This is a genomic window from Pseudomonas sp. Irchel s3b6, from assembly GCF_900187415.1.
Classification (GTDB): Bacteria; Pseudomonadota; Gammaproteobacteria; order Pseudomonadales; family Pseudomonadaceae; genus Aquipseudomonas.
Genome location: NZ_FYDM01000004.1, coordinates 115,344 through 230,686, shown reverse-complemented (window position 1 = coordinate 230,686; position 115,343 = coordinate 115,344). Strand labels below are relative to the sequence as shown.

Sequence of the window (115,343 nt, the reverse complement as noted above, 5' to 3'; positions counted from 1 at the left end):
AAGGTAACGATGTAATCCCCGATGCTAACTACTGAATTCAATCTTGCGCGTCAGTAACTCGACAAACGCCTTGGCCATCGGTGATTTCTGGTCCTTGCGCTGCACCAGCCACACCGCCGACATCGCCAGCGGGTCAAGCAAGGGGCGGTAGACCACACCGTCGATGCGCATCCGCTGGTAAGACGCGGGCAACACCGACACGCCCAGGCCGGCGGCCACCAGGCCGATGATGGTCATGGCCTCGCCGGCCTCCTGGGCGAAGTGCGGGCTGAACCCGGCGTCACGCGCCAGGCTCAACAGTTGCGCGTAAAGGCCACTGCCGTAGCTGCGCGGGAAGAACACGAACGGCTCATTGGCCAGCGCCGACAGGAACACACCCTCCTCGCTGCCTACCGACAACGGGTCCTTGGAGCTGAGCACCGCCACCAACGGCTCACGCGTCAGCTCGACCACCTCAAGCGAATCCGGCAGCGGCAACGGCCGCATGATACCGACCTGAATCGACTCATCCACCAGCGCATCGGCGACCTGGGTGCTGCTCATTTCCCGCAGGTTCAGGTGCACGGCCGGGAAGCGTTGGCGAAACGAGAAGATGGCCTGGGGGATGGTCGAGTTGAACGGTGCGGATGAGGTGAAGCCGATCTTCAACTCCCCCAACTCGCCGAGTTGGGCACGGCGGGCCACATCGGCGGCTTTGTCGACCTGGGCCAGCACCAGCCGCGCCTCTTCAAGGAACAGCCGACCGGCCTCACTGAGCTCGACCCGACGATTGGTACGCTCGAACAAGCGGGCACCGACTTCCTGTTCCAGCACCTGGATCTGCTGACTCAGGGGAGGCTGGGAGATGCCCAGGACCTGTGCAGCGCGGCCGAAATGCAGTTCTTCGGCGACGGCGATGAAGTAGCGCAGATGACGCAATTCCATGAAAACCCCATTAGGTCGTAAAAGCTCTCAAACAGATCGAACAATATATTGGATAGAAATATTAGCCGGCTATATGATTTTTTCATTGCCCGCCCGGCTATGCACTCCCGAGGTCCCCCGTGAAAACTGCTGTCGCTCCACTCGCCCATGAAATACCGCCTGCCGTTCTGGACGATGGGGTCGCCCAACTGAACGAGGTGTACATCGAAAAAGGCACGCCGATGTTCATGCGCACCGTGCTGGCGCTGTTCAGTGGCGGCTTTGCCACCTTCGCCCTGCTCTATTGCGTGCAGCCGATGATGCCGCTGTTCTCCCATGAATTTTCGATCAACGCCGCACAGAGCAGCCTGATCCTGTCGGTGGCTACCGGGATGCTCGCCATCGGCCTGCTGGTTACCGGCCCCATCTCCGACCGCATCGGCCGCAAGCCGGTGATGGTGGCTGCCCTGTTTGCCGCTGCGCTGTGCACCATCGCCAGCGCCATGATGCCGACCTGGGAGGGGATTCTGCTGATGCGCGCCTTGACCGGCTTGTCCCTCAGCGGGCTGGCGGCGGTGGCCATGACGTACCTGAGCGAAGAGATTCATCCACAACACATCGGCTTGGCGATGGGCCTGTACATCGGTGGCAACGCCATTGGCGGGATGTGCGGCCGATTGATCGTTGGCGTGCTGATCGACTTCGTCAACTGGCACACGGCGATGCTGGTGATCGGCGGCCTGGCACTGATCGCGGCCGCGGTGTTCTGGAAGATCCTTCCTGAGTCACGCAACTTCCGCTCGCGCTCAATGCACCCGCGCAGTCTGCTCGAAGGCTTCCGCATGCACTTTCGCGATGCCGGCCTGCCGTTGCTGTTCCTTGAGGCCTTTGTGCTGATGGGCGCGTTCGTCACCTTGTTCAACTACATCGGCTATCGCCTGCTAGCCGCGCCGTACCACATGGACCAGGCCTTTGTCGGCCTGCTGTCTGTGGTTTACCTGTCGGGCATCTACAGCTCGGCGAAAATCGGCTCGCTGGCCGACAGGCTGGGGCGGCGTAAAGTGCTCTGGGCAACCATCGTGCTGATGCTCGCCGGCCTGGCCGTGACCATGCTCAGCCCGTTGCCGCTGGTGATCATCGGCATGCTGATCTTCACCTTTGGCTTCTTCGGCGCACACTCGGTGGCCAGCAGCTGGATCGGCCGCCGTGCCACCAAAGCCAAGGGCCAAGCCTCGTCGCTGTATCTGTTCAGTTACTACGCCGGCTCCAGCATCGCCGGTACCGCAGGCGGCGTCTTCTGGCACCTGGGTGGCTGGAACGGGATTGGTCTGTTTATCGGCGGGTTGTTGCTGGTTGCCTTGTGGGTGGCATTGAAACTGGCGAAGTTGCCGACGCTGGCAGAAAGCGCCAGAGCCTGACGCAAAAAGGGCCGCAGAGCGGCCCTTGGGAAGAAACGACGTCTTAGTTGATGATCTCCAGCAGATCGACATCGATCTCACGCTTGATCAAGCCCTTCTCCACTTCACCGGTCAGCTTGACCCGGGTCTTGTCGTTGAAGGCGACGGCTGGCAAGTCCTCATTATCGATTTCGACCGTCACAGTGCCCGTAGCGTCCTTGAATTCGTACTTGTCGTCGTTGTTCAGTTTCTTGACCACGAAGCCCTGCAGGACCACCGGGGTGTCGTCAGCGGCATCGTTGGCGGCGGCCACGGTGGTCACCACCTCAGCCCCAGGACCGGTGTAGCCGGCGGCCAAAGCAGCGGTACTGAACAGCGGGGCAATCAGCAGAGCGAGGTAACGAGCTTTCATGGGGATGATTCCGTGTTGATTTCGATGGCCCCAGCATAATCAGGCTCGCTGAATTGAAACTTAATCCGCGCCCATGAAAACGCCCGGCATCGGCCGGGCGTTTTGCTCATCCGCTCACGATTACTCGTGGTACTGCGCCGACAACTCGTGCACCGCGCGCAGGAAGGCGCCAGCGTGTTCCGGGTCGACTTCCGGGGTGATACCGTGGCCGAGGTTGAACACGTGGCCACTGCCTTTGCCGTAGCTGGCGAGGATCCGCCCGACTTCGGCACGGATCGCTTCTGGCTTGGCGTAGAGCACGGTAGGGTCCATGTTGCCTTGCAGGGCCACCTTGCTGCCGACGCGGTCACGGGCGCTGCCGATGTCGCAGGTCCAGTCCAGGCCCAATGCATCAGCGCCAGCGTCAGCGATGCTTTCCAGCCACAGGCCACCGTTCTTGGTGAACAGGATGACAGGCACTTTGCGGCCTTCGTGCTCACGGATCAGGCCGCTGACGATTTTGCGCATGTAGGCCAGGGAGAATTCCTGGTATGCCGCCGCCGAGAGGCTGCCGCCCCAGCTGTCGAAGATCTGTACCGCTTGCGCACCGGCCATGATCTGGCCGTTGAGGTAGCTGGTGACCGTCTGCGCGAGCTTGTCCAGCAGCAGGTGCAAGGCTTGCGGGTTGTCGTAGAGCATGGTTTTGGTCTTGCGGTAGTCTTTCGACGAGCCGCCTTCGACCATGTAGGTGGCCAGGGTCCATGGGCTGCCGGCAAAGCCGATCAGCGGCACGCGGCCGTTCAGTTCGCGGCGGATGGTGCTGACCGCGTCCATCACGTAGCCGAGGTCTTTGTGCGGATCAGGAATCGGCAGGGCTTCGATGTCGGCCATCGTGCTGACGACTTTCTTGAAGCGCGGACCTTCGCCGGTCTCGAAGTACAGGCCTTGGCCCATGGCATCGGGGATGGTCAGGATATCGGAGAACAGGATCGCCGCATCCAGCTGTGGATAACGGTCGAGCGGCTGCATCGTGACTTCGCAAGCGAACGATGGGTTCATGCACAGGCTCATGAAGTCGCCGGCCTTGGCACGGCTGGCGCGGTATTCAGGCAGGTAGCGACCGGCCTGACGCATCATCCACACGGGCGTGACGTCTACGGGTTGCTTGAGCAGGGCGCGAAGGAAACGGTCGTTCTTCAGGGCAGTCATGTCGGCATCCGGAAAAAAAGTGCGGGCATTTTCTCAGAGCGAGACGCAGAAAGACAGTGACGAGCGACAAGCTACAAGCCACAAGTTAAGAGCGCGATTGCTTTAACTTGCAGCTTGCCGCTTGAAGCTTGCCGCTGGGGTCTTCAGACCCCCAGGTAATCCAGGATCCCTTCGGCGGCATTGCGGCCTTCGAAGATTGCCGTTACCACCAGGTCGGAACCGCGCACCATGTCGCCACCGGCGAAGATTTTCGGGTTGCTGGTCTGGTGCTTGAACTTTCCTTGTTCCGGGGCGACAACACGGCCCTGGCTGTCGGTCTGGATCTCGAACTGCTCGAACCACGGCGCCGGGCTTGGACGGAATCCGAAAGCGATGACCACGGCGTCGGCCGGGATGATCTCTTCGGAGCCCGGGATCGGCTCGGGGCTGCGACGGCCACGGGCGTCTGGCTCGCCGAGACGGGTCTCGACCACCTTCACGCCTTCGACCTTGTCTTCACCAACAATGGCGATTGGCTGGCGGTTATAGAGGAACTTCACGCCTTCTTCCTTGGCGTTCTTCACTTCTTTGCGCGAGCCCGGCATGTTCGCTTCGTCACGACGATAGGCGCAGGTCACCGACTTGGCGCCCTGGCGGATCGAGGTCCGGTTGCAGTCCATCGCCGTGTCGCCACCGCCGAGGACCACGACCTTCTTGCCCTTCATGTCGACGAAATCTTCCGGCGACTTTTCAAAGCCCAGGTTGCGATTGACGTTGGCAATCAGGAAATCCAGGGCGTCATAGACACCCGGCAGGTCCTCACCGGCAAAGCCGCCCTTCATGTAGGTGTAGGTGCCCATGCCCATGAACACGGCATCGTATTCTTCGAGCAACTGCTCGATGGTCACGTCCTTGCCCACTTCGGTGTTCAGGCGGAACTCGATGCCCATGCCGGTAAAGACTTCGCGGCGATTGCTCAGCACGGTCTTTTCCAGCTTGAACTCAGGGATACCGAAGGTCAGCAGACCGCCGATTTCCGGGTTCTTGTCGAACACCACCGGGGTCACGCCACCGCGCACCAGCACGTCGGCACAGCCCAGGCCCGCAGGCCCCGCACCGATCACCGCCACACGCTTGCCGGTCGGCTTGACCTTGGACATGTCCGGGCGCCAGCCCATGGCGAACGCGGTGTCGGTGATGTACTTCTCCACCGAACCGATGGTCACCGCGCCGAAGCCGTCGTTAAGGGTGCAGGCACCTTCGCACAGACGGTCCTGCGGGCACACCCGGCCGCAGACTTCCGGCAGGGTGTTGGTCTGGTGCGACAGTTCGGCGGCGGCGAGGATATTGCCCTCGGCCACCAGCTTCAGCCAGTTGGGAATGAAGTTGTGCACCGGGCACTTCCATTCGCAATACGGGTTACCGCAACCCAGGCAGCGGTGGGCCTGGTCGGCCGACTGCTGGGGTTTGAAGGGTTCGTAGATTTCCACGAACTCTTTCTTGCGTTGACGCAACAGTTTCTTCTTCGGATCCTTGCGCCCGACCTCGATGAATTGGAAGTCGTTGCTGAGACGTTCGGCCATCTTCAAAACCTCGTACACGACAGCTTCAAGCTGCAAGCTTCAAGCTGCAAGAAAATCAAATTAATCCGCCTCACCGCGCAGGCTTCAAGCTTGCCGCTTGAAGCTTGCGGCTTGCCGCTGCGTCGTTTATTGCGGACTCGCACGAGTACTGGAGAGCAGAGATTTCAAGCTCGCCGCCTTAGGTTTGACCAGCCAGAAACGACGCACATAGTCATCAAGGTTTTCAGCGAGGTTACGGCCCCATTCGCTGTCGGTTTCCTCGACGTATTCGTTCAGCACGCGTTGCAAGTGGCTGCGGTAGGCTTCCATCGCCTCGCCGCTGATCCGCTGGATTTCCACCAGTTCGTGGTTGACCCGGTCAACGAAGCTGTTGTCCTGGTCGAGCACGTAGGCGAAACCGCCGGTCATGCCTGAACCGAAGTTGTAACCGGTCTTGCCCAGGACACAGACGAAACCACCGGTCATGTATTCGCAGCAGTGATCGCCCGTGCCTTCCACCACGGTGTGGGCACCGGAGTTACGCACCGCGAAGCGCTCGCCCGCGGTACCGGCAGCGAACAGCTTGCCGCCGGTGGCGCCATACAGGCAGGTGTTGCCGATAATGGCACTGTCTTGAGTCTTGTAGATGCTGCCCTTGGGCGGCACGATGACCAGCTTGCCGCCGGTCATGCCTTTGCCGACGTAGTCGTTGGCGTCGCCTTCCAGGTACATGTTCAGGCCGCCGGCGTTCCACACACCGAAGCTCTGACCGGCCGTGCCTTTGAAGCGGAAGGTGATCGGCGCATTGGCCATGCCCTGATTGCCGTGTTTGCGCGCGATTTCACCGGAGATCCGTGCGCCGATGGAACGGTCGCAGTTGCAGATATCCAGAGCGAAATCAGCGCCGCACATGTCGTTGATCGCCGAGGTGGCCAGGTCGACCATTTTCTCGGCCAGCAGGCCTTTGTCGAACGGCGGGTTGCGGTCCACTTCGCAGAACTGTGGCTTGTCCGCCGGGATGTGATCGCTGCCCAGCAACGGAGTCAGGTCCAGGTGGTTCTGCTTGGCAGTCTGCCCTTCGAGGATTTCCAGCAGGTCGGTGCGGCCGATCAGTTCCTCGAGGGAACGCACGCCCAGCTTGGCCAGCCACTCACGGGTTTCTTCGGCGACGTAGGTGAAGAAGTTCACCACCATGTCGACGGTCCCGATGTAGTGGTCCTTGCGCAGCTTCTCGTTCTGGGTCGCCACGCCGGTAGCGCAGTTGTTCAGGTGGCAGATACGCAGGTATTTGCAGCCCAGGGCGATCATCGGCGCGGTGCCGAAGCCGAAGCTTTCAGCACCGAGAATCGCAGCCTTGATCACGTCGAGGCCGGTTTTCAGGCCGCCGTCGGTCTGCACCCGGACCTTGCCGCGCAGGTCGTTGCCGCGCAGGGTCTGGTGGGTTTCCGCCAGGCCCAGCTCCCATGGAGCGCCCGCATACTTGATCGAGGTCAGTGGCGATGCACCGGTGCCGCCGTCGTAGCCGGAGATGGTGATCAGGTCCGCGTAAGCCTTGGCCACACCGGCGGCGATGGTACCGACGCCTGCTTCGGCAACCAGTTTCACCGAGACCAGCGCCTTCGGGTTGACTTGCTTGAGGTCGAAAATCAGCTGCGACAAGTCTTCGATCGAGTAGATGTCGTGGTGCGGCGGAGGCGAGATCAGGGTCACGCCCGGCACGGCATAACGCAGCTTGGCGATCAGACCGTTGACCTTGCCGCCCGGCAACTGCCCCCCTTCGCCGGGCTTGGCACCCTGGGCGACTTTGATCTGCAGCACTTCAGCGTTGACCAGGTACTCCGGGGTCACACCGAAGCGGCCGGTCGCCACCTGCTTGATTTTCGAGCTCTTGATGGTGCCGTAGCGCGCCGGGTCTTCGCCGCCTTCGCCGGAGTTGGAACGCGCACCCAGGCGGTTCATGGCTTCGGCCAGGGCTTCGTGAGCTTCCGGCGACAGGGCGCCCAGGGAGATACCGGCGGAGTCGAAGCGCTTGAGCACCGATTCCAGCGGTTCGATCTCGCTGATGTCCAGCGGCGTATCCAGGGTCTTGACCTTGAACAGGTCGCGGATCATCGACACCGGACGGTTGTCCACCAGCGCCGTGTATTCCTTGAACTTGCTGTAGTCACCCTGCTGCACAGCGGCTTGCAGGGTGTTGACCACGTCCGGGTTGTAGGCGTGATATTCGCCACCGTGGACGAACTTCAGCAAACCACCCTGCTGGATCGGCTTGCGCGGGCTCCAGGCTTCGGCAGCCAGGGCCTTTTGCTCGGCTTCGATGTCGACGAAGCGCGCACCCTTGATGCGGCTCGGCACGCCACGGAAGCTCAGGTCGCACACTTCCTCGGACAGGCCGATGGCTTCGAACAACTGAGCACCGCGATACGAGGCGATGGTCGAGATGCCCATCTTCGACAGGATCTTCAGCAGGCCTTTGGTGATGCCTTTGCGGTAGTTCTTGAACACCTCATAGAGGTCGCCCAGTACTTCACCGGTGCGGATCAGGTCACCCAGCACTTCGTAGGCCAGGAACGGATAGACCGCCGAGGCGCCGAAACCGATCAGCACCGCGAAGTGGTGCGGATCGCGAGCGGTGGCGGTCTCGACCAGGATGTTGGAGTCGCAACGCAGGCCTTTTTCGGTCAGGCGGTGGTGTACCGCGCCGGTGGCGAGCGAAGCGTGGATCGGCAACTTGCCCGGGGCAATGTGGCGGTCACTCAGCACGATCTGGGTGCGACCGGAACGCACGGCTTCTTCTGCCTGATCGGCGACATTGCGCACGGCGGCTTCAAGGCCCACGGCCTCATCGTAGTTGAGGTCGATGACCTGGCGTTCGAAGCCCGGGCGATCGAGGTTCATCAGCGAGCGCCACTTGGCCGGGGAAATGACCGGCGAGCTGAGGATCACGCGCGAGGCGTGTTCCGGCGACTCCTGGAAGATGTTGCGCTCGGCACCGAGGCAGATTTCCAGCGACATGACGATGGCTTCGCGCAGCGGGTCGATCGGCGGGTTGGTGACCTGCGCGAACTGCTGACGGAAATAGTCGTACGGCGTGCGCACACGCTGGGACAGCACGGCCATCGGCGTGTCGTCGCCCATGGAGCCAACCGCTTCGTAGCCCTGCTCGCCCAATGGACGCAGCACCTGGTCACGCTCTTCGAAGGTGACCTGGTACATCTTCATGTACTGCTTGAGCTGGTCGACGTCGTAGAAGGCCGAACCGTGGTCGTTGTCTTCCATGGTCGCCTGGATGCGCAGGGCATTCTTGCGCAGCCATTGCTTGTAGGGATGACGGGACTTCAGACGGTTGTCGATGGCGTCGGTGTCGAGGATCTGACCGGTTTCGGTGTCCACGGCAAAGATCTGGCCCGGGCCCACACGGCCCTTGGCGATCACGTCTTCAGGCTGGTAATTCCAGACACCGATTTCCGAGGCCAGGGTGATGAAACCGTTCTTGGTGGTGACCCAACGCGCTGGACGCAGACCGTTACGGTCGAGCAGGCACACCGCGTAGCGACCGTCGGTCATTACCACGCCGGCCGGACCGTCCCACGGCTCCATGTGCATCGAGTTGTATTCGTAGAACGCCCGCAGGTCCGGGTCCATGGTCTCGACGTTCTGCCACGCAGGCGGAATGATCATCCGCACGCCACGGAACAGGTCGATGCCACCGGTGACCATCAGCTCCAGCATGTTGTCCATGCTCGAGGAGTCGGAACCGACGCGGTTGACCAGCGGGCCGAGCTCTTCCAGGTCCATCAGGTCGTTGGTGAACTTGGTGCGACGGGCCACGGCCCAGTTGCGGTTGCCGGTGATGGTGTTGATCTCGCCGTTGTGCGCCAGGAAGCGGAACGGTTGAGCCAGCGGCCATTTCGGCAAGGTGTTGGTGGAGAAGCGCTGGTGGAACACGCAAATCGCGGTTTGCAGGCGCTGGTCACTCAGGTCTGGATAGAAGGCGGTCAAATCCGCCGGCATCATCAGGCCTTTGTAAATGATGGTCTTGTGGGAAAAGCTGCAGATGTAGTGGTCGGTGTCGGCGGCGTTGGCCACGGACGAGCGACGACGGGAGCTGAATAGCTTGATCGCCATGTCCTGATCGCTCAGGCCATCACCGGCGATGAACACTTGTTCGATCTGCGGCAACCGTTCCAGGGCCAGGCGGCCAAGGACGCTGGTGTCGATTGGCACTTTGCGCCAGCCGATCAGTTGCAGGCCCTCAGCCAGGATCTCGCGGTTCATGTTCTCGCGAGCAGCTTCGGCTTTGACCGGATCCTGGTTGAAGAAGACCATGCCCACTGCATATTGCTTGGGCAGTTCCACACCGAAGGTTTCCTGGGCGATGGCACGCAGGAACACATCCGGTTTCTGAATCAGCAGACCGCAACCGTCACCGGTCTTGCCGTCGGCGTTGATCCCACCGCGGTGGGTCATGCAGGTCAGGGCCTCGATGGCCGTTTGCAAAAGGGTATGACTGGGTTCGCCCTGCATATGGGCTATCAGGCCGAAACCGCAGTTATCCTTGAATTCATCGGGTTGGTACAGACCTGCTTTCATAGACACTTTCTCACCAGGCTGCCTCTTGCAGAGACAAATTTCTTTTTAATTCAACCGCTTACCTTCCGCGCCGAACGTACGCCAGCTTTGCGGGGGCAAAAGGGAGGTCATTGTACACACCGACACAGAGGCTCACAAATTTGACGACGAAATGTCGCAAATCTATGTCGCATTTATGAAAGGTTTAAAGCGATATGCTGTGCTAGTCAAAACATTTTTGATGTTGACCGCAACGACCCAAAGACTACTGTGACGCAGACACCACAAGGCACGCGGCCTGCAGGGCTGCGCGCACTTGTAGAAATTTTGAGGTGCTTGGAGAGGCGGCCTGGATAAGGCCGCCGAATCTTCAGCGAGTTGCTGCCAGTTCCTGTTGGACGCTGGCGACAGTGCGAGGCCAAGGTTTACCAGCCTGAACCTTCGCTGGCAAGGCCTTGATAGCGGTAACAGCTGCATCGCGGTTGGCGAAGCTGCCGTAAGTGATGACGTAAAGCGGCTTGCCGTTGAGCACTTTCTTGAAATAGCGGTACTGGCCGCCTTGCTCTTTGACGAAGTTCTGCGCCGTGGCTTCCGAGCTGGTGCCCAGGATCTGTACGACGTAGCTGCCCGGAGCCTGACCGGCATACCAACTGCCACCGGATGTCGCCTTGGCGACAGTGGCTGGCTTCTCGGCCGGCTTGGCCGCTGGAGCAGGCTTGGCCACAGGAGCCGGTTTGGCCGCTGGAGCAGGCGCAGGCTTGGCGGTAGCAACCTGGACAGGCGCTGGCGCTGGCTTGGCAACAGGTGCTGGAGCCGGGGTCGGTGCAGGACCGGCTGAAATGCCGGCCGGCGGTGCAATGGTGGTCACGGTCGGCGGAACAGCGCTGGAACCTTCGAGCGGCACACCGTCGTCGCCCTCGGTGATGCCACCGGCCTCTTCAGCCAACGGCCCCCGCATTACCGGCTGGGATTGCCCGACCAGCGGCAGCGGCATCGGCTGGGTATTACCGGCGAACTCGACCGCCGGAGCGCCGCCGTTCGGTGTTGGAGTGCCCTGGCCGAGCGGCAGTTGCGCCTGCTCGTTGGCAGGTGCGCCGGTGGTTGGTGTCTTGCTGCGACCCGGCATCAACCAGGCAGCGGCCACCGCAACCACGACGACGGCGGAAATTGCCAATACGTGTTTCTTCGGCATGTTGAACCCCATACTTGGACGCTTGACCGCTGAGCGGCTAGCAATCATGGCTTCGATCATCGCATCGCGGGCAACCTGATTGATGTTTCCAGGCCAGCCGTCGGAGCTTTCGTGAATCTCAGAGATCTGATTGGCGGAGAAAAGTTCGATTCCCTGACCTGCACCCTCAAGGCGCTGTGCCAGGTATTCGCGAGTTTCCTCCTCGGCATACGGTTGCAGTTCGATGACGTGGAAGCGCTCTTCCTCGCCCGTCAACTGCTCAAGCCCGGCGATCAGCGACGGCTCACCGAACAGGAACACATGCGGACGCCCCTCAGACGCACCGGCCGCCAGGGCCAGCAACGCTTCAAGCGCCGACTCGTCGAGCTGCTCAGCGTCGTCCACCAGCAGATAGACTTCCTGGCCGGTCAACGCGAGCTGCACCACCTGCTTGAGGATCGCACCGACTTCAGCCTGCGCGATTTCCAGCGACTGGGCCACCTGACGCAACACACCGGCCGCATCACCGGCACCGCGGGCGGAGACCACCACGCTCTGTACCGTCTGCTTGTTGGTGCTGGCAACCAGCGCCTGGCGCAACAGGGTCTTGCCGCTGCCTTGCGGCCCGGTGACCACCAGCAACAGCTGGCTATAACGGGCCAGGTGATGCAGTTGTCCCAGCACGGGCTTGCGCTGGGCAGGGAAGAATTTGAACCCTGGAACCCGTGGAGCAAAGGGGTCATGGTTCAACTGGTAGTGGCCTAGGAACGCCTCGTCGGCATGCAAACTGGTCATGGGGATCTTATTAACCTTTAAGCTGAGCCAGGGCGCGGTAATCCGCTCCCAGCGTGGCCTGTAAAACCTCTTTCGGATAATCGTCGGTCACTACGGCTTCGCCCATACGGCGCAACAACACCAGCCGCAAACGGCCGTCGATTACTTTCTTGTCTATTGCCATGTGTTCGAGAAAATCGGCAGGGGTCATCTCTTCTGGCGGGATGACCGGCAACCCGGCACGCTGGAACAGGCGAATACCGCGATCGCGCTCTTGGGGTGTGATCCAGCCCAGGCGCGACGACATCTCCAGCGCCATTACCGTGCCCGCAGCCACCGCTTCGCCATGTAGCCAGACACCATAGCCCATGTGGGTTTCGATAGCGTGGCCAAAGGTATGACCCAGGTTGAGCGTGGCCCGCACACCGGACTCACGCTCATCGGCGCCAACCACCGCAGCCTTGGCCGCGCAGGAGCGCTCGATGGCGTAGGTCAGCGCGCCCTGGTCGAGGGCGCGCAAGCGGTCGACGTTGTCTTCGAGCCAGGTCAGGAACGGCTCGTCGCAGATCAACCCGTACTTGATGACTTCGGCCAGGCCGGCAGACAGTTCGCGGGCCGGCAAGGTGTTGAGGGTGGCGGTATCGATCAGCACCACGTTCGGCTGATAGAAAGCGCCCACCATGTTTTTGCCCAACGGATGGTTGATCCCGGTCTTGCCGCCTACCGAGGAGTCGACTTGCGACAGCAAGGTGGTCGGTACCTGGATGAAATCGACACCACGCTGGTAACAGGCGGCGGCAAAACCGGCCATGTCGCCAATCACGCCGCCGCCCAGGGCGATCACGGTGGTGCGCCGGTCATGGCGTGCGGTGAGCAGGCCATCGAAAATGGTTTGCAGGGTTTCCCAGGTCTTGAAGGCTTCGCCATCGGGCAACACCACCGAAATGACGGAAAACTGTGCCAGGCTGCGGGTCAGACGCTCCAGATACAGTGGCGCAACGGTCTCGTTGGAGATGATTGCCACTTGCCGCCCAGCGATATGCGGCGCCAGCAACTCGGGCTGGTCCAGCAACCCTTCGCCAATATGGATCGGGTAGCTACGCTCGCCTAAATCGACCTTAAGTGTCTGCATGTGTCCCCACAATGAAGTTGGAATCAGGTGCCCTGCCTTTTGTTATCGATTGGCAACACCTGATTGAATGACGTTGCCCACCCGTCTCGCGCCACACCCCGAAGCCATCATGGCGCGAGGCCGAGGATAGCGCATTTCGCGCCGGGGATTAACGGGGAGGAAGCTGCTGCAAGCGCTCCAGAATGTCTAGGACAACCATCCGCGGTGGCCGCTCATCGGTTTCCACCACCAGGTCGGCGATTTCCCGATACAGCGGATCGCGCAGCGTCAGCAGATCGCGCAGGGTCTTGGCCGGATCGGCGGTGCGCAGCAACGGACGATTGCGATCGCGCGAAGTGCGCCCGACCTGCTGCTCGACCGACGCATGCAAATACACCACGCGCCCGCCGGCGTGCAGTGCACGACGATTGGCTTCGCGCATGACCGCGCCACCACCCGTCGCCAGCACCACGCCGTCGAGCGCGCACAATTCGGCGATCATCGCCTGCTCGCGGTCACGAAAGCCGGGTTCGCCTTCTTTGTCGAAGATCCACGGGATATTGGCACCCGTGCGCAATTCAATTTCCTTATCGGAATCCTTGAACGGCAGGCGCAACTCTTTGGCCAACAAGCGACCGATGGTGCTTTTACCAGCACCCATCGGCCCAACAAGAATCAAATTTCGCACAGAATCAATGACTCACAGCAATCGCCTGGTTATTCATGATACGCGGAGTGAGAAATACCAGCAGCTCGGATTTTTTCTCCGACACCACGTCACGCCTGAAAAGGCGGCCAAGATACGGCACATCACCGAGAAATGGCACTTTATCTACGACCTTGCTCTGAGTATTTGAGAAAACCCCACCAATAACGATGGTTTCGCCATCGGTCACCAGCACATTGGCATTGACCTCGTTCTTCTTGATCGGCGGTACATCCTGCACCTTGTTCAGGTAGTCAGGTTCGTCCTTGGTGACCTTGACCGCCATGATGATGCGGTTGTCGGGAGTGATCTGCGGTGTCACCTCCAAAGACAGCGAGGCCTCCTTGAACGACACCGAAGTAGCGCCGCTGGAGCTAGACTCCTGGTAGGGGATTTCCGTACCCTTGAGGATCTTCGCGGTCTCTTTGTCGGAGGTCACTACTTTGGGCTGCGAGACAATCTCCCCATTGCCAGTCTTCTCCATGGCCGTCAGCTCAAGGTCCAGCAACAAGTTATCGGTGATGTAGGCGATACCGATGCCCGACGTATTGCCCGCCACCCCCATGTCGACGAACGGTGAACTGGTGCTGGCGCTTCTGCCCAAGCCCCCCTCCTTCGCACTGTCAACTCCCGAAGCGCTCCAGTTGCCACTACGCACCGAACCACCCCAGCGCACACCCAGGCTCTTGTCGTAATCGACGTTGGCCTCGACGATACGCGCCTCGATCATCACCTGACGCACCGGAATATCCAGTTGCGCGACGATCCGCCTCAGTTCCTCCAGGCGATCCCGGGTCTGGTAGGCGATGATGTTGTTGGTGCGCTCATCGACAGTAATCGAGCCGCGCTCGTCGCGCTTGGCCTCGGCACTGGTCACCGACTGGAACAATTTGGCGATGTCCACCGCCTTGGCGTAATTGACCTGCAACAGTTCCCGACGCAGCGGTGCCAATTCGGCGATCTGCTTTAGCGACTCCAGTTCCTGGCGCTCGCGGGCGGCGATCTCGTCCGCCGGGGCGACCAGCAGGACATTGCCAAGCTTGCGCTTATCCAGCCCCTTGGTCTTGAGCACCAGGTCCAGCGCCTGGTCCCAAGGCACGTTTTGCAAGCGCAAGGTGATGCCGCCCTGCACCGTGTCACTGGCCACCAGGTTGAGATTGGTGAAGTCGGCGATCAGTTGCAGTACTGAACGCACATCAATGTCCTGAAAATTCAGCGATAGCTTTTCACCACTGTAGGCAGAGCGCTCGACATTGCGCTTTTGCAGATCCTCAACGGCCATCGGGCGGACACTGACGGTCAACTTGTTGTCGGTTTGAAAGGTCGAATAGTCGAAGGCGCCACTGGGCTCGATGCTGATGCTGGCCTTGTCGGCGGACGCACTGGCATTGACGTATTGCACCGGGGTGGCGAAATCCTTGACGTCCAGGCGAACCCGCAACCGCTCGGGCAAGCGGGTCCTGGCGAAGCTGAGGATGATCTTGCCGTCGCGCTCCTGGATATCCGGGCTGATCCCTCGATCCGACAAGTCGATGACAACGTTGCCCTCACCCTGCTCTCCACGCTGGAAGTCCACACCACGAATGGCCTTGCCCGCGTGGTCGGCGCTCCCGGAGGGCTGCGCGACCTTGGTTGGGCTTGCCTTGCGAGCAACGGCAGCCGCCTGCCCGACCACCACGAACAAGGAATTGCCTTCGACCCGCGCACTGTAGGGCGCCAACTGCGCCAGGTTGATCACCAGTCGTGCTCGATCCTTGACCTCGACCACCGTGGCACTGCGTACGTTTGCACCGCCCAGGTCACGGTGCTTGCTGGTCAGGTGACTGGTCACCCCCGGCAAATCGAGGGCAATTCGCGCGGGTTTATCCATGGTGTAGCCATGAGGTTCCGGGGGTGGCCCATCGAAAGCCAGTTTCAGCTCGACGCGATCACCCGGTAGCGCTGTGACATCCAGCGCGTTGAGCCTGGCCGCCGAAACCCCCGGAGAAAGCAGCGCTATCCCTAGCGACAGACCGAGGATTGAAAGAGTCCTGTTCATGATTCGGGTTCCACTATGAGTGCACTTTCAGAGGGAGGGTCCGCGGTCGCTCCAGCCAGGCACCCTCGCCATCGGGAACAATTTCGACCACGTCAACCTGATCATCGCCGATCGCCACAATCCGCCCGTCGTTACGCCCCAGGTAGTCGCCCACCTTGAGCCGATGCACACCACCAGCACCGCGCAACAGCGCAAAGGTGCCCGAGGCATTGGCGATCGTGCCGACCATTTCGAATTGCTCGATATTGAAACCTTCCAGGTATTGCCGGATCCGGGCGGGATCCGGCCGGACAGCGCGCGAACCATGACCGCCACCGGCCAGGCCCGGCCTGATCTGCGCTGAAAACGGACTGCGCAGCGAGGCAGCGTTGTACGTGAACGTCGGGTAAGCGCGGAAGATCGGCATGGGCTCAATCTGGCCGGACGGACGCACCAGCACCTCGTTCATATAGGCATCCAGGTCGCTGAAGTCGCTGTCACCGTCACACCCGACAAGACTGCCCGCCAGCACGACAGGAAAGAGCCATCGCGGCGTACTCATGGCTGGCGCCCGGTATCGTTGTAGCGGTAGGTCCTGGCCAGGATGCTCATGCGCAGCCTGGCGTCGAGACCTGGGCTGACGGGCTCGATGCTGAAGTCATGCAGGGTGACAATCCGGGGCAGTCCCGCGACTCCACTGACGAAGGTCGCCAGGTCATGAAAGTCGCCCGTGACGGTGATCTGGATCGGCAGTTCGATATAGAACGGCCGGGCGACTTCCGGCAGCAGCTTGATCTCTTCGAACGCCAGGCCACTGCCCAGGCCGGTTCGGCTGATGTCCTCCAGCAGCCCTGGTACTTCGGTATCGCCGGGCAGTTGCCTGAGTAGCACACCGAACGCGCTTTCCATGGCTTTCATCTGCTCGGTGTAGGGCTCGAGGTTGGCCGCCAATTGCGCCTTGCTCGAGAACTGCGCCTTCAGGCTCGCCTCCCCGGCACGCGCCTGCCCCAGCAGATCGTCCAGGTCGCGAAGCTGAAGGTTGTAGCCCAACACCAGCACCAGAACCATGACCAATGCACCGACCAGGACCTTGACCGGTGCAGGCCACGACCCGATGTTGTTCAAGTCCAGTTCATTGATATCGACCTTGCGCACCGCGTCAAACCATTGCACCAGACTCATTCCGCGCCCCCAGTCGTGGCCGGCACTGCCTGGCGAACAGTCAACCGGAACAGACTGGCCTGATCCGATGAGCCAGGCGTCGCGGTCTTGACCTCGCTCAGGCTCGGCGCACCGAACCAGTCGGAACCCTCGAGATTGCGCATCAGATCCGAGACCCGGTCACTGGAGTGTGCCGCACCACGGATGGACAGCGTGTCGTCGACCCGCTTCACCTCGGTGAAGTACACGCCAGCGGGCAGGGTTCGCACCAGTTGGTCAAAGACTCGCCCACTGACCGGTCGATTACCCTGCAGGCCCTGGATAATCCCCATGCGCTCAACGAGTTGTTCACGCCGGGCTTTCAGCTCGCCGATCTGCCGGATCCGGTCATCCAGCACGGCAATCTGCCTGCTGACATAGGCGTTACGGGCGATCTGCCGTTCGATGGCGCTGTTGATCCAGTGATTGCCCAACAAAATCACGCCAACCGCCACGACCACGACCCCCACCAATAACAGCAGGAAACGCTGACGACGCTCCTCACGCTGCGCTTCACGCCAGGGCAGTAGATTGATCCGCGCCATCAGTCGAAGCTCCTCAGCGCCAGACCGCACGCAATCATCAAGGCCGGTGCATCAGTCGCCAGCGCAACGGCATTGACCTTGCGACCCAAGGTCATGCCGACGAACGGGTTGGCCACGAGCGTTGGCGTCTCCAGGCGCTGCTCGACCATGCGGCCCAGACCGTCGATCGAAGCCGTGCCACCGGCCAGCACGATATGGTCGATCGTGCTGTACTGGCCTGTGGCAAAGAAAAACTGCAAGGAGCGCGACACCTGTTGCACCAGCGTCTCGCAAAAGGGCTGCAGGACTTCTCGAGCGTAGTTTTCCGGCAGCCCACCTTGTCGTTTGGCCAGCATCGCCTGCTCGACGGACACGCCGTATCGTCGCTGTATGTCCTCGGTCAACTGGCGACCGCCGAACAGTTGCTCACGGGTGTAGATCACTCGACCATTGAGCAGCACGTTGAGCGTGGTCATGGTGTCACCGATGTCGACCAGCGCCACGATCGAGCGCTCACGTAAACCCGCCAGCCGTGGCACCAGCAAGCCATAGGCCCGCTCCAGCGCAAACGCCTCGATGTCGACCACCTTGGCCGTCAGACCCGCCAAGGCCAGCGCAGCCTCACGCAGCTCGATGCTTTCCTTGCGACAGGCCGCCAGCAGCACCTCTACCCGCTCAGGACTGTGACGAGCGACACCCTGGACGTCGAAGTCGATGGCGACTTCGTCGAGGGGATAGGGAATATACTGGTCGGCGTCGAGCTTCAATTGACACTCCATCTCATCGACTGACAGCCCGGCATCCAGTTCGATGACTTTGGTGATGACCGCTGATCCGGAAACCGCCACCGCGGCATTCCTGACATCGCTTCTGGTCCTTTGCAGCAGCCGGGACAGTGCCGCCCCGACAGCGTCGAGTTCGACAATGTTTTTCTCGACCACCGCACCGGCTGGCAACAGCTCCATCCCACTGGCTTCGACGCAATAGCGCGTTCCAGAGCGGCTCAGCTCCACAAGCCTGACCGAGGTTGAACTGATGTCGATGCCCAACAGCCTGCGGCGCTTTTTATTGAAGAGTCCTGGCACTACCAATTCCCTATGACTTTCCGTGAGTTACGGACTCTTTATTGTTCGTTGCGTTCAATAGCCGAGTCTTGACACTGGGGCCAAATGCGCCTGAGGTAGAAAAAGTGCTTATAATGCCCATCGTTTTTTTCCGCTTTTCGCAAGCGCAGGCCGATCCTTGCTAACCCTGAATGCCCTGACGCCTAATTCATTCTTTACCCTGGATATCCAAAAGCCTTGATTCGTCTGCTGAAATTTTTCGGGTGGTCCATCGTCGCCATTTTCTGCGGACTGCTCCTGAGTCTGAGCGGCGCGTTTCTTTACCTTAGCCCGGGCCTCCCCTCGGTGGAGGCGCTCAGAAGCATCCAGTTGCAGATCCCTTTGCGGGTCTATAGCAGCGACGGCAAGTTGATCGCAGAATTTGGCGAAATGCGCCGTACACCGATACGTTTCGCCGACATTCCCCCCAATTTCATTAATGCGTTACTAAGTGCTGAAGACGACAACTTCGCCAATCACTATGGCGTCGATCCCAGCAGCCTGATGCGTGCCGCCACCCAGCTGATCAAAAGCGGACACATCCAGTCCGGCGGCAGCACCATCACCATGCAGGTCGCCAAGAACTTCTTCCTGACCAGCGAACGCAGCTTCTCGCGCAAGACCACGGAGATTCTCCTGGCCTTGCAGATCGAGCGTCAGCTGACCAAGGACGAGATCCTCGAGCTCTATGTGAACAAGATCTACCTGGGCAACCGCGCCTACGGCATCGAGGCCGCGGCACAGGTGTATTACGGCAAGTCGATCCGTGACGTCAGCCTGGCGCAGATGGCAATGATTGCCGGCCTGCCCAAGGCCCCGTCGCGCTTCAACCCGCTGGCCAACCCGACACGCAGCAAGGAACGTCGCGACTGGATCCTGGGGCGCATGTACAAGCTCGGTAAAATCACCGAAGCCGACTACACCACGGCGATCAACGAACCGCTGAACGCCAGCTACCATGTGCCGACTCCGGAAGTGAACGCGCCGTACATCGCTGAAATGGCCCGCGCCGAAATGGTCGGGCGCTATGGCAGCGATGCCTACACGGAAGGTTTCCGCGTCACCACCACCGTGCCGAGCAACCTTCAGGAGATGGCCAACACCGCCGTCCATGAAGGCCTGATGACCTACGACCAGCGCCACGGCTATCGCGGCCCTGAATCGCGCCTGCCGGGCAAGACGCTCGACGCCTGGGCTGCCGAGCTGACCAAGCAGCGCACCATCAGCGGCCTGGAGCCTGCCATCGTCACCCAGGTCGACAAGCTGGGCCTGCAGGTGCTGACACGCACTGGCGCCGAGCACGTCAGCTGGGACACCATGAAGTGGGCGCGGCCGTTCCTGAATACCAACAGCATGGGCTCCGTCCCGCGCCAGCCTTCGGACGTCGCCCAGGTCGGCGACCTGATCCGCGTACAGCGTCAGCCCGATAACAGCCTGAAGTTCAGCCAGATCCCGGTCGCTCAGGGCGCACTGGTCTCGCTGGATCCGCAAAACGGGGCAATCCGCGCACTGGTCGGCGGCTTTGCCTTCGAACAGAGCAACTACAACCGCGCCATGCAGGCCAAGCGTCAACCGGGCTCGAGCTTCAAACCCTTCGTCTACAGCGCCGCGCTGGATAACGGCTACACCGCCTCCAGCCTGGTGAACGATGCGCCGATCGTGTTTGTCGACGAGTACCTGGACAAGGTCTGGCGCCCGAAGAACGACACCAACACCTTCCTCGGCCCGATCCGCATGCGTGAAGCGCTGTACAAGTCGCGCAACCTGGTGTCCATCCGTCTGCTCCAGGCGCTGGGCGTGGACCGCACCATCGACTACATCAGCAAGTTCGGCTTCAACAAGGACGACCTGCCACGCAACCTCTCGCTGGCCTTGGGCACGGCGACGCTGACTCCGATGGAAATCGCGACCGGCTGGAGCACCTTTGCCAACGGCGGCTACAAGATCACTCCGTACATCATCGACAAGATCGAGAGCCGCAATGGCGACACGCTGTTCGTCGCCAACCCGCCAAGCGTGCCCCAGGGAGCCATCGCCAGCGACGGCATTGCCGTACCGACTACCGAAGCCTTCACGGTCAACGCCGCGCCAGCCCAGCCCCCGATCGATCAAGCCGTCGCACCCGCGCCGGCCGTTGCCGAGCGCATCATCGACGGGCGCACGACCTACATCCTCAACAGCATGCTGCAGGACGTGATCAAGCTTGGCACGGGCCGCCGCGCCCTGGCCCTGGGGCGCACCGACCTCGCCGGCAAGACCGGGACCACCAACGAATCCAAGGACGCCTGGTTCTCGGGTTACAACGCCGACTACGTGACCACCGTCTGGGCCGGATTCGACCAGCCGGAGAGCCTGGGCAGACGGGAGTACGGCGGCACGGTGGCACTGCCCATCTGGATGAACTACATGGGCGCAGCGCTCAAGGACAAGCCGCCCCATACCCAGGCCGAACCTGAAGGCATACTCAGCCTGCGAGTTGATCCGATCAGCGGTCGCGCGGCATCGCCAGGCACACCGGGCGCCTACTTCGAACTGTTCAAGAGCGAAGACACGCCACCGACCGGCAGCGAACTGGGCAACGGCACCGCACCGGGCAGCCCGCTGCCAGCGGACGAAGTCGCGCCGATCGATTTGTTCTGACCTCGCTCATTCACCCCGCAATTCGCTGCGCTCCACCGGCAACTCCGGTGGCAGCTTCCCAACCCGATGACGGTCGAGGAAGATGACGCGCAGCCGCCTGGTCAATGGCAACTCCACCAGCCGATAGATGCTGATTGCGACCAGATAACACAGGCCGATGGCCAGCGCTGCCATCAGGTAGGCGAGCAGGCCCGACGTATCGAACACGTGGAAAACCTTGTTGAACACCTTCATCACGTAGGGGTGGAACAGATACAGGGAATAGCTGGCGTCGCCGAGCAGCACCATCCCCCAGGGCAGGCGCAGACCTGCCAGACCATGCACCATCGCCAGAAAGCACAAGGTGGCCGGAATCCCCCAATAAATGCTGCGCCACAGAGTCGTCGCAAAGGTCTCATTGAACGGCATGCTGGCAATACAGGTGACACTGATCAGCACCAAAACCACTCGCACCCCGATCGTGGGCCCGGAGGCACGCCAGCCAGCGGTGCGGGCATACAGCGCGTAGCAGCCCATGCCAAAGGCAAATTCCGCAAGAATTTCAGAGCTATAGAAATCCAGAATCACTGAGTCGAACTTCATCCACTGCCCCAGCAACACCAGGACCATGAGTACGAGCGAGCAGATCAGCAGGCGGTGGCGATGACTGATGGCCATGGACAGAGCAAACAGGACGTAGAAGAACATCTCGAAGTTCAGGGTCCAGCCGAGGAACAACAGTGGCTGAACGTACTCACCCTTCTGGTAGGGAATGAACAGCAGCGACTTGATAAGGCCGGTCAGATCCGCCGTGGTGTTGTCCAGCAAGCTGGGCAGCAGCAGAGCCACGCCAAATACGCCAAAGGTGCCCAGCCAGTAAAGCGGCACGACCCGGATCACACGCTTGGTGAAAAAGTGTCTTTTCGACTTGGCGGTAACCAGGGCCATGATGAAGCCACTGATCACGAAAAAGATGTCGACGCCCCAGGCACCATTGCGAAACAGCGGGACGTGTTGAACGACCACGGCCGTCGCCGCTATTGCCCGCAGAAACTGGACGCTGTCCAGCTTGTCGACCGAAGCCTCGATGGCGGAAGACATGCAGAACCCCTTTTCAATCTGCTCGAGCAAAGCGACATTGAGCATGCTTTCATAGAAAAGAAGCTTCTTCGCACGACTACGCCTCTTGGCAAGGCTGAGTAAAGCAGATCGCACCGATCCCGCTACACCACCCATCGCCCGCCAGAATGCAAAAAGCCCCGACTCGCGAGAGCCGGGGCTTGGGGCTTGGGGCTTGACGCTACGCAGGCTTAGCCGTTGAACACGTCATCCACGCTTTTGAGCGGGTAGTTCTTCGGATACGGCAGGGTCGCCACGCCGGTCTCGATCGCGGCCTTGGCCACAGCGTCGGAGATCACGGTGATCAGACGGGCATCCATTGGTTTCGGGATGATGTACTCACGACCGAATTCCAGCTTGATGCCGCCGTAGGCGTCGCACACGTCCTGAGGTACCGGCAGCTTGGCCAGTTCACGCAGGGCGTTGGCCGCTGCCACTTTCATTTCTTCGTTGATGCGCTTGGCGCGAACGTCCAGGGCACCACGGAAGATGAACGGGAAGCCCAGTACGTTGTTCACCTGGTTCGGGTAGTCCGAACGGCCGGTCGCCATGATCACGTCGTCACGGGTGGCGTGTGCCAGTTCCGGGGCGATTTCCGGATCCGGGTTCGAGCAGGCGAACACGATCGGGTTGGCCGCCATGGATTTCAGGCCTTCGGCGCTCAGCAGATTCGGGCCGGACAGGCCAACGAACACGTCAGCACCTTGCAGGGCGTCTGCCAGGGTGCGCTTGTCAGTCGCGTGAGCGAAGACCGCCTTGTACTGGTTCAGGTCGTCACGGCCGGAGTGGATCACACCGGTACGGTCAACCATGTAGATGTTTTCGATGTTGGCGCCCATGCTCACCAGCAATTTCATGCAGGAGATGGCGGCAGCACCAGCACCCAGGCAGACGATCTTGGCATCGGCAAGGGTTTTGCCCGCGATTTCCAGGGCGTTGATCATGCCGGCAGCGGTCACGATCGCTGTACCGTGCTGGTCATCGTGGAACACCGGAATGTCGCACTGCTCGATCAGGGCACGTTCGATCTCAAAGCACTCAGGTGCCTTGATGTCTTCCAGGTTGATGCCACCGAACGTGATGGAGATGCGCTTTACGGTGTCGATGAAAGCCTGTGGGCTTTCGGAGTCGACTTCGATGTCGAACACGTCGATACCGGCGAAGCGCTTGAACAGTACGCCCTTGCCTTCCATCACTGGCTTGGACGCCAATGGGCCGAGGTTACCCAGGCCGAGAATCGCGGTGCCATCGGAAATGACTGCAACCAGGTTGCCCTTGCCGGTGTACTTGTAGGCCAGTTCAGGATCGCGAGCGATTTCGCGTACTGGCTCGGCTACGCCGGGGCTATAGGCCAGCGACAGGTCGCGAGCGGTAGCAGTGGCCTTGGTGAGCTCGACACTCAGCTTCCCTGGACGAGGATTGGCATGATATTCGAGAGCGGCAGTTTTCAGATCAGACATGGGGGCATTCCGCTTTTACTGTTGGACAGACTGGTCGCCGAGGATACGCGCCTCGCAAAGTCCCCACAAGACTGACCAGTCACCCCTGTCAAGCGCCCGGCCCTACGACTTTGGGCCAAGAGCCACGGAACACAAGGGCTTAACTGTTCACAATCACTATAAAAAATGTCTACAATTTTTCTCAAGTGGGCACCTGCAGCATCGTCGGATGGGTCAATGACCACAACCAGTGCGCCCGAGCGGATTGCAAACGCCCTTGCCACGAACGATCGAGTACCCGGCCACACGCCTCGATCCGCTTGCCTTTGCGTCGTTCCAGTGTCGGCAGATCAAATGGATTGAACTGATTGGGTGCAACGCGCAATACAACCGAGCCCTGCAACTCGATCCAAACCCCACCACGATTGCATTGGCCCCTGCTCACACGACCACTGACCACGGCGAAGCCGTAAGCCGTGATCTGCTCCGCTTTCAGCACAGGAGACTGCCGCCAAGGCCCCAGCCCAGCCTGTCGAGCAACGCGTTCGGCAACCTGCCAGCAACTAGACCAGATCGGCATTCGCCGGCACCGACACCCGATAAGCGAAGCCCTCGGCGAGCATGTGCGCCTCACGATTGATCCCCTCGACCTCAAAAACGCGGATCAAGGCACGACCGCAACGGTCTTTGCATTCTTTTCCGGGCAGAAGGCTGGAGCCGCGGACAGCCAAATCGCGGACACAAAAAAGGCGTCCGCAAGGGACGCCTTTTTCATCAGTCTGGAGAAGTCGAAACGACCTTCCAAATCGATAGGCCTTAGGCCTTTTTGGCACCGAACATACCGAAACGGTCGGCGAACTTCTGTACACGGCCGCCAGTATCCAGAGTCTTCTGCTTACCGGTGTAGAACGGGTGGCACTCGTTGCATACGTCGATCGCCAGAGGCTTGGCCAGGTTCGAACGAGTTTCGAACTTGTTGCCACAGCTGCAGGTTACTGCGGTGATTTCGTATGTTGGATGGATATCGGCTTTCATGGTGATTCCTCAGGCTAGCGTGCCGCCACTCAACACCATTGTTGAATACCGCACGTAATTAGGCCGCGGATTCTACCAGACCTTTTCAATCACGCAAGCGGTCCAAAGCGCCCTCCATCAGAAAATATGGCCTGCTGCCAGCGGCGTCTTTCAACGCCATTCGGCGCTGCTACCCCCATAGTGCCAAGCGTCATCGTAGCGCCTTGCCTGGCATCAGAATCCGCTCGACAACAGGTGAACGGCTTCCTGATGGAGGACACGACCCCGACCGTCTGCTAGGCTCCGCCCCCTCTTCACCACCCGCCCAATGAGATCATCCCGCGTGCCCGACGCCATACTGCGCCTCGCCCTGCCTTCGCCCCTGCGCCGCCTGTTCGACTACCGCGCGCCGGCCGGTGTCCTGCGCAAGCAGCTGCAGCCAGGCATGCGTTTGCGCGTGCCATTCGGTCGACGGGAGATGATCGGCATTCTGGTGGAAGTCACCAGCCACAGCGATGTACCGGCAGACAAGCTCAAGCCGGCACTGGCCCTGCTCGACACCACGCCACCGCTGCCGGCGGCACTGTTCAAGCTGTGCCTGTGGACCTCCCAGTACTACCAGCACAGCCTCGGCGACACCCTGAGCTGGGCACTACCAGTGCTGTTGCGCCAAGGCGAACTGGCCGAAGCACGCCAGGAGCGCTTCTGGTCGATCACCCCGGGCGCCAGGCTCGACGATCCGCGCATTGCCCGCGCCCCGCGCCAGCGCGAGGCCCTGGCGACCCTGGCCCAGCATCCCCACGGCGTCGCTCATCAACTGCTGAGCAAGCTGATGCTGAGCAAGGACAGTCTTGACCTGCTGCTGGCCAAGGAGCTGGTACAGGTGGACATCCGCAAGCACGCGCCCGGCGAGCGTCACGAACATTGGCTAGCCCAGCCGGAGCTGCCACTGAACCCGGAGCAACGCGCCGCTTACGAAGCCATCAGCGCGGGCCTGGACAGCTTCCATGCGTTCCTGTTGGCCGGCGTGACGGGCAGCGGCAAGACCGAAGTCTATTTGCAACTGATCCGCGAGACCCTCGAGGCCGGCAAGCAAGCGCTGGTGCTGATCCCCGAGATCAACCTCGGGCCGCAAACCCTGGCGCGCTTCGAGCAACGCTTCAATGCGCGCATCGCGCTCGTGCACTCGTCAGTCAACGACCGTGAACGCCTGGAGTCTTGGCTGGCGGCCCGCGATGGCGAGGCCGACATTATTATCGGCACCCGCTCGGCGCTGTTCACGCCGATGAAAAACCCCGGCCTGATCATCATCGACGAAGAACACGACGGCTCCTATAAACAGCAGGAAGGCTTGCGTTACCACGCCCGTGACCTGGCGCTGGTGCGTGCGCGACAGGAAAACATCCCGATAGTCCTGGGTTCTGCGACCCCCTCCCTGGAAAGCCTGCACAACGCCTACACCGGTCGCTACGGGCTACTGCGCCTGAACGAACGGGCTGGCGGCGCCAAGCAACCGCGCTTCCTGCGCCTGGACGTGAAAAGTCGTCCGCTGGACAGCGGCATCTCCGGCCCCATGCAACAGGCCATCGGCCAGACCCTCGCCGCCGGTCAGCAAGTCCTGGTGTTTCTCAACCGCCGAGGGTTTGCGCCAACCCTACTCTGTCACGATTGCGGCTGGATGTCCGAATGCCAACGTTGCGACGCGCGCATGACCGTACACCAGCGCCACGGCGAATTACGCTGCCACCACTGCGGCTATGTAGAACGGGCTCCGCGCAATTGCCCGAAATGCGGCACGGTCGATCTGCGGCCGGTGGGCGCCGGCACCGAGCGCGCCGAAGAACGCCTGGGGATATTGTTCCCGGACTACCCGGTGCTGCGGGTCGACCGCGACAGCACGTCGCGCAAAGACGCAATGAACCAGCTGTTCGCGACCATCCAGAAAGGTCAGCCATGCATTCTGGTGGGCACGCAGATGCTCGCCAAAGGGCATCACTTCCCCCGGGTGACCCTGGTGTCGATCCTCGATGCCGATGGTGGGTTGTTCTCGGGTGACTTCCGCGCCAGCGAGCGCATGGCCCAATTGATCGTGCAAGTCGCCGGTCGTGCCGGTCGCGCCGAAGAGCCGGGCAAAGTGATCATCCAGACCCACCTGGCAGACCATCCATTGCTGGTGCAATTGACCGAACAAGGTTACTTCGCCTTTGCCGAACAGGCCTTGAGCGAACGCCGCGCCGCCGGACTGCCGCCCTTTGCCCACCTGGCGCTGCTGCGCGCCGAAGCACACAAGCCGGGGCAGGCCGAAGGCTTCCTTGACGAGGCCTGCAGCGAGGCCGAGCGCCTGCTGGCCGGACAGAACCTGAGCGGGATCGAACTGCTCGGCCCGGTGCCGGCCCCCATGGAGCGCCGGGCGGGACGTTATCGCGCACAACTGTTGCTGCAAGCCACGGCACGGGCGCCGCTGCATCGGCTGCTCAGTGCGTGGCTGCTGGTACTGGAGCAGATGCCGAGCGGTCGAGCGGTGCGCTGGTCGCTGGATGTCGACCCGGTCGATTTGTATTGACCGCAAGATCGCTCTCGCGAGCCTGCTCGCGATGACGGTCGAATTTTCGCCACATATCCATAACCGGCCTGCTAAGGTTGGCAAGCCCGACTTCGCAACGGATAATGCCCAGTTTTTCCACCCGCGCATTGATGCGCCGCCGCTCTGCGGTTGAAAGAGAAGACCATGAAAGACACCATTCGCCAGTTGATCCAGCAAGCCCTCACCCAACTCGTTACCGACGGTGTGTTGCCTGAAGGCCTGACGCCGGCGATTCAGGTGGAGAACTCCCGTGACAAGACTCACGGCGACTTCGCCAGCAACATCGCCATGATGCTGGCCAAACCTGCCGGCATGAAACCGCGCGACCTGGCGGAAAAAATCATTGCCGCGCTGCCGGTTGACGAAAACGTCAGTAAAGCTGAAATCGCCGGCCCCGGCTTCCTCAACTTCTTCCAGAACACCCAGGCTCTTGCTGCGCGCCTGGATGCGGCCCTGGCCGACGCTCAAGTGGGCGTACGCAAGGCCGGTCCCGTACAACGCACCGTGGTCGACCTGTCGGCACCGAACCTGGCCAAGGAGATGCACGTCGGCCACTTGCGCTCGACCATCATCGGCGACGGCGTGGCGCGAGTCCTGGAGTTCCTCGGCGACACCGTGATCCGCCAGAACCACGTTGGCGACTGGGGCACCCAGTTCGGCATGCTGATGGCGTACCTGCAGGAAAACCCGATCACCAGCGACGAGCTGTCGGACCTCGAGAACTTCTACCGTGCCGCCAAGCAACGCTTCGACGAATCCGCAGAGTTCGCCGACCGCGCCCGCGGCCTGGTGGTCAAGCTGCAGGCCGGCGATGCGGAATGCCTGGCGCTGTGGACCAAGTTCAAGGACATCTCGCTGTCCCACTGCCAGAAGATCTATGAACAGCTGAACGTCAAACTGACCATGGCCGACGTCATGGGCGAAAGCGCCTACAACGACGACTTGATCAACGTGGTCAACGACCTCAAGGCCAAGGGCATGCTGGTCGAGAGCAACGGCGCCCAGTGCGTGTTCCTCGACGAGTTCAAGAACGCCGACGGTGAGCCGCTGCCAGTGATCATCGTCAAGGCTGACGGCGGCTACCTCTACGCCACCACTGACCTGGCCGCCGTGCGCTACCGTAGCGGCGTGCTCAAGGCCGACCGCGCGCTGTACTTCGTCGACCAGCGCCAGGCCCTGCACTTCCAGCAAGTGTTTGCCGTAGCGCGCATGGCCGGCTTCGTGACCCATCCGATGGAAATGGAACACATGGGCTTCGGCACCATGAACGGCGCCGATGGCCGTCCATTCAAGACCCGTGATGGCGGCACCGTGAAGCTGATCGACCTGCTGAACGAAGCCAAGGAACGCGCCTACACCCTGGTGAAGGAAAAAAATCCGGAGCTGGCCGAAGCCGACCTGCGCAACATCGCCAAAGTCGTCGGTATTGGCGCAGTGAAATACGCCGACCTGTCCAAGCACCGCACCAGCGACTACAGCTTCAACTTCGACCTGATGCTGAACTTCGAAGGCAACACCGCGCCGTACCTGCTGTACGCCTATACCCGTGTGGCAGGCGTGTTCCGCAAGCTTGGCAAGGACTTCAGTGAAGTCGAGGGGCAAATCGTCCTCGAAGCCGCGCACGAACAGGAACTGGCGGCCAAGCTGGCGCAGTTCGGTGAAGTGCTGAACAACGTGGCCGACAAGGGCACGCCGCACATCCTCTGTACTTACCTGTACGACGTCGCCGGCCTGTTCTCCAGCTTCTACGAGAACTGCCCGATCCTCGGTGCCGAAACCCCGGCACAGATGCAGAGCCGCTTGCGCCTTGCCGCGCTGACCGGTCGCACTCTCAAGCAAGGCCTTGAACTCCTGGGCCTGGAAACTCTGGAGCGCATGTAAGTTGGCCGCCAAGAAAAAACCTGCACCCAAGCGTGGCGCCAGCCGTTACCAAGCTCCTGCAAAACAGCCGATCCCGGGATGGCTATGGATGGCCATCGGCCTGACCGTCGGCGCGTTCATCGTGTTCCTGATGAAGCTGGAACCGGGCAAGGGTGACGACGTCAAGCGGGTCAAACAGGAAGAGCAGAAAGCCACGCGGATCGCCGAGGCCAACAAGACCCCGCCGAGCCCGCAGCAGCCGGTGAAACCGAAGTACGACTTCTACACCCTGCTGCCGGAATCGGAGGTCATCGTGCCGCCTGACGCTGTGCCGGAAAAAACCCTGCCGACACCGCAGACCGCCCCGTTGGCGCCTGTGACCCCAGCAGAAGCGGCGAAGATCGACACCGCCCGCGCCCAGGCCGCCCTGAGCGGACTCACCCCGCCGCCAGCGCCGCCCGTAGCCAAGGCGGCGCCAGTGACCAAGTTCTACCTGCAGGCGGGGTCGTTCCGCAAGGAAGCCGACGCCGACAAGGTCCGGGCACAGATCATTCTGCTCGGCCAGGCGGTATCGGTGGAGTCCGGCACCGTGAAGGACGAAACCTGGTACCGGGTCCTGGTCGGCCCGTTCAGCAACCGCGAACAACTGACCACCGCCCAGAAACAACTGGCCGGCAGCGGCTTCAGCAACCTGTTGTTACAACAACGCCAGAGCCGCTGATCCGCAGTTACGCTCGTTCCCACGCTCTGCGTGGGAACGCCTCCAGGGACGTTCCACGTTCCAGCTCCTGAAGGGACGCAGAGCGTCCCGGGCTGCATTCCCACGCGGAGCGTGGGAATGATCATCTGCTCACACCGCTCGTCCCCCGCCACGTCCTACAGTTGAAAAACGCTCAGCCACCCCCATATGAGTTGGCATAAGGCATTTTCGCCCCGCTGCGTGGAGACTCTTCCCTTGACCACCATCGTTTCAGTTCGCCGCCACGGCAAAGTCGTCATGGGCGGCGACGGCCAGGTTTCTCTGGGCAACACCGTGATGAAAGGCAACGCGAAAAAAGTTCGCCGCCTGTACCACGGCCAGGTCATCGCCGGCTTTGCTGGCGCCACCGCTGACGCCTTTACCCTCTTCGAACGTTTCGAAGGCCAGCTTGAAAAGCACCAGGGCCATCTGGTCCGTGCTGCCGTCGAACTTGCCAAGGAATGGCGTACCGACCGCTCCCTGAGCCGCCTCGAAGCCATGCTCGCCGTCGCCAACAAAGACGCCTCTCTGATCATCACCGGCAACGGCGATGTGGTTGAGCCCGAAGATGGCCTGATCGCCATGGGTTCCGGTGGCGCCTATGCCCAGGCCGCCGCCAGTGCCCTGCTGAAAAAAACCGACCTGTCGGCCCGGGAAATCGTCGAAACCGCCCTCGGCATTGCCGGCGACATCTGTGTATTCACCAACCACACTCAGACCATTGAGGAGCAGGACTGCGCCGAGTAAGCCTGTTTCGGCCACACGCCACGACTCACTCTTGCTTGAGGTCCGCCAAATATTATGTCCATGACTCCCCGTGAAATCGTCCACGAACTCAATCGCCATATCATCGGCCAGGACGATGCCAAGCGCGCCGTCGCCATCGCCCTGCGTAACCGCTGGCGCCGGATGCAGCTGCCTGAAGAGCTGCGCGTAGAAGTCACCCCCAAGAACATCCTGATGATCGGCCCGACCGGTGTCGGCAAGACCGAAATCGCCCGCCGCCTGGCCAAACTGGCCAATGCACCGTTCATCAAGGTCGAAGCGACCAAATTCACCGAAGTCGGTTACGTCGGCCGTGACGTCGAGTCGATCATCCGTGACCTGGCCGATGCCGCGATCAAGCTGCTGCGCGAGCAGGAAATGATCAAGGTTCGCCATCGCGCCGAAGACGCCGCCGAAGAGCGCATCCTCGACGCGCTGCTGCCGCCGGCACGCATGGGCTTCAACAACGACGAAGCGCCGGCCCAGGACTCCAACACCCGCCAGCTGTTCCGCAAACGCCTGCGTGAAGGCCAGCTGGATGACAAGGAGATCGAAATCGAAGTCGCCGAAGTGTCCGGCGTCGACATCTCCGCGCCTCCGGGCATGGAAGAGATGACCAACCAGCTGCAGAGCCTGTTCGCCAACATGGGCAAGGGCAAGCGCAAGAATCGCAAGCTCAAGGTCAAGGAAGCACTGAAACTGGTGCGCGACGAAGAGGCCGGCCGCCTGGTCAATGACGAAGAGCTCAAGGCCAAGGCACTGGAAGCGGTCGAGCAGCACGGCATCGTGTTCATCGACGAAATCGACAAGGTCGCCAAGCGCGGTAATTCCGGCGGCGTCGACGTATCCCGCGAAGGCGTACAGCGCGACTTGCTGCCACTGATCGAAGGCTGCACGGTCAACACCAAACTGGGCATGGTCAAGACCGACCACATCCTGTTCATCGCTTCCGGCGCGTTCCACCTAAGCAAGCCGAGCGACCTGGTGCCTGAGTTGCAAGGCCGCCTGCCGATTCGCGTCGAACTCAAGGCCCTGAGCCCGGAAGATTTCGAACGCATTCTCAGCGAGCCCCATGCGTCCCTGACCGAACAGTATTGCGCCCTGCTGAAAACCGAAGGCCTGGGGATCGAGTTCCAGCCAGACGGTATCAAGCGTTTGGCGGAGATTGCCTGGCAGGTCAACGAGAAGACCGAGAACATCGGTGCCCGTCGCCTGCACACCCTGCTTGAGCGCCTGCTCGAAGAGGTGTCGTTCAGCGCTGGCGACCTGGCCAGCACTCACAGCGACCAGCCAATCCGCATCGACGCCGACTACGTCAACAGCCACCTGGGCGAATTGGCGCAGAACGAAGACCTGTCCCGCTACATTCTGTAGAGCGGCAAGCTTCTAGCGACAAGCTGCAAGCTGGACATCACCGGCTTGTAGCTTGTAGCTTGTAGCTTAAAGCCCAGAAGCCCTTCCCATGACCCAACTCCCCACCGCCATCAACCTGCACAAAGCCTCGAAAACCCTGACGCTCAAATATGCGTCCGGCGAGGAATATCACCTGAGCGCGGAATTCCTTCGCGTGCATTCCCCCTCCGCCGAGGTCCAGGGCCACGGCAAACCTATCCTGCAGTTTGGCAAGATCAACGTCGGCCTAAGCAAGGTAGAACCGGCCGGTCAGTACGCACTGAAATTGACCTTCGATGACGGCCACGACAGCGGCCTGTTCACCTGGGAATATCTCTACGAGCTGGCGCGACGTCATGACGCACTCTGGGACGACTATCTCGCCGAGCTCAAAGCCGCCGGAAAATCCCGCGACCCCAGCGAGTCTGTCGTCAAGCTGATGCTCTAGCTCAAGGCTTTCGCACTTTAGAGCGCATTTTCTAATTTCATCTGTTTGAATGCGTCGGCCAAAGGCCAATGACGGGCCTGCTTGCGAAAAAAATTAAACTCCGGTAACCAATGGATCTGGCAAGTTCCGTGCATTTGTAGCGGTGTGCAATTAACGGTCACCTGAGAGTAGTGCCTGGCATTTGCTGTGTGACTACACAGCTAGACTCAGGAACTCATATCAGGACAATGGAGCGTCGTAGATGAGTAACAAGAATAACGATGACCTGAAAACCCAAGCCTCGGAAAATACTCTGGGGCTCAACCCGGTCATCGGCTTGCGTCGAAAGGATCTGCTTACCTCTGCCCGCATGGTGCTAACCCAGGCCATCAAACAACCCATCCACAGCGTCAAGCATGTTGCCCATTTCGGCATCGAGCTCAAGAACGTCATGTTCGGCAAGTCCGAACTGCAACCGGCAGGCGATGACCGTCGCTTCAACGATCCGGCCTGGAGCCAGAACCCGCTTTACAAACGCTACCTGCAAACCTACCTGGCGTGGCGCAAGGAACTCCACGACTGGATAGACGAGAGCAACCTCTCCGATCAGGACATCAGCCGCGGGCACTTCGTGATCAACCTGATGACCGAAGCCATGGCCCCGACCAACAGCGCGGCCAACCCCGCGGCGGTCAAGCGCTTCTTCGAGACCGGCGGCAAGAGCCTGCTCGACGGCCTCTCCCACCTGGCCAAGGACCTGGTCCACAACGGCGGCATGCCGAGCCAGGTCAACATGGGCGCCTTCGAAGTCGGCAAAAGCCTGGGCACCAGCGAGGGTGCCGTGGTGTTCCGCAACGACGTGCTGGAGCTGATCCAGTACCGCCCCACCACCGAGCAAGTGTACGAGCGCCCGCTGCTGGTAGTACCGCCACAGATCAACAAATTCTACGTGTTCGACCTCAGCCCGGAAAAAAGCCTGGCGCGCCACTGCTTGCGCAGCAACCTGCAGACCTTCATCGTCAGCTGGCGCAACCCGACCAAGGAACAGCGCGAGTGGGGGCTATCGACCTACATCGAAGCGCTCAAGGAAGCGATCGACGTCATCACGGCCATCACCGGCAGCAAGGACGTGAACATTCTCGGCGCCTGCTCCGGCGGCATCACCTGCACCGCACTGCTGGGCCACTACGCCGCGATCGGCGAGAAAAAGGTCAACTCCCTCACCCTGCTGGTCAGCGTGCTCGACACCACCCTTGATTCCCAGGTTGCGCTGTTCGTCGACGAACAGACCCTGGAAAGCGCCAAGCGTCACTCCTACCAGGCCGGTGTGCTGGAAGGTCGAGACATGGCGAAAGTCTTCGCCTGGATGCGCCCCAATGACCTGATCTGGAACTACTGGGTCAACAACTACCTGCTGGGCAACGAGCCGCCGGTGTTCGACATCCTGTTCTGGAACAACGACACCACCCGGTTGCCCGCGGCGTTCCACGGCGACCTGATCGAAATGTTCAAAAGCAACCCATTGACCCGCGCCGATGCACTGGAAGTGTGCGGCACGCCCATCGACCTCAAGCAGGTCACAGCCGACGTCTATGCCCTGGCAGGCACCAGCGACCACATCACCCCGTGGAAGTCCTGCTACAAGTCGGCGCAGCTGTTCGGTGGCAAAGTCGAATTCGTGCTGTCGAGCAGCGGGCACATCCAGAGCATTCTGAACCCGCCGGGCAACCCGAAATCGCGCTACATGACCAACACCGAGATGACGGCAACTGCGGATGAATGGCAAGAAAACTCGACCAAGCACACCGACTCCTGGTGGCTGCACTGGCAGGCCTGGCAGGCCGAGCGCTCGGGCAAGCTGAAAAAGGCCCCGACCGTACTCGGCAACAAGACCTACACCGCAGGTGAAGCCGCACCGGGGACCTATGTGCACGAGAGATAGCTGAAAGCTGCAAGCCTCACGCTGCAAGTTGATTAGCTTGAGGCTTGAGGCTTGAGGCTGCCTTTCGCTTAACTGACCCACAGGGCTTGAAGCATGCCGAAACCGTACATATTCCGTACCGTCGATCTGGATGGCCAAACCATCCGCACCGCGGTACGCCCCGGCAAGCCTCACTTGACGCCCTTGCTGATTTTCAATGGCATCGGCGCCAACCTGGAGCTGGTGTTTCCGTTCATCCAGGCACTGGACCCGGACCTGGAAGTAATTGCCTTCGACGTGCCGGGTGTCGGCGGATCATCGACACCCCGCCGCCCCTATCGATTTCCCGGCCTGGCCAAACTGACCGCACGGATGCTCGATTACCTGGATTACGGCCAGGTCAATGTGCTCGGCGTGTCATGGGGGGGCGCACTCGCCCAGCAGTTCGCCCACGACTATCCCGAGCGCTGCAAGAAGCTGGTGCTGGCGGCGACGGCAGCCGGCACCGTGATGGTGCCGGGCAAACCGAAAGTGCTGTGGATGATGGCCAGCCCCCGACGCTACATTCAACCGTCCCACGTGATTCGTATCGCGCCACTGATTTACGGTGGCGCGTTCCGCCGCGATCCGAACCTGGCCGCGGAGCACGCCAGCAAAGTGCGTTCGGCGGGCAAGCTGGGGTACTACTGGCAGCTTTTCGCCGGCCTGGGATGGACCAGTATTCACTGGCTGCACAAGATTCATCAGCCGACCCTGGTACTGGCCGGTGACGACGATCCGCTGATACCACTGATCAATATGCGCATGCTCGCCTGGCGTATTCCCAACGCCCAGCTACACATAATCGACGACGGTCATTTATTCCTGATCACCCGGGCCGAAGCCGTCGCCCCGATCATCATGAAGTTTCTCCAGGAAGAACGCCTACGGGCGGTCATGCATCCGCACCCGACACCCCATGGCAGCACTTGACTGACGGCGTACACCGACAAGGCAGTCGGGAGCCGCAGGGAGGTTCGCAGCCAAGCGTATGCACTGCGAGCGTGATGTACTTGTTGAAGGCTTGACGAAGGAGTGTTGACTCATGCGAGACAAACCAGCGCCGGGCACCTTGCCCACAGCCGCTGCATTCATCAATGCTCAGAATGCGATCACCGGTCTGCGCGGCCGGGATCTGTTCTCGACACTGCGTAGTGTTGCCGCCCACGGCTTGCGCCATCCGGTGCATAGCGCCAGGCACGCGCTGGCCCTGGGCGGTCAATTGGGCCGAGTGTTGCTGGGCGAGACCCTGCATCACCCCAACCCTGCGGACAATCGCTTCGCCGACCCGAGCTGGAGCCTGAACCCCTTTTACCGGCGCAGTCTCCAGGCCTACCTGAGCTGGCAGAAACAGGTCAAAAGCTGGATCGATGAAAGCGGCATGTCTGACGATGATCGCGCCCGTGCGCACTTCGTCTTTACCTTGCTCAACGACGCGGTATCGCCCTCCAACACCCTGCTCAATCCCCTGGCGATCAAGGAGCTGTTCAACTCCGGCGGTCACAGCGTGGTCCGTGGCCTGACGCATCTGTTCGATGACCTGATGCACAACAACGGCCTGCCCAGCCAAGTCGCCAAGCACGCGTTCGAGGTCGGCAAAACGGTTGCCACCACCACCGGTGCCGTGGTGTTTCGCAATGAGCTGCTGGAGTTGATGCAATACAAGCCCATGAGCGAAAAACAGTACGCCAAACCCCTGCTGGTGGTGCCACCGCAGATCAACAAGTACTACATTTTCGACCTGAGCCCGAACAACAGCTTTGTGCAGTTCGCCCTGAAAAACGGCCTGCAGGTGTTCATGATCAGCTGGCGAAACCCGGACATACGCCACCGTGAATGGGGCCTGTCCAGTTACGTCGAGGCGGTGGAAGAAGCCATGAATGTCTGCCGGGCAATCACCGGCAGCCGCGAGGTCAACCTGATGGGCGCCTGTGCGGGCGGGCTGACCATCGCTGCACTGCAAGGGCATCTGCAAGCCAAGCGGCAGCTACGGCGGATCTCCAGCGCCACCTATCTGGTGAGCCTGCTGGACAGCGAGCTGGAAAGCCCGGCCGCCCTGTTTGCCGACGAGCAGACCCTCGAAGCGGCCAAGCGTCACTCCTACCAGAAAGGCGTACTCGAAGGTCGCGACATGGCCAAGGTCTTTGCCTGGATGCGCCCCAACGACCTGATCTGGAACTACTGGGTCAACAACTACCTGCTGGGCAAAGAACCGCCCGCGTTCGACATCCTCTACTGGAACAACGACAACACGCGCCTGCCAGCGGCCTTCCACGGTGACCTGTTGGACTTCTTCAAGCACAACCCGCTGACCCATCCCGGCGGCCTGGAAGTCTGCGGCACGCCGATCGACCTGCAAAAAGTCACCGTCGACAGCTTCAGCGTGGCCGGCATGAACGACCACATCACCCCGTGGGACGCCGTCTACCGCTCAACCCTGCTGCTGGGCGGCAACCGGCGTTTCGTCCTGTCCAACAGCGGTCATGTGCAGAGCATTCTCAACCCGCCGAGCAACCCCAAGGCCAACTATGTCGAAAGCCCGAAACTGACCAGCGACCCACGGGCCTGGTATTACGACGCCAAACATTTCGATGGCAGCTGGTGGACCCAATGGCTTGACTGGATACAGGAACGGTCCGGCACGCAACGCGAAACCCTGATGGCGCTGGGCAATCAGCACTACCCACCGATGGAGGCAGCGCCAGGCACCTACGTGCGCGTGCGCTGATCTGTCTTTGTGCCACGGCCGGCCTGCTGGCCGTGGCTCGACTCGATCACTAAGAAGACTGGATGAAAACCCGCGACCGGATTCTCGAATGTGCCTTGTTGTTGTTCAACCAGAAGGGCGAACCAAATGTCTCCACCATGGAAGTTGCCAATGAAATGGGGATCAGCCCGGGCAACCTCTACTACCACTTTCACGGCAAGGAGCCGCTGATCCTGGGCCTGTTCGAACGCTTCCAGAGCGAACTGACGCCACTGCTCGACCCGCCGTCGGATGTCCGGCTGACACCGGAAGACTACTGGCTGTTCCTGCACCTGATCATCGAGCGACTGGCCCACTACCGCTTCCTGTTCCAGGACCTGTCGAACCTGGCCGGACGCCTGCCGAAACTGGCCAAGGGCATTCGCAACCTGCTTAACGCCCTCAAACGGACACTGGCCTCGTTACTGGCGCGACTCAAGGCGGAAGGGCAACTGGTCAGCGACACCCAGGCCCTGGGGCAACTGGTGGAACAGATCACCCTGACCTTGCTGTTCTCACTGGATTATCAGCGGATTCTCGATCGCGAAGGTGAGGTACGGGTGGTGGTCTACCAGATCATGATGCTGGTGGCCCCGCACCTGCTGCCAACGGCAAAAATCGCCACCGAGCGCCTGGCACTGCAGTATCTGGAAGAGCACGAGTAGGTCCGGCCCGGAAACGATCGTCACCCTGCGCCGGCACCCGTGAAAAGCGCTGAGTCCGCAAACAAAAACGCCCGACCTTCGCAGGCCGGGCGTTTTTGCATGTCCCGTATGAATCAGGACTGACTGGATGGCGCCGATGGTGCTGGCGTTACAGTCGGTGCCGCAGCCGGCGCGGGTGCCGAGACCGAGTTCGCTGGGCTTACCGCAGCGGCAGGTGTTGCCGGCTTGGCTGCGGCCACTGCCGGTTTCGGCGCGGCAGCTTTCGGGGCTGCTGGCTTCTTGGCCACGGGTTTCTTCGCTGCGGCCGGCTTGGCCGCTGCGGTTTTCGCAGCAGGCTTGGCGGCAGCTTTGGCGGCTACCGGTTTAGCTGCGGGCTTGGCCGCTGCCGGTTTGGCGGCTGCGGTTTTCGCTGCTGGCTTGGCGGCAGGTTTTGCAGCAGCCTTGGCCAGCGGCTTGGCTGCGGTTTTTGCCGCAGGCTTGGCCGCGACAGGCGCAACCTTGGCGCCGGTGAGTTTTTCGATTTGCTTGGTCAGGGTATCGACCTTGCTATGCAGCGCCTTGACTTCGTTGCGGCTTGGCACGCCAAGACGGGAAATGGCACTGTTCAGACGCTTGTCGAAAGCACCTTCCAGTTCGTCCCACTTGCCCAGTGCGCGATCTTTAACGCCACTGATGCGCGACTTGGCCGATGTAGCGGATTCTTTGGCAGCGTCAACTTTTTTGCCGACTGCGCTCTTGGTGAGCTTCTCGGCTTTCTCGCCATCCTTAACCAATGTATCGAAGAGTTTGCTGCCGTCAGTGTCGATCTTCGAGTACACGCCTAAACCGGCCAGCCAGATCTTGCGGGAGTAGTCTTCGACCTTCCCGATCCACGAGCTGCCTTCTTTCTCGGTGTTCTTCTTACCAGCCATCCCGTTCTCCTTAATGTTTACGCGCGACACGTTCAAGCAATGCCGTCAGCTCATCGAGCTTAGCAGAGAGTGTCTCAACGTCATGTTTAGACGCAATGCCGATACGATTCAAGGCACCGGCGACACGCGCATCAAAGGCCTTCTCGACTTTGTCGAACTGGACTTCGACACGGTCCCTGAGGCTGACGACATCAGTCTTGACGCTATCAATCTGGGTGTTGGCGGCTTCAAGTTGTTCAGTCACAACTTCTTTGCCTTTCTTTTCAACAGTTTGACCAGCCTTGATCAACTCTTGAAAGTACTCGCTGCCTTCCTGGCCGACCTTGGCGTAGGCACCCAGGCCTGCCAGCCAGATCTTGCGGGCATAGGATTTCACTTCATTCACCGTGGTCGGCTGAACGTCAGTTTTTTTCTTCAAGGTTACTTTGGCCATGGTGCACCTCACGCGCAGAAGGTTTGAGGAACTGCCCGCAAAAGAGTCGGGCTCAGGCACAAGGTAGGGAGAAAAATTAGAAACGGCACCCTAACAACCGACATAAACAAGCAGTGCCTGTCCTAGATCAATGGTGGCGAGAGCGCTTCGCACCCCGGCGGGAGCAAGTGCCCTCGCCACAGGTATGAGTGCGACCTTATACGAGGACTTTATCGAGGGCCTTTTCGATTTCCGCCTTGATGGTGCCGCTCATGGCCGACATCAGCATGCCCAACTCTACATCGATGCGAATCGAGTCCTCGCCGACATGCACCGCGCCCTTCACTCCGGAACGCTTGAGGTTCAGGGTGTCACCCGACCATTGCGGCTCCAGGCCATACTGATCGGCCAGCTTGCTCGCCAGCTTGTCGGCCTTCTCGCGGGCGGCTTCCTTACCCAGACTGTGGGCACGCTCAACACTAATACGGGCCATTGAATGACTCCTGATTTATGAATGCCTGGCCGGCACATCCTGACCCCTGCTGCGTCAAAACGTCCCGACGGTTGCCCATCTTACCTTCAGCCTTGCCAAGACAAAGCATCCCTTGGGGATTAGAATGTCGCGCAATCTCTTTTGGTGACAGCGATATGACTGACCAGCGCAAAGGCAGCGATGCCGAACCCACCACACACTTCGGCTTCAAAAACGTTCCGGAAAGCCAGAAAGCGGAAAAAGTCGCCGAGGTGTTCCACTCGGTAGCCGCCAAGTACGACTTGATGAACGACGTGCTGTCCGGCGGTATGCACCGCCTGTGGAAGCGTTTCACCATCGAACTGTCGGGTGTACGCGCAGGCAATCGCGTGCTGGACATCGCCGGCGGCACGGGCGACCTGGCGGCCAAATTCTCCCATCTGGTCGGCCCGACCGGTCAGGTGGTGCTGGCCGACATCAACGAGTCCATGCTCAAGGTCGGTCGCGACCGTCTGCTGGACAAGGGTGTGGCCGGCAACATCGAATTCGTCCAGGCCGACGCTGAAAAGCTGCCATTCCCGGACAACCACTTCGACTGCGTGACCATCGCCTTCGGCTTGCGCAACGTTACCCACAAGGAAGACGCCCTGCGCTCGATGCTGCGGGTGCTCAAGCCTGGCGGCCGCCTGCTGGTGCTGGAGTTCTCCAAGCCCACCAACGCGCTGATGTCCAAGGCCTATGACGCGTACTCGTTTGCCTTCATGCCGATGGTCGGCAAACTGATCCTCAATGACCCGGAAAGCTATCGCTACCTGGCCGAATCGATCCGCATGCACCCGAATCAGGAAACCCTGAAGTCGATGATGGTCGAAGCCGGTTTCGACCGCGTGACCTACCACAACATGACTGCCGGCATCGTCGCCCTGCACCGCGGCATCAAACCCTGATGTTGCTCGCCGGCCTGCTCGCCAGTGTCGAACTCGGCCTCAACCGGGTACTGCGGCTCGACAGCACAGCCCTGCCGCGCCTGGCCCATTTGAGCGGCAAGGTGATTGCCGTCGAGTGTCGCAGCCCGGCGCTTGAGCTGTTCATCCTGCCCAGCGATGAAAGCCTGATGCTGGCGTCCCATTGGGAAACCGCGGCCGACTGCACCTTGCGCGCACCCGCCTCGAGCCTGTTGGCGCTGGCCATGAGCAAGGACAAGACCTCGGTCCTGCACCGTACCGAGGTAGAGCTGGACGGTGACAGCGGCGTGCTGCTGGAACTGGCCGCCGTGTTGCAGGACCTGGAACTGGACTGGGAGTATGAACTCTCACGCTGGCTCGGCCCGGTTGCCACGCAACTGATTGGCGGCCACCTGCGCAGCCGCGCACGCTGGTATCAACAAGGATTCACCAGCCTGAACCAGAACCTCGCCGAATACCTCGCCGAAGAATCGCGCACCCTGGTCGGCCAGCGCGAAGCCGAAGCGCGGTTCAGCGAGCTGGACCAGATCAAACTCGACCTGGAACGTCTTGAGGCGCGCTTCGAGCGCCTCTCCCGATCCCTTGATTCAAGCGATAACGCATGAAGCTGCTTGCCGTCCGCCGTTTGTTGCGCATCCAGCGCGTCGTGATCCGCTACCGTCTCGATGACCTGCTGTTCGCCCTGCCACTGCCGTGGTTCCTGCTGGCGTTGCGTTATGCGTTGCCGTGGCGCTGGTTTCCGCGCAAAACCCTGGACCTGAGCCGGGGCGCTCGCTTGCGCCTGGCCTTGCAGGACCTGGGGCCGATCTTTATCAAGTTCGGGCAGATCCTCTCCACCCGCCGCGACCTGCTGCCCGAAGACATCGCCGATGAGCTGATGTTGCTGCAGGACCGGGTACCGCCCTTCGATTCACAGGTGGCGGTCAAGCTGATCGAAGATCAACTGGGCAAGAAGATCAGCGACGTGTTCAGCCGCTTCGACATCGAGCCGCTGGCGTCGGCCTCGGTCGCCCAGGTGCATGCCGCGCAACTCAAAAGCGGTGAAGAGGTGGTGGTCAAGGTCATCCGCCCCGGCCTCAAGCCCATCATCGCCCAAGACCTGGCATGGCTGTTCATTCTCGCCCGCGCCGCGGAAAAGTTCTCTGCCGACGCACGCTTGCTGCACCCGGTAGACGTGGTCAGCGACTACGAAAAAACCATCTACGACGAGCTCGACCTGCTGCGCGAGGCGGCCAACGCCAGCCAGCTCAAACGCAATTTCGACGACTCGCCACTGCTGTACGTACCCCAGGTCCACTGGGACTGGTGCCGGCCGAAAGTGCTGGTGATGGAGCGTATCTACGGGATTCAGGTCACCGACCTGGCGACCCTGGCCGACCAGCGCACCGACATGAAAATGCTCGCCGAGCGCGGCGTGGAGATTTTCTTCACCCAGGTGTTCCGCGACAGCTTTTTCCACGCCGACATGCACCCGGGCAACATCTTCGTCAGCACCGTGAACCCCTGGAGCCCGCAGTACATTGCCATCGACTGCGGGATCGTCGGCAGCCTCACCCCCGAGGACCAGGACTACCTGGCACGCAACCTGTTCGCGTTCTTCAAGCGTGACTACCGGCGCGTCGCGCAGTTGCACATCGATTCGGGCTGGGTGCCGGCTGAAACCAAGCTCAACGAATTCGAGGCGGCGATCCGCACGGTGTGCGAGCCGATCTTCGAAAAGCCGTTAAAGGATATTTCCTTCGGCCAAGTACTGATGCGCCTGTTCCAGACCGCGCGACGCTTCAACATGGAAGTGCAGCCACAGCTGGTATTGCTGCAAAAGACCCTGCTCAACATCGAAGGCCTGGGCCGTCAGCTGTACCCGGACCTGGACCTGTGGAACACCGCACAACCCTTCCTTGAACGCTGGATGCGCGAACGCGTGAGCCCCAAAGCCCTGCTGGGCAACCTGCACAGTCAGGTCGAGCAACTGCCGCACCTGGCCAACATGACCCGCGACCTGCTCGAGCGCATGTCCCTGCCCCACGCGGCCAACCCGCCACCTGCCTGGCACCGCCGCTCGGACGACTGGTTCCTGCGCCTGCTCGGCACCGCCCATCTGGCCGGCGGCGCGATCCTGCTGGCCGGCGGCCCATTGAACGAACTGGGCCACTGGCCGGGGGCGATCATGGTAGCCGTGGGCTTGTATCTGGTCGTTCGCCGATAGCAGGAAACAGCTGCAAGTTATAAGCTTCAAGCTTCAAGCGATGCTCGTAGCACTCACGTTTGCCTTATGCCTGTAGATTTGTAACGTTGCACATGACGAAAGAACGTAGCGGAATGGCTTTTACTTGTAGCTTGACGCTTAAAGCTAGCAACTGCTTTCAAGGCTCAACGATGAAAAACTGGCTGGACGAGATCAAATGGGACAGCGACGGCCTGGTGCCGGCCATCGCCCAGGATCACAAGACCGGGCGTGTGCTGATGATGGCCTGGATGAACCGCGAAGCGCTGGAACTGACCGCCCTCGAGAACCGTGCCATCTACTGGTCACGCTCGCGTGGCAAGCTGTGGCGCAAGGGTGAAGAGTCCGGGCACGTGCAAACCCTGCATGAAATGCGCCTGGACTGCGACGCCGACGTGATCATCCTGATGGTCGAGCAGATCGGCGACATCGCCTGTCACACCGGCCGCCAAAGCTGTTTCTACCGCGTCTTTGAAAACGGCGACTGGAAAACCGTCGACCCGGTGCTCAAGGATCCGCACGCCATCTATTGCGCAGGACACACCCATGAGTGACACCCTGACCCGCCTGGCCCAGGTGCTGGAAGAACGTAAAGGCGCAGCCGCCGACAGCTCCTATGTCGCCAGCCTGTACCACAAGGGTTTGAACAAGATTCTGGAAAAGGTCGGCGAAGAGTCGGTCGAGACCATCATCGCCGCCAAAGACGCCGCCATCAGCGGAGATTGCAGCGATGTCATCTACGAAACCGCCGATCTGTGGTTCCATAGCATGGTCATGCTGGCCCAACTGGGGCAGCATCCACAGGCGGTGCTCGACGAGCTGGACCGCCGTTTCGGCCTGTCCGGTCACGTCGAGAAAGCCTCGCGTCCGTCCGCCTGAACAACTATTTGAGAGGAGCAGCAACATGGGCATTTTTGACTGGAAACACTGGGTCGTCATCCTGGTCGTCGTGGTACTGGTATTCGGTACCAAGAAACTGAAAAACCTCGGCACCGACGTCGGTGAGTCGATCAAGGGCTTTCGCAAGGCCATGAATGACGACGAAAAGCCTGCCGAGCCGGGCGCTGCGCCAACCGCGCAACCAGCACCGCCCGTGCAGCCACACGCCTCGACCCTGAACGAGCCGCACACCATCGATGTGCAGGCCCAGAAAGTCCAAGAGCCGACCCGCAAAGACTCGTGAGCACAGACTAATGTTCGGTATCAGCTTCACTGAACTGCTGCTTGTCGGCCTCGTTGCCCTGCTGGTGCTGGGTCCCGAGCGTCTGCCGGGCGCTGCGCGCACCGCCGGCCTGTGGGTCGGACGGCTCAAGCGCAGCTTCAACGCGATCAAACAGGAAGTTGAACGTGAAATCGGCGCCGACGAAATTCGCCGGCAGCTGCACAACGAGCACATTCTGTCGCTGGAGCAAGAGGCCCGTAAAATCCTCACGCCCGTCCAGCAGCAACCGAGCCCCTTTGAATCGGTGGCCGAGCAGTCGATTGCACCTGCCGTAGCACCGACTGAAGTGCCGCCAGTCGTTGCCACACCACCGGCAACACCGGTGACTCCTGCGGCGGCAACCCCTGCGCCTGCTCCCCTCGACTCAACACTGCCGCCGCGAGCCCCATGAGCGATATTCCAGAGAACGACCAGCACATGCCGCTGGTTTCGCACCTCACCGAGTTGCGCACTCGCCTGCTGCGCTGCGTCGCGGCGATTTTCCTGATCTTCGCCGGGCTGTTTGCCTTCACCCAGCAGATCTACACCTTCGTCTCGACGCCTCTGCGTGCGTACCTGCCCGCTGGCGCGACGATGATCGCCACCGACGTCTCATCGCCGTTCCTGACGCCGCTGAAACTGACGATGATGGTCTCGCTGTTCCTGGCGATTCCGGTGATCCTGCATCAGATCTGGGGCTTCATCGCGCCAGGCCTGTACAAGCATGAGAAGCGCATCGCCGTGCCGTTGCTGGTGTCGAGCATCGTGCTGTTCTACGCCGGCATGGCCTTCGCCTACTTCCTGGTGTTCCCGCTGATCTTCAAGTTCTTCGCCGCTGCCACCCCGGCCGGCGTGGAAATGATGACCGACATCACCAGCTACCTCGATTTCGTCATGACGCTGTTCTTCGCCTTTGGCGTGGCATTCGAGATCCCGGTGGCCGTGGTGCTGCTGGTGTGGATCGGCGTGGTCGACGTCGCCTACCTGAAGAAAATCCGCCCGTACGTGATCATCGGCTGCTTCGTGGTCGGCATGATCCTTACCCCACCGGACATCTTCTCCCAGACCCTGCTGGCCGTACCGATGTGGATGCTGTTCGAAGTGGGCATCCTGTTTGGCAGCCTGATCAGTAAACGCGGCACGCACCCGGACGACCAGCCGGCTGACGATCACAACGACCAGCCACCAGCGACCCAACCGTGAACCTGCTGCTCCTTGAAGAGGCCGACTTCATTGCGGCCGACCGGGTGATCCTGCGTGATCGCCGGCTGACCCATATGCAGGAAGTCCACCGCTGTGAAGTGGGTGACAGCATGCGGGTCGGACGCATCGGCGGGCTGATGGGTTCGGCCGAAGTGCTGCGCCTGGAGCCGGCGGAAGCAGAGCTGCGGGTTACGCTCGACCAGCCTCCCCCGGCCAAGCTGCCACTGACCCTGATCCTGGCCCTGCCCCGGCCGAAAATGCTGCGTCGCGTGTTCCAGACCGTTGCCACCATGGGTGTGCCACGGGTGGTGCTGGTCAACAGCTACCGGGTGGAGAAAAGCTTCTGGCAGACGCCGTTTCTGGAGCCCGAAGCCATTCGCGAGCAACTGATTCTGGGGCTGGAACAGGCTCGCGACAGCGTGCTGCCGGACATCGTCATCGAAAAGCGCTTCAAGCCCTTCGTCGAGGACCGTCTGCCCGCCATCACCGACGGCACCCTGGGGCTGGTCGGTCATCCGGGCAACTTCCCGCCCTGCCCGCGCGGGCTGGACGAGCCGGTCACCCTGGCCATCGGCCCGGAAGGCGGCTGGATCCCCTACGAAATCGATTTGCTGGGCAAGGCCGGCCTGCAACCGGTACAGCTCGGCGAACGCATCCTGCGGGTTGAGACCGCCGTCACGGCCCTGCTCTCGCGACTGTTCTGACCCCATGTGGCGAGGGCGCTTGCTCCCTCGCCACCCGTAGTTACCTGCCCGGACAGCGCGGTACTCCTACAGAATTCCCTCCCCCTGCCGATAGGCTCTCCATAATTCCAATTAATGGGGAGTGCGCAGCATGTACCGATGGTTAGCCGAAAATCTGGGCAACGTGAGCGTCAATCGCAAGCTGGGCATCGGCTTTGGCCTGGTACTGCTGTTGACCCTGTTGATCACCGTCAACGGCTGGTCGGGAATGAGCAGCATCATCAGCCGCGGCGATAAGCTGGGTTACATCTCCAGCCTCAACGAGCTGACCAAAGACCTGCGTATCGCCCGCATGGACTATGAAATGCGTCGTGGCGAACAAGGCCCCGCTGCCGTGACTGACCTGCTGAACAAGCTCGACAGCGGCCTCAAAAGCGCACTGACGATGATTGAGCAACCGGCTGACCTGGCCCTGCTCAACCAGCAACTGGAGGCCGTCAGCAAATACCGGCACGCCTTTGCCGACATGACCCAGGCCACCGCCAACCGCGAAGCCGCCCGCGCCCAGCTCGGCGCCACCGCCGACCATGCCGTGGCCCGCGTGGCCGAGGTCGAAAAAGCCCTGCTGCAGGGCGATAACGTCAGCCAGTTCAACGCTGTCATCGAGCTCGGCAAGCTGCTCCAGCAAGCGCGTTTCCAGGTGCGCGGCTACACCTACAGCGGCAAGGTCGAGGCCCAGCAACCAGCACTGGACGCCATCGACAATGCCCTGAAATACCTCAAGGCCTTGCCCGGGCAACTGCCGGAGCAGCACGTCGGCAACCTGCAACAGGCCAGCGACTCGCTGGTCGGCTACCGCGCGGCCGTCGCCCGGTTCCGCGACGCCCAACTGGCCAGCGCCACGGCCCTCAAGGGCATGTCCGGCCAGGGTGACCTGCTGATGGACTTGAGCAAACAACTCACCACCTCGCAGACCGTCGTGCGTGACACTGACGCCGCCCACGCCAAGAACACCCTGCTGCTGGCTACCGTGCTGGCACTGGTGTTCGGCCTGCTCGCCGCCTGGGCCATTACCCGGCAGATCATCATCCCGCTGACCCAGACCCTCAAGGTCGCCGAGCGCATTGCCGCTGGCGACCTGACCCACGACCTCATTTCGCAACGCCGCGACGAACTGGGCCAGTTGCAACGCGCCATGCAGAGCATGAGCGTCGGCCTGCGCGAACTGATCGGAGGTATCAGCGATGGCGTGACGCAGATAGCCAGCGCCGCCGAACAACTCTCCGCCGTGACCGAGCAGACCAGCGCCGGGGTCAACAGCCAGAAGGTGGAAACCGACCAGGTGGCCACGGCCATGAACGAAATGGCCGCCACCGTCCAGGAAGTCGCGCGCAACGCCGAGGAAGCCTCCGAAGCCGCCGTCGCTGCCGACCAGCAGGCCCGTGAAGGTGACAAGGTGGTCGGCCAAGCCATCGCCCAGATCGAGCGCCTGGCGACCGAGGTCGGCCACTCCACGGTCGCCATGGGCGATCTGAAGCGCGAGAGCGACAAGATCGGCAGCGTCCTGGACGTGATCAAGTCCGTGGCCCAGCAAACCAACCTGCTGGCCCTCAACGCCGCCATCGAGGCCGCGCGTGCTGGTGAAGCCGGCCGGGGCTTTGCCGTGGTCGCCGATGAAGTGCGCAGCCTGGCGCAACGCACCCAGAAGTCCACCGAAGAGATCGAGGAATTGATTGTCGGCCTGCAGAGCGGCACCCAACAGGTCGCCACCATCCTGGACAACAGCCGCAGTCTCACCGACAGCAGCGTCGAACTGACACGTCGCGCCGGCGGCTCGCTGGACAACATCACCCGCACCGTTTCAGCGATTCAGGCGATGAACCAGCAGATCGCTGCCGCCGCCGAACAGCAAAGCGCTGTGGCCGAAGAGATCAACCGCAGCGTGCTGAACGTGCGTGATGTGTCCGAACAGACTTCGGCCGCCAGTGAGGAGACGGCAGCCTCCAGTATCGAGTTGGCGCGACTGGGTACCCACCTGCAGATGCTGGTGGGCAAGTTCAAAGTTTGAGAGCGGTGTGAAGTGCCTCCTCCCATACGGGAAGGAGGCCAGCACACACTGTTAACTAAATATTAAAATCAAATATTCAAAACGCAAAACAAACCTCACCAAACATCAAAACAGCACAGCCCCCAACAAAAACATTAGAAACACATACAACACTCACTAACCAATCCTTATGCTAAGTTAAAGCCTCACACAAACCCAGGCTTCGACTTTGCAATTCAATCAACCTAGCAAAACAACCACAACACCATTTAAAACCGTCGACCCGCAAAGTCAGCTGCCTTTTATTACATAAGGGCAACTACAATGAATAGCACAGCACGCAATAGCAGACACACTTCCTGGATGCAATCCATCTACAACACTATCAAGCACTTAAAACTTCATGAGCTTGCGCTGCCATCGGCCCACAACTCAGGTATGGATAAAGGTGTGGCCGAGCCCATAAGCAGACACTGGGCGGTTTGCCAGGACCATATATTCTCCGTTCAAATGAACCATGGCGCTCGCGTTCTCGACCTGCGCATCGTCGACAACAGTTACAAAAAAGATGTCGGCGGCTCGAAAATTCCAAAATACAGGTTCGTGGAAAATATCACCTGCCAGCATGGAATCCAAGGCCGTAGTCTCGACCGATGTGTCTCTTCAGTACGCACATTCGCTGAAGCCAATCGCGGTGAGATCGTCATATTGGACATTCACTCTTATAGTCCAGGACGAAACCTTAACAATGCGATCCAGCGCTGTAAGAACAAACTCAGCACCTTGGCCAACCTATTGATTCCTCCTACCGCGAGCGCACTGACGCTTGAAGAAATTCGTCAGACTTACCCCGGGAAAAACATCATTATTTGCTGGAGTCAGGGAGGTTACTGGCCGACGATCCAACACCGTTGGTCTGGCAATAACATTACATCAGAGAGCCAACTAATGGCGTTCATTCAGAGGTCCAGAAATGAATCAGCAAAAGGCGCTCTCAACTCCCTATCAGCTACCGCATACACCGTGGCTAACGGCCCTGTACGCATAAAGAATGGCAATAGTATCTGGGATGAAGTTTTCAGCCCCCTGCAACAATCGTTCAACATTATAAATGCTGATTTCCTTCAAGACACTGGCGTCGTGGAGCGATGCATTGCACTGAACAACGCGAGAGGCAGCAAGACATTTTAGCCTCCCTTCAACCACCCGAGAGTTATCGTGGCGTGCTGCAAGGCACACCTGCGTTTGGCTTTAACGTTTGGAATGAGGAGCAGCCGCTAGTTTATACCTCGATGTCGCCAACACCACGAATATGCTGCGCCATGCCCGCCAAGTCCTGGGTGGCCTCGCCCTTGAAATCATGGGACGAGATATAGCCTTCGTAGCGCTCGAAGAACTTGTCGACATTGGAGCTGATGGGCTTGAAGGCGCTTGAGTCGCCCGTCCCGTGCATGGGGAAGAGCTTGGCGTGCAAATGGTCAATGCCATAGCCTTCCAGCATAAGGCCGGTTCGGCCGACGTCCGGAAGCGCTTTGTCGATCAACAGCGCGACTTTTTTCGCGGCGATCATCAGTGCCGACAACACTTCGTCAGACTGGGCAAACGCATAGCTGCCAACGTGCTGCTTGGGCACAACGACCGAAAAACCCGGGGTGTTAGGACGGCTGGACAGGAAGGCCGCATGGGCATCGTCTTCCCAGATCAGGTGCATCGGCGCCTGGCCGGCGAGCATTGTGCAAAAGATACATTCCATGTGTTTACCGCTCCGTGGATTTATTGCCGACCCTTGAATGAACGCACGAACCATTCGGCGATTTAGCGCTTCACGCTGAATCGGTGAACGAAGGGAGCCCCTGAGCATTCCCACGGGAACGCTCAGGGGCGACGCCGTTACAGGACCTGGCGCAAGAACGCCTGCGCCCGCGGATCCTTTGGCGCATCGAAGAACTCGGCCGGCGAGGCGTCTTCCAGCAGTTTTCCATGATCGAAGAACAACACCCGATCCGCCACTTCCCGGGCAAAGCCCATCTCGTGGGTGACGCACACCATGGTCATGCCTTCCACGGCCAGGGTTTTCATCACGTCCAGCACTTCGCCGACCATTTCCGGATCGAGCGCCGAGGTCGGTTCGTCGAACAGCATGACCTTGGGCTCCATCGCCAACGCCCGGGCGATTGCCACCCGCTGTTGTTGACCGCCGGACAGGCGTGACGGGAACTCGTGGGCCTTCTGCGCAATACCGACCTTTTCCAGCAGCGCCATGGCCTTGGCCTCGCGCTCCTTCTTGCCGCGCTTGCGCACGACCTTCTGCGCCAGGCAGAGGTTTTCCAGCACGGTCATGTGCGGGAACAGGTTGAAGTGCTGGAACACCATGCCGACTTCACGCCGGTAGGCATTCACGTCGGTTTTCGGGTCGGCCAGTTGCAGGCCGTCGATGCTCACCGAGCCGGAATCGAACTCTTCCAGGCCATTGAGGCAACGCAGGAAGGTCGACTTGCCGGAGCCGGACGGGCCGATCACCACCAGCACTTCGCCCTTGGCCACTTGGGTGGTGACGTTATCCACCGCGCGAACCACCTGGCCACGGGTGTCGAAGACTTTTATCAGATCGCGGACTTCAATCACTTTGCGCGAGCCTCCGCTCAAGCCGGCTGGCCATTTTCGACAGCGGCAGGTTGATCAACAGGTACAGCCCGGCCACGCAGAACAGGATTTCGAACGGCGAGAACGAGGTGGTGATGACTTCACGGCCGCTTTTGAGCAGCTCGGTGATGGCGATCACCGACACCAGCGAGGTGTCCTTGACCAGGCTGATGAACTGCCCCGCCAACGGCGGCAACACGCGCTTGAACGCCTGCGGCAGCACCACGTGGCGCATCGACTGGCTGGCATTCAGGCCCAGCGAGCGAGCCGCTTCGTTCTGCCCACGGGCAATCGACTGTACGCCGGAACGAATGATCTCGGCCACATAGGCACCGGTGAACAGTGACAGCGCGGCGATCCCGGCGAACTCGCGAGACAGGTTCAGCACCGTGCCGATAAAGAAGTAGAAAATGAAGATCTGCACCAGCAGCGGCGTACCACGCACCAGTTCGATGTAGACGATCGACAGGTCACGCAAGGTCGGGTTATTCGACAGCCGGCACAGGCCCGTTGCCAGCCCGATCAGCAACCCGAGCACACCGGACACCACGGACAGCCACAAGGTGGTCCAGAGGCCCCACATCAGCGGCCCCGCGGCCCAATGCCGGGTGACACCAATCACGTCGCCCTCGGCCACATCGTCGCCACGGGCCACTTGCAGGCTGTTGTCGTCGACGGTCAGCACTTGTTCGGTGCCGGCATCGTTGCGCAGGGTCACTTGCGCTTTGTCGCCCTTGCGCACCAGTTCACTGACGGTGGAGATGTCGGCGGCACGCTGGGTTTCTTCGGCGTGGTAGGCGAAGTACTGCGGCACGCGGTTCCAGCGCCACTCGTAGGACATCAGCGAGGTGGCGTAATACAACGCGCCAGCCATGCCGATCAGCACCAGCACGGTCAGCACGTGCCAGGGCCATTGGGCTTTTTTATGTTTCATCTGTAAGACTCTGAAATTCGCTCGTTCCCACGCTCTGCGTGGGAATGCATCCTGTGACGCTCTGCGTCACGCCAGCGAAGGGACGCGGAGCGTCCCGGGCGGTATTCCCACGCGGAGCGTGGGAACGATCATTTACTGGCCCTTACTCCATGTCTTTTTGCCAAGCGGTGTCTTTGAACCACTTGTCATGGATGCGATCGTAGGTGCCGTCTTCGCGGATCTGGTGCAGGAAGTTGTTAATGAAGTTGAGGCTGTCGTAGTCGCCCTTCTTCAGACCGAAGGCCAGTGGCTCGTAGGTGAACGGCTTGTCGAGGAACACCAGCTTGCCGTTGCCAACCTTGTTGACCGCGACCACGTTGTACGGTGCGTCGTAGATAAAGGCATCGGCCTTGCCGTTGACCACGTCGAGCACGGCTTCCTGCTCGTTGTCGTAGCCGTGGTACTTGGCCTTGGAGATCAGCTTCCTGGCGACCATCTCGCCGGTGGTGCCCTGCTTGGAGGTGATGCGGTAGTCAGCGGTGTTCAGGTCTTTGTAGGACTTGATGGTGCCTTCCAGTTCCTTGCGGATCAGCAGGGTCTGGCCGACCACGATGAAGGGTTCGCTGAAGTTCAGGCGCAGGTTACGCTCCTGGGTCAGGGTCATGCCGCTGCCGATCATGTCGAACTTGTCGGTCAACAGGGCCGGGATGATCCCGTCATAGCCGGTGGAGACCAGCTCCAGCTTGACGCCCATGGCCTTGGTCATGGCCTTGAGGAGGTCGACTTCGAAGCCGATGATTTCGCCGCGCTTGTTGGTCATTTCGAACGGCATGTAAGTCGGGTCCATGCCGACTTTCAGCGTGCCGCGCTTGACCGCGTCATCGATGGCGCCGGCTTGCGCCGCGTTGACTGCAACCAGTGCCGTGACGCCGAGCAGCAGCATCGAGAGATACTTCTTCATCATCAAAGTCCCCAATCTTTTTGTAGTAAGGCGCGCAAACCGCCGTTTTCCTTTGGAAAACCGACAGATACGGACAAAAAATTGTCCGGGCGTACCAAAGAAGGGAGCGATGCTAACGCACTCGGCCGTTTGCACAAGGGGTTACAGAAAATCCGCTAAAAAAAAGCCCCGCGGGTTAGCGGGGCTTTCTCATCAGGCCAGTTGCGCCTGGGTCATGACCGGCTTGAGCGGCAACAGCGGTGCGTGAGGATCGGCTTTCACCGAGTCTCGCCACGCGCCCAGCCACTCGGCATGGCCTTCGCTCCAGACCTGCTCATGCAGGCGAGCCAGGGCCACCGGATCGCTGAGCAGTTGCAGGCGGTCATGGTTGTTCAACCCGGCAGGCCCGACTTTCAGGGCATGCCTGACCCGCTCGGTGCGCAGCCACTCGATCGGCTCGGCCTGACCGTGACGCGAAGTCGCCAGCGAGCACGCCAGGGCGTTCTGCTGCGGGTCGACCACGGCACGGATAAAGCCGTCGTTCAGGGCATGCCAACGGTTTTCGTGGGTGTACTGGTCGGTCGCCAGCAAGGCCTGTGGCGGATTGTACTCCTCAGGAATCAGGAACAGGCTCTCGTCACGGGACTTCAGGCCCAGGCCCACGCGACTGGAGATCACCGACACCGGGATCGACAGCATCAGCGAGCCAACGATCGGCACCAGCCACCACAGGAAGCTCGGGTTCAGCCAGATCACCAGCAAGGCCCAGAAGAAGCCCAGCAGGGTCTGCGGACCGTGGCGCTTGACCGCTTCGCTCCACGGCGTGGAGTCGTCGTCACGCTGTGGCGAGTTCCAGGTCGCGGCCCAACCGAGGAACGCGGCGAGCACGAAACGGGTGTGGAAGATCATCCGTACTGGCGCCAGCAGCATGGAGAACAACATCTCCAGCAGCATCGACATCGTCACCTTGAACTTGCCGCCGAACTCTTTCGCGCCCTTGGCCCAGATCAGGATGATGCTCAGCAACTTCGGCAGGAACAGCAGCACGATGGTGGTCGAGAACAGGGCGATGGCCTTGTCCGGATGCCATTGCGGCCACAGCGGATACAGCTGGCGCGGCTCCAGGAAGTACTGCGGCTCCATCAGCGTGTTGACCGCCAGCAGCGCCGTCGACAACACCAGGAAGAAGAACCACAACGGTGCCGACAGGTAGGACATCACGCCGGTCAGGAACACCGCACGGTGCACCGGGTGCATGCCCTTGACCAGGAACAGGCGGAAGTTCATCAGGTTGCCGTGGCACCAGCGACGGTCACGCTTGAGTTCATCCAGCAGGTTCGGCGGCAGTTCTTCATAGCTGCCCGGCAGGTCGTAGGCAATCCACACGCCCCAGCCGGCACGGCGCATCAGCGCGGCTTCAACGAAGTCGTGGGACAGGATGGCCCCCGCAAAGGCACCTTTACCGGGCAACGGCGCCAGGGCGCAGTGCTCGATGAACGGCTTCATGCGGATGATCGCGTTGTGACCCCAGTAGTGGGATTCGCCCAGTTGCCAGAAGTGCAGGCCAGCCGTGAACAGCGGACCGTAGACACGGGTAGCGAACTGCTGCATGCGCGCATACAGGGTGTCCATGCCCGACGCACGCGGCGCGGTCTGGATGATCCCGGCGTCCGGCGTGGCTTCCATCAAACGCACCAGACTGGTCAGGCACTCGCCGCTCATCACCGAGTCAGCGTCGAGCACGACCATGTACTTGTAGTCACCGCCCCAACGACGGCAGAAGTCGTCGAGGTTACCGCTCTTGCGCTTCACGCGGCGGCGACGGCGGCGATAGAAGATCTTGCCGAAGCCCTTGGCTTCGCGGCAGACGTCCAGCCAGGCCTGCTGCTCGGCCACGCAGATGTCGGAGTCGTTGCTGTCACTGAGGACGAAGAAGTCGAATCGATCCAGGTCACCCGTCGCGGCGACCGACTCGAAGGTCGCGCGCAAACCGGCGAACACCCGCGGGACGTCTTCGTTGCAGATCGGCATCACCAAGGCGGTACGAGCGTCCTTGGGAATCGGCTCGTTACCGGCGCTTTTGCCGGAAATACGGTACTTGTCATGCCCGGTGAGCAACTCGAGGAAGCCCATCAGCGCCGTCCAGAAACCGGCCGAGACCCAGCAGAACAGAATCCCGAACAGAATCAGGATGCTGGTTTGCAAGGCATACGGCAGCACCTGGGTGGCGGTTTGCATCAGTGGCTGGTGCAGAACCTCGTCCAGGTCGACGAACGACCAGCCCTGGTACGGCATGATGCCTTTCATGTACCAGCCGGCGACGATGGTCTGGCCGAGCATCAGCACCAACAGGATGTAGCGACGGATCGAACCGACGGTGCGCCAGCGCGCGGCCGGCAACACACGCTCATCTTTCGGCGGGTTCGGCGGGTTGGTACGCCCGGTCAGGCGACGCCAGCCACGCACCAGGATGTTGGTACGCCATGGCTCGGGGACGACCTTGGTCCGACGAATCGGCGGGGTGGCTTTCAGGCACACCCGACCGCTGGCGTCGAGCGCCAGCATCTCGGCGTCCTCCAACTCCTGCGCGGAATTGAGGGTCAGCCGACGACCCACCGAGGCTTGTGCAGCCTCGACCGGTTCGTCGAACGTCTTGGACGACAGGCGCTCATGCAGCTCGCTGAAGGACTTGCAGCCCGCCAGTTCGGCGCGCTGCTCATCGGTCATTGGCAGGTGGGCCAGGTACTCGCTGAGAGACTCTGGCTGTGCTTGGGAATTACTCATCGGCAGGCAACTGATAGCTCCAGGTCTCGGTCAAGACTTGCTCGGTTTTAACCGCTGACTCTGAGGTGGAGAGTGGTGTGGCTGGATTCGCATCGGCAGCCACAGGCTGCTTGGCGTCTTTGTTGTCCTTTTCCTTGGCATCGTTGCCAGCTTGCTGGGCTTCAGCCTGCCTGGCTTCCTTGTCTTTCTTTTCCTGCTGTTTGGCGGCGACCTTGTCAGCCTTGGCAACGGCGGAGTTCGAGGTGGCTACCAGGGTCTTGGCAGGTTCGACAGGGGTAACGTCCTTGACCAGGGCCGCGCGCATCTCGGTGGACTTGCTCGGGTCCTTGATCTTCATGCGCAGCGTCAGGCGCCAGCCCTTGGTTTCAGGGTTGTAGCGCACGCTGTTCTCGACCAGTTCGGCGTTGTCGCCCACGCTCACCTGGCTACGCACTTCGGCCGTTTCCGGCAGGGCCTGCAGGGACGGGCCTTCGAAGTCCACCAGGTAGGCAACGCTGCCGTCCGGCTGACGAATCAGGTTGGACTGCTTCACGTCACCGGTGGAACGCAGGGTCTGTTCAACCCAGGCGCTGTCCGGCGAGTGCAGGGAAGCCTCGTCGATGGTCCAGTGCATGCGGTACGCGAAGTCCAGCGGCTGACCTGCTTCCGGCAGTTTTTCCGGGCTCCAGAAGGCAACGATGTTGTCGTTGGTTTCGTCGGCGGTCGGGATCTCTACGAGGTCGACAGTGCCTTTACCCCAGTCGCCTTTTGGCTCGATCCAGGCGCTTGGGCGCTTGTCGTAACGGTCATCGAGGTCTTCGTAATGACTGAAGTCACGACCACGCTGCAGCAGACCGAAACCACGCGGGTTCTCAACCTGGAAGTTGCTCACGGCCAGGTGTTTCGGGTTGTTCAACGGGCGCCAGATCCACTCGCCGTTACCGGCATGGATCGACAGACCGCTGGAATCGTGCAATTCGCGACGGTAGTTCAGGACTTTCGACGGCTGGTTGGCGCCGAACAGGAACATGCTGGTCAGCGGGGCGATCCCCAGCTTGCTGACCTTGTCACGCAGGAACATCTGCGCCTTGACGTCGACAACGGTGTCGCTGCCCGGACGCAGGGTCAGGCGGTAGGCACCCGTGGCGCGTGGCGAATCCAGCAGGGCGAAAATCACCAGGTGCTTGTCGGTCGGCTTTGGCTGCTCGATCCAGAACTCGGTGAAACGCGGGAACTCTTCACCCGACGGCAGTGCGGTGTCGATGGCCAGGCCACGGGCAGACAGGCCATAGACGTGGCCCTTGCCGACCACGCGGAAGTAACTCGCGCCGAGCATGGTCATGATTTCGTCTTGCTTGTCGGCCTTGTTGACCGGGTACAGGACACGGAAACCGGCATAACCCAGTTGCTCGGTGGCCTTGGGATCGAACTTCACGTCGCCGAAATCGAAACGACTCGGGTCGTACTTGATCTCTTCAACGGTGCTGGCGGTGATTTCGTTGATCTTCACCGGCGTGTCGAAGTGCATGCCCTGGTGATAGAACGACAGCTTGAACGGGGTTTTCTTGTTGGCCCATTCGGCTTTTTCGGTCAGGAAGCGGATTTTTTGATAATCCGCGAACTTCATCTCACGGAATTCGTTCGGCAGATTGCTGCGCGGGGCTTCGTACTTCTTCCCGGCCAGCTCTTTTGCCTTGACCGCCACATCATCCAGGTTGAATGCCCAAAGTTGGCCGGCGCTGAGCAGGCAAAGCAGTGCAGAGCCCGTCACCAGTGCATTACGTAACCGTTTGGCAGACATTCTTGGTGCATTACAGGGACTAACAATCACGAGCAACCCTCGCCGAAAACAAATCAAAAAACCAACGGCTAGCTATCTATGCGCCAGGTTGGCGAGCATTGTTCCGACTCCGCTGGGGCAAAATGATTCCCCAAACGGTCGCGAACAAGTCTCTACCTAAGTCAAAAATGGGCCAACGAACGCTGATCCCCGTAGCGCGGGATTATCTAGTAGCCCGCGTTACAACGCATCAGGGGTAACAAAGTATTTATCGCGAAAAACCCCTGTTTCACCCTGAAATACGCCCGAAAAGATGTTTCAAACGCTTTCAGGTCTGCAACAGGAAGGTCACCGGGCCGTCATTGACCAGGTGCACCTGCATATCCGCGCCAAATCTGCCTGATGCTACTTTGCCATGCAACTGTTGCGCCCTGGCTAATAAATAGTCAAAAAGCGCCTCTCCCAGTGCCGGAGGGGCAGCGGTGGAAAAGCTCGGGCGCAACCCGTTTTTGGTGTCGGCTGCCAGGGTGAACTGCGAGACCAACAGCAAACCACCCTCAACATCGGCCAAGGACAGATTCATCTTGCCCTCGGCGTCGCTGAACACCCGATAGTTAAGCAGCTTATGCAGAAGTTTGTCTGCGCTGGCCTGCGTGTCGTCCGGTTCCACGGCCACCAGCACCAGTAGCCCCTGGTCGACAGCGCCCACAATCTCCCCCGCCACTTCGACTCGCGCGCCACGCACGCGCTGTAGCAGGCCCTTCATGCTTCTTCAGGCGGCAGATCGAGCAAGCGCCGCGCCATCTGGCTGGCTGCGCGCACCAAGGCATCGGTGATGCCCGGTTCGGAAGCCGCGTGACCGGCGTCGCGGATCACCTGCAGCTCGCTGTTGGGCCAGTTCTGATGCAACTCCCAGGCATTGTCCAGCGGGCAGATCACGTCGTAGCGACCGTGGACGATAACCCCCGGCAAATGGGCGATCTTGCCCATGTTGCGGATCAACTGGTCAGGCTCGAGAAACGCATTGTTGGTGAAATAGTGGCATTCGATCCGGGCAATCGACAGCGCACGCTGCGGCTCGGAGAAGCGATCGACCACCAGCGGGTTCGGGCGCAGGGTGGCCGTGCGGCCCTCCCAGAGCGACCAGGCCTTGGCCGCGTGCATCTGGGCAATCTGGTCGTTACCGACCAGGCGCTTGTGGAATGCAGTGAGCAGGTCGTCGCGTTCGTCGTGGGGGATGGGCGCGATGTAGTCCTGCCAGTAGTCAGGGAACAGGCGGCTGGCGCCGGCCTGGTAGAACCATTCGATTTCCTGCGGGCGGCAAAGAAAGATCCCGCGCAGAATCAGACCGTGCACACGCTCAGGATGGGTTTGCGCATAAGCCAGGGACAGGGTCGAGCCCCAGGAGCCGCCGAACAGCACCCATTTCTCGATGCCCAGATGCTGGCGAATCCGCTCCAGGTCAGCGACCAGATCCCAGGTGGTGTTGTTTTCCAGGCTGGCGTGCGGGGTCGAACGGCCGCAACCACGCTGATCGAAGGTGACAATACGATACAGATTCGGATCGAAGTAGCGCCGGCTCTGTGCATCGCAACCCGCCCCCGGGCCGCCATGAATGAACACCACCGGCAAACCTTCCGGTGAACCGCTCTCGTCGACATACAGCGTGTGGGTTTCATCGACGGCCAGATCGTGCCGGGCGTAGGGTTTGATCTGCGGGTACAAAGTCTGCATTGCGCGCTCCGTAAGGGGTCGAGGTCATCCCTGGGGGGACTTCTATTATTCTGCCGTCCGGCATCATAAACCCGAATGGTGCAATGAGCATGTCCTTGGAGAAATTGAGGGAATGTTTCAGGCTTTCGGCAATCTGAAGTGAACCGATGTGGCGAGGGAGCTTGCTCCCTCGCCACAGGGGGTCACCTCAGCTTGCGTAGTGCTTCTGCCCCCAGGCCAGTAGCCCTTGCAGCAGTTCTTTCAACACCACCTGGGTCGGCGCCGCCAGGTCAGGGCGATAGCGGAACGGCTCGAACTCTTCCATATAGGTGCACTGGCCCAACTCCAGTTGCACCGCATGAATGTTTTCTGCCGGGCTTCCGTAATGCCGGGTGATGTGCCCCCCCTTGAAGCGCCCGTTGAGTACATGGCTGTAGTCCGGGTGGCGGGCGCAGATGGCTTCCAGTTGGCTGGCCAACTGTGGATCGCAACTGGCGCCATTGAAGGTGCCCAGGTTGAAGTCCGGCAGCTTGCCGTCGAACAGGTGCGGGATCACCGAGCGGATCGAATGGGCATCGAACAGCAGCGCGTAGCCGAACTCGGCTTTGAGTCGCGCCAACTCCTGCTGCAAGGTGCTGTGGTACGGCGTCCAGATCTGTTCCAGGTAGGTGGCACGTTCCTGCGCGGACGGCTCCAGCCCTTCGCGGAACAACGGCACGCCATCAAACAACGTCGCCGGGTACAGGCCGGTAGTCGCACCGACGTACAGCGGCTTGTCGTCGGACGGACGATTAAGGTCGATGACGAACCGTGAGTACTCCGCCGCCAGGGTGCTGGCGCCCAGTTCAGCGGCGAACTCGTAGAGCGTTGGAATGTGCCAGTCCGTGTCCGGCAGGCTGTGTGCCTCAGGGATCAAACCGGCTTCCACCGCAGGCGTCAGGCGCACACCGGCATGGGGCATGCTGATCAGCAGCGGCACCCGGCCTTGTTTGAAGTTCAGAACCTTATCCACAGCTGTTCTCCTATAACTCGACTTCAACGCCGTGACGCACGACGCGTTTTTCCAGGTCGCCGCCCAACCAGTACGACAGGTCGGCCGGACGATCGATCTGCCAGGCGACGAAGTCAGCGACTTTGCCCACTTCCAGCGAACCGTGGGTCTGTTCCATGCCCAAGGCCGTGGCCGCATGAATGGTCGCGCCAGCCAGGGCCTCTTCCGGGGTCATGCGGAAACAGGTGCAGGCCATGTTCAGCATCAAGCGCACCGACAACGCCGGCGAAGTACCGGGGTTGAGGTCGCTGGCGATGGCGATCTTCACCTGGTGTTTGCGCAAGGCCTCCATTGGCGGCAACTGGGTTTCACGCAGGAAATAGAAAGCACCCGGCAGTAACACGGCAACGGTACCGGAGGCAGCCATGGCAATGGCATCGTCTTCGGTCATGAACTCCAGATGATCGGCCGACAACGCGTGATAACGCGCCGCCAGGCTGGAACCGTGCAGGGACGACAGTTGCTCGGCGTGCAGTTTCACCGGCAAACCGAGTTTCTGTGCAGCGATGAACACCCGCTCGACCTGGGCCGGCGAAAACGCCAGGTACTCGCAGAACGCATCCACCGCATCCACCAGCCCTTCGGCTGCCAGTGCCGGAAGCATTTCGCTGCAGATATGGTCGATGTAGTCGTCGGCGCGGTCGGCATACTCCGGCGGCAAGGCGTGAGCGGCCAGGCAGGTGCTGCGCACGCTGACAGGCAGTTCGGCGCCAAGACGACGGATCACCCGCAGGATTTTCCGCTCGCTGGCCAAGTCCAGGCCATAACCGGATTTCATCTCGATGCTGGTCACACCGTCACGCAGCAGGCTTTTCAAGCGCTTGGCGGCGCTGGCAAACAGTTCGTCCTCGCTTGCTGCGCGAGTCGCGCGCACGGTGCTGGCAATGCCACCACCGGCGGCTGCGATCTCGGCATAACTGACGCCCTGCAGACGTTGTTCGAACTCGCCGCTGCGGTTACCGCCGAACACCGTATGGGTGTGGCAGTCGATCAGGCCCGGAGTGACCCAGGCCCCCGCGAGGTCATGGACCTCGGGGTAATAATCGGACGGCAGCTCGCTACGTGGACCGATCCACTCAATGTGCGCACCTGACGTCACGATGGCGGCATCCTCGATGATCGAGTAAGTGCCCTGCGCCATGCTTGCAACGTGGCAGTGTTGCCAGAGAGTTTTCATCCGAGGCCTCCGTTAGGTTATCGATGGGACAAAGAAGAGTCGGGGGTGACCTCGACCGCTTGCCCGGCCGCCGGTTTGACCCACAGCTTGTAAGCGATCACCAGCAGCACGATCCACACCGCGCCGACCACCAACGCCGCCTGGGTATCTGGGAAGTAACCCAGTACACCGAAGACGAACAGCATGAACACAATCGCCGCCGCCGGCGCATAAGGCCAGAACGGAACCGGGAAGTGCAACTGAGCGACTTGCTCGCGAGTCATGGAGCGACGCATGGCCACCTGAGTGATCAGGATCATCAACCAGACCCAGACGGTCGCGAAGGTCGCAATCGAGGCGATCACCAGGAACACGTCTTTCGGGATCAGGTAGTTCAACACCACGCCGCCGAGCAACGCTGCACCCATGACCACCACGGTCATCCAGGGCACGCCCTGTTTCGACAATTGGGCAAAACTTTTTGGTGCATGACCTTGCTGGGCCAGACCGTACATCATGCGGCCGGCGCCAAAGATGTCGCTGTTGATCGCCGAAACCGCCGCCGAGATCACCACGATGTTGAGGATTGTCGCCGCCGAGCTGATGCCCAGGTTGTCGAAGATCTGCACGAACGGGCTGCCCTGGCTGCCAATCTGCGGCCACGGATAGATGGCCATCAGTACAAACAACGTCAGCACGTAGAACAGCAGAATCCGCAGTGGCACCGCATTGATCGCCCTTGGAATCACCCGCTGTGGGTCCTTGGCTTCACCCGCCGTGATGCCGATGATTTCGATACCACCGAAAGCGAACATCACCACGGCCAACGATGCGATCACGCCACCGATGCCATTAGGCATGAAGCCGCCATGGGCCCAGAGGTTGTCCAGGCCAGTGGCCTGTTCGGTGCTGGCCGAGCCGATCCCGAACAGCATGATGCCGAAACCGCCGAGGATCATCGCGACGATGGCGGCGACTTTCAGCAGCGACAGCCAGAACTCCATCTCACCGAAGACTTTGACGTTGCACAGGTTAAGCCCGCCGATCAGGAGCACGATGCCCAATACCCAGACCCAGCGCGCGACCTCCGGGAACCAGAAGCCCATATAGATGCCGAACGCGGTGACGTCTGCCAGGCAGACGATGATCATCTCGAAGGCATAGGTCCACCCCAGGATGAAGCCGGCCATCGGCCCCAGGTAGGTGCTGGCGTATTGACCGAAAGAACCTGCAACCGGGTTGTGCACCGCCATCTCGCCGAGGGCGCGCATGACCATGAACACCGCTGCACCACCAATCAGGTAGGCCAGCAGCACGGCAGGGCCGGCCATCTGGATGGCTGAGGCGGAACCGTAGAAAAGCCCGGTGCCGATCGCCGACCCCAGTGCCATGAAGCGAATATGTCGGGCGGATAGCCCGCGTTTCAAGCCTTTATCTGGCTGTTGCATTTCTCGTCCCTAATTATTCTTATCGGGGAAATCGTCATGTTGATCGTTCCCACGCTCCTGCGTGGGAACGATCATCGGACTTACAGGCTCGGCAGCAACTTCGCTACGACCAGCTCATTCAGGCAGCGCGATGCCAGCAGCTCGCTCGCGGCGTTGATGTCCGGTGCGAAGAAACGGTCTTTCTCGTAGAACGGCACTTTGGCGCGCAAGGTGCTGCGGGCTTGTTCCAGTTTCGACGAGGTTTTCAGGCCGTCGCGCAGGTCCAGGCCCTGGCAGGCAGCCAGCCACTCGACCGCCAGGACACCACGGGTGTTCTCGGCCATTTCCCACAGGCGCTTGCCAGCCGCCGGGGCCATGGACACGTGGTCTTCCTGGTTGGCGGAAGTCGGCAGGCTGTCCACCGAGTGCGGGTGAGCCAGGGCCTTGTTCTCGCTGGCCAGAGCGGCCGCGGTTACCTGGGCGATCATGAAGCCGGAGTTCACGCCACCGTTGGCCACCAGGAACGGCGGCAGTTGCGACATGTGCTTGTCCATCATCAACGAGATGCGGCGTTCGCTCAGGGAGCCGATTTCAGCGATGGCCAGGGCCATGTTGTCGGCGGCCATGGCAACGGGTTCAGCGTGGAAGTTACCGCCGGAGATCACGTCACCTTCAGCCGCGAACACCAACGGGTTGTCCGATACGGCGTTGGCTTCGATCGCCAACACTTCAGCGGCCTGGCGGAACTGGGTCAGGCAGGCGCCCATGACTTGTGGCTGGCAACGCAGGGAGTACGGGTCCTGAACCTTCTCGCAGTTCTCGTGCGAATCGGACACTTCACTGCGCTCGCCCAGCAGGTCGCGGTAAGCCGCGGCAGCGTCGATCTGGCCTTTCTGGCCACGGGCAGCATGGATCCGCGCATCGAACGGCGAGCGCGAGCCCAGTACCGCTTCAACGGTCAGGCCACCCAGCGCCAGGGCGCCAGCGAACAGGTCTTCACCTTCGAACAGGCCACGCAGGGCGTATGCGGTCGATACCTGAGTGCCGTTGAGCAGGGCCAGGCCTTCTTTGGCGGCCAGGGTCAGCGGGGTCAGGCCGGCGACTTTCAGCGCTTCGGTGGCCGGCAGCCATTCACCTTTGTAACGGGCCTTGCCTTCGCCCAATAGCACCAGCGACATGTGGGCCAGAGGCGCCAGGTCGCCGGACGCACCGACCGAGCCTTTCAATGGGATGTGCGGGTAGACCTCGGCGTTGATCAGGGCGATCAGCGCGTCGATCACTACCCGGCGAATACCGGAGAAGCCACGGCTCAGGCTGTTGACCTTAAGCACCATGATCAGGCGCACCAGGGCGTCGGAGATCGGCTCGCCGACACCGGCGGCGTGGGACAGCACCAGCGAGCGCTGGAGGTTTTCCAGGTCTTCGCTGGCAATACGGGTCGAGGCCAGCAGGCCGAAACCGGTGTTGATGCCGTAGGCCGTGCGGTTTTCCGCGAGGATCTGTTCCACACAGGCAACGCTGGCTTCGATTTGCTCCGATGCACTGTCGTCCAGCGTAACGCTGAGCGGTTGTTGGTACACGGCACGCAGTTGGGCAAGGCTCAGTTGGCCTGGGATAAGGTTCAGCGCAGTCACATTCATTCTCCTTTTGAGAGTTTTCTATTAACTAACCAGACGCTCCGGATAATTCCGTTGTCCGTCGCTTCCCGCTTTTTAAGGGGGTTAGCGCCTTGGCACGCTGGCTGGGTCGATATCAGTTCAGGGTCGGTAAAGCGTTTTGCAGCAATGTCGGGTCTTTCAAAATCGAGGCCGCGCTGGCGATGTCCGGTGCCAGCCAGCGGTCCTGGTCGTAGGCCGCAACGCGCTCACGCAACAGGCGCCAGGCGGTGTCGGTACCGGCGCCGAAACGCTGGTCCTTCAGGAATTCGAATGCCTGGGCGGCCAGCAGGTACTCGATGGCGAGGATCTGCGTGCAGTTTTCCAGCACCCCGTGCAGTTTCAGCGCCGCGTTGGTGCCCAGGCTCAGGTGGTCTTCCTGCAGGCCCGAGGTCACGTAGTTATCGAGTACCGCCGGTTGCGCCAACTGGCGGTTTTGCGCACACAGCGAGGCCGCGACGTACTGGACGATCATCATCCCGGAGTTCACCCCGGGATTGGCTACCAGGAACGCCGGCAGGCCACTGACGTGCGGGTTGATCAAGCGATCGAGGCGACGTTCGGCAATCGAGCCGATTTCCGCCATGGCAATCGCCAGCAGGTCGGCCGCCATGGCCACCGACTGACCGTGGGGGTTAGCCTGGGACACCACCCGGAAGTTGTCCGGCGTGCCCAACAGCATCGGGTTGTCGGAAACGCCGTTGAGCTCGGTTTCAATCTGCCGGGTCGCGTGCGCCAGCTGATCGCGGGCAGCGCCGTGAACCTGCGGGATCGAACGAATGCTCAGGGCATCTTGAGTACGAATGCCCAGGCTGGACGCGATCACTTCGCTGCCATCGAGCAAGGCCCGCAGATTGATCCCCACCTGCTGCATGCCCGGGTGCGGCTTGAGCGCAATGATCTCGGCATCGAACGCCGCGATCTGACCGCGCTGGGCTTCGAAGCTCATGGCGCCGATCACGTCGGCCCATTGCAGCAAATGGGTAGCGTCGGCCAGGGCCAGGCAGCTGAGGCCGCTCATGCACGGCGTGCCGTTGACCAGGCACAGGCCGTCTTTGGCGCCGAGCACGACCGGTTTCAGGCCTTCTTCGGCCAAGGCTTGCTGCGCCGGGACGATCTGCCCGCGGTAGCTGACATTGCCGACACCCAGCAAGGCAACGCCGATGTGGGCCATGTGCGTCAGGTAACCCACCGAGCCTTGGGACGGCACTTGCGGGGTGATGCCCCGGTTGAGCAGTGCCAGCAGCCCTTCGACCACTTGCCGGTGCACGCCGGACTTACCATTGCTGTAGTTGAGGATCGCCGCGCAAATGATCGCCCGGGTCTGCTCGTTCGTCAGTGGCGCGCCAACGCCACAGGCGTGGCTGAGCAAGGTGTTGCGCGATAGCTGGCTCAACTGCTCGCCTTGCAGGGAGACGTTGCACAGCGCGCCTAGACCGGTGTTGACGCCATAGGCGCGTTCGCCGCTGACAACGATGCGCTGGACGATGGCCTGGGCGTTTTCGATCCGCGCCCAGGTGCTGGCCGCCAACTCAAGCGGCGCGCCACCACGGGCGACCGCCACCACATCCTGCCAACGCAACGGGGTATCGGCGATAACGATTTTTTCAGTCTGGGACATTTGAAGCCTCATACAAACTTTGTTGATGCGTTACACCCGTGGCGAGGGAGCTTGCTCCCGCTGGGGTGCGAAGCAGCCCCAAACACTCTGCGACCGCTACGCGGTCGAACGGGAGCAAGCTCCCTCGCCACACAACAGTCTCGCCATCATCGACACTCAAACCACCGCCGCGCGCCGCTGCACGAAACGGTCGACGTACTCGTCAGCCGGCGAATGCAGGATCTCTTTCGGCGTGCCGACCTGGATCAGGCGGCCGTCCTTGAGGATCGCGATGCGGTTACCGATGCGCACGGCTTCATCGAGGTCATGGGTGATGAACACGATGGTCTTGTGCAAGGTCTTCTGCAGTTCCAGCAACTGGTCCTGCATTTCGGCGCGGATCAGCGGGTCAAGGGCGCTGAAGGCTTCGTCCATCAGGATGATGTCGGTGTCGGCCGCCAGTGCCCGGGCCAGACCTACGCGCTGACGCATGCCACCGGACAGCTGATGCGGGTATTTGTTTTCGTAGCCTTTGAGGCCCACGGTGTTGATCCAGTGCAGGGCGCGCTCACTGCACACTTGCTTGCTTTCGCCGCGCACTTTCAGGCCGTAGGCGACGTTGTCCAGCACGCTCTTGTGGGGCAGCAGGCCGAAGCTCTGGAACACCATGCTGATCTTGTGCCGGCGAAACTCGCGCAGTGCCTCCATGTCGTATTGCAGGATGTCCACGCCATCCACCAGGATCGCGCCGCTGGTCGGGTCGATCAGGCGGTTGAAGTGGCGCACCAGTGTCGACTTGCCGGAACCCGACAGGCCCATGATCACGAAGATCTCGCCGGTACCAATGCTCAGCGACAGGTCGTTGACCCCGACCACGCAGCCGGTTTCGGCCAGCACCTGGTCTTTGCTCTTGTTCTGGCGAATCATGTCCAGCGCGTCAGCCGAACGATTGCCGAAAATCTTGAAGACGTTTTTGACTTCGATCTTGGCTGCGTTGCTCATTTGCTCACCTCATGCCGTGGCCGGCCGTAGGCCTGGGTAATGCGGTCGATGACCACAGCGAGAATCACGATCGCCAAGCCGGCTTCCAGGCCGCGTCCGACGTTGAGGGTCTGAATGCCGACCAGCACGTCCTCACCCAGGCCACGGGCGCCGATCATCGAGGCGATGACCACCATCGACAGGGCCATCATGGTGGTCTGGTTGATCCCGGCCATGATGCTCGGCAGGGCCAGTGGCAATTGCACACCGAACAGTTGCTGCCAGCGGTTGGCACCAAACGCATTGATCGCTTCCATCACCTCGCCGTCGACCTGGCGGATACCCAGGTCGGTCAGACGAATCAGCGGCGGCGCGGCGTAGATCACCGTGGCGAAAATCGCCGGGACCTTGCCCAGGCCGAACAGCATCAGCACCGGAATCAGGTACACGAAGCTCGGCATGGTCTGCATGATGTCCAGCAGCGGCATCAGCACCGAACGCAGACGGTTGCTGCGCGCCGACAGAATGCCCAGCGGCACGCCGATCAGCACCGAGATGACCGTCGCCACCAGCATCAGCGCGAGCGTCTGCATCAGCTTGTCCCACAGGCCAACCGCGCCGACCAGGAACAGCAGACCGACGATGACGCCCGTGGTCACCACTTTGCGGGTCGCGTGCCAGGCAACGCCCGCCACGATCGCCAGCATCAACCACCATGGCGCCGCACGCAGCAGGCCTTCGAGGTTGACGATGGCCCAGAGCAGGGTGTCGGAGATGTGGCGGAACACATCACCGTAGTTGGTGACCAGCGAATCGACCCAACTGTTGACCCAGTCGGCGATGGAAAAGGTAAAGCTTTCGGGAAACATAAGAGGCTCTCAATCAAGGGGTTGCGATCAAGTGTCCGACTGCCGAATACGGCAGCCGGAAGGCTTGACCTACAAGGCCGCGTCGATTTTCTTGGCGGCGTCTTCACTCACCCATTGGTGCCAGACTTCAGGATGTTCCTTCAGGAAGATCTTGGCCAGTTTTGGCGACTCGATCCGCTCTTTGGTCATGCGCGCCAGGTTCTGGTTCAGCAGATCGATAGGCAGGTTGACCTTCTCGAGCACGGTGACCAGTTCCGGAGCCTCGTCGTGGAAGGTCTTGGACAGACCGACCTTGATGTTCACGCTCTTGTCCACGCCTGGCTTCTCTTCCAGCTTCACCACGTCGATCTGGCCCATCAGCGGGGTTGGCGACCAGTAGTAGAACAGGATCGGCTCGCCACGCTTGTAGCTCGACAGTATGGCGGCATCCAGCGCCGGGCCGGTGCCTGGGCGGAAGTTGGTGTAGGTGCTTTCCAGGCCGTAGCTCTTGAGCATTTCGCTGTTGTCCAGCTCACAGGTCCAGCCAGCCGGGCAGTTATAGAAACGGCCCTTGGACGGCTCTTCCTGGTCCTTGAACACCGCTGAGTATTTACCCAGGTCGGCAATGTTTTTCAGGTCCGGCGCCTTGGCTTCCAGCTTGCGCTTGGCATCGCCTTCAATCACATAGCGCGGTACGTACCAGCCTTCGACGGCACCCACCACCGGCGCGCCGACACCGACGACCTTGCCGGCTTTCTCGGCCTTGTTCCAGACTTCGCTGCGGCCTACCCACTCCTCGGCGAAGACTTGAATATCGTTGCTGCTCAGGGCGTTCTCCATGGTGATGGAGTTGCCTGGCAGGCTGTCAGTCTTGCAGTCGTAGCCTTTCTCCAGCACCACCTGCATCACGTCGGTCAGCAGCATGGCGCTTTCCCAGTTCAGCCCGGCGAATTTCACCGGCTTGCCGGATTCACACCAACCGGCGGCCTGAGAGGCGCCTGCGCTGGCCAACAGGCCCACGGAAATCAAAGTGCTCAGCAGAGTCTTGTTCATTTTCATTGTATGACGCTCCTAATCAAGAATTGGCTTACGGCAGTCAAGAGGCATCCAGTCCTGTCCACGTCCAATTGAGCCAGACCGCTGTAGCGCGGCGTGCTCCACTCAGCTTTCGTACGGTCACCGCCTTGATCTGCGGGCTATCGCCTGGACGATCGCCAACCTCTGCGGGCACTGCTGCGGGCGCTGGCTTGCCTGACACGCGGACAAGCCAGCCCCTGCAGACCGGGTGTTACTTACCCGTGATCATCGGCAGGTTCAGACCCTGCTCTTTGGCACAGTCGATCGCGATCTGGTAGCCGGCGTCGGCGTGGCGCATAACGCCAGTGGCCGGGTCGTTGTGCAGAACACGAGCAATGCGCTCAGCCGCTTCGTCAGTACCGTCGCAGACAATCACCATGCCCGAGTGCTGGGAGAAGCCCATGCCGACGCCGCCGCCGTGGTGCAGGGAAACCCAGGTCGCGCCGCTGGCGGTGTTGAGCAAGGCGTTGAGCAGTGGCCAGTCGGACACGGCGTCGGAACCGTCCTGCATGGATTCGGTTTCGCGGTTAGGGCTGGCAACCGAACCGGAGTCCAGGTGGTCGCGACCGATCACGATCGGTGCCGACAGCTCGCCGCTACGCACCATTTCGTTGAACGCCAGGCCGAGCTTGGCGCGCAGGCCCAGGCCTACCCAGCAGATACGGGCCGGCAGCCCCTGGAAGCTGATGCGCTCGCGCGCCATGTCCAGCCAGTTGTGCAGGTGGGCGTCGTCCGGGATCAGTTCCTTGACCTTGGCGTCGGTCTTGTAGATGTCCTCGGCATTACCCGACAGCGCCGCCCAGCGGAACGGGCCGATGCCACGGCAGAACAGTGGACGGATGTAGGCCGGAACGAAACCCGGGAAGTCGAATGCGTTCTCGACGCCTTCTTCTTGCGCCATCTGGCGGATGTTGTTGCCGTAGTCGAAGGTCGGAACCCCCATTTTCTGGAAGTCCAGCATGGCCTTGACGTGCACGGCCATCGATTGCTTGGCGGCTTTCACCACGGCGGCCGGCTCGGTCTTGGCGCGAGCGCGGTATTCGTCCCAGGTCCAGCCGGCTGGCAGGTAACCGTTGAGCGGGTCGTGGGCGCTGGTCTGGTCGGTGACCATGTCCGGGCGTACACCGCGCTTGACCAGTTCTGGAAGGATTTCAGCCGCGTTGCCCAGCAGGGCGATGGAAATCGCTTTGCCTTCCTTGGTGTATTTGGCGATACGCGCCAGAGCGTCGTCGAGGTCGGTGGCTTGCTCATCGACATAGCGGCTGTTCAAACGGAAATCGATGCTGACCTGCTGGCATTCGATGTTCAGCGAGCACGCGCCGGCCAGCGTCGCGGCCAGAGGTTGAGCACCGCCCATACCGCCCAGACCCGCGGTCAGGACCCAACGGCCTTTCAGGTCATCGTTGTAGTGCTGGCGACCGGCTTCGACGAACGTTTCGTAGGTGCCTTGAACGATGCCCTGGCTGCCGATGTAGATCCAGCTTCCGGCGGTCATCTGGCCGTACATGGCCAGGCCCTTGGCATCGAGTTCGTTGAAGTGTTCCCAGCTCGCCCAGTGCGGCACCAGGTTGGAGTTGGCGATCAGTACGCGCGGGGCGTTGCTGTGAGTCTTGAATACGCCGACCGGTTTGCCGGATTGCACCAGCAGGGTCTCGTCGTCGTTCAGGTTGGTCAGGCTTTCGACGATCTTGTCGTAGCATTCCCAGTTACGCGCTGCACGACCGATACCACCGTAAACCACCAGTTCTTTAGGGTTCTCGGCGACTGCCGGGTCGAGGTTGTTCATCAACATGCGCAGCGGCGCTTCGGTCAGCCAGCTCTTGGCGGTCAGCTTGTTACCGCGAGCAGCGCGGATTTCAACGTCACGAAATTTCGTCGGTTTATTCTCAGTCACGAAAAGAACTCCTCAGCAATCAATCCAAACCAACCCAGGCAGTGGGCGAGCAAGCCAATGGGCAATCAATGCACACCGGCGAATCAGTGGACGATGGTCGAGTCTCCGTGACTCATACGCATACGTCTTTACTTGTACATACAAGCATATGCAATCAAGCGGCCAACTTGTTGGCGAACCATCCAATAAAGTCCTGAATCTGGCTGAAACGCCCATGGGGCAAGGGTTTGGCGAGCAGCGATTTTTTCTGGAGGCGTTTTGCGAGGAGGTGACGAATGTTACTTGAGCGGGATTTTGCGTCACGTTGGGGCGTTCGGTAACAAAGTGGTGCGCTTTCGGAAACGGTATGTGTAGCGCTTTTGTGGCGAGGGAGCATGCTCGCGCTGGGCTGCAACGCAGCCCCCAAACCATTCAATCGAAATTTGTCAGATGCATCCGGCTAGCCGGGTTGACGACGGCTGCGCCGCCGAGCGGGAGCAAGCTCCCTCGCCACAGAGAGACTCATTGGCCTGGGAATCAGCGTGCTGCCAGTTCAATCACGCAGCATGGGCCGTTACTGGAGACTTCCAACAGGCCAGTGTTACCGTCGAACTGCAGGCAATCGTGTCGGCCCAGTTGCGAAACACTGTTACCGACCTTCAGTTCAAGCGCTTGGCTGACACTGAACACCAGCACAGTCCCTGCCTCGCTGAAAAACCGTTGCTCACCGTCCAGCCACTGCAATCGTGCGCCATAACGCTTTGGCGCATAGATCAGGTTGAAGTCACGAATCGCCCCACCCAACAGTGTGCAGGACACCTGGCTCTCGCCACTGAAGGCAAAGGGGTCCAGCGGTAACAGGGGGCGTGCGTCCTGGCCGTCGACGGTCAAGGTCATGCCATCACCTTGCAGCACGGTGATGACCCGCTGATACCCGGCGAAGGTGGAAAAGCCGCCGGACTCGCCAATATCGGCAATCGAGAGGCGCCAGCCAAACCCGTCCAGGCCCGTGCCCGCATCGCGGGTGATTTCTTCGGTGCTACCGCCGCCGTTTTTCCACGGCATGCGCGGATAATCAGCCGCGCGCAATACCTTCAACTGACTCATTTACGCCTCTCACTTATGAAACCGCCCTTCCAGGCGATGACGGGAACCGGGATGGATCAAACGGGCGGCTGTCACCGGCTGACGACCCGACCAGGTGCGGCGACGAATCAGCAGGCACGGCTCGCCCTTTTCGATTTGCAGCAGTTTGCATTCGCTCGACTCGGCCAGGATCGCCTCGACGACGTGCTCGCCCTCCGTCAACGGCGCCACCTGATTCAGGTAGGCGTATGGCGTTTGCACGGTGAAATCCTGCTTGAGGTAGTCCGGCGCCACCAGCGCGTTGACGAAGCGATCCTCGATTTGCACCGGGATGTCGTTTTCGTAGTGCACGATCAGCGAATGGAAGACCTTTTGCCCTTCACGCATGTCCAGCGCCAGAGCGCGCTCGGAACCAGCGGCTTCTTCTTCCAGGGTAATGACCTGGCAGGTGTGGCGATGGCCACGGGAAGCGATTTCGTCGGCAATGTTGTGCACTTCAAACAATGCAGATTGGCTCTTGGGTTCGGCGACAAAGGTGCCGACGCCCTGCATGCGCACCAACAGGCCATCCGCCGTCATCTCGCGCAGGGCGCGGTTGATGGTCATGCGGCTGAAACCCAGCTGGTTGACCAGCTCGCTTTCCGACGGCACACGGTAGTGCGGCGGCCAGTTCCCACTGTCGATTTGCTGGGTGATCATCTGTTTGACGCGGGCGTACAAGGGCGCCGGACTGTCGCCCAGATTGGCACTCAGCGGCGTGATGGCAGGCGGAGTCGGCACAGGAAATCCTTGATGGTTGATGAAAGTGACTAGCTTGCCGGAGTTTACCGAGCAGGCAAACGTCTGTATATGTATATACAAATAACACACGATGGGGTGCTGAACCATGTCCGCCTTCTTTGCCGAACGCGCGTTACTGCCTAGTGGATGGGCCAACAATGTACGTCTAGAGGTCAGTGCCGATGGCCTGCTGACCCACATCCAGGCCGATGCGAGCGCTGAAGGCGCCGAACGATTGAGTGGTCCTGTGCTGCCGGGCATGCCGAACCTGCACTCCCACGCGTTCCAGCGGGCGATGGCCGGCCTGGCCGAGGTGGCCGGTAATCCGAACGACAGCTTCTGGACCTGGCGCGACCTGATGTATCGCCTCGTCGGAAAAATCAGCCCGGAACAACTGGGGATCATCGCTCGCCAGCTGTACATCGAAATGCTCAAGGCCGGCTACACCTCGGTCGCCGAATTCCATTACGTGCACCACGACCACAACGGCCAGCCTTACGCGGACCCGGCCGAACTGTCGCTGCAGATCAGCCAGGCGGCCAGTGCCGCAGGGATAGGCCTGACCTTGCTGCCGGTGCTCTACAGCCATTCCGGGTTTGGTGGCCTGGCACCGAACGACGGCCAGCGGCGCTTTATCAACAGCACGGAAAACTACCTGAGCCTGCAAGCACGCCTGCAACCGATCCTGGCGCAGCAAGCGGCGCAAACCCTGGGAGTGTGTTTCCACTCGTTGCGCGCGGTCACGCCACAACAAATCAGCGAAGTACTGGCGGCCAGCGACAAGCAGTGCCCGGTGCACATCCACATCGCCGAACAGCAAAAGGAAGTCGACGACTGCCTGGCCTGGAGCGGTCGCCGTCCATTGCAATGGCTCTACGAAAATACCGACGTCGATCAGCGCTGGTGCCTGGTCCACGCCACCCACGCCAACCCGGAAGAAGTCAGCCTGATGGCCAAGAGTCGCGCCATCGCCGGCCTGTGCCTGACCACCGAAGCCAACCTGGGCGACGGGATTTTCCCGGCCGTGGATTTCCTCGCCCAAGGCGGACGCCTGGGCATTGGCTCTGACAGCCATGTATCGCTGAGTGTGGTGGAAGAACTGCGTTGGCTGGAATACGGCCAGCGCCTGCGCGACCAACGCCGCAATCGCTTGTATGGCACCCATCAGCCGATGGTCGGTCGCACCCTGTACGACGCCGCGCTCGATGGCGGCGCGCAAGCCCTGGGCCAGCCGATAGGCGCCCTGGAGGTCGGCAAGCGCGCCGACTGGCTGGTACTCGACGGCAACGACCCTTACCTGACGACCGCCAGTGGCGACGGGATCCTCAACCGTTGGTTGTTTGCCGGCGGCGATCGTCAGGTGCGCGACGTACTGGTCAATGGCAAGTGGGTGGTGCGCGACGGGCATCATGCCGGCGAGGAAGAAAGCAGCCGGGCCTTCACCCAGGTACTGCGCAACCTGCTCGGCTGACCGCCGGGACTGGCCGAGGGCTTGATCGTTCCCCCGCGTGGGAACGATCTCATGCAGAGCGTTATTTGGAGGTCTGTGCCATCTTGGTGTCCGACACCCGCCAGATCAGGCGTGTGGTGTCGTAACCCTGCTGACGCGCCCTGCTCAGCAGTTCTTCACGGGTATCGGCATTGACTTCGGGCTTGCGCGACAGCAACCAGAGGTAACGTCGATCAGGGTTGCCGACAATCGCAGTCTGGTAGTCGTCGCTGACGTACAACACCCAGTAATCGCCCTTGAATCCACCTGGCAACAGGCGGGTAAACCAGTTATCGAAGTTCACCCACAGCTTGTCGGCCTTGCCCGGAACCTGCGGCGTCGCGGTGCCCCGAACCTCTTCCCACGTCCACTCAGGCGTCAGGCAGCGATTGAGCACATCCATGTCACCGTCCGGCTTGAGGGCATAGTGGGCTTCGGACTGCGCGCAGTTACGCTGGAAGTACATGGGCATGCGCGCCAGCTCGTACCATTTGCCCTGGTAACGCTTGAGGTTGACGCTACTGGCCGTTTTCGGCGCAAGCGAATCATTGCCAGAAGTGGCGCAGCCGGCCAACAACAGACCGGCCAAAAGAGCTATTACTAACCGCATCATTATTCTTCTCCCGTGGGCACATAGCCCCGGTTTACTTCAGGCCTTGTCCGGAAAACATCAACACTTTGTCACCGGCGAATTGCACGCTGATAAAGCTGTTCTTATCGCCCCAGGTGCAGCTGGACATGCCCAGTGCGCCGGAACAATCGGCAGGTTTGCCCAACAGTGTTTCGACTTCGACCTTGGGCATGCCCGCCGACAGTTTCGAGTAGTTTTCCTGGTTGACCTTGCTGCAGGCGGCTAACAGCACGCAAAACGACAGCAAGGCGATAGAACGCAGCGACATGGTGAAACTCCTGGAAAGAGGGGAAGGCATGGCTGCCAACCAGAAGGTTAGAAGAGAAAACCCCCTTCTGGTTCCCACCGCCGCCGGGTATTTCTTGAACGGTTGCCTGTGCATTTTTCCCGTAAATCAGACACTTTCTCGCGCCAGTCGACATTTCGTCGATTTTCGCCAAACCCGCCTAATCTTTGGCGCCGACCTGTCGACATAGAAGCAGCGCCTGGCCTCGACCGAGGCAATTTGACGCACCTCGCTGATCAGTCCTCCCGCGGTAGCTCCTCTAATGACCAGAAACATGAAGTTCAGCCACAAGATCCTGCTCGCCGCTGCCCTTGTGGTGGCCGTTGCGTTTGCCTGTTTCATCCTGTTCAACGACTACCGCCAGCGCCAGACCCTGCGCGCCAGCACCGAATCCTCGATGCAGGAGCTCGGCAGCCTGACCACCAGCAACATCCAGACCTGGCTGGAAAGCCGCATGCAGCTGCTGCAATCGCTGGCCCAGCAAGTGGCCGTCGACGGCCCGGCACTGGACGCTCTCAAACGCGCGATCGACCTGCCGGCGTACACCAGCAACTTCCAGCTGAGCTACTTCGGCGGTGCCGACGGCGTGATGTTCTCGGTGCCGGCCGGTAATCGCGCGGCGGACTACGACCCACGCGCCCGTGGCTGGTACAAGGCCGCCAACGGCGCACAGCAGACCATCGTCACCGAACCCTACATCGCCGCGTCCTCGGGCAAGCTGGTAATCACCGTGGCCACCCCGGTACGCCATCAGAACCAGATGATCGGCGTGGCCGGTGCCGACATCGACCTGGGCAATGTCAGCGCTATCATCAACTCGCTGGACTTCGACGGACACGGCCACGCCTTCATCGTCAGCGCCGATGGCAAGATCCTCATTCACCCGGACAGCAAGCTGGTGCTCAAAAGCCTTTCCGAAGCCTATCCGGCCGGCGCGCCAAAGGTCAGCCCGGGCATGCAGGAAGTCGAGGTCAACGGCAAGACCCAGTTCATCTCGTTCACCCACGTCAACGGCGTGCCCTCGGCCGACTGGTACGTGGCCCTGGTGCTCGACCAGGACACCGCCTTTTCCATGCTCAGCGAGTTCCGCACCTCGGCGATCATCGCCATGCTGATTGCCGTGGTGATCATCATCGCCCTGCTGGGCATGCTGATCCGCGTGCTGATGCAACCCCTGCTGACCATGGGCCGGGCCATGCACGACATCGCCGAAGGTGAAGGCGACCTGACCAGGCGCCTGACCATCCATGGCCATGACGAATTCGGCGCACTGGGCACTTCGTTCAACCGTTTCGTGGAGCGGATCCACACCTCGATCCGCGAAGTGTCGTCAGCCACCGGCCAGGTCAACGAAGTGGCCATGCGGGTCGTCAGCGCCTCCAACTCATCGATGTTCAATTCCGACCAGCAAGCCTCGCGCACCAGCAGCGTCGCGGCGGCAATCAACCAGCTCGGGGCCGCCGCCCAGGAAATCGCCCAGAACGCCGCCCTCGCGTCGCAACACTCCAGCGACGCCCGTAGCCTGGCCGAGGACGGTCAGCAGGTGGTGGATAAAACCATCACGGCGATGCAGCAGCTGTCAGCCAAAATCAGCGACTCGTGCGGCAGCATCGAAACCCTGAACAGCAACACCGTGAACATTGGGCAGATTCTCGAGGTGATCACCAGCATCTCGCAGCAAACCAACCTGCTGGCCCTCAACGCCGCGATCGAAGCCGCTCGCGCCGGTGAAGCCGGACGCGGCTTCGCCGTGGTCGCCGACGAAGTGCGCAACCTCGCCCACCGCACCCAGGATTCGGCGCAGCAAGTGCAGAAGATGATCGAAGAACTGCAAGTCGGTGCCCGTGAGGCCGTCGCGATCATGACCGACAGTCAGCGCCAGAGCGAAAGCAGCGTCGGCATCGCCAACCAGGCCGGCGAACGCCTGGGCAGCGTGACCCAGCGCATCGGCGAAATCGACGGCATGAACCAGTCGGTCGCCACCGCCACCGAGGAGCAGACCGCCGTGGTCGAGTCGATCAACGTCGACATTACCGAGATCAACACACTGAACCAGGAAGGGGTGGAAAACCTGCAATCGACCTTGCGAGCCTGTGCCGACCTTGAGCAGCAGGCGGCGCGGTTGAAGCAGTTGGTGGGCAGTTTCAGGATCTAGCGCCTTCAAGAACCCCTTCGCGGGCTTGCCCGCGAAGGCAGCACCAGTCGCAATGAAAATCTAGAAACTTGAACCTGGCTTCGAGAGAAACACTAACTCCTCGGCCGTCGATTCCCTGCCCAACACCGCATTGCGATGGGGAAAGCGTCCAAACCGGGCGATGATTGTCTGATGCCGTTCGGCGTAATCGAGGTTATCGGCAAACACCGCGCGTTCCGCCTCGGGTTGTTCGGCCAGCAACTGCGCAAAGCGCGAAACCGCTTCGTTCTGCACCGCCAGGTGCTCGCAATGCTCGAACACCAGGTAGATGAACACCCGCTGGATCGGCCGCAACTGCCGATCGAAATCCGCGGCAATGCCCTGCGCCACGAGCTTTTGGGCACGCAGATCACCGGCATAGGATTTGGGGTTTTCGCGAAAGATCATTCGCGGTAACTGGTCGAGCAATAACACCAGGGCCAGCCAACCTTCGGGACGTTGCGTCCACTCAGGTAGTCCGCCGGCCAGTGCCTGTTCCACCAGGTCCCCGAAACGCGTGCGCGCTTCGAGGTCCTGACTGTCACGCTTACCGAACCACAGACCGCCCTTCTGCGCCGCTACTTCGTTTGGGCTGTCGGCTGAACCGAACCACCAATCAAGCAACGGCTGCCAGGGCGCGGTCATGGTTACTCCTTGTGGTAAGCCGTGACGCGTTCAACTTCCTGCTTCGAGCCCAGGAACACCGCTACGCGCTGGTGCAGGCCTTCGGGCTGGATGTCGAGGATGCGCTGGTGACCGTCGGTGGACGCGCCGCCAGCCTGTTCAACCAGGAACGACATCGGGTTGGCTTCGTACATCAAGCGCAGTTTGCCCGGCTTGGAAGGCTCGCGGCTGTCACGTGGGTACATGAACAGGCCACCACGGGTCAGGATGCGGTGTACGTCGGCTACCATCGCGGCGACCCAGCGCATGTTGTAGTTCTTTTTCAGCGGGCCTTCTTCGCCAGCCAGCAATTCGCCGACGTAGCGTTGTACCGGGGCTTCCCAGTGACGCTGGTTGGACATGTTGATCGCGAATTCCTGAGTGGACTCCGGGATTTTAATGTCTTCATGGGTCAGCACGAAGCTGCCCATTTCACGGTCCAGGGTGAAGCCTTTGACGCCGTCGCCCAGGGTCAGTACCAGCATGGTCTGTGGACCATAGATCGCGTAACCGGCGGCTACCTGCTGGGTGCCTGGCTGCAGGAAGGCCTTTTCGTTCAAGGCCTCGTTCTGGCTCAGGTGTTCGTTCGGGCAACGCAGCACCGAGAAGATCGTACCGACCGGTGCGTTGATATCGATGTTCGACGAGCCGTCCAGCGGGTCGAATACCAGCAGGTACGCGCCTTTCGGGTATTTGCCCGGGATCTGGTAGGCATTGTCCATTTCTTCGGACGCCATGCCGGCCAGGTGACCGCCCCACTCGTTGGCTTCGAGCAGGATCTCGTTGGAGATCACGTCGAGTTTCTTCTGCACTTCGCCTTGCACGTTTTCAGTGCCCATGCTGCCCAGAACACCACCCAGGGCGCCTTTGGAGACGGCGTGGCTGATTTCCTTGCAAGCACGCGCTACCACTTCAATCAAAAAGCGCAGATCGGCAGGGGTGTTGTTGCTGCGGGTCTGCTCAATCAAATAGCGACTCAAGGTAACGCGGGACATGGACGGCTCCGGAGGAATGGGGGCTAAAAACCCGCGCAGTTTAACGCGAGTCGATGCGCAATTGTTCCTATCAGACGAGATTCGCTCAATAGAGTTCATGCGCGGGGATGAGCGTAGTTCGAATCGAAAGGGTCGTGGCGTGAGGATTAACAGAAAATCGGCGGCTTTTGCCAGTAAACAGGCCGCCTTCGCCAGCACCCTCGCTCCCGCACAGATCGGCATCGCCTTGGCGAACACGATCAACGGCGGGAGCGAATGTGCTCGCGATGGGGTGCCAAGGCACCCTCATTCAGGACTTGGCAGGCGGCTTGCGCAGCAAACTGAATGCCATCGCCGCCAGGAACAGTACGCTCAGCAGCAACACGGCCCACAAGCCGATTTTTTTCCAGTTCGTCGCCGGGGCAGCCGACGGCGCCAGCTCTGTCGCCTGCGTGACTGCAACCCCGCCATCCACCGAGGCCTGCCCCAGGGTCGTCAGGCGCTCGGGCCGGTAATCAGGAATCAGCGTCGCCAGCGGCAAGTTCGCCGCTTTCACCGTCGCATTGCCCAGCGCCAGGGTGTACGGCCCGGCTCCTCGTGCAAGGAACACCAACTGCGTCGAGCGTACGGCATAACGCACCTTTGGCGCCTCGGCCCCCAGTCCGCCGCCACGCTCATCCACGGTCAGCTTCAACTGTTGCACGACATGGCCGGGCACCTGCAATTGATTTTGCACCACGTCCTGTCCGTTCTGTGTCAGGCGATAGAGCAGACCGCTGCTCAAGGTCTGCCATGGCAGGCTGGTTTCTCGACGCCCTTCCAGGGTCACCGGTGCCAGGCTGTTGGCCTCGCCCAGTTCGACCTCGACACGCTCCACCCTCAGCCCCATCGGCAACTGCCATACGTATTCACCGTCCTTCAAACGGCTACCGGACAACGGCCCAGACCAGACCAGGGGTTGCGAGACCGCACTGGAGCTGGCGCTTTTCAACTGCACCGAGGTCAATGCCGGGGCCGTCTCCGGGGCTTGCCACAACAGGCGCAAGTAACGCGCGCGCTGCCCTGGCAAACCGACTTCGTGCTGTTCGACCCGCTCATCAGCAAATGACAAGCGCGCGACCTGCCCTTCTCCCCACCCGTGCCACCGCTGCAGGTCGTCGCTGGCCTCGATGCTGAAGCGCTGGAAGCCATCGCGCTCACTGGTCCAGTCGAGGATCAACTGCTGCAAGGGTGCCTTGATCGCACTGGCGTCCAGCAACCAGCCACGCAGTACTTCTTCGCCGGCCTCCAGCTGACTGGACGGCTGAACCTCCACCAGCGTGCCATTGGCACTGGATTGCACCCGCACGCCTGGCACCCCGTCGCGGGCATCCGCATTGTCGTACAGCGGGAACCACTTCACCTCATTCAGCACACCCTCGTTGCCGTCCGGTGCCTGCTCCCGCGCCAGTGAATAGGCCTGAGCCTCACCGTTGCCGTTGAAGACCCGCACATCACCGAGATCGGTCTGGCGCGCGCTCAACTGCACGTCCAGCGGCAGCGACAGGCGATACCAGGGGCCTTCGCCGCTCAGGCTCAACGGCACTAGCGTGGTGAAGTCCGCCGGCACTTCCTGTGCCTGGACTGACAGTGCCATACAGAATCCAACAACACCCAGCCAGCCCGGGTTCAACTTCATGTTCAAGACGACGCTCCTTCAGATTCATTGCCCGATGCCTGCGGCCCGGGTGCAGCATCGACACGCTTGGGTGGCAGCGGGGCGAAATAACCCACAACCAACAACAAGACGCCCACGCCGATAAACGACACGATTCGTGCGAGCCCGCCACGGTTGCTCAATTCAACAAAGATCAGTTTGGCAACCACCAGTGCGATCAACGCCGCTCCCACCAACCATACTTCCCGACGATGACGCAGATGCCCGCCAATCATCAAACTCAAGGCAATCAGCGTCCAGACGATCGACAGTCCCGCCTGCACCAGCATCGACTCCAGCAAGGCATCCAGTTCGAACGGCACCCCGCCCCACTGGTGAGCACTGCGCATCACCAAGGCCGTGAAGAAGACGAACAGCGAAACCCCGGCCACCCCCTCAGTCGCCGCTGCGGCGTAGGGCAAGCGAATCGACAACTGGTCGAGCGCACTACGCGACCAGGCATACACGCCGAACAAGGCAAACAACAGGCCGATTTCCAGTGGATTGAGCAACGGCACATAGGGCAAAGGCTCGGCTGTGCCGTCACTGGCGATGTTCGCCAACCAGAACCAGCCGAGCATCAGCAACGCCAGCGGCAGTGCAGCGTAGAGACGGTACTCGCGGGCATGGGCCGACACCGGCCACGGCCAGGTGCGAGGCGCGGCCACCAGCAGCAGATACAGGCTCGGCAGAATGGCCCAGCCCAGCCAGCGCCAGGCGTTGTACTGCTCGGACAGCACCAGCAGGCCATAACGCAGCTCCAACGCCAATACCGCGATCAACAACCAGCAGCCCAGCACATGGGCCGTGCTCGACACGCGTGGCGGGAGCATCGCAGCCATACGCCGCAGCGAGATGAAATGCACCGCGAACACCGCCAGCCAGGCCAGCCAGCCAAAGTCGGCAGCCGGGTGATAACGCGAATGCCAGGCCGCGACCAGCACCAGCGACGCGACGGGAATCAGTAAACAGCCAAGAATGCCCAGCGACGGCCATTTCAAACGCAACGCCAGCCACGCCCACAGCGCGACACTCAATGCCGAGAAACCCAGCAACAGCGCGGCTTGCAGATGCGGCGGCGCGAACCGCAGCACCTCGGTAACCACGGCCAACGCCCACCAGGCCGCGCCCCACACCAGCAACAGTTCGGACAGACGCCCTAGGCTCAACGCATCGAACGCGCTGGCGTGCTGGCCAAACTGCAAGCGCCAGGCGCCCACCATGGCCGCCAGACCCAACACCATGGGCGTCCAGAACCCGCTATGGCCCAACGGCCGCAAACCTTCACTGAGCAGGGGGCCAAGCAACCCGGGAGCGGCGATCAGAAACACCGCGCCGCCCGTCACCTGTAACAACAAACCGAAGACAAAGCTCACACGCTGCTGCAAATACAGGCTCAACCAGATGATCAACAGACCGCTGGCGGCCCACACCGCACTCGCCGTTTGCCATGGCAAGACGAACAGCACCGCCAGGTTGATCAGCACCAACCCGGCCAGCAACACCAGCGACAAGCCCCGCAGCAAACGCACATCGCTGCGTACCATGTCATCGCGAGCGGCGAACAACATGCCGCCAATCAGGGCCAAGCCAATCAGTGAAGCCGTCATCAGTCCACTCCAGCCCGCACCGAGCACGGCCGTCGAATCATCGCTGGCGCCGTGCAGGCGCAGCAGAAACAACACACCACCCAGCAGTTGCACGGCAAACGCGGTGAACAGGAACGTGCGCGATTGCAGGCGCAGGCCGACGAACAAGGTCACCAGACCGGCCAGCGCCCAACTGATCGCTGTGCCGTGGGTGAAGAAAAACAGCGGCGCCAGCAGATAGAGAAAGGTCAGGCCGGCGCAGGCCAATACCGGCAAACCCTTTCTTTCCCAGGCATGGGTGTGCTCAGGGGAAGCGCTGCGCAACTGATAGAAGCTGAACAGCAGCGCCGCGCCGAGCATCAACGCACCCAGCGGTGGGCCGTCGAGCAGGCTGCCGTCGCCGAAACCCAGTTCACTGAGGAAGGCCAGCGCCGCCCCCAGTTGCAGCAACAAGGCAAAGGCTCGGGCCAATGGCCGGTGTTGGCGCAACCCGAGCCAGTAGATCCCCGCCCCCTCCACAGCCCAGGCCGCCGCGGTCCAGCGCGCCTCCAGCGCCAATGGGATCGCCAGGCTGGCGAAAATCACCCCCAGCGCCAGGCAGGTTTCCGCCAGCAGCAAGGCGCGGCCACCGCTGAGCAAACGCGCCAACCCCATGTAGACGAAGCCCAGCACCAAGGCACTGAAGGCAGTGGCGAACTCCAGGTGTTGAACCAGCGCAAACTGCAGGCCGAAGCCCACCAGCGGTGGGCCGAACAGCATCGTACCGTCGACATAATCGCCCTTGCGCGCAGACCAGTGCAGCAGCGCCTCACGGCTGTCATCCTCGGGTCCGTCGCTCAGCGACTGCAGTTTACGCCGGGCAAACAACAGGCCAATGGCCAGGTACATCAGGAAAAACAAGACCAGGAACGGCTCGGTGCTCCACAGCAGTTCCGGCGTGTAGGAACGCAGGCCCCAGGCGAAACCGATGCCGAAGGTGCCGGCAAAGCCGATCAGGTTCAGCAGCCTCCAGGCCTTGAACCAGGCAATGGCCAGGATGCCGGCATTGAGCAGGGCGAAATAGCTGAACAGCGCGACATGATTGCCGGCACCGGTAGAGGTCAGGATCGGCGCGGCAAAGCCACCCAGCGCGGCCGCGCAGGCCAGGGCCAGGGAGTCTTGAGTGATGGCCAGAATCGCCGAGAACAGCGTCACGACCACCAGCAGCCCCAAGGCCGCCGTCGGGTCGAGCAACGGGTGCAAGCGCATGGCGGCGAACACCGTCAGGTACAGCACCGCGATCCCGGTACCCTGCAGCATCAGCGCGTACTGGGTGTTGCGGCGTCGCAGCCACCAGCCCAGGCCAAGCAAGGCCAGCGCAGCGGCGGCAACACCGGCGTAACGCAGTTCAATCGGCACCACCATGCCTTCGGTGGCGTAGCGCAGCAGGAACGCCAGGCCGAAGAACAACAACACCACGCCGACCCGCAGCACGGTATTGCCGCCGAACAGCCAATTGCGCGCAGCCGCGATGGCGCGCTCGATCAGATTCGGTCCACGGGGTTCGGCGGGGGGCTGCGGTTGAACGGGTCGTGCAGTCCAGGGATCGACCGGTTCAGGAGTGATCGCGGTCTGTACCGTGGCCATTTCGGGCGGCAGCTCCCAGACCAGCTCCTGCAGCGCAGGCACAGGTTCCGGTATGGGTGCTTGCTCAACGACGATTTCGGATGAAGGCGCCGGCTCAGTGACCGGGGTTGCACCCGTGCCGCCGGTTTCGAGCAAGGCAAGCCGCTGCTCGACCGCGCCCAGGGCCACCTTCGCCAGCTCCAGTTGACGCTGCTGCTCGCCCGCTTGCGCATTCAGGCGCCGCAGCACAAGCGTCTGGCCGATACCCAGGCCGATCAGCGCACCGATCAACGCGTCGCCGAAGGACTCATCCAGTATCCAGCCCAACCCCCACCCAATCAGCATGAACATCCATTGCATGGTCGATATCCCTAAGCGGCCCATGGCAGGGCGAATCCGGGTAGTCCCGCAGCCCGGTGCAACTGCTGCTTAGTATATCGATCCGGCCCAACAACCGTTGGGCCGGGCGCAAAATTGTTACACCCTCTACTCCAACGCCTTCCAGATATCCGTGGCGTACTCGCGAATGGTCCGGTCAGAGGAAAACCAGCCCATACGCGCGCTGCTGAGTACCGCCGAGCGCCACCACGCCTTCGAATCGTGCCAATGGGCGTCGACCCGCATCTGCGCGGCCCAGTAAGACTCGAAGTCGGCGCAGACCAGGAAGCGGTCGTATTCGATCAACGAATCGATCAGCCCGGTGTACCGCATCGGATCATCCGGCGAGAACACCCCGCCCCGAATCGCTTGCAGGACATCGCCAAGCCGGTGGGAAGCGGCGATGTCCGGTGCGGCATGAAACTCGTGGTTCTGTTTACGCGCCTCGACCTGCTGGGCGCTCAGGCCGAAGATGAACATGTGCTCGGCACCGATGCGCTCGCACATTTCCACGTTGGCGCCGTCCAGGGTACCGATGGTCAACGCACCGTTGAGGCCGAATTTCATGTTGCTGGTGCCGGAGGCCTCGAAGCCCGCGGTAGAAATCTGCTCCGACAGGTCGGCCGCCGGAATGATGCTCTCCGCCAGGCTGACGTTATAGTTGGGCAGGAACACCACTTTCAGCAGGCCGCGCACCGTCGGGTCGTTGTTCACGGTACGGGCGATATCGTTGGTCAGCTTGATGATCATCTTGGCCTGGTGATAACTGGCCGCTGCCTTACCAGCGAAGATCTTCACCCGCGGCACCCAGTCCACTTCCGGCTCGGCACGTATCGCCTGGTACAACGCCACGGTATGCAACAGGTTGAGCAACTGGCGTTTGTATTCATGAATCCGTTTGACCTGCACGTCGAACATCGCCACCGGGTTGACCGCGACCCCCAGGCGTTCATGGATCAGATAGGCCAGGGCCTTTTTGTTGTGCAGCCGCTGCTCGGCGAACTGCTTGCGGAACGCGGCTTTTTCGGCAAACGCCTCCAGGCCAGCCAAGAGCTGCTCCGGATCATCCAACAGCTCAGGGCCCAATGCATCGACCATCATCGAGGTCAGTTCGGGGTTGGCCTGATAGAGCCAGCGGCGAAAGGTAACGCCATTGGTCTTGTTGTTGATGCGTGCCGGGTACAGCTTGTGCAACTCGGAAAACACGGTTTCGCGCATCAGCTGGGTGTGCAGACCCGACACGCCGTTGACACTGTGGGAGCCCAGAAAGGCGAGATTGCCCATGCGCACCCGCCGGCCGTTGTCTTCTTCGATCAACGACACCGCGCGCAGCACGTCGAAATCGTGGATGCCCTTGGCCCGCAGCGAGTCGATGTGCTGGGCGTTGATCAGGTAAATGATCTGCATGTGCCGGGGCAGCATCCGCTCCATCAACCCCACCGGCCAAGTCTCCAGGGCCTCGGGGAGCAACGTGTGGTTGGTGTAGGACAAGGTGTCGACGGTAATCTGCCAGGCCGCCTCCCACGCCACGTCATACACATCGACCAGTTGGCGCATCAGTTCGGCCACGGCAATCGAGGGGTGGGTGTCGTTGAGCTGGATCGCCGCATGATCCGCCAGGGTCAGCACCGAGGTGTGCATGTTGCGATGGCGGCGCAGCAGGTCCTGCAGGGACGCGGCGACGAAGAAGTATTCCTGGCGCAGGCGCAGTTCCTGCCCCGCTTCGGTGCTGTCGGCCGGGTAAAGCACCCGGGAGATGCTTTCGGCGCGAGCCACTTCAGCCACGGCCCCTAGATGGTCGCCGGCATTGAAGCGCTCCAGGTGCAACTCTTCCATGGCCCGCGCCCGCCACAGCCGCAAGGTGTTGACGCTCGCCCCGCGCCAGCCGACCACCGGCGTGTCATACGCCACCGCCCGCACGGTCTCCGCAGGCGACCAGATCTGCTTGCTCTTGCCGTTGGCATCGACAACGGTGGCGACGCCGCCACCAAAACCGATCGGGTAGATCACCTCTGGCCGCTCGAACTCCCAGGGGTTGCCGAAATCCAGCCAATGCTCGGTCTGCTCCTGCTGCCAGCCGTCGACAATCGCCTGGCGAAACAATCCGTGCTCGTAGCGAATACCGTAGCCGTGGCCGGCGATACCGAGGGTCGACATGCTTTCCATGAAACACGCCGCCAGGCGACCGAGACCTCCATTGCCCAGTGCCGCGTCCGGCTCCAGCAGCCGAATGCGCTCCAGGTCCACGCCCAGCTCGGTCAGGGCTTCGCGGGCAACGTCGAGCAAACCGAGATTGCTCAGGCTGTCGTAGAGCAGGCGGCCGATAAGGAACTCCAGCGAGAGGTAGTACACCCGCTTCTGGCCCTTGCGGTAGATCTGGCGCGTGTGATCCATCCAGTGCTCGACCATGTGATCACGCGCCGCCAGGGCGATAGCTTCGAACCAGTCATGGTCGAAGGCGTGATCCGGGTCCTTGCCCACTGCATAAGTGAGTTTGGTCAGGACGGCTTCGCGGAATGCGGCCACCTCAGCTTCGCGAACAAGTGGTTCTTGAGTCATCGATAGGACCTCGGGCGAGCATGAAATTGACTGAGCCTAGACGGTCTGACAAACGGCGCAGGCGCTGGTTCGGGTGTTTTACGCAATGACCTGAATTGAGCGGTTCAGGGGCAAAAGGATGCAGGGGTCGTGCCGGAACCTTGAAAAAGTTGTTCAAAAAACCACCAATCCCGTATGATCCCGCGCCCGGATACAACGCTACCCCTTGGAAACCTGATGAAGCCTCAACTGATCGCCGCCGCGGAACTCGACCGTCTCGAGACCTGGCAGAAATACTCCAGCCATATGTGCGGCGGCTGCGTGTCCAGCTGCTGCACGCTGCCGGTCGAGGTCAAGATCAAGGATCTGATCCGCATCGGCATCGTTGATGAATTCGAACGCGGCGATCCGCCGAAGAACATCGCCAAGCGCCTGCAAAAGGAAGGGATCGTCGAGCGTTACAACCAGAAGTCGGAAATCTTCACGCTCCAGCGCATGAGCAACAACGATTGCCTGTACCTGGATCGTAAGAGCCGTTTCTGCACTATTTATGACAAGCGCCCGGATACTTGCCGCAACCACCCGAAAATCGGCCCGCGGCCGGGGTATTGCGCATACAAGCCTAAAGAAGTGGTGCGCGAGAGCAGCCGCCGCACGATCGAAAAATTCTGATCTGATCGTTCCCACGCTCCGCGTGGGAACGCAGCCGGGGACGCTCTGCGTCCCAAGAGCCGAACGCGGAGCGTCCGTTGAGGCATTCCCACGCAGAGCGTGGGAACGATCCATCAAGCAAACCCCAGACAAACAAAAACGCCCCCGGCCTTTCGACCGGGGGCGTTTTTGTTAAGCCAGGCTAAATCTTATGCCTTGGCTTTCTTGGCAGCGCGGGTACGCTCGCTTTCGTCCAGGATCTTCTTGCGAAGACGGATGGACTTAGGCGTCACTTCACACAGCTCGTCGTCCTGGATGAATTCCAGAGCCTGTTCCAGGGTGAAGCGAACAGGTGGAACCAGAGCGATGGTTTCGTCTTTACCCGAAGCACGCATGTTGTCGAGCTTCTTGCCCTTGGTAGGGTTCACGCCCAGGTCGTTGTCACGGCTGTTCAGACCAACGATCTGACCGTTGTAGATTTCCTGACCGTGTTCAACGAACAGCTTGCCACGTGCCTGGAGGGTTTCCAGGGAGTAGGTCAGCGCCTTGCCGGTTTCAACCGAAACCAGAACGCCGTTCTGACGGCCGGACATGTCGCCGGACTTCATCACGTCGTAACGGTCGAAGATCGAGGTCAGGATGCCAGCACCGTTGGTCAGGGTCAGGAACTGGTTACGGAAACCGATCAGACCACGAGCAGGGATGTTGTATTCCAGACGTACACGGCCCTTGCCATCCGGCACCATGTTGGTCAGGTCGCCCTTACGCAGGCCCATCTCTTCCATCACCTTGCCCTGGGATTCTTCCGGCAGGTCGATGGTGACGTTTTCGAACGGTTCGTGCTTCACGCCATCAACCAGACGGATGATCACTTCCGGACGGCCTACAGCCATTTCGAAGCCTTCGCGACGCATGGTTTCGATCAGTACCGAAAGGTGCAGTTCGCCACGGCCGGAAACCTTGAACTTGTCAGCCGAGTCGCCTTCTTCAACGCGCAGTGCAACGTTGTACAGCAGCTCTTTGTCCAGACGTTCCTTGATGTTACGGGAAGTCACGAACTTGCCTTCTTTACCGCAGAAAGGCGAGTCGTTTACCTGGAAGGTCATGGAAACGGTTGGCTCGTCGACGGTCAGCGGCTTCATCGCTTCGACCATGTCCGGGTGGCACAGGGTGTCGGAGATGAACAGCGAGTCCATACCGCTGATGCACACGATGTCGCCTGCAGCTGCTTCTTCAACGTCGATACGGTGCAGACCGTGGTGACCCATCAGCTTCAGGATACGGCCGTTACGCTTCTTGCCGTCGGCGCCGATGGCGACAACTGGAGTGTTCGGCTTGACGCGACCACGAGCGATACGGCCAACGCCGATAACACCCAGGAAGCTGTTGTAGTCCAGTGCCGAGATTTGCATCTGGAACGGGCCGTCACGGTCAACTTTTGGAGCCGGAACGTGGTCAACAATCGCCTGGTACAGCGGGGTCATGTCTTCAGCCATCTCGTTGTGGTCCAGACCGGCAATACCGTTCAGGGCCGAAGCGTAGACGACTTGGAAGTCCAGTTGTTCTTCGGTGGCACCCAGGTTGTCGAACAGATCGAAGATCTGATCCAGAACCCAGTCCGGACGCGCGCCTGGACGGTCAACCTTGTTGATGCACACGATTGGACGCAGGCCGGCTTCGAAAGCCTTCTTGGTCACGAAACGGGTTTGCGGCATAGGGCCGTCTTGAGCGTCAACCAGCAGCAGAACGGAGTCAACCATCGACATTACGCGTTCAACTTCGCCGCCGAAGTCGGCGTGGCCCGGGGTGTCCACGATGTTGATGTGGTAGCCGTTCCAGTTGATGGCGGTGTTTTTCGCCAGAATGGTAATACCGCGCTCTTTCTCCTGGTCGTTGGAGTCCATCACGCGCTCGTCGTTGAGCTCGTTGCGCTCCAGGGTGCCGGATTGACGCAAGAGTTTGTCTACCAGGGTGGTTTTACCATGGTCAACGTGAGCAATGATGGCGATGTTGCGTAGATTTTCGATCACTTGTGTATCTCGATCAGAGGATTCGGTGTGCTGACAAGTCTTGGCAGCGATTTACAGTAGAGTCAGGCCTTGCCGTTACAGCTTGACGGCAGAGTCGGGGGGCCGGTGACGCAGGCCACAGGCATACAGCCCCGGGCTCTTAGCTCGGTCGATAAACGCGCACATTGGCATGCCCCTCACTGAGCAAATGGTGAGCATGCAGGCGACTCATCACGCCTTTGTCGCAATACAGCAGGTACTGGCGAGTAGGGTCCAGTTCCTTGAAACGAGCGTTCAGTGCATAAAACGGCATCGTTTGTACCTCGACGCCAGCCAACTCCAGCGGGTCGTCTTCAGCGGCATCCGGGTGACGGATGTCGATGACGATCTGACCGGCCAGCGCTTCGCTGACTTCTTCAATCTGCAAGTCCTGGCCCAACTCGTCGATCACCCGATCGATCGGCACCAGTTTGGCGTTCTCGAGCGCACGCTCGAGCACGGCCATATCGAATTCTGTCTCTTCATGCTCCACGCGCGGACGCTTGGCGTGGGTCTTGGGGTTCACCGAGATGACCCCGCAGTACTCCGGCATGTGCTTGGCGAAGTCGGCGGTGCCGATTTCGTTGGCCAGGTCGATGATGTCCTGCTTGTGACTGGCGATCAGCGGGCGCAATACCAGCTTGTCGGTCACGCAGTCGATCACCGACAGGTTCGGCAGCGTCTGGCTGGAAACCTGGGAAATCGCCTCACCAGTGACCAGCGCCTCGATATCCAGTCGATCCGCGATTCGGGACGCAGCGCGTAACATCATACGCTTCAATACTACGCCCATATGACTGTTATCGACTTTGCCGAGAATTTCTCCCAGCACTTCCTCGAACGGCACACTGACAAATAACACGCGCTGGGAGCTGCCGTACTTCTTCCAGATGAAGTGCGCGACTTCCATCACGCCCAACTCGTGGGCACGCCCACCGAGGTTGAAGAAGCAGAAGTGCGCCATCAGCCCGCGACGCATGATCTGGTAGGCCGCGACAGTGGAATCGAAACCGCCGGACATCAGTACCAGGGTCTGTTCCAGCGCGCCCAACGGATAACCGCCGATGCCGTTGTGCTGGTTGTGAATCACGAACAACCGTTTGTCGCGAATTTCGATGCGGACTTCGATTTGCGGCTCTTTCAGGGAAATCCCGGCTGCGCCGCACTGACGACGCAGCTGGCTGCCGACGTATTTCTCGACGTCCATCGAGCTGAATTCGTGCTTGCCGGCACGCTTGCAGCGCACCGAAAAAATCTTCCCGGCCAGCGCCTCGCCGAAGTGCAGCTTGCACTTGGCGACGACGTCGTCGAAGTCGCCCAGCGGGTACTCGTCGACCTGCAGGAAATGCGCGATACCCGGCATGCAGCTCAGGCGCTCGGTCATGTCCTTCAAGGCTTTGGGGTCGGTGACGTGCGTTTCCAGCTCGAGATTGTCCCACACGCCGTTCACCACCACGGCCGGGTCCAGATCGCGGAGCACGGCACGGATGTTCTTGGCCAACTGACGGATGAAACGCATCCGTACCGGGCGGCTTTTGATGGTGATCTCGGGGAAGACTTTTACGATTAGTTTCATGAAAACAGCGCGCGCACGGCCAGCCGAAAAAGGGGGGCGCGGATTATAGCGGAAATTGCTCAAGGTTTAACCAGTTAATATGCAGAAGGTTTTCGATGCACCAAAACGGGTCATTTGCAGCGGATGGCGCTACATTAGAGGGCGCTATTTTTCGTATTTCAGGGCTTTGCGCCTTTATAAGCGTGATATTGGGGCAAAAAACCCAAGTCGGGGCACTGGCATGCAATTTGCTCCCTTGTGAGGCAGGTTGCCTTGGCAGAGTATTCGCGCCGGCATCACCCACATTCCAAGGGCTATCCATTACTAAGCCCGAAGCCACCCGGAGGACACTATGTCGAAGTCGGTTCAACTCATCAAAGATCATGACGTCAAATGGATTGATCTGCGCTTCACGGACACCAAAGGCACTCAGCACCACGTGACCATGCCGGCTCGCGACGCGCTGGATGATGCTTTCTTCGAAGAAGGCAAAATGTTCGACGGTTCCTCCATCGCCGGCTGGAAAGGCATCGAAGCCTCCGACATGATCCTGATGCCGGACGACACCACTGCCGTCCTCGACCCGTTCACCGAAGAGCCGACCCTGATCCTGGTCTGCGACGTGATCGAGCCTTCGACCATGCAAGGCTACGACCGCGACCCACGTGCGATCGCCAAGCGCGCCGAGGAATACCTGAAGTCGACCGGTATCGGCGACACCGTATTTGTTGGTCCAGAGCCAGAATTCTTCATCTTCGACGAAGTGAAGTTCAAGTCCGACATCTCCGGCTCGATGTTCAAGATCTTCTCCGAACAAGGTTCGTGGATGTCCGACCAGGACGTGGAAGGCGGCAACAAAGGCCACCGTCCAGGCGTCAAAGGCGGCTACTTCCCTGTTCCGCCGTTCGACCACGACCACGAAATCCGTACCTCCATGTGCAACGCCATGGAAGAGATGGGCCTGGTCATCGAAGTTCACCACCACGAAGTGGCGACTGCCGGCCAGAACGAAATCGGTGTGAAGTTCAACACCCTGGTTGCCAAGGCTGACGAAGTTCAGACCCTGAAGTACTGCGTACACAACGTTGCCGATGCCTACGGCCGCACCGCGACCTTCATGCCTAAACCACTGTACGGCGACAACGGTTCGGGCATGCACGTTCACCTGTCCATCGCCAAAGATGGCAAGAACACCTTCGCAGGCGAAGGCTATGCCGGGCTGTCCGACACCGCCCTGTACTTCATCGGCGGCATCATCAAGCACGGTAAGGCCCTGAACGGCTTCACCAACCCGTCGACCAACTCCTACAAGCGTCTGGTCCCAGGCTTTGAAGCTCCGGTCATGCTGGCCTACTCGGCTCGCAACCGCTCCGCTTCGATCCGTATTCCTTACGTGTCCAGCCCTCGCGCTCGCCGTATCGAAGCCCGCTTCCCGGATCCAGCAGCCAACCCATACCTGGGCTTCGCTGCACTGCTGATGGCTGGCCTGGACGGCATCCAGAACAAGATCCACCCTGGCGACGCTGCTGACAAAAACCTGTATGACCTGCCGCCTGAAGAGGCCAAAGAGATCCCACAAGTTTGCGGCAGCCTGAAAGAAGCCCTGGAAGAGCTGGACAAAGGTCGTGCGTTCCTGACCAAAGGCGGCGTTTTCAGCGACGACTTCATCGACGCTTACATCGCCCTGAAAAGCGAAGAAGAAATCAAGGTTCGTACCTTCGTACACCCACTGGAATACGAGCTGTACTACAGCTGCTGATCCAGTAGCGCCTGCGCAAGCAGCGCGCCCCTAAAGAGGCCTCCTTCGGGAGGCCTTTTTTGTGAGCTCAATCCAGGCACCTTGATAGAGCGGCTGTCGTTTCGAGAAACGCCAGGAAACCATGCGCAACCCTTTCGCGACTTGGGCCAGCCACCCGGCCTGCCTTATGCTACGAGCCAACACCTGCGCATTGGTTGACCTTATGTCTCGCGGTTCTCTGTGGATGTTGCTGCTGATCACCCTGCCCGCCACTGCACAGATCCATGTGTACACCGACGCTCACGGCAACACCGCCTACAGCAGTCGGCCACCCGATGGCGTGGAGAGCCAGGTGATTGAACCTGCGCCAATGAACACCCTTTCGTTCCCGACATCACCCACCACCGTGCAAGCAGCCCCGCGCACCGAGAACACCCGCGCGTACTCGACACTGGAGCTGACCGGCCTGCCCACGCACGAAGCCCTTCGCGCCAACAACGGCACCTTCACCGTTGGTGTGCGGATTGAACCGCACCTGCAGGAAGCCCATCGGTTGCGCCTGCTGCTGGACGGCCAGCCCTATGGTCAACCGAGCAACGTGCCGCGCCTGCAACTGGTCAACATCGACCGTGGCGAGCACAGCCTCGCCGTTCAGGTACTGGCGGGAGACACCCCGGTGCAACAGAGCCCCGCGATCACCTTCAGCCTGCAGCGGGCGCGCAAACCCTGAAGCGCTGACAGGCGGCGATCCGTGGCCGCCTTGAAGAAAAAAACGAAATCTTCTTTCTTCTGACGTCATTCAGGTTTACGCACTATATTGGTGCGATTGGTTGCACCCTTGTCACATGACAACCCATTTTGGTTCGAAAATACCCGACAAAGCTGGCATAGCGCCACGTAATAGAACTTAAAACGCCCGTTTCAGGGGGTTATTGCTTCTTTTCGGAGCCTTGGTTTGGTTTTTGCATTTTCCTCGCATCAGCGATTTATTCGCGCGCGTAATCCGGGACCGGCCCCGGGTTGCCTTGCTCCAAAAGAGGTCCTAATGACCATCAGCGACGCACTGCACCGCTTGCTACTCGACAACCTGACCACCGCGACCATTCTGCTCAATGCCGAACTGCGGCTTGAGTACATGAACCCGGCCGCGGAAATGCTCCTGGCCATCAGCGGCCAGCGCAGCCACGGCCAGTTCATCAGTGAGCTGTTTACCGAGTCGACCGAAGCCCTGAACTCCTTACGCCAGGCCGTCGAGCAGGCGCACCCGTTCACCAAGCGTGAAGCGATGCTCACCGCCCTGACCGGCCAGACCCTGACCGTCGACTACGCCGTGACACCGATCCTGAGCAATGGCACCACCCTGCTGTTGCTGGAAGTACACCCACGCGACCGCTTGCTGCGCATCACCAAGGAGGAAGCGCAGCTGTCCAAGCAGGAGACCAGCAAAATGCTGGTGCGCGGCCTCGCTCACGAGATCAAGAACCCACTGGGCGGGATTCGCGGCGCGGCCCAGCTGCTGGCTCGCGAGCTGCCGGAAGAAAGCCTCAAGGACTACACCAACGTCATCATCGAGGAAGCCGACCGCCTGCGGAACCTGGTGGATCGCATGCTCGGCTCAAACAAGCTGCCGTCGCTGGCCATGTGCAACATTCACGAAGTACTGGAGCGCGTGTGCAATCTGGTCGAGGCCGAAAGCCAGGGCTGCATCACATTGGTGCGCGACTATGACCCGAGCATCCCGGACGTGCTGATCGACCGCGAACAAATGATCCAGGCGGTACTGAACATCGTGCGCAACGCGATGCAGGCCATCAGCAGCCAGAACGAGCTGCGCCTGGGACGAATCACCCTGCGCTCGCGCGCCATGCGCCAGTTCACCATCGGCCACGTCCGCCATCGCCTGGTGACCAAGATCGAGATCATCGACAACGGCCCGGGCATTGCCGCCGACCTGCAGGAAACCATCTTCTTCCCCATGGTCAGCGGTCGCCCGGACGGTACCGGGCTGGGCCTGGCCATTACCCAGAACATCATCAGCCAGCACCAGGGCCTGATCGAATGTGACAGCCATCCAGGCCACACCACGTTCTCGATCTTTCTGCCACTGGAACAAGGAGCCACATCGACATGAGCCGTAGTGAAACCGTGTGGATCGTCGATGACGACCGTTCTATCCGTTGGGTTCTGGAAAAAGCCTTGCAACAGGAAGGCATGACCACGCAAAGCTTTGACAGCGCCGACGGCGTCATGAGCCGCCTGGCACGCCAGCAACCGGACGTGATCATCTCTGACATCCGCATGCCCGGTGCCAGTGGCCTGGACCTGCTGGCCCGGATCCGCGAACAACATCCACGGCTGCCCGTGATCATCATGACCGCCCACTCCGACCTGGACAGCGCTGTCGCGTCCTATCAGGGCGGCGCATTCGAGTACCTGCCCAAGCCGTTCGATGTCGACGAAGCGGTATCGCTGGTCAAGCGCGCCAATCAGCATGCCCAGGAACAGCAAGGGCTGGAAGTCGCCCCGACCCTGACCCGCACGCCGGAAATCATTGGCGAAGCGCCCGCCATGCAGGAAGTGTTTCGCGCCATCGGACGCTTGAGCCACTCCAACATTACCGTGCTGATCAATGGCGAATCCGGTACTGGTAAAGAGCTGGTGGCCCACGCCCTGCACCGCCACAGCCCACGGGCGGCCTCACCGTTCATCGCCTTGAACATGGCAGCGATCCCCAAGGACCTGATGGAGTCCGAGCTGTTCGGCCACGAGAAAGGCGCATTCACCGGTGCCGCCAACCTGCGACGCGGGCGCTTTGAACAGGCCGATGGCGGCACCCTGTTCCTCGATGAAATCGGTGACATGCCGGCCGACACCCAGACCCGCTTGCTGCGGGTGCTGGCGGACGGTGAGTTTTACCGGGTCGGCGGCCATGTGCCGGTCAAGGTCGACGTGCGCATCATCGCGGCGACTCACCAGAACCTGGAGACCCTGGTGCATGCCGGGAAATTTCGTGAGGACTTGTTTCACCGCCTGAACGTGATCCGCATTCACATTCCGCGCCTGTCGGATCGTCGTGAAGACATCCCGACCCTGGCCAAGCACTTCCTGTCCCGCGCCGCGCAAGAACTGGCGGTGGAGCCGAAGCTGCTGAAAAGCGAAACCGAGGAATACCTGAAGAACCTGCCATGGCCGGGTAACGTGCGCCAACTGGAGAACACCTGCCGCTGGATCACGGTGATGGCTTCGGGTCGCGAAGTGCACATCGGCGACCTGCCGCCAGAACTGCTGAGCCTGCCGCAGGATTCGGCGCCGGTGACCAACTGGGAGCAAGCGCTGCGCCAGTGGGCTGACCAGGCACTGGCACGCGGTCAGTCGAACCTGCTCGACAGCGCAGTCCCCAGCTTCGAACGGATCATGATCGAAACCGCCCTCAAGCACACCGCAGGCCGCCGTCGCGACGCCGCCGTGCTACTGGGCTGGGGTCGCAACACCCTGACCCGCAAGATCAAGGAACTGGGGATGAAGGTCGACGGCGGGGATGATGACGAGGGCGACGAAGGCTGAATGACACGCCCTACTGTAGGAGCAGCCGGTCGACGCTCGAGTGCTCGCGAAAAACGTCAAGACAGCGCGGTCATCCAGACGACATGCGCCATCGTTGACGACCATCGTCGGAGCGCCGCCCGGAGCAAGCTCGCTCCTACAGTTGATGCACCGCTTCAATGCACTGCGTTCCAGCAGTGCGCACAGTCCCCAAACCGAAAACGACCCGACACCTTAAAAACATCAGTCCCTGAAAACACCAAAGCCCCGTATTCCGGGGCTTTGCGCTTTTAGCTGAGATTTTTTGGCACAACTAGAGAGTTCTGGCACGCCCCCTGCAATAGTCCAGTCACTACCCGGTTTCGGGGACCTTGGTACAGGCAGGCCGGGGATTCCCCTCTTTACACCCGGGGCTCATCACGCAGACCGCGACGAGCCCCTGCCGCTTTGGGGTCCTTGGTACAGGCAGGCCGGGATTCCCTCTTTATTGCTCCTGGAGACGGATCTCCAATCGCCAGCGATCGTCCACCTCGCTGCCGGCCCAATCGCCCTTCAATGGCCGGGCCGCCACCAGTGTCAGCAACAGCCCCTTGTCACTTAACCGCACCCGCCAGTTCACGTCCTTGCCGTTGAGCCTGAGCTGGCCTTTCTGCGCCTTGCCCTGGGCCTCGAACAGCAGCGCGACACTGCCGTCGATCAACTCACCGTGCATCCCGGGTTCGTTGTTGAACCACACCACCAGGCCATCGCCCGTCACCTCGACCTGCTGCAATTCGGTCGGCTCGGGGCTGCTCAGGCGGCCGATCATCAAGCCCACCATCAGGCCGACAATCGCCAACGAGGCCATCACCCGCGGGAATAGCTTCGGTCGCGAGTCCACTTCAGGCGTAGAATGCTGCCCATCTTTACCTTCGGAGCCGTGCATGTTTCACGTCATCCTTTTTCAACCGGAAATTCCACCGAACACCGGCAACGTTATCAGGCTGTGCGCCAACAGTGGCTGCCACCTGCATTTGATCGAGCCGCTGGGCTTCGAGATGGATGACAAGCGCCTGCGCCGGGCCGGCCTCGATTACCACGAGTATGCCACCCTGCAGCGCCACGCCGACCTCGCCAGCTGTCTGGAAAGTCTCGGCCACCCACGCCTGTTTGCCTTCACCACCAAGGGCTCGCGGCCATTCCACGACGCCAGCTTCGCCGAGGGTGATGCGTTCCTGTTCGGCCCCGAGAGCCGTGGCTTGCCCGCCGAGGTACTGGACGCCCTGCCAGACGGCCACCGCCTGCGCCTGCCCATGCGCGAAGGCTGCCGTAGCCTGAACCTGTCCAACACCGTCGCGGTTGCCGTATACGAGGGCTGGCGTCAGCTGGGCTTCAAGTAACACCCGGCGAGTTTTCACCTGACAGAAACAATCGCGGGCAAGCTCGCCCCCACAGGTTTTGTGCAATCCTGTGGGAGCGGGCTTGCCCGCGATGTTTAGCGGCGCGGCTTATTGAACGGTCTGTGTGCCGTCCTGCTGCATACGCTGCAGTTCTTGCGCGTACAGCGCATCGAAGTTCACCGGAGCCAGCATCAGTGCCGGGAACGAGCCACGGGTAACCAGGCTGTCCAGGGTTTCACGGGCGTACGGGAACAGGATGTTCGGGCAGAAAGCACCCAGGGTGTGGCTCATCGACGCCGGGTCGAGGTTCTTGATCAGGAAGATACCGGCCTGCTGGACTTCAGCGATGAACGCCACTTCGTCACCGTTTTTCACGGTAACCGACAGGGTCAGCACGACTTCGTGGAAGTCTTCTTCCAAAGCCTTCTGGCGGGTATTGAGGTCCAGACCGACACTCGGCTCCCACTGCTGGCGGAAGATCGCCGGGCTTTTCGGGGCTTCGAAGGACAGGTCACGAACGTAAATGCGCTGCAGGGAGAATTGCGGTGCAGTTTCTTCTTCGTTGGCAGCAGTGTTCTGTTGGTCAGTCATCGCAGATCCTTCTTGATCTTGGGTCTTTTAGGTTTGCTTGTTCTTGAACGGAGCAGTCAGGCCTTGAGCAGCGCGTCGAGCTTGCCGGCGCGGTCCAGGGCAAACAGATCATCACAACCACCCACATGAGTGCTACCGATCCAGATCTGCGGCACGGACGTACGCCCGGCCTTGCTGGCCATATCGGCACGCACCTGCGGTTTGCCATCGACCTTGATCTCTTCGAAGGCTACGCCCTTGTTCTCAAGCAGGTACTTGGCTCGCGAGCAGTAGGGGCAGTAATCGCTGGAATAGACGACGACGTTCGACATATCACTTCACCAGCGGCAGGTTGTCGGCTTTCCAGCTGGAGATCCCACCGGACAGCTTGGCGGCGGTGAAGCCGGATTTCATCAGTTCGCGAGCGTGGGTACCGGCGGTCTGGCCCATGGCGTCGACCAGGATGATGGTCTTGGCCTTGTGCTTTTCCAGTTCGCCCACGCGAGCAACCAGTTTGTCGTGAGGAATATTCAGCGCGCCAACAATGTGCCCGGCGGCGAAATCCTTGCTCGAACGAATGTCGATCACCACGCCTGTGTCTTTGTTGACCAGCCCGGTCAGTTCGCCAGTGCTCAGGCTGCGGCCGCCGCCTTTCATCTCGTGGGCGATCAGCAACGCCAGCAGAACGGCGAAGATGCCGACAAGCAGATAGTGGGTAGTGGCAAATGCAATCAGGTGATCAACCATCGAAGGAGGTTCCAGGGCGTTAAAATGTCGGCCAGTATACACAGCCACTATGGTGGGCCAAACCCCGTCCGGCGGTGACGCGGTCGGAACTTCGCTTTAAACTGCCACTCCCTTTTTCCATCGCCCCTTTTTAACTCAGCCACGAGTGGAATCTATGTCTACCACGCCTAAACCTTTGGTCCTGATGATTCTCGATGGCTTCGGTCACAGTGAGAGCCAGGAGTCCAACGCCATCTTCGCGGCCAGGAAGCCGGTCCTCGACCGTTTGTACGCCACTGTACCGAATGGCCTGATCTCGGGCTCGGGCATGGACGTCGGCCTGCCGGACGGGCAAATGGGCAACTCGGAAGTCGGCCACATGAACCTCGGCGCCGGCCGCGTGGTGTACCAGGACTTCACCCGCGTGACCAAAGCCATCCGCGACGGCGAGTTCTTCGAGAACCCGACCATCTGCGCAGCCGTGGACAAAGCCGTTGCCGCCGGCAAGGCCGTGCATTTCATGGGCCTGCTGTCCGACGGCGGCGTTCACAGCCACCAGGACCACCTGATTGCCATGGCCGAACTGGCCTTCAAGCGCGGCGCCGAGAAGATCTACCTGCACGCCTTCCTCGATGGCCGTGATACACCACCGAAAAGCGCCCAATCGTCGATCGAACTGCTGGACGAAACCTTCAGGACCCTGGGCAAGGGCCGCATCGCCAGCCTGGTGGGTCGCTACTTCGCCATGGACCGCGACAACCGCTGGGATCGCGTCTCCCAGGCCTACAACCTGATCGTCGACGGCAAGGGTGAGTTCAACGCCGCCACCGCCCAGGAAGGCCTGCAAGCCGCCTACGAGCGTGGCGAAAGCGACGAATTCGTCAAGGCCACCACCATTGGCGAGCCGGTGAAAGTCGAAGACGGCGACGCCGTGGTGTTCATGAACTTCCGCGCAGACCGCGCCCGCGAACTGACCCGCGTGTTCGTCGAAGACGGGTTCAAGGAATTCGAACGTGCCCGCCAGCCAAAACTGGCCGGTTTTGTCATGCTGACCCAATACGCCGCCAGCATTCCGGCACCGTCGGCCTTTGCCCCGGGCAGCCTGGAGAACGTACTGGGCGACTACCTGGCGAAGAACGGCAAGACCCAGCTGCGCATTGCCGAAACCGAGAAATACGCCCACGTGACCTTCTTCTTCTCCGGCGGTCGTGAAGAACCGTTCCCGGGCGAAGAGCGCATCCTGATCCCTTCGCCGCAAGTCGCGACCTACGACCTGCAGCCTGAGATGAGCGCACCTGAAGTCACCGACAAGATCGTCGACGCCATCGAACACCAGCGTTACGACGTGATCGTGGTCAACTACGCCAACGGCGACATGGTCGGCCACAGCGGCGTGCTCGAGGCTGCGGTCAAAGCCGTTGAATGCCTGGACCTGTGTGTGGGGCGCATTGTCGAAGCACTGGAAAAAGTCGGCGGCGAAGCGCTGATCACGGCCGACCATGGCAACGTCGAGCAAATGTCCGACGAATCCACCGGCCAGGCCCACACGGCCCACACCACCGAGCCTGTGCCGTTCATCTATTTTGGCAAGCGCGACCTCAAGGTCCGCGAAGGCGGCGTACTGGCCGACGTGGCTCCGACCATGCTCAAGCTGCTGGGGCTGGAAAAGCCTGCCGAGATGACCGGCACCTCGATCCTGGTTTAACGCTCAAAATGCATCAATAAAGGGCCGTAATCCGCTTTTTATGACGAACGCCTCAAAGCAGTTGGCTTTGAGGCGTTTTTTTTGCGGTTCATGGCGGGCATACTAGGCTGTCTTTTTTCCCCCGGTGTCGCCCGCCTCTATGCTACGCGTCCTGATTGCCCTCGCCCTGACCTGCCTGCTCCAACCGGCTTTTGCTGACGAGCGCGCACAAACCCAACAACAGTTGGACGCTACGCGTCAGGACATTGCCGAGCTGAAAAAACTGCTGGGCAAGCTGCAGGAAGAAAAGTCCGGCGTGCAGAAAGACCTCAAGGGCACCGAGACCGAGATGGGCAAGCTCGAGAAGCAGGTCGATGCCCTGCAAAAAGAGATGAAAAAGAGCGAATCCGAGCTGCAGCGACTCGATACCGAGAAAAAAAAACTCCAGAGCGCGCGCACTGAACAGCAACAACTGATTGCCACCCAGGCTCGCGCGGCCTACCAGAACGGCCGCCAGGAGTATCTCAAGCTGCTGCTCAACCAGCAGAACCCCGAGAAATTCGCGCGCACCCTCACCTATTACGACTACCTGAGCCAGGCCCGCCTGGAACAGCTGAAGAACTTCAACGAAACCCTGCGCCAACTGGCCAACGTCGAGCAGGATATAGCCCTGCAACAAGCCCAGTTGCTGGTACAGAAAAGCAGCCTGGACAGCCAGCGCGACGAACTCGAGAAAGTCCGCAAGGAACGTCAGCAAGTCCTGGCCAAGCTCAACAGCGACGTGAAAGCCCGCGACCAGAAGCTGCAAGCCCGCGAGCAGGACCAGGCCGACCTGTCCAAAGTACTCAAAACCATCGAGGAAACCCTGGCGCGCCAGGCCAGGGAGGCAGAAGAAGCGCGGCAGAAAGCGCTGATCGCCCAGCAGGAAGCTGAAAAAAAGCGTTTACGTGAGGCTCAGGCCGACGCCACTGATGCCCCACGCAAACCCGCCCGCTCAACGCCCGGCGCACTGGTTTCAAGCTCTGGTGAAACCTTTGGTGGTCCTTTTGGGTCAACCCGGGGAAAACTTCCCTGGCCGGTTGATGGTCGATTGCTGGCACGTTTCGGCGAAAGTCGCGGCGACGATGCCCGGGCCAAGTGGGATGGCGTGATGATCAGCGCTTCGGCCGGCAGCCAGGTCCATGCTGTCCACGGTGGTCGCGTAGTGTTTGCCGACTGGTTGCGTGGCGCGGGCCTGTTGGTCATTCTCGACCACGGTAACGGTTATTTGAGTTTGTACGGCCACAATCAGACCCTGCTTAAGTCGGCGGGCGATGTGGTCAAGGCTGGCGAGTCTATCTCCACTGTCGGTAACAGTGGCGGCCAGGATACGCCCGCGCTGTATTTTGCCATTCGCCAGCAGGGTCACCCGAGTGATCCCGCCCAGTGGTGCCGTGCGCAAGGATAAGCGCACCCTCTCATTCAGGAGTTCGTTCGACATGCTGCATTTGTCCCGCCTTACCTCGCTGGCCCTGACGATCGCCCTGGTGATCGGTGCGCCTTTGGCGTTTGCCGCTGAACCTGCCTCGTCGGCCTCGGCCGCGACGACCAAGGCGCCATTGCCGCTGGACGAACTGCGTACCTTCGCCGAGGTGATGGACCGGATCAAGGCGGCCTACGTCGAACCAGTCGATGACAAGACGCTGCTGGAAAATGCCATCAAGGGCATGCTCGGCAACCTCGACCCGCACTCGGCCTACCTGGGACCGGAAGACTTCGCCGACCTGCAGGAAAGCACCAGTGGCGAGTTCGGCGGCCTGGGCATCGAAATCGGCGCCGAAGACGGCTTCATCAAAGTCGTATCGCCCATCGATGACACCCCTGCTTCAAAGGCCGGCATCCAGGCTGGCGACTTCATCGTCAAGATCAACGGCCAGCCCACTCGCGGCCAGAGCATGACCGAAGCCGTGGACAAGATGCGCGGCAAGATCGGCGAGAAGATCACCCTGACCTTGGTGCGCGACGGCGGCACTCCGTTTGACGTCACCCTGACCCGCGCGACCATCCAGGTCAAAAGCGTGAAGGCCCAGTTGCTGGAGTCGGGCTACGGCTACATCCGCATCACCCAGTTCCAGGTCAAGACCGGCGAAGAGGTCTCTCAGGCCCTGGCCAAGCTACGCAAGGAAAACGGCAAGAAGCTCAAAGGCATTGTGCTCGACCTGCGTAACAACCCGGGCGGCGTGCTGCAATCGGCGGTGGAGGTGGTCGACCACTTCATCACCAAAGGCCTGATCGTTTACACCAAGGGCCGCATCGCCAACTCCGAGTTGCGCTTCTCGGCCACGGGCAAGGATGAAAGCGAAGCGGTACCGCTGGTCGTACTGATCAACGGCGGCAGCGCCTCGGCCTCGGAAATTGTCGCCGGTGCCCTGCAGGATCAAAAACGCGCGGTCGTGATGGGCACCACCAGCTTCGGTAAAGGCTCGGTGCAAACCGTACTGCCACTGAACAATGACCGTGCGCTGAAGATCACCACCGCGCTGTACTTCACCCCGAACGGGCGCTCGATCCAGGCCCAGGGTATCGTCCCGGACATCGAAGTACGCAAAGCCAAGATCACCAGCGAGCAGGACGGCGAGTACTTCAAGGAAGCCGACCTGCAAGGTCACCTGGGCAATGGCAACGGCGGCGCCGACAAGCCAAGCCGTACGGGCGCCAAGGCCAAGCCGATGCCGCAGGATGACGACTACCAACTGGCCCAGGCGCTGAGCCTGCTCAAAGGCCTGAGCATCACCCGCAGTCGCTGATATGCGCTGGCGGTTATGGCTGGGGCTGTTGTGCTGCCTGGCGGGTGCTGTTCACGCGGCGCCCGCCCTGCCCGACTCAACACCACACAAGGCTTACCTGAGCCTGATCATCGATGACCTGGGGCAGAACCTGCCCCGTGATCGTCGCGTGCTGGCGCTACCCGGCCCGGTGACCACCGCCATCATGCCCGACACCCCCCACGCCGCCGAATTTGCCCGGGAAGCCCACCGCGCCGGTAAGATCGTCATCCTGCACATGCCCATGGACCCGGCCACCGGCCCGTTCGCCTGGCACCCCGAACCGCCCGTTGAAGAGCTTGAGAAACGCCTGAACGCAGCGTTCAAGGCCGTGCCTTACACCGCCGGCATCAACAACCACATGGGCAGCCGCATGACCGCCCAGCGACCGGCCATGACCTGGTTGATGGCCGAGCTGCAGCAGCGGCACAAATTCTTTGTGGACAGCCGTACCAGCGCGCAGACCGTTGCCGCTGCCGAGGCACAGAAGATCGGGTTGGCCAGCGTGTCGCGGGATGTGTTCCTCGATGACGAACGCACCGAGGCGGCGATCTACGCGCAACTGCAAACCGCCATCAACCTGGCGCGCAAGCAGGGTTCAGCGGTAATGATCGGCCACCCTTACCCCCAGACCCTGGCAGTGCTGGAGCGCGAGCTGCCCAGGCTCAAGGCCCAGGGCATCGACTGGATTGATATCAGGCAGATGATCAGCGTACGCGGCAACAAGGCGATGGCCGGGCACGGGAAGGATGGGGTTTACCGCTGATTCAGATCGCTCCCACGCTCTGTGTGGAACAATCATTGAAGCCTACAGATACCGCGCCATGATGTCGTCCACCCCACCTTCCTTGCGCAGCTCATCCAGCGCGGCCTGAAGCCTGGCGACCACCTCGTCCGGCACGTCCTTGTTCAGCGCCAGGTACAGCTCGGCACTGTTGAACCGCAGCACGGTCTTGAGGCCGGTCACGCCTTCCTGACGCGCCAGGTAACGCCCCGCGGGGTCGCCAGTGGCCCACAAATCGATCTGGCCGTTGACCAGCTTCTTCGCATTGTCCTGATCGCGCAGCACCACGATCGGTGCCATGCCTTGCTTGGACAGGGTTTGGGCAATCGCATCGCCCTTGTAGGCACCTATCTTGTATTTGCGCGCCTGCTCCAGGGACTCCAGAACGATCTTGCTATCGGCCTTGGCCAGCATGATCCAGTCGTCCGGTCCCAGCGGGCCAACCCATTTGAAGAGTTTCTCGCGGTCCGGCAGACGCGCCATGACGAATACGCCATAGCCAGGTTTCTCGAGGGCGAGTTTGTAGATGCGCTCCCAGGGGAAACGCAGTGTCAGACTGTAGGTGACGTTGGCGCGCTTGCAGATCTCGCGGACGATATCCACGGCGATGCCGTTGATGTTCTCATCCTGAGCGAAGTTCTTGCCGTTTTTCGCCATGTTGTAAGGCGGGAAGTTTTCCGTCAGCAACACCAGGTCGGGGTTGGTTTTTTCTGCCGCCTGTACAGCAGTGGCAAGCAGTAACGAAGCACTGGCGAGAACGAAGAGCAAGCGTCTGAGCATGTCGGGCTACCGGAATCCATGGCGTGCCCAAGCTTGCCTTGAGCCCGCCATGCTGTCCACCGGCCTTTACCGAATGACGATGCCGCGTGCCGCCATATAGGCCTTGGCTTCCGGGACGGTGTATTCGCCGAAGTGGAAAATACTCGCAGCCAATACCGCACTGGCATGGCCTTCGATGATGCCGTCGGCCAAGTGCTGCAGGTTGCCGACGCCGCCGGAGGCGATCACCGGGATCCCCAGTGCATCACTGATGGCGCGGGTCACGCCCAGGTCGAAGCCGTTTTTCATGCCGTCCTGGTCCATGCTGGTCAGCAGGATTTCGCCGGCACCCAGCCCTTCCATTTTCTTCGCCCACTCCACCGCATCCAGCCCGGTAGGTTTGCGACCACCATGGGTGAAGATCTCCCAGCGCGGGGTTTCGCCCGGCAGTGAAACCTTTTTGGCGTCGATGGCAACGACGATGCACTGCGAGCCGAAATGCTGCGCGGCCTCACCGACGAACTCAGGGTTGAACACGGCGGCGGTGTTGATCGAGACCTTGTCCGCGCCGGCATTGAGCAGGTTGCGGATGTCTTGCACCGTGCGCACGCCACCGCCCACGGTCAATGGGATGAACACCTGGCTGGCCATGCGCTCAACGGTATGCAACGTGGTGTCGCGGCCATCGACGCTGGCGGTGATGTCGAGAAAAGTAATTTCGTCGGCACCTTGCTCGTCGTAGCGACGGGCAATTTCCACCGGGTCGCCGGCGTCACGGATGTTCTCGAACTTCACGCCTTTGACGACCCGGCCGTTGTCCACGTCCAGGCAAGGGATGATGCGTTTGGCCAGAGCCATACTTAATCTCCGATTAAGAGTTGCAAGCTACAAGCTACAAGCTGCAAGTAAGAGCGGATCGCGGTCGCGCTTTTAACTTGCAGCTTGCAGCTTACAGCTTGGAGCTGGCCGCGTAGCCATCACAGTAAGCTTGAGCCTCAGCAACATCCAGAGTGCCCTCATAAATCGCCCGGCCGGTGATCGCGCCGATGATCCCCGGCGCCTTGGCGTCGAGCAGCGACTTGATGTCACCCAGGTTGTGGATACCGCCGGACGCAATCACTGGAATCCGTGTCGCCGCGGCCAGTGCTGCCGTGTACGACACGTTGCAGCCTTGCATCATGCCGTCTTTGGCGATGTCGGTGTACACGATCGCGGACACGCCGTCGGCTTCGAACTGCTTGGCCAGGTCGATCACCTGCACGGTGCTGATTTCAGCCCAGCCATCGGTAGCAACGAAGCCGTCCTTGGCATCCAGGCCGACGATTACCTTGCCCGGGAACGCACGGCAGGCTTCGGCAACAAAAGCCGGATCTTTCACCGCTTTGGTGCCGATGATCACGTAGCTCACGCCAGCCTTGACGTAGTGCTCGATGGTTTCCAGCGAGCGAATGCCGCCGCCGATCTGGATCGGCAGGTTCGGGTAGCGCTTGGCAATGGCGGTGACAACTTCGCCGTTGACTGGCTGGCCTTCGAAGGCGCCGTTCAGGTCGACCAGATGCAGACGACGGCAACCGCCCTCCACCCACTTGGCAGCCATGCTCACCGGGTCATCGGAGAACACCGTGGAATCTTCCATGCGGCCCTGGCGCAGACGAACACAGGCACCGTCTTTGAGATCGATAGCGGGAATAATCAGCATCTGGCAAACCTTCAAAATTGAATGTTCAGCTTGGCTCGGAAATCAGTTCTTCTCGAGCGCCCACAGGTCGCTTTCGATGCTTTCAAACCTCTCTTTGAGGTGTGCCTGCACATCGAAAATCGCCCTGTTGTAATAGTGCGGAGCAATTTCGCGGGTAAACAACTCAAGAATCTCGGCTGCCTCGAACGAACCCAGGTCGAGTTCAAAGCGATCTTCCATGAAACGCTTGATCTTGCGATTGGCCTCGCTCTCCTGCTCGGGGGTGAGGGTCAGGATCGGCGGCTTCTTCTTGACTGCCATTTACCAGCGACCGTCCCACGCCGCGAAGTTCTGCAGCAACTGCAGGCCATGGGTATGGCTCTTCTCCGGGTGGAACTGCACGGCAAAACGCGAGCCTTCGGCCAGCGCCGCGGCAAAGTCGACACCGTAGTGACCGCCACCCACCACTTGGCGCGGATTACCGGCGGCGATGTAGTAGCTGTGCACAAAGTAGAAGCGCGCCAGGTCCGAAATGTTGTGCCACAGCGGGTGATCCACCGTCTGCTTCACTTCGTTCCAGCCCATGTGAGGGACTTTGAGGTGTTCGCCGTCCTCGATCAGGCCTTTGCCGAAGAACTTCACCTGGCCCGGGAACAGACCGATGCAGTCGACGCCGTCGTTCTCTTCACTGTGCTCAAGCAAGGCTTGCATGCCCACGCAGATGCCGAGGAACGGACGGTCCTGGCTGACTTCACGCACCAGCGAGTCGAAGCCCAGGCGCCGGATCTCCGCCATGCAATCGCGAATCGCGCCGACACCGGGGAAAACCACCCGGTCGGCTTCGCGAATCACATTGGCATCGCTGGTGATCAGCACCTTGCCGGCCCCTACATGCTCAAGGGCCTTGGCCACCGAGTGCAGGTTGCCCATGCCGTAATCGATAACCGCGACCGTCTGCATTACAGAACGCCCTTGGTCGACGGCATTTGCCCGGCCATGCGGTCATCCAGCTCAACGGCCATGCGCAATGCACGGCCAAAGGCCTTGAACACGGTTTCGATCTGGTGGTGGGTGTTGTGCCCACGCAGATTGTCGATGTGCAAGGTCACGTTGGCGTGGTTGACGAAGCCCTGGAAAAATTCCTGGAACAAATCAACGTCGAAGCCGCCGACCGTCGCGCGGGTATAGGGAACATGCATCTGCAGGCCTGGACGGCCGGAGAAGTCGATCACCACACGCGACAGCGCTTCATCGAGCGGCACGTAGGCATGACCGTAGCGACGGATGCCTTTCTTGTCGCCAATGGCTTTGGTGAAGGCCTGACCCAGGGTGATACCGACGTCTTCCACCGTATGGTGGTCGTCGATATGCAGGTCGCCCTTGCTCTCGATATCCAGGTCGATCAACCCGTGACGGGCGATCTGGTCCAGCATGTGCTCAAGGAAGGGAACACCGATATTGAATCGGGCCTTTCCGGTGCCATCCAGGTTGATCGAGGCTTTGATCTGGGTTTCCAGAGTGTCGCGCTCGACGGACGCCTTACGTTCGGCCATCACCAGCTCCGCAAAATCATTGGGCGAAAAAGGCAGCCATTATAGGCACGCGAGCGGCAAACAGAAACACGCGAGGTGATATCCCTGACGGGCTGAACCCAATGCCTGCGGGGATATACATGTCAGTACAAGCGCTGGGATCTCTCCCACAGAGTCAGGCGACCTTTCAGTCACGACCTCGTTGCACGCAGGCATGGCCGTTTTGTTGAGTGAAGCCCCACAGGGGGCGACAATGGGTCGCAGAGGGACGAACGAACGGGCAGAGGTTACCATTTGCCCGCAACAGAAAAGCCAGACTGATACCGCCCTTATGGGCCATCTGTCCCGATTGCACGGCAAGCACCCCGCCACCCGCCGGCCGCACGACCCGGCGCGCTCTTTCAAAGGAAACCCCCATGCCCATCGTCGTTGAATCATTGCGCGACCCCAGCTATCAGGATCAGCAGGATCTACAGAAGATTTACCACGATGCACCCCATTGGCTGTTTGCACCGTTCGACGGCGCCGCGCAACTGATCGAAGACAGCCTGCTTGATGGCACACTGATCGCCGGCCGCTTCAATGACCGGTTACTCGGTGCGGCGCGCCTGGAACGGCACTCGAACACCTGGCAACTGTCGCAATTGTGCGTGCGAAAAGTCACCCGTCGCCGTGGTGTGGCTGAACGACTGGTGTGCGAAGCGCAGGCAATGGCTGAGCGGGCCGGGGCCGAACTGCACTTGCTGGCCCCTGCTGGGCACCTTGAAGCCCAGGCGCTGGCTGCCAAACTCAAGCTGCCGCTGGACCCGATCTAAACGCGATCACTGACCAGTCGTCAGTTTCCGGGCGCTATACTCCCCGGCTAAATTTCGAATTTGACTCTCTACAAGGACTCGCCCATGAAAGCGTTCGGCAAAATCCTGGGTCTGGTACTTCTCGGGCTGTTGCTGATCATTGTGGCCCTGGGCTTTGCCCTGACCCACTTCTTCGATCCCAACGACTACAAAGAAGAGATACGCCAGATTGCCCGCGACAAGGCCCACATCGAGCTGACGCTCAATGGCGATATCGGCTGGAGCCTGTTCCCCTGGCTCGGCCTTGAACTGCATGAAGCCAGCGTTGCCACCCTGGCCAACCCCACCGCTCCCTTCGCCGACCTGCAAATGCTCGGCCTGTCGGTGCGGGTCTTGCCGCTGTTGCGTCGCGAAGTGCAGATGAGCGACGTCCGCGTCGAAGGCCTGAACCTGCGCCTGAATCGCGACAAGGACGGCCACGGTAACTGGGAAGACATTGGCAAACCCGTGCCAGTGGCCGGCAAACCTGACTCACCGGCGGGCAGCAGCGAGCCGGTCAGCCAAACCCCGGCCGCAGTGGAAAAACCTGCCCAACCGATGCGCCTCGACATCGACAGCCTGACCGTGAACAACGCCCGGGTCGAATACACCGATGAGCGCACCGGCAAGCAGTTCAGTGCCGAGAGCATCCAACTGAGCACCGGCCCGGTGCACGATGCGACCAACATCAAGGTCAAGCTGACCGCCTTTCTGGCCAGCAACCAGCCGGTTCTGCGGGTCCGTACCGAACTCAACGGCGAACTGCGCTTCGAGCGCGCCCTGCAGCGCTACAAGTTCGAAGACATGAAGCTGACGGGCGAACTCACTGGCGAGCCCCTGCAAGGCAAGACCGTGACCTTTGGCGCACAAGGCCAATTACTCCTGGATAAAGCGGCCAACGTCGCCGAATGGACCGGCATCAAGCTGTCTGCCAACCAACTGCGCGCTTTGGGTGAGCTGAAGGTCAACGACCTGGACAAGACGCCGCAAATCAGCGGCGGCCTGTCGATCGCCCAGTTCGACCTGGCAAAATTCGTCGACAGCATCGGGCAAAAACTCCCGGCCATGGCCGAAGGCAGCCTGAGCAAAGTCGAACTGGTCAGCCGCCTGGCGGGCACGCCGACCAGCCTGTCGCTGGACAACATCAACCTGAAACTCGATGACAGCACTTTCAGCGGCCGCATCGCCGTCGAGGATTTCGCCAGGCAAGCGCTGCGCGTGCAGCTCAAGGGCGATACCTTCAATGCCGATCGCTACCTGCCGCCAAAATCCGCCGAAGCCAACAGTGCGGCCGTGGCGCGCAAGTCGGAAGTCAGCAGCACCGAAGCTGACGCCATGGCCGGCGCGGGCAACACGTCACTGCCCAATGCCCCCACCAAAGGCGCCTGGAGCAACGACAAGCTGATTCCGGCGGAACGCCTGAGCAAGCTGGACCTGGACGCCGACCTGACCTTTGGCCAACTGACCCTCGACAAGCTGCCGATCCAGAATGCCGCACTGAAAGCCAGCGGCCAGGGTGGCCTGCTGACCCTGCAGAACCTGAGCGGCGAGCTGTACAACGGCACATTCAACGCCAAGGGCACGCTCGACGTGCGTCAACCTGTGCCCGCGCTGAGCATGCAAACGGCAATCAGCCGGGTACCCGCGGAAAAAATCCTCGAAAGCCAGGGCAAGAACCCGCCGGTCAAAGGCCTGGTCACGCTCAACAGCAACCTGACCGCCAACGGCAACAGCCAGAAGACCCTGATCGACAGCCTCAACGGTACGGCCGGCTTTGTGATCAACGACGGCGTACTGCTCAATGCCAACCTTGAACAGCAGTTGTGCAAAGGCATCGCCACCCTGAACCGCAAAACCCTCAGCGGCGAGCCGCGAGGCAAGGACACCCCCTTCCAGGAGCTCAAGGGCAACCTGACCGTGCGCAATGGCGTGGCCAGCAACCCGGACCTGAAAGTGCGCATCCCGGGCATGACCGTCAACGGTAACGGCGACGTCGACCTGCGCGTGCTGGGCATGGACTATCGCGTGGGCATCATCGTCGAGGGCGACAAGAGCGACATGCCGGACCCGGCCTGCCAGGTTAGCGAAAAGTTCGCCGGCATCGAATGGCCGCTGCGCTGCCGTGGCCCGCTGGAACTCGGAGCCAAGGCTTGCCGCCTGGACAACGAGCGCCTCGGCCAGGTCGCCAGCAAACTGGCCGGCAACAAGCTCAGTGACAAAATCGATGAGAAGCTTGGCGACAAAGTCAGCCCAGAACTGAAAGACGCACTCAAGGGGCTGTTCAAGCGATGAGAGCCGAGCAGTTTTCAACCGCGGTACTGGACTGGTACGACCGCCACGGACGCCACGACTTGCCCTGGCAACAGGGCATCACCCCGTATCGGGTGTGGGTTTCGGAAATCATGTTGCAGCAGACCCAGGTCAGCACGGTACTGAACTACTTCGACCGCTTCATGGCCTCGCTGCCAACGGTCGAAGCCCTGGCGGCCGCGCCGGAAGACGAAGTGCTGCACCTGTGGACCGGGCTGGGTTACTACACCCGCGCCCGCAACCTGCAAAAGACCGCGAAAATCGTGGTGGCCGAGTACGCTGGCGAGTTTCCACGCGACGTGGAGAAACTCACCGACCTGCCCGGTATCGGCCTGTCCACTGCCGGCGCCATCGCCAGCCTGAGCATGGGCCTGCGCGCACCAATCCTCGACGGCAACGTCAAGCGGGTGCTGGCACGCTTTACCGCGCAAGAGGGCTACCCGGGCGAACCCAAGGTCGCCAAGCAGCTGTGGGCCACCGCAGAGCGCTTTACCCCCCAGAGCCGCGTCAACGCCTACACCCAGGCGATGATGGACATGGGCGCCACCCTCTGCACCCGCAGCAAGCCAAGTTGCATGCTGTGCCCGCTGGAAAAGGGCTGTGAGGCGCACATGCTTGGCCTGGAGACACGCTACCCGATCCCCAAACCGCGCAAGAGCGTGCCACAGAAGCGCACGCTGATGCCGCTGCTGGCCAACCGCGACGGCGCCATCCTGCTTTACCGGCGCCCTTCCACGGGCTTGTGGGGCGGTTTGTGGAGCCTGCCGGAGCTCGATGACCTCGGCGACCTGGAACATCTGGCCTTGCAACACGCGCTGGAACTGGGCCAGCACACCGAACTGCCCAGCCTGGTCCACACCTTCAGCCATTTCCAACTGGCCATCGAACCCTGGCTGGTCCAGGTCCAGGAGACCGGCCATCACGTGGCCGAGGCCGACTGGCTCTGGTATAACCTCGCCACCCCGCCGCGCCTGGGCCTTGCCGCCCCGGTGAAGAAACTGCTCAAGCGCGCGGCCGACGTATTGAACGCAGGAGAGTCGTCATGACCCGCACCATCATGTGCCGCAAGTACAAAGAAGAATTGCCCGCCCTGGAGCGCGCTCCATTCCCGGGCGCCAAGGGTCAGGACATTTTTGACCACGTCTCGGCCAAGGCTTGGGCCGACTGGCAAAAACACCAGACCCTGCTGATTAACGAAAAACGCCTGAACATGATGAACGCTGAAGACCGTAAATATCTTCAGGGCGAAATGGACAAGTTCTTCTGCGGCGAGGATTACGCCAAGGCCGAAGGCTACGTTCCACCTGCAGAATAACCCCGTAAAAACGGGGGTTGGATCGTAAGCGACGGTAATAATTAAAATTTTTTTGAAAACTTGCTTGACGACCCCCTGAAAAACCCGTTTAATGCGCCCCGTTGCCCAGATAGCTCAGTCGGTAGAGCAGGGGATTGAAAATCCCCGTGTCGGCGGTTCGATTCCGTCTCTGGGCACCAAATACCGAAAACCCTGAATCGCAAGATTCAGGGTTTTTTTATGCCTGTAGGAAAGTGAAATCAACAAAACTGCTCGAAATCCCACAAGGACGAATCACACGCATGGATATGCAAACCCCTGGCAACCCACCCAAAGGTCACAAAGCTCAAGCTGGCGAATCGCAATTTCGGTTGCTGGACAAAGTTTTCGATTTCATCGAAAAGCACAACTGGAAGCTTTTCCACATTGCGTCACTGGCGTTTGGTTTCTTGATCTTCCTGATCTATTTCTGCCAAAACCACTTCTATCCCGATTTCGACCTATTCAGTTTCGTATCGCTTCTGGCAGCGGCAGCACTCATGGGCAGCCTGATGGTCCTGATGATTGGCTTTGGCTTTACAGCGCCTGGCTGGATCTGGTCAGAAGCATTTTTCAGCGACAAGCCCGTACGTAAAGAGCTGGAGTATCGAATTAACAACAACTCCCCCAAAGAAAATTTGGATCGGAGCCTGATCAACCGCTATTTCTTTGCGCCCGGATTCTGCTGCCTGACCATTTTGTGGATGGCTATCTACTTTTTTTCTAATGACGGTAGCGCCTATACCATCGGCTTGCTGACTGGTCCCGCACTAACCGGCCTTGTGTTCGGCTGGTCCCTGCAAAAGAACTACGAGCTACCGCCCTACAGTTGGCTGAAGTTCACCATCACTGCGTTCCTGGTATTTTCCATCGGCAATCTCGTAGCGCTTTTGTCCGCACTAGCGATGGACAAGGGCGTCCCTGAGGTGGCCGAAACCATGGGTGACTATCCGTTCATGGGCCTTTGCTTTCTTGCCTCCCTGTCGATATTTACCGCAATCGCTGCGGTGATCAGAAAAAGCCAGCGCTATGTACTCATCGTCAGCCCGCTACTTGCCATCATGTTGATGCTATGGACCAACACCTGGAGTGCGCTTCCGGACAAAATCGTCAACACATTGGGGCTAGGCAACTACCAGGCAGAACAAGTACTGCTGAGCAGCGACCTCTGCGAAAAATACAAAGCCATAGAGGGCTACGGCGTCAAAGACGACTGTGCGTTGAATGATGTCCACGTAATCTGGTCGATGGGAGGTCTTTCCGTCATCAAGTGGCAAATTGCAGATCACGAGATCAAAGTGAAAATCCCCAGCAGCACAATCCTCTCCATCAGACTTGCAGTGCCCAAAAAAAGAGCTGACACGTAATCAACCAAGGCCCTGCCATTCGCCTGATGGCGACTCGCCTTTTCAGGGCCTTGCTGCACAGTGATGATCGTTCTCCAGCCGGGTTAGCCCGCTTTACGCCCTCCCTTGCTGCACGGCCCGTGCCGGTCATTGCCGGCGCTCGCATGCATTGAGAGGAACACCTGTGAACCAGCAAAACCTGGCCGATTTCATCTGGAACGTAGCAGACGTATTGCGTGGTGACTTCAGGCAATCGGAGTTCGGTCGTATCATCCTGCCGTTCACTGTGCTGCGTCGGCTGGAATGCGTGCTGGAGCCTACCCGTGACAAGGTGCGCACGCAGTTCACCGCCCTGAAGGGCAGCCGCAATCAGCCAGTTGTTCAATGATGTGGCGTTCCAGTTCACATTCGTGGCGGATGTGGGACATGCGCGATCCTTTACAGCTAAATTTGGAGCCCGGTTTGAGCGGGGGAGAGTTTGTCTAGAGTTTGTCTAGATAGAGTCGTTTCCAGAGGGTTTCAGCATCCATCGGCCTTTGTGCAAACCACCTGATTTTTCAATGGTTTTATCGCGTGTCGACATCGCATTGAGCAGGTTGCGGAATTTGTTCTGCCTCTGCTTCTCGTCTAATGCGTCTGAAAGTTTGTCTAGGATCAAGGTGACCAGTTCGTCGCGGGAGGCTGAGCCGTAGTGCCTCAAGTAGTCCAGAATCAACGTCTTGCAACCCGTGACGTATTTATGACCGTGCTGTATGAGTTGTTGAAAAAAGATTCCGGGGGAGAGTTGATCGAACAATCACGCCACGGCTAAGGGCCAATAGCCAAGCCCCGAACCTTCGGGTGTGAGCACCAAGGCCCTGTTCGCAGCGAAAACTTGAGACAGGCGGCATGATCCCGCTGGGGTCATACTGCCTGTCTCTCGGTGGGCGACATCACCAAGGCACCTACTGAGCGTCATCCCAGTGGAAGACCAGATTGCGTGCAGCACCACCCGTGCCGATGTCCGCAACATCTCGCCGTTCCTGGCCATTACGCGAGGCGATGACCGAGTACTTGCCCGCAGGCAGTTTCACGTAAACCAGGGGACCTGCCTCGTTCAGAGTCAGTACGGTCTGCCCTGGGGCTTTTTGAATAAGCACATCGACGTCAGCCGTGTATTCGTTCTGCGCACCGACGGCGAATGTCATGTGCAGGTTGTAGCCCTGCGTTTGCTGAATGCTTTTGGACTCGTCCAGGCCGATACCGCCCGACAGGTAGGTAATCCCGTTTTGCTGTTGCGGCTGGACTTGCACGCCAGCGCTGTCTATCGGTTCAAGACTGGTGGCCTGCACCACGACGGGCAACATCAGCAAGCCGACAGCAGCGAGGGGCAACATGAATGAATGAACGTACTTCATGATGACAACTCCCGGGCTCTGCAGAACCCAATCGTTACTTTTCTTAGATTTCTTGTCGGCGAGTCGAGTTTTAGATCAATTTGTACTTGGGCTCACCTCGAAATGGACTACAGGTGATATTGCCTCGACATAAGGTGCAGTCAGCCTGGTCCCGCCAATCCGATAGCCACTTCCTGCCGACTGACCAGCCGCGCCCGGCATCATCGACCACCCCACTCCTGAGACCCTCCCCTGCCTGCTCTTTCAGCCGCGGAAGCACTCATGAGCCAAATCAAAACCGACTCTCAAGACCCACAACT

General features: G+C 60.7%; 100 protein-coding genes, 1 tRNA gene and 4 pseudogenes (1 of these 105 only partly in view). 45 read left to right on the top strand and 60 right to left on the bottom strand.

The window, feature by feature from the left end; all coding sequences use genetic code 11:
• Nucleotides 1-24 precede the first annotated feature (24 nt).
• The gene (locus tag CKW07_RS09475; protein ID WP_095144648.1) at nt 25-924 is read right to left on the bottom strand and encodes a LysR family transcriptional regulator; all 900 of its coding nucleotides are present in this window, start codon (nt 922-924) and stop codon (nt 25-27) included.
• Nucleotides 925-1,076: 152 nt separating this feature from the next.
• On the opposite strand from CKW07_RS09475, the gene CKW07_RS09470 reads away from it, so the two are divergent.
• Nucleotides 1,077-2,321, top strand: a complete 1,245-nt coding sequence (locus tag CKW07_RS09470) for an MFS transporter (RefSeq protein WP_371850649.1) — start codon at nt 1,077-1,079, stop codon at nt 2,319-2,321.
• 43 nt (nt 2,322-2,364) lie between these two features.
• Here the strand turns inward: CKW07_RS09470 and CKW07_RS09465 are convergent, their stop codons facing one another.
• From CKW07_RS09465 to CKW07_RS09405, 12 genes are all read right to left on the bottom strand, one after another.
• A complete protein-coding gene (locus CKW07_RS09465; protein WP_095144646.1) occupies nt 2,365-2,712 on the bottom strand; it encodes a YgiW/YdeI family stress tolerance OB fold protein in 348 nt (115 codons plus the stop codon).
• Nucleotides 2,713-2,832: 120 nt separating this feature from the next.
• Nucleotides 2,833-3,900, bottom strand: coding sequence for a uroporphyrinogen decarboxylase (hemE, locus tag CKW07_RS09460; RefSeq protein WP_095144645.1), 1,068 nt, complete (start codon nt 3,898-3,900; stop codon nt 2,833-2,835).
• 143 nt (nt 3,901-4,043) lie between these two features.
• Nucleotides 4,044-5,462, bottom strand: a complete 1,419-nt coding sequence (locus CKW07_RS09455) for an FAD-dependent oxidoreductase (RefSeq protein WP_095144864.1) — start codon at nt 5,460-5,462, stop codon at nt 4,044-4,046.
• 126 nt (nt 5,463-5,588) lie between these two features.
• Nucleotides 5,589-10,034 carry a glutamate synthase large subunit gene (gene gltB, locus CKW07_RS09450; protein ID WP_095144644.1) on the bottom strand — a complete coding sequence of 1,482 codons (4,446 nt, stop codon included), beginning with the start codon at nt 10,032-10,034 and terminating at the stop codon, nt 5,589-5,591.
• A 349-nt stretch (nt 10,035-10,383) separates the two neighbouring features.
• Complete coding sequence (locus CKW07_RS09440) at nt 10,384-11,979, bottom strand: SPOR domain-containing protein (RefSeq protein ID WP_095144643.1); 1,596 nt, start codon at nt 11,977-11,979, stop codon at nt 10,384-10,386.
• 10 nt (nt 11,980-11,989) lie between these two features.
• Nucleotides 11,990-13,090 carry a 3-dehydroquinate synthase gene (gene aroB / locus CKW07_RS09435; protein WP_095144642.1) on the bottom strand — a complete coding sequence of 367 codons (1,101 nt, stop codon included), beginning with the start codon at nt 13,088-13,090 and terminating at the stop codon, nt 11,990-11,992.
• Between the two features lie 148 nt (nt 13,091-13,238).
• Nucleotides 13,239-13,757, bottom strand: a complete 519-nt coding sequence (gene aroK, locus CKW07_RS09430; RefSeq protein WP_095078024.1) for a shikimate kinase AroK — start codon at nt 13,755-13,757, stop codon at nt 13,239-13,241.
• A gap of 4 nt (nt 13,758-13,761) precedes the next feature.
• Entirely contained in the window at nt 13,762-15,813 is a 2,052-nt protein-coding gene (gene pilQ, locus CKW07_RS09425; protein WP_095144641.1) for a type IV pilus secretin PilQ, read from the bottom strand.
• 13 nt (nt 15,814-15,826) lie between these two features.
• Complete coding sequence (locus tag CKW07_RS09420; RefSeq protein WP_095144640.1) at nt 15,827-16,354, bottom strand: pilus assembly protein PilP; 528 nt, start codon at nt 16,352-16,354, stop codon at nt 15,827-15,829.
• The gene (locus CKW07_RS09415) at nt 16,351-16,974 is read right to left on the bottom strand and encodes a type 4a pilus biogenesis protein PilO (RefSeq protein ID WP_095144639.1); all 624 of its coding nucleotides are present in this window, start codon (nt 16,972-16,974) and stop codon (nt 16,351-16,353) included. Before CKW07_RS09415 ends, CKW07_RS09420 begins: the two co-directional genes overlap by 4 nt.
• Nucleotides 16,971-17,537 carry a PilN domain-containing protein gene (locus tag CKW07_RS09410; protein ID WP_095144638.1) on the bottom strand — a complete coding sequence of 189 codons (567 nt, stop codon included), beginning with the start codon at nt 17,535-17,537 and terminating at the stop codon, nt 16,971-16,973. The genes CKW07_RS09415 and CKW07_RS09410 overlap by 4 nt, the downstream gene beginning before the upstream one ends.
• The gene (locus CKW07_RS09405) at nt 17,537-18,601 is read right to left on the bottom strand and encodes a pilus assembly protein PilM (RefSeq protein ID WP_095144637.1); all 1,065 of its coding nucleotides are present in this window, start codon (nt 18,599-18,601) and stop codon (nt 17,537-17,539) included. Before CKW07_RS09405 ends, CKW07_RS09410 begins: the two co-directional genes overlap by 1 nt.
• Before the next feature lie 219 nt (nt 18,602-18,820).
• Here CKW07_RS09405 and CKW07_RS09400 point away from each other — a divergent pair, with 219 nt between their 5' ends.
• Nucleotides 18,821-21,259: a penicillin-binding protein 1A gene (locus CKW07_RS09400; RefSeq protein WP_371850648.1), complete on the top strand. Its 2,439-nt coding sequence runs from the start codon at nt 18,821-18,823 to the stop codon at nt 21,257-21,259.
• Between the two features lie 6 nt (nt 21,260-21,265).
• Here the strand turns inward: CKW07_RS09400 and CKW07_RS09395 are convergent, their stop codons facing one another.
• From CKW07_RS09395 to rpmE, 4 genes and pseudogenes are all read right to left on the bottom strand, one after another.
• Nucleotides 21,266-22,339, bottom strand: a complete 1,074-nt coding sequence (locus CKW07_RS09395; protein ID WP_159950264.1) for an acyltransferase — start codon at nt 22,337-22,339, stop codon at nt 21,266-21,268.
• Nucleotides 22,340-22,548: 209 nt separating this feature from the next.
• Entirely contained in the window at nt 22,549-23,817 is a 1,269-nt protein-coding gene (locus CKW07_RS09390) for a malic enzyme-like NAD(P)-binding protein (protein ID WP_095144634.1), read from the bottom strand.
• Nucleotides 23,818-23,998: 181 nt separating this feature from the next.
• Nucleotides 23,999-24,506, bottom strand: a pseudogene (locus tag CKW07_RS09385) (thermonuclease family protein); the annotation flags it as partial.
• 106 nt (nt 24,507-24,612) lie between these two features.
• Nucleotides 24,613-24,831: a 50S ribosomal protein L31 gene (gene rpmE / locus CKW07_RS09380; protein ID WP_095144633.1), complete on the bottom strand. Its 219-nt coding sequence runs from the start codon at nt 24,829-24,831 to the stop codon at nt 24,613-24,615.
• A gap of 322 nt (nt 24,832-25,153) precedes the next feature.
• Here rpmE and CKW07_RS09375 point away from each other — a divergent pair, with 322 nt between their 5' ends.
• The 10 genes from CKW07_RS09375 (at nt 25,154) to CKW07_RS09330 (ending at nt 37,948) form a co-directional block, all read left to right on the top strand.
• Complete coding sequence (locus CKW07_RS09375) at nt 25,154-27,373, top strand: primosomal protein N' (RefSeq protein ID WP_095144632.1); 2,220 nt, start codon at nt 25,154-25,156, stop codon at nt 27,371-27,373.
• Between the two features lie 165 nt (nt 27,374-27,538).
• Nucleotides 27,539-29,275: an arginine--tRNA ligase gene (argS, locus tag CKW07_RS09370; protein ID WP_095144631.1), complete on the top strand. Its 1,737-nt coding sequence runs from the start codon at nt 27,539-27,541 to the stop codon at nt 29,273-29,275.
• A 1-nt stretch (nt 29,276) separates the two neighbouring features.
• Complete coding sequence (locus CKW07_RS09365) at nt 29,277-29,975, top strand: SPOR domain-containing protein (RefSeq protein WP_095144630.1); 699 nt, start codon at nt 29,277-29,279, stop codon at nt 29,973-29,975.
• 234 nt (nt 29,976-30,209) lie between these two features.
• Nucleotides 30,210-30,740 carry an ATP-dependent protease subunit HslV gene (hslV, locus tag CKW07_RS09360; protein ID WP_007975582.1) on the top strand — a complete coding sequence of 177 codons (531 nt, stop codon included), beginning with the start codon at nt 30,210-30,212 and terminating at the stop codon, nt 30,738-30,740.
• A 54-nt stretch (nt 30,741-30,794) separates the two neighbouring features.
• Entirely contained in the window at nt 30,795-32,132 is a 1,338-nt protein-coding gene (hslU, locus tag CKW07_RS09355) for an ATP-dependent protease ATPase subunit HslU (protein WP_095144629.1), read from the top strand.
• A gap of 88 nt (nt 32,133-32,220) precedes the next feature.
• Complete coding sequence (locus CKW07_RS09350) at nt 32,221-32,598, top strand: gamma-butyrobetaine hydroxylase-like domain-containing protein (RefSeq protein WP_095144628.1); 378 nt, start codon at nt 32,221-32,223, stop codon at nt 32,596-32,598.
• Between the two features lie 241 nt (nt 32,599-32,839).
• Nucleotides 32,840-34,519 carry a class II poly(R)-hydroxyalkanoic acid synthase gene (gene phaC / locus CKW07_RS09345; RefSeq protein WP_095144627.1) on the top strand — a complete coding sequence of 560 codons (1,680 nt, stop codon included), beginning with the start codon at nt 32,840-32,842 and terminating at the stop codon, nt 34,517-34,519.
• 93 nt (nt 34,520-34,612) lie between these two features.
• The gene (gene phaZ, locus CKW07_RS09340) at nt 34,613-35,470 is read left to right on the top strand and encodes a poly(3-hydroxyalkanoate) depolymerase (protein ID WP_095144626.1); all 858 of its coding nucleotides are present in this window, start codon (nt 34,613-34,615) and stop codon (nt 35,468-35,470) included.
• A 112-nt stretch (nt 35,471-35,582) separates the two neighbouring features.
• Nucleotides 35,583-37,265, top strand: a complete 1,683-nt coding sequence (phaC, locus tag CKW07_RS09335; RefSeq protein WP_095144625.1) for a class II poly(R)-hydroxyalkanoic acid synthase — start codon at nt 35,583-35,585, stop codon at nt 37,263-37,265.
• A 62-nt stretch (nt 37,266-37,327) separates the two neighbouring features.
• Entirely contained in the window at nt 37,328-37,948 is a 621-nt protein-coding gene (locus CKW07_RS09330; protein ID WP_095144624.1) for a TetR/AcrR family transcriptional regulator, read from the top strand.
• A 113-nt stretch (nt 37,949-38,061) separates the two neighbouring features.
• On the opposite strand, the gene CKW07_RS09325 is transcribed toward CKW07_RS09330, so the two are convergent.
• From CKW07_RS09325 to CKW07_RS09315, 3 genes are all read right to left on the bottom strand, one after another.
• Nucleotides 38,062-38,859, bottom strand: coding sequence for a phasin family protein (locus CKW07_RS09325; RefSeq protein WP_095144623.1), 798 nt, complete (start codon nt 38,857-38,859; stop codon nt 38,062-38,064).
• Between the two features lie 10 nt (nt 38,860-38,869).
• Nucleotides 38,870-39,292: a phasin family protein gene (locus CKW07_RS09320; protein WP_095144622.1), complete on the bottom strand. Its 423-nt coding sequence runs from the start codon at nt 39,290-39,292 to the stop codon at nt 38,870-38,872.
• A 196-nt stretch (nt 39,293-39,488) separates the two neighbouring features.
• Nucleotides 39,489-39,764: a polyhydroxyalkanoic acid system family protein gene (locus CKW07_RS09315; protein ID WP_095144621.1), complete on the bottom strand. Its 276-nt coding sequence runs from the start codon at nt 39,762-39,764 to the stop codon at nt 39,489-39,491.
• A 155-nt stretch (nt 39,765-39,919) separates the two neighbouring features.
• On the opposite strand from CKW07_RS09315, the gene ubiE reads away from it, so the two are divergent.
• From ubiE to CKW07_RS09260, 12 genes and pseudogenes are all read left to right on the top strand, one after another.
• The gene (gene ubiE, locus CKW07_RS09310; RefSeq protein ID WP_095078001.1) at nt 39,920-40,690 is read left to right on the top strand and encodes a bifunctional demethylmenaquinone methyltransferase/2-methoxy-6-polyprenyl-1,4-benzoquinol methylase UbiE; all 771 of its coding nucleotides are present in this window, start codon (nt 39,920-39,922) and stop codon (nt 40,688-40,690) included.
• The gene (locus CKW07_RS09305; protein WP_095144620.1) at nt 40,690-41,313 is read left to right on the top strand and encodes an SCP2 domain-containing protein; all 624 of its coding nucleotides are present in this window, start codon (nt 40,690-40,692) and stop codon (nt 41,311-41,313) included. The genes ubiE and CKW07_RS09305 overlap by 1 nt, the downstream gene beginning before the upstream one ends.
• Nucleotides 41,310-42,914 (top strand): ubiquinone biosynthesis regulatory protein kinase UbiB, encoded by a 1,605-nt coding sequence (ubiB, locus tag CKW07_RS09300; RefSeq protein WP_095144619.1) that lies wholly within the window; start codon nt 41,310-41,312, stop codon nt 42,912-42,914. The genes CKW07_RS09305 and ubiB overlap by 4 nt, the downstream gene beginning before the upstream one ends.
• Before the next feature lie 170 nt (nt 42,915-43,084).
• Nucleotides 43,085-43,486: a phosphoribosyl-AMP cyclohydrolase gene (hisI, locus tag CKW07_RS09295; RefSeq protein WP_095144618.1), complete on the top strand. Its 402-nt coding sequence runs from the start codon at nt 43,085-43,087 to the stop codon at nt 43,484-43,486.
• Nucleotides 43,479-43,811, top strand: coding sequence for a phosphoribosyl-ATP diphosphatase (locus CKW07_RS09290; RefSeq protein WP_003220849.1), 333 nt, complete (start codon nt 43,479-43,481; stop codon nt 43,809-43,811). The genes hisI and CKW07_RS09290 overlap by 8 nt, the downstream gene beginning before the upstream one ends.
• A 25-nt stretch (nt 43,812-43,836) precedes the next feature.
• The gene (locus CKW07_RS09285) at nt 43,837-44,115 is read left to right on the top strand and encodes a twin-arginine translocase TatA/TatE family subunit (protein ID WP_095077997.1); all 279 of its coding nucleotides are present in this window, start codon (nt 43,837-43,839) and stop codon (nt 44,113-44,115) included.
• 10 nt (nt 44,116-44,125) lie between these two features.
• A complete protein-coding gene (gene tatB, locus CKW07_RS09280) occupies nt 44,126-44,545 on the top strand; it encodes a Sec-independent protein translocase protein TatB (RefSeq protein WP_095144617.1) in 420 nt (139 codons plus the stop codon).
• The gene (gene tatC / locus CKW07_RS09275) at nt 44,542-45,336 is read left to right on the top strand and encodes a twin-arginine translocase subunit TatC (protein WP_095077995.1); all 795 of its coding nucleotides are present in this window, start codon (nt 44,542-44,544) and stop codon (nt 45,334-45,336) included. The genes tatB and tatC overlap by 4 nt, the downstream gene beginning before the upstream one ends.
• Nucleotides 45,333-46,040, top strand: coding sequence for a 16S rRNA (uracil(1498)-N(3))-methyltransferase (locus CKW07_RS09270; protein ID WP_095144616.1), 708 nt, complete (start codon nt 45,333-45,335; stop codon nt 46,038-46,040). The genes tatC and CKW07_RS09270 overlap by 4 nt, the downstream gene beginning before the upstream one ends.
• Before the next feature lie 130 nt (nt 46,041-46,170).
• A pseudogene (locus tag CKW07_RS25930) lies at nt 46,171-47,229 on the top strand (methyl-accepting chemotaxis protein); the annotation flags it as partial.
• Entirely contained in the window at nt 47,215-48,087 is an 873-nt protein-coding gene (locus tag CKW07_RS25925; protein WP_371850647.1) for a methyl-accepting chemotaxis protein, read from the top strand. The pseudogene CKW07_RS25930 and the gene CKW07_RS25925, both read left to right, overlap by 15 nt.
• A 342-nt stretch (nt 48,088-48,429) precedes the next feature.
• Nucleotides 48,430-49,257 carry a hypothetical protein gene (locus CKW07_RS09260; protein ID WP_095144614.1) on the top strand — a complete coding sequence of 276 codons (828 nt, stop codon included), beginning with the start codon at nt 48,430-48,432 and terminating at the stop codon, nt 49,255-49,257.
• A 91-nt stretch (nt 49,258-49,348) separates the two neighbouring features.
• On the opposite strand, the gene CKW07_RS09255 is transcribed toward CKW07_RS09260, so the two are convergent.
• The 19 genes from CKW07_RS09255 to hutC form a co-directional block, all read right to left on the bottom strand.
• Nucleotides 49,349-49,819 carry an HIT family protein gene (locus CKW07_RS09255; RefSeq protein ID WP_095144613.1) on the bottom strand — a complete coding sequence of 157 codons (471 nt, stop codon included), beginning with the start codon at nt 49,817-49,819 and terminating at the stop codon, nt 49,349-49,351.
• 137 nt (nt 49,820-49,956) lie between these two features.
• Nucleotides 49,957-50,691, bottom strand: coding sequence for an amino acid ABC transporter ATP-binding protein (locus CKW07_RS09250; protein ID WP_095077991.1), 735 nt, complete (start codon nt 50,689-50,691; stop codon nt 49,957-49,959).
• Nucleotides 50,684-51,643, bottom strand: coding sequence for an amino acid ABC transporter permease (locus CKW07_RS09245; RefSeq protein ID WP_095077990.1), 960 nt, complete (start codon nt 51,641-51,643; stop codon nt 50,684-50,686). Before CKW07_RS09245 ends, CKW07_RS09250 begins: the two co-directional genes overlap by 8 nt.
• Nucleotides 51,644-51,785: 142 nt before the next feature.
• On the bottom strand, nt 51,786-52,583 hold the full coding sequence (locus tag CKW07_RS09240; RefSeq protein ID WP_095144863.1) for a transporter substrate-binding domain-containing protein: 798 nt from the start codon (nt 52,581-52,583) through the stop codon (nt 51,786-51,788).
• A 192-nt stretch (nt 52,584-52,775) separates the two neighbouring features.
• Nucleotides 52,776-55,346, bottom strand: coding sequence for a glucans biosynthesis glucosyltransferase MdoH (mdoH, locus tag CKW07_RS09235; protein ID WP_095144612.1), 2,571 nt, complete (start codon nt 55,344-55,346; stop codon nt 52,776-52,778).
• On the bottom strand, nt 55,339-57,126 hold the full coding sequence (locus tag CKW07_RS09230) for a glucan biosynthesis protein G (protein WP_176465301.1): 1,788 nt from the start codon (nt 57,124-57,126) through the stop codon (nt 55,339-55,341). Before CKW07_RS09230 ends, mdoH begins: the two co-directional genes overlap by 8 nt.
• Before the next feature lie 307 nt (nt 57,127-57,433).
• The gene (gene dtd, locus CKW07_RS09225; RefSeq protein ID WP_095144610.1) at nt 57,434-57,871 is read right to left on the bottom strand and encodes a D-aminoacyl-tRNA deacylase; all 438 of its coding nucleotides are present in this window, start codon (nt 57,869-57,871) and stop codon (nt 57,434-57,436) included.
• A complete protein-coding gene (gene pip, locus CKW07_RS09220; RefSeq protein WP_095077987.1) occupies nt 57,868-58,839 on the bottom strand; it encodes a prolyl aminopeptidase in 972 nt (323 codons plus the stop codon). The genes dtd and pip overlap by 4 nt, the downstream gene beginning before the upstream one ends.
• Before the next feature lie 187 nt (nt 58,840-59,026).
• On the bottom strand, nt 59,027-59,830 hold the full coding sequence (gene hutG, locus CKW07_RS09215; protein ID WP_095144609.1) for an N-formylglutamate deformylase: 804 nt from the start codon (nt 59,828-59,830) through the stop codon (nt 59,027-59,029).
• Nucleotides 59,831-59,840: 10 nt separating this feature from the next.
• A complete protein-coding gene (gene hutI / locus CKW07_RS09210; RefSeq protein WP_095144608.1) occupies nt 59,841-61,046 on the bottom strand; it encodes an imidazolonepropionase in 1,206 nt (401 codons plus the stop codon).
• Between the two features lie 17 nt (nt 61,047-61,063).
• Complete coding sequence (locus CKW07_RS09205; protein WP_095144607.1) at nt 61,064-62,473, bottom strand: amino acid permease; 1,410 nt, start codon at nt 62,471-62,473, stop codon at nt 61,064-61,066.
• A gap of 80 nt (nt 62,474-62,553) precedes the next feature.
• Nucleotides 62,554-64,092: a histidine ammonia-lyase gene (gene hutH, locus CKW07_RS09200; protein WP_095144606.1), complete on the bottom strand. Its 1,539-nt coding sequence runs from the start codon at nt 64,090-64,092 to the stop codon at nt 62,554-62,556.
• Between the two features lie 112 nt (nt 64,093-64,204).
• Nucleotides 64,205-65,728 carry a histidine ammonia-lyase gene (gene hutH / locus CKW07_RS09195; protein WP_095144605.1) on the bottom strand — a complete coding sequence of 508 codons (1,524 nt, stop codon included), beginning with the start codon at nt 65,726-65,728 and terminating at the stop codon, nt 64,205-64,207.
• 156 nt (nt 65,729-65,884) lie between these two features.
• Nucleotides 65,885-66,709, bottom strand: a complete 825-nt coding sequence (locus CKW07_RS09190) for a glycine betaine/L-proline ABC transporter ATP-binding protein (RefSeq protein ID WP_095144604.1) — start codon at nt 66,707-66,709, stop codon at nt 65,885-65,887.
• Nucleotides 66,706-67,557 carry a proline/glycine betaine ABC transporter permease gene (locus tag CKW07_RS09185; RefSeq protein WP_095077980.1) on the bottom strand — a complete coding sequence of 284 codons (852 nt, stop codon included), beginning with the start codon at nt 67,555-67,557 and terminating at the stop codon, nt 66,706-66,708. The genes CKW07_RS09190 and CKW07_RS09185 overlap by 4 nt, the downstream gene beginning before the upstream one ends.
• Nucleotides 67,558-67,626: 69 nt before the next feature.
• Nucleotides 67,627-68,595 (bottom strand): ABC transporter substrate-binding protein, encoded by a 969-nt coding sequence (locus CKW07_RS09180; RefSeq protein WP_095144603.1) that lies wholly within the window; start codon nt 68,593-68,595, stop codon nt 67,627-67,629.
• Nucleotides 68,596-68,824: 229 nt separating this feature from the next.
• The gene (gene hutU / locus CKW07_RS09175) at nt 68,825-70,507 is read right to left on the bottom strand and encodes a urocanate hydratase (RefSeq protein ID WP_095077978.1); all 1,683 of its coding nucleotides are present in this window, start codon (nt 70,505-70,507) and stop codon (nt 68,825-68,827) included.
• A gap of 516 nt (nt 70,508-71,023) precedes the next feature.
• The gene (locus CKW07_RS09170) at nt 71,024-71,593 is read right to left on the bottom strand and encodes a HutD family protein (protein ID WP_095144602.1); all 570 of its coding nucleotides are present in this window, start codon (nt 71,591-71,593) and stop codon (nt 71,024-71,026) included.
• 9 nt (nt 71,594-71,602) lie between these two features.
• Nucleotides 71,603-72,271 carry a histidine utilization repressor gene (hutC, locus tag CKW07_RS09165; RefSeq protein WP_256577038.1) on the bottom strand — a complete coding sequence of 223 codons (669 nt, stop codon included), beginning with the start codon at nt 72,269-72,271 and terminating at the stop codon, nt 71,603-71,605.
• 187 nt (nt 72,272-72,458) lie between these two features.
• Between hutC and CKW07_RS09160 the strand changes: the two genes are divergently transcribed.
• Nucleotides 72,459-73,823 carry a formimidoylglutamate deiminase gene (locus CKW07_RS09160; RefSeq protein WP_095144600.1) on the top strand — a complete coding sequence of 455 codons (1,365 nt, stop codon included), beginning with the start codon at nt 72,459-72,461 and terminating at the stop codon, nt 73,821-73,823.
• A gap of 61 nt (nt 73,824-73,884) precedes the next feature.
• Here the strand turns inward: CKW07_RS09160 and CKW07_RS09155 are convergent, their stop codons facing one another.
• Nucleotides 73,885-74,454: a lipocalin family protein gene (locus CKW07_RS09155; RefSeq protein WP_095077974.1), complete on the bottom strand. Its 570-nt coding sequence runs from the start codon at nt 74,452-74,454 to the stop codon at nt 73,885-73,887.
• A gap of 31 nt (nt 74,455-74,485) precedes the next feature.
• Nucleotides 74,486-74,740, bottom strand: a complete 255-nt coding sequence (locus CKW07_RS09150; protein WP_095144599.1) for a hypothetical protein — start codon at nt 74,738-74,740, stop codon at nt 74,486-74,488.
• 280 nt (nt 74,741-75,020) lie between these two features.
• Here CKW07_RS09150 and CKW07_RS25920 point away from each other — a divergent pair.
• Together CKW07_RS25920 and CKW07_RS25915 are read left to right on the top strand one after the other, a co-directional pair.
• Nucleotides 75,021-76,055 (top strand): annotated as a pseudogene (locus CKW07_RS25920) (cache domain-containing protein); the annotation flags it as partial.
• A 63-nt stretch (nt 76,056-76,118) separates the two neighbouring features.
• Complete coding sequence (locus CKW07_RS25915; protein WP_371850646.1) at nt 76,119-76,913, top strand: methyl-accepting chemotaxis protein; 795 nt, start codon at nt 76,119-76,121, stop codon at nt 76,911-76,913.
• Between the two features lie 60 nt (nt 76,914-76,973).
• On the opposite strand, the gene CKW07_RS09135 is transcribed toward CKW07_RS25915, so the two are convergent.
• The 5 genes from CKW07_RS09135 to CKW07_RS09115 all read right to left on the bottom strand — a co-directional run bounded on the left by CKW07_RS09135 (nt 76,974) and on the right by CKW07_RS09115 (nt 86,395).
• Nucleotides 76,974-77,576, bottom strand: a complete 603-nt coding sequence (locus CKW07_RS09135) for a DUF924 family protein (RefSeq protein ID WP_095144596.1) — start codon at nt 77,574-77,576, stop codon at nt 76,974-76,976.
• 2 nt (nt 77,577-77,578) lie between these two features.
• A complete protein-coding gene (locus CKW07_RS09130) occupies nt 77,579-78,589 on the bottom strand; it encodes a class 1 fructose-bisphosphatase (protein ID WP_095144595.1) in 1,011 nt (336 codons plus the stop codon).
• 289 nt (nt 78,590-78,878) lie between these two features.
• Nucleotides 78,879-80,252: a DUF3999 domain-containing protein gene (locus CKW07_RS09125; protein WP_095144594.1), complete on the bottom strand. Its 1,374-nt coding sequence runs from the start codon at nt 80,250-80,252 to the stop codon at nt 78,879-78,881.
• The gene (locus CKW07_RS09120; protein WP_095144593.1) at nt 80,249-83,818 is read right to left on the bottom strand and encodes a DUF2339 domain-containing protein; all 3,570 of its coding nucleotides are present in this window, start codon (nt 83,816-83,818) and stop codon (nt 80,249-80,251) included. The genes CKW07_RS09125 and CKW07_RS09120 overlap by 4 nt, the downstream gene beginning before the upstream one ends.
• Nucleotides 83,819-83,944: 126 nt before the next feature.
• Nucleotides 83,945-86,395 (bottom strand): glycogen/starch/alpha-glucan phosphorylase, encoded by a 2,451-nt coding sequence (locus CKW07_RS09115; RefSeq protein WP_095144592.1) that lies wholly within the window; start codon nt 86,393-86,395, stop codon nt 83,945-83,947.
• A gap of 216 nt (nt 86,396-86,611) precedes the next feature.
• Between CKW07_RS09115 and CKW07_RS09110 the strand changes: the two genes are divergently transcribed.
• A complete protein-coding gene (locus CKW07_RS09110; protein WP_095144591.1) occupies nt 86,612-87,046 on the top strand; it encodes a YkgJ family cysteine cluster protein in 435 nt (144 codons plus the stop codon).
• Nucleotides 87,047-87,234: 188 nt separating this feature from the next.
• On the opposite strand, the gene typA is transcribed toward CKW07_RS09110, so the two are convergent.
• Together typA and thiI are read right to left on the bottom strand one after the other, a co-directional pair.
• Entirely contained in the window at nt 87,235-89,055 is a 1,821-nt protein-coding gene (gene typA, locus CKW07_RS09105; protein ID WP_095144590.1) for a translational GTPase TypA, read from the bottom strand.
• A gap of 139 nt (nt 89,056-89,194) precedes the next feature.
• Nucleotides 89,195-90,649, bottom strand: a complete 1,455-nt coding sequence (thiI, locus tag CKW07_RS09100; protein WP_095144589.1) for a tRNA uracil 4-sulfurtransferase ThiI — start codon at nt 90,647-90,649, stop codon at nt 89,195-89,197.
• 331 nt (nt 90,650-90,980) lie between these two features.
• Between thiI and glnA the strand changes: the two genes are divergently transcribed.
• From glnA to ntrC, 4 genes are all read left to right on the top strand, one after another.
• Nucleotides 90,981-92,387, top strand: coding sequence for a glutamate--ammonia ligase (gene glnA, locus CKW07_RS09090; RefSeq protein ID WP_095077959.1), 1,407 nt, complete (start codon nt 90,981-90,983; stop codon nt 92,385-92,387).
• A gap of 202 nt (nt 92,388-92,589) precedes the next feature.
• Nucleotides 92,590-93,096: a DUF4124 domain-containing protein gene (locus CKW07_RS09085; RefSeq protein WP_095144862.1), complete on the top strand. Its 507-nt coding sequence runs from the start codon at nt 92,590-92,592 to the stop codon at nt 93,094-93,096.
• Nucleotides 93,097-93,411: 315 nt separating this feature from the next.
• Entirely contained in the window at nt 93,412-94,497 is a 1,086-nt protein-coding gene (glnL, locus tag CKW07_RS09080) for a nitrogen regulation protein NR(II) (protein WP_095077956.1), read from the top strand.
• Nucleotides 94,494-95,930 carry a nitrogen regulation protein NR(I) gene (gene ntrC / locus CKW07_RS09075; RefSeq protein WP_095144587.1) on the top strand — a complete coding sequence of 479 codons (1,437 nt, stop codon included), beginning with the start codon at nt 94,494-94,496 and terminating at the stop codon, nt 95,928-95,930. The genes glnL and ntrC overlap by 4 nt, the downstream gene beginning before the upstream one ends.
• A gap of 463 nt (nt 95,931-96,393) precedes the next feature.
• On the opposite strand, the gene CKW07_RS09065 is transcribed toward ntrC, so the two are convergent.
• A complete protein-coding gene (locus CKW07_RS09065) occupies nt 96,394-96,834 on the bottom strand; it encodes a hypothetical protein (protein ID WP_095144586.1) in 441 nt (146 codons plus the stop codon).
• On the opposite strand from CKW07_RS09065, the gene CKW07_RS09060 reads away from it, so the two are divergent.
• Complete coding sequence (locus CKW07_RS09060; RefSeq protein WP_095144585.1) at nt 96,833-97,288, top strand: tRNA (cytidine(34)-2'-O)-methyltransferase; 456 nt, start codon at nt 96,833-96,835, stop codon at nt 97,286-97,288. The two genes, CKW07_RS09065 and CKW07_RS09060, sit on opposite strands and share 2 nt — an antisense overlap.
• Nucleotides 97,289-97,396: 108 nt before the next feature.
• Here the strand turns inward: CKW07_RS09060 and secB are convergent, their stop codons facing one another.
• Genes secB through CKW07_RS09045 form a run of 3 tightly spaced genes read right to left on the bottom strand, consistent with a single transcriptional unit; the run spans nt 97,397 to nt 98,605 of the window.
• Complete coding sequence (secB, locus tag CKW07_RS09055) at nt 97,397-97,879, bottom strand: protein-export chaperone SecB (RefSeq protein ID WP_095144584.1); 483 nt, start codon at nt 97,877-97,879, stop codon at nt 97,397-97,399.
• A gap of 56 nt (nt 97,880-97,935) precedes the next feature.
• Entirely contained in the window at nt 97,936-98,190 is a 255-nt protein-coding gene (grxC, locus tag CKW07_RS09050; protein ID WP_095077952.1) for a glutaredoxin 3, read from the bottom strand.
• Nucleotide 98,191: 1 nt separating this feature from the next.
• On the bottom strand, nt 98,192-98,605 hold the full coding sequence (locus CKW07_RS09045) for a rhodanese-like domain-containing protein (protein WP_095144583.1): 414 nt from the start codon (nt 98,603-98,605) through the stop codon (nt 98,192-98,194).
• A gap of 154 nt (nt 98,606-98,759) precedes the next feature.
• Between CKW07_RS09045 and gpmI the strand changes: the two genes are divergently transcribed.
• From gpmI to CKW07_RS09025, 4 genes are all read left to right on the top strand, one after another.
• On the top strand, nt 98,760-100,289 hold the full coding sequence (gene gpmI / locus CKW07_RS09040; RefSeq protein WP_095144582.1) for a 2,3-bisphosphoglycerate-independent phosphoglycerate mutase: 1,530 nt from the start codon (nt 98,760-98,762) through the stop codon (nt 100,287-100,289).
• A 139-nt stretch (nt 100,290-100,428) separates the two neighbouring features.
• On the top strand, nt 100,429-101,715 hold the full coding sequence (locus CKW07_RS09035; RefSeq protein ID WP_095144581.1) for a murein hydrolase activator EnvC: 1,287 nt from the start codon (nt 100,429-100,431) through the stop codon (nt 101,713-101,715).
• Between the two features lie 31 nt (nt 101,716-101,746).
• The gene (locus tag CKW07_RS09030) at nt 101,747-103,054 is read left to right on the top strand and encodes a S41 family peptidase (RefSeq protein ID WP_095144580.1); all 1,308 of its coding nucleotides are present in this window, start codon (nt 101,747-101,749) and stop codon (nt 103,052-103,054) included.
• Nucleotide 103,055: 1 nt separating this feature from the next.
• A complete protein-coding gene (locus CKW07_RS09025) occupies nt 103,056-103,838 on the top strand; it encodes a divergent polysaccharide deacetylase family protein (protein WP_095144579.1) in 783 nt (260 codons plus the stop codon).
• A 42-nt stretch (nt 103,839-103,880) separates the two neighbouring features.
• Here the strand turns inward: CKW07_RS09025 and CKW07_RS09020 are convergent, their stop codons facing one another.
• The 6 genes from CKW07_RS09020 to hisB all read right to left on the bottom strand — a co-directional run bounded on the left by CKW07_RS09020 (nt 103,881) and on the right by hisB (nt 107,846).
• A complete protein-coding gene (locus CKW07_RS09020) occupies nt 103,881-104,636 on the bottom strand; it encodes an ABC transporter substrate-binding protein (RefSeq protein WP_095144578.1) in 756 nt (251 codons plus the stop codon).
• 66 nt (nt 104,637-104,702) lie between these two features.
• The gene (hisF, locus tag CKW07_RS09015) at nt 104,703-105,473 is read right to left on the bottom strand and encodes an imidazole glycerol phosphate synthase subunit HisF (RefSeq protein ID WP_095144577.1); all 771 of its coding nucleotides are present in this window, start codon (nt 105,471-105,473) and stop codon (nt 104,703-104,705) included.
• A 91-nt stretch (nt 105,474-105,564) separates the two neighbouring features.
• The gene (gene hisA, locus CKW07_RS09010; protein ID WP_095144576.1) at nt 105,565-106,314 is read right to left on the bottom strand and encodes a 1-(5-phosphoribosyl)-5-[(5-phosphoribosylamino)methylideneamino]imidazole-4-carboxamide isomerase; all 750 of its coding nucleotides are present in this window, start codon (nt 106,312-106,314) and stop codon (nt 105,565-105,567) included.
• A gap of 42 nt (nt 106,315-106,356) precedes the next feature.
• Nucleotides 106,357-106,614 carry a DUF2164 domain-containing protein gene (locus CKW07_RS09005; RefSeq protein WP_007989200.1) on the bottom strand — a complete coding sequence of 86 codons (258 nt, stop codon included), beginning with the start codon at nt 106,612-106,614 and terminating at the stop codon, nt 106,357-106,359.
• Nucleotides 106,615-107,253, bottom strand: a complete 639-nt coding sequence (gene hisH, locus CKW07_RS09000; RefSeq protein ID WP_095077942.1) for an imidazole glycerol phosphate synthase subunit HisH — start codon at nt 107,251-107,253, stop codon at nt 106,615-106,617. It lies immediately after the preceding gene.
• Nucleotides 107,253-107,846 carry an imidazoleglycerol-phosphate dehydratase HisB gene (hisB, locus tag CKW07_RS08995; protein ID WP_095077941.1) on the bottom strand — a complete coding sequence of 198 codons (594 nt, stop codon included), beginning with the start codon at nt 107,844-107,846 and terminating at the stop codon, nt 107,253-107,255. Before hisB ends, hisH begins: the two co-directional genes overlap by 1 nt.
• 395 nt (nt 107,847-108,241) lie before the next feature.
• Between hisB and CKW07_RS08990 the strand changes: the two genes are divergently transcribed.
• The 7 genes and pseudogenes from CKW07_RS08990 to CKW07_RS08960 form a co-directional block, all read left to right on the top strand.
• Nucleotides 108,242-108,640 carry an acetyl-CoA sensor PanZ family protein gene (locus tag CKW07_RS08990; protein ID WP_095144575.1) on the top strand — a complete coding sequence of 133 codons (399 nt, stop codon included), beginning with the start codon at nt 108,242-108,244 and terminating at the stop codon, nt 108,638-108,640.
• Nucleotides 108,641-108,724: 84 nt separating this feature from the next.
• Nucleotides 108,725-110,950, top strand: a complete 2,226-nt coding sequence (locus CKW07_RS08985; RefSeq protein ID WP_095144574.1) for an AsmA family protein — start codon at nt 108,725-108,727, stop codon at nt 110,948-110,950.
• Entirely contained in the window at nt 110,947-112,014 is a 1,068-nt protein-coding gene (gene mutY / locus CKW07_RS08980; protein WP_095144573.1) for an A/G-specific adenine glycosylase, read from the top strand. The genes CKW07_RS08985 and mutY overlap by 4 nt, the downstream gene beginning before the upstream one ends.
• Complete coding sequence (locus CKW07_RS08975) at nt 112,011-112,283, top strand: oxidative damage protection protein (protein WP_095144572.1); 273 nt, start codon at nt 112,011-112,013, stop codon at nt 112,281-112,283. The genes mutY and CKW07_RS08975 overlap by 4 nt, the downstream gene beginning before the upstream one ends.
• Before the next feature lie 103 nt (nt 112,284-112,386).
• A tRNA-Phe gene (locus CKW07_RS08970) sits at nt 112,387-112,462 on the top strand.
• Nucleotides 112,463-112,564: 102 nt separating this feature from the next.
• On the top strand, nt 112,565-113,668 hold the full coding sequence (locus CKW07_RS08965) for a hypothetical protein (protein ID WP_095144571.1): 1,104 nt from the start codon (nt 112,565-112,567) through the stop codon (nt 113,666-113,668).
• A 163-nt stretch (nt 113,669-113,831) separates the two neighbouring features.
• A pseudogene (locus tag CKW07_RS08960) lies at nt 113,832-114,008 on the top strand (type I restriction-modification system subunit M N-terminal domain-containing protein); the annotation flags it as partial.
• Nucleotides 114,009-114,140: 132 nt separating this feature from the next.
• Here CKW07_RS08960 and CKW07_RS08955 read toward each other — a convergent pair.
• Nucleotides 114,141-114,443 (bottom strand): hypothetical protein, encoded by a 303-nt coding sequence (locus tag CKW07_RS08955; protein WP_256577035.1) that lies wholly within the window; start codon nt 114,441-114,443, stop codon nt 114,141-114,143.
• A 148-nt stretch (nt 114,444-114,591) separates the two neighbouring features.
• Nucleotides 114,592-115,044: a hypothetical protein gene (locus CKW07_RS08950; RefSeq protein ID WP_095144570.1), complete on the bottom strand. Its 453-nt coding sequence runs from the start codon at nt 115,042-115,044 to the stop codon at nt 114,592-114,594.
• 261 nt (nt 115,045-115,305) lie between these two features.
• Between CKW07_RS08950 and CKW07_RS08945 the strand changes: the two genes are divergently transcribed.
• A protein-coding gene (locus CKW07_RS08945; protein ID WP_095144569.1) for a YhcG family protein crosses the window boundary here: on the top strand, nt 115,306-115,343 show its 5' end (the start). The gene runs 1,015 nt beyond the window's last position; only the first 38 of its 1,053 coding nucleotides appear in the window; it begins with the start codon at nt 115,306-115,308; the stop codon falls past the right edge of the window.

What these genes read in the sequence shown, in the direction of transcription:
- CKW07_RS09475 (WP_095144648.1), bottom strand. Translation starts at nt 924, where the DNA reads ATGGAATTGCGTCATCTGCGCTACTTCATCGCCGTCGCCGAAGAACTG.
- CKW07_RS09465 (WP_095144646.1), bottom strand. Translation starts at nt 2,712, where the DNA reads ATGAAAGCTCGTTACCTCGCTCTGCTGATTGCCCCGCTGTTCAGTACC.
- hemE (WP_095144645.1), bottom strand. Translation starts at nt 3,900, where the DNA reads ATGACTGCCCTGAAGAACGACCGTTTCCTTCGCGCCCTGCTCAAGCAA.
- CKW07_RS09455 (WP_095144864.1), bottom strand. Translation starts at nt 5,462, where the DNA reads ATGGCCGAACGTCTCAGCAACGACTTCCAATTCATCGAGGTCGGGCGC.
- gltB (WP_095144644.1), bottom strand. Translation starts at nt 10,034, where the DNA reads ATGAAAGCAGGTCTGTACCAACCCGATGAATTCAAGGATAACTGCGGT.
- CKW07_RS09440 (WP_095144643.1), bottom strand. Translation starts at nt 11,979, where the DNA reads ATGACCAGTTTGCATGCCGACGAGGCGTTCCTAGGCCACTACCAGTTG.
- aroB (WP_095144642.1), bottom strand. Translation starts at nt 13,090, where the DNA reads ATGCAGACACTTAAGGTCGATTTAGGCGAGCGTAGCTACCCGATCCAT.
- pilQ (WP_095144641.1), bottom strand. Translation starts at nt 15,813, where the DNA reads ATGAACAGGACTCTTTCAATCCTCGGTCTGTCGCTAGGGATAGCGCTG.
- CKW07_RS09420 (WP_095144640.1), bottom strand. Translation starts at nt 16,354, where the DNA reads ATGAGTACGCCGCGATGGCTCTTTCCTGTCGTGCTGGCGGGCAGTCTT.
- CKW07_RS09415 (WP_095144639.1), bottom strand. Translation starts at nt 16,974, where the DNA reads ATGAGTCTGGTGCAATGGTTTGACGCGGTGCGCAAGGTCGATATCAAT.
- CKW07_RS09410 (WP_095144638.1), bottom strand. Translation starts at nt 17,537, where the DNA reads ATGGCGCGGATCAATCTACTGCCCTGGCGTGAAGCGCAGCGTGAGGAG.
- CKW07_RS09395 (WP_159950264.1), bottom strand. Translation starts at nt 22,339, where the DNA reads ATGTCTTCCGCCATCGAGGCTTCGGTCGACAAGCTGGACAGCGTCCAG.
- CKW07_RS09390 (WP_095144634.1), bottom strand. Translation starts at nt 23,817, where the DNA reads ATGTCTGATCTGAAAACTGCCGCTCTCGAATATCATGCCAATCCTCGT.
- rpmE (WP_095144633.1), bottom strand. Translation starts at nt 24,831, where the DNA reads ATGAAAGCCGATATCCATCCAACATACGAAATCACCGCAGTAACCTGC.
- argS (WP_095144631.1), top strand. Translation starts at nt 27,539, where the DNA reads ATGAAAGACACCATTCGCCAGTTGATCCAGCAAGCCCTCACCCAACTC.
- hslU (WP_095144629.1), top strand. Translation starts at nt 30,795, where the DNA reads ATGTCCATGACTCCCCGTGAAATCGTCCACGAACTCAATCGCCATATC.
- CKW07_RS09350 (WP_095144628.1), top strand. Translation starts at nt 32,221, where the DNA reads ATGACCCAACTCCCCACCGCCATCAACCTGCACAAAGCCTCGAAAACC.
- phaC (WP_095144627.1), top strand. Translation starts at nt 32,840, where the DNA reads ATGAGTAACAAGAATAACGATGACCTGAAAACCCAAGCCTCGGAAAAT.
- phaZ (WP_095144626.1), top strand. Translation starts at nt 34,613, where the DNA reads ATGCCGAAACCGTACATATTCCGTACCGTCGATCTGGATGGCCAAACC.
- phaC (WP_095144625.1), top strand. Translation starts at nt 35,583, where the DNA reads ATGCGAGACAAACCAGCGCCGGGCACCTTGCCCACAGCCGCTGCATTC.
- CKW07_RS09330 (WP_095144624.1), top strand. Translation starts at nt 37,328, where the DNA reads ATGAAAACCCGCGACCGGATTCTCGAATGTGCCTTGTTGTTGTTCAAC.
- CKW07_RS09325 (WP_095144623.1), bottom strand. Translation starts at nt 38,859, where the DNA reads ATGGCTGGTAAGAAGAACACCGAGAAAGAAGGCAGCTCGTGGATCGGG.
- CKW07_RS09320 (WP_095144622.1), bottom strand. Translation starts at nt 39,292, where the DNA reads ATGGCCAAAGTAACCTTGAAGAAAAAAACTGACGTTCAGCCGACCACG.
- CKW07_RS09315 (WP_095144621.1), bottom strand. Translation starts at nt 39,764, where the DNA reads ATGGCCCGTATTAGTGTTGAGCGTGCCCACAGTCTGGGTAAGGAAGCC.
- ubiE (WP_095078001.1), top strand. Translation starts at nt 39,920, where the DNA reads ATGACTGACCAGCGCAAAGGCAGCGATGCCGAACCCACCACACACTTC.
- CKW07_RS09305 (WP_095144620.1), top strand. Translation starts at nt 40,690, where the DNA reads ATGTTGCTCGCCGGCCTGCTCGCCAGTGTCGAACTCGGCCTCAACCGG.
- ubiB (WP_095144619.1), top strand. Translation starts at nt 41,310, where the DNA reads ATGAAGCTGCTTGCCGTCCGCCGTTTGTTGCGCATCCAGCGCGTCGTG.
- hisI (WP_095144618.1), top strand. Translation starts at nt 43,085, where the DNA reads ATGAAAAACTGGCTGGACGAGATCAAATGGGACAGCGACGGCCTGGTG.
- CKW07_RS09290 (WP_003220849.1), top strand. Translation starts at nt 43,479, where the DNA reads ATGAGTGACACCCTGACCCGCCTGGCCCAGGTGCTGGAAGAACGTAAA.
- CKW07_RS09285 (WP_095077997.1), top strand. Translation starts at nt 43,837, where the DNA reads ATGGGCATTTTTGACTGGAAACACTGGGTCGTCATCCTGGTCGTCGTG.
- tatB (WP_095144617.1), top strand. Translation starts at nt 44,126, where the DNA reads ATGTTCGGTATCAGCTTCACTGAACTGCTGCTTGTCGGCCTCGTTGCC.
- tatC (WP_095077995.1), top strand. Translation starts at nt 44,542, where the DNA reads ATGAGCGATATTCCAGAGAACGACCAGCACATGCCGCTGGTTTCGCAC.
- CKW07_RS25925 (WP_371850647.1), top strand. Translation starts at nt 47,215, where the DNA reads ATGCAGAGCATGAGCGTCGGCCTGCGCGAACTGATCGGAGGTATCAGC.
- CKW07_RS09260 (WP_095144614.1), top strand. Translation starts at nt 48,430, where the DNA reads ATGCAATCCATCTACAACACTATCAAGCACTTAAAACTTCATGAGCTT.
- CKW07_RS09255 (WP_095144613.1), bottom strand. Translation starts at nt 49,819, where the DNA reads ATGGAATGTATCTTTTGCACAATGCTCGCCGGCCAGGCGCCGATGCAC.
- CKW07_RS09245 (WP_095077990.1), bottom strand. Translation starts at nt 51,643, where the DNA reads ATGAAACATAAAAAAGCCCAATGGCCCTGGCACGTGCTGACCGTGCTG.
- CKW07_RS09240 (WP_095144863.1), bottom strand. Translation starts at nt 52,583, where the DNA reads ATGAAGAAGTATCTCTCGATGCTGCTGCTCGGCGTCACGGCACTGGTT.
- mdoH (WP_095144612.1), bottom strand. Translation starts at nt 55,346, where the DNA reads ATGAGTAATTCCCAAGCACAGCCAGAGTCTCTCAGCGAGTACCTGGCC.
- CKW07_RS09230 (WP_176465301.1), bottom strand. Translation starts at nt 57,126, where the DNA reads ATGTCTGCCAAACGGTTACGTAATGCACTGGTGACGGGCTCTGCACTG.
- dtd (WP_095144610.1), bottom strand. Translation starts at nt 57,871, where the DNA reads ATGAAGGGCCTGCTACAGCGCGTGCGTGGCGCGCGAGTCGAAGTGGCG.
- pip (WP_095077987.1), bottom strand. Translation starts at nt 58,839, where the DNA reads ATGCAGACTTTGTACCCGCAGATCAAACCCTACGCCCGGCACGATCTG.
- hutI (WP_095144608.1), bottom strand. Translation starts at nt 61,046, where the DNA reads ATGAAAACTCTCTGGCAACACTGCCACGTTGCAAGCATGGCGCAGGGC.
- CKW07_RS09205 (WP_095144607.1), bottom strand. Translation starts at nt 62,473, where the DNA reads ATGCAACAGCCAGATAAAGGCTTGAAACGCGGGCTATCCGCCCGACAT.
- hutH (WP_095144606.1), bottom strand. Translation starts at nt 64,092, where the DNA reads ATGAATGTGACTGCGCTGAACCTTATCCCAGGCCAACTGAGCCTTGCC.
- hutH (WP_095144605.1), bottom strand. Translation starts at nt 65,728, where the DNA reads ATGTCCCAGACTGAAAAAATCGTTATCGCCGATACCCCGTTGCGTTGG.
- CKW07_RS09190 (WP_095144604.1), bottom strand. Translation starts at nt 66,709, where the DNA reads ATGAGCAACGCAGCCAAGATCGAAGTCAAAAACGTCTTCAAGATTTTC.
- CKW07_RS09185 (WP_095077980.1), bottom strand. Translation starts at nt 67,557, where the DNA reads ATGTTTCCCGAAAGCTTTACCTTTTCCATCGCCGACTGGGTCAACAGT.
- CKW07_RS09180 (WP_095144603.1), bottom strand. Translation starts at nt 68,595, where the DNA reads ATGAAAATGAACAAGACTCTGCTGAGCACTTTGATTTCCGTGGGCCTG.
- CKW07_RS09170 (WP_095144602.1), bottom strand. Translation starts at nt 71,593, where the DNA reads ATGAGTCAGTTGAAGGTATTGCGCGCGGCTGATTATCCGCGCATGCCG.
- hutC (WP_256577038.1), bottom strand. Translation starts at nt 72,271, where the DNA reads ATGATCACCCAGCAAATCGACAGTGGGAACTGGCCGCCGCACTACCGT.
- CKW07_RS09160 (WP_095144600.1), top strand. Translation starts at nt 72,459, where the DNA reads ATGTCCGCCTTCTTTGCCGAACGCGCGTTACTGCCTAGTGGATGGGCC.
- CKW07_RS09155 (WP_095077974.1), bottom strand. Translation starts at nt 74,454, where the DNA reads ATGATGCGGTTAGTAATAGCTCTTTTGGCCGGTCTGTTGTTGGCCGGC.
- CKW07_RS09150 (WP_095144599.1), bottom strand. Translation starts at nt 74,740, where the DNA reads ATGTCGCTGCGTTCTATCGCCTTGCTGTCGTTTTGCGTGCTGTTAGCC.
- CKW07_RS25915 (WP_371850646.1), top strand. Translation starts at nt 76,119, where the DNA reads ATGCGGGTCGTCAGCGCCTCCAACTCATCGATGTTCAATTCCGACCAG.
- CKW07_RS09135 (WP_095144596.1), bottom strand. Translation starts at nt 77,576, where the DNA reads ATGACCGCGCCCTGGCAGCCGTTGCTTGATTGGTGGTTCGGTTCAGCC.
- CKW07_RS09130 (WP_095144595.1), bottom strand. Translation starts at nt 78,589, where the DNA reads ATGTCCCGCGTTACCTTGAGTCGCTATTTGATTGAGCAGACCCGCAGC.
- CKW07_RS09120 (WP_095144593.1), bottom strand. Translation starts at nt 83,818, where the DNA reads ATGCAATGGATGTTCATGCTGATTGGGTGGGGGTTGGGCTGGATACTG.
- CKW07_RS09115 (WP_095144592.1), bottom strand. Translation starts at nt 86,395, where the DNA reads ATGACTCAAGAACCACTTGTTCGCGAAGCTGAGGTGGCCGCATTCCGC.
- CKW07_RS09110 (WP_095144591.1), top strand. Translation starts at nt 86,612, where the DNA reads ATGAAGCCTCAACTGATCGCCGCCGCGGAACTCGACCGTCTCGAGACC.
- thiI (WP_095144589.1), bottom strand. Translation starts at nt 90,649, where the DNA reads ATGAAACTAATCGTAAAAGTCTTCCCCGAGATCACCATCAAAAGCCGC.
- glnA (WP_095077959.1), top strand. Translation starts at nt 90,981, where the DNA reads ATGTCGAAGTCGGTTCAACTCATCAAAGATCATGACGTCAAATGGATT.
- CKW07_RS09085 (WP_095144862.1), top strand. Translation starts at nt 92,590, where the DNA reads ATGTCTCGCGGTTCTCTGTGGATGTTGCTGCTGATCACCCTGCCCGCC.
- glnL (WP_095077956.1), top strand. Translation starts at nt 93,412, where the DNA reads ATGACCATCAGCGACGCACTGCACCGCTTGCTACTCGACAACCTGACC.
- ntrC (WP_095144587.1), top strand. Translation starts at nt 94,494, where the DNA reads ATGAGCCGTAGTGAAACCGTGTGGATCGTCGATGACGACCGTTCTATC.
- CKW07_RS09060 (WP_095144585.1), top strand. Translation starts at nt 96,833, where the DNA reads ATGTTTCACGTCATCCTTTTTCAACCGGAAATTCCACCGAACACCGGC.
- CKW07_RS09065 (WP_095144586.1), bottom strand. Translation starts at nt 96,834, where the DNA reads ATGCACGGCTCCGAAGGTAAAGATGGGCAGCATTCTACGCCTGAAGTG.
- secB (WP_095144584.1), bottom strand. Translation starts at nt 97,879, where the DNA reads ATGACTGACCAACAGAACACTGCTGCCAACGAAGAAGAAACTGCACCG.
- grxC (WP_095077952.1), bottom strand. Translation starts at nt 98,190, where the DNA reads ATGTCGAACGTCGTCGTCTATTCCAGCGATTACTGCCCCTACTGCTCG.
- CKW07_RS09045 (WP_095144583.1), bottom strand. Translation starts at nt 98,605, where the DNA reads ATGGTTGATCACCTGATTGCATTTGCCACTACCCACTATCTGCTTGTC.
- gpmI (WP_095144582.1), top strand. Translation starts at nt 98,760, where the DNA reads ATGTCTACCACGCCTAAACCTTTGGTCCTGATGATTCTCGATGGCTTC.
- CKW07_RS09035 (WP_095144581.1), top strand. Translation starts at nt 100,429, where the DNA reads ATGCTACGCGTCCTGATTGCCCTCGCCCTGACCTGCCTGCTCCAACCG.
- CKW07_RS09030 (WP_095144580.1), top strand. Translation starts at nt 101,747, where the DNA reads ATGCTGCATTTGTCCCGCCTTACCTCGCTGGCCCTGACGATCGCCCTG.
- CKW07_RS09025 (WP_095144579.1), top strand. Translation starts at nt 103,056, where the DNA reads ATGCGCTGGCGGTTATGGCTGGGGCTGTTGTGCTGCCTGGCGGGTGCT.
- CKW07_RS09020 (WP_095144578.1), bottom strand. Translation starts at nt 104,636, where the DNA reads ATGCTCAGACGCTTGCTCTTCGTTCTCGCCAGTGCTTCGTTACTGCTT.
- hisF (WP_095144577.1), bottom strand. Translation starts at nt 105,473, where the DNA reads ATGGCTCTGGCCAAACGCATCATCCCTTGCCTGGACGTGGACAACGGC.
- hisA (WP_095144576.1), bottom strand. Translation starts at nt 106,314, where the DNA reads ATGCTGATTATTCCCGCTATCGATCTCAAAGACGGTGCCTGTGTTCGT.
- CKW07_RS09005 (WP_007989200.1), bottom strand. Translation starts at nt 106,614, where the DNA reads ATGGCAGTCAAGAAGAAGCCGCCGATCCTGACCCTCACCCCCGAGCAG.
- hisH (WP_095077942.1), bottom strand. Translation starts at nt 107,253, where the DNA reads ATGCAGACGGTCGCGGTTATCGATTACGGCATGGGCAACCTGCACTCG.
- hisB (WP_095077941.1), bottom strand. Translation starts at nt 107,846, where the DNA reads ATGGCCGAACGTAAGGCGTCCGTCGAGCGCGACACTCTGGAAACCCAG.
- CKW07_RS08990 (WP_095144575.1), top strand. Translation starts at nt 108,242, where the DNA reads ATGCCCATCGTCGTTGAATCATTGCGCGACCCCAGCTATCAGGATCAG.
- CKW07_RS08985 (WP_095144574.1), top strand. Translation starts at nt 108,725, where the DNA reads ATGAAAGCGTTCGGCAAAATCCTGGGTCTGGTACTTCTCGGGCTGTTG.
- mutY (WP_095144573.1), top strand. Translation starts at nt 110,947, where the DNA reads ATGAGAGCCGAGCAGTTTTCAACCGCGGTACTGGACTGGTACGACCGC.
- CKW07_RS08975 (WP_095144572.1), top strand. Translation starts at nt 112,011, where the DNA reads ATGACCCGCACCATCATGTGCCGCAAGTACAAAGAAGAATTGCCCGCC.
- CKW07_RS08965 (WP_095144571.1), top strand. Translation starts at nt 112,565, where the DNA reads ATGGATATGCAAACCCCTGGCAACCCACCCAAAGGTCACAAAGCTCAA.
- CKW07_RS08950 (WP_095144570.1), bottom strand. Translation starts at nt 115,044, where the DNA reads ATGAAGTACGTTCATTCATTCATGTTGCCCCTCGCTGCTGTCGGCTTG.